At 72.4% G+C, this 111,835-nt stretch carries 97 protein-coding genes and 1 tRNA gene (1 of these 98 cut by a window edge); 58 read left to right on the top strand and 40 right to left on the bottom strand.

Annotated elements, in window-relative coordinates; genetic code table 11:
* A protein-coding gene (locus AC5JJ1_RS09485) for an SDR family NAD(P)-dependent oxidoreductase (protein WP_495784871.1) crosses the window boundary here: on the bottom strand, positions 1-749 show its 5' portion. 157 nt of this gene lie to the left of the window's left edge; 749 of the gene's 906 nt are visible here — the first part of the coding sequence; its start codon is at positions 747-749; the stop codon falls past the left edge of the window.
* 125 nt (positions 750-874) lie between these two features.
* Here AC5JJ1_RS09485 and AC5JJ1_RS09480 point away from each other — a divergent pair, with 125 nt between their 5' ends.
* The 3 genes from AC5JJ1_RS09480 to AC5JJ1_RS09470 are packed head-to-tail and all read left to right on the top strand — an operon-like array spanning position 875 to position 3,359.
* Entirely contained in the window at positions 875-1,639 is a 765-nt protein-coding gene (locus AC5JJ1_RS09480) for an ABC transporter ATP-binding protein (protein WP_495784870.1), read from the top strand.
* On the top strand, positions 1,636-2,400 hold the full coding sequence (locus AC5JJ1_RS09475) for an ABC transporter permease (RefSeq protein WP_495784869.1): 765 nt from the start codon (positions 1,636-1,638) through the stop codon (positions 2,398-2,400). Before AC5JJ1_RS09480 ends, AC5JJ1_RS09475 begins: the two co-directional genes overlap by 4 nt.
* An 8-nt stretch (positions 2,401-2,408) precedes the next feature.
* Positions 2,409-3,359, top strand: a complete 951-nt coding sequence (locus tag AC5JJ1_RS09470; protein WP_495784868.1) for an ABC transporter substrate-binding protein — start codon at positions 2,409-2,411, stop codon at positions 3,357-3,359.
* Here AC5JJ1_RS09470 and AC5JJ1_RS09465 read toward each other — a convergent pair.
* Both AC5JJ1_RS09465 and AC5JJ1_RS09460 read right to left on the bottom strand, forming a co-directional pair.
* A complete protein-coding gene (locus tag AC5JJ1_RS09465; protein WP_495784867.1) occupies positions 3,356-4,582 on the bottom strand; it encodes a cytochrome P450 in 1,227 nt (408 codons plus the stop codon). The two genes, AC5JJ1_RS09470 and AC5JJ1_RS09465, sit on opposite strands and share 4 nt — an antisense overlap.
* Before the next feature lie 76 nt (positions 4,583-4,658).
* Positions 4,659-5,549: an alpha/beta fold hydrolase gene (locus tag AC5JJ1_RS09460; protein ID WP_495784866.1), complete on the bottom strand. Its 891-nt coding sequence runs from the start codon at positions 5,547-5,549 to the stop codon at positions 4,659-4,661.
* 113 nt (positions 5,550-5,662) lie between these two features.
* Here AC5JJ1_RS09460 and AC5JJ1_RS09455 point away from each other — a divergent pair, with 113 nt between their 5' ends.
* The 10 genes from AC5JJ1_RS09455 to AC5JJ1_RS09410 all read left to right on the top strand — a co-directional run bounded on the left by AC5JJ1_RS09455 (position 5,663) and on the right by AC5JJ1_RS09410 (position 14,254).
* On the top strand, positions 5,663-6,124 hold the full coding sequence (locus AC5JJ1_RS09455) for an SUF system Fe-S cluster assembly regulator (protein ID WP_495784865.1): 462 nt from the start codon (positions 5,663-5,665) through the stop codon (positions 6,122-6,124).
* 9 nt (positions 6,125-6,133) lie between these two features.
* Positions 6,134-7,633 carry a Fe-S cluster assembly protein SufB gene (sufB, locus tag AC5JJ1_RS09450; protein WP_495784864.1) on the top strand — a complete coding sequence of 500 codons (1,500 nt, stop codon included), beginning with the start codon at positions 6,134-6,136 and terminating at the stop codon, positions 7,631-7,633.
* A gap of 1 nt (position 7,634) precedes the next feature.
* A complete protein-coding gene (gene sufC, locus AC5JJ1_RS09445) occupies positions 7,635-8,381 on the top strand; it encodes a Fe-S cluster assembly ATPase SufC (RefSeq protein ID WP_495784863.1) in 747 nt (248 codons plus the stop codon).
* Complete coding sequence (gene sufD / locus AC5JJ1_RS09440) at positions 8,378-9,670, top strand: Fe-S cluster assembly protein SufD (RefSeq protein ID WP_495784862.1); 1,293 nt, start codon at positions 8,378-8,380, stop codon at positions 9,668-9,670. Before sufC ends, sufD begins: the two co-directional genes overlap by 4 nt.
* A complete protein-coding gene (locus AC5JJ1_RS09435) occupies positions 9,667-10,914 on the top strand; it encodes an aminotransferase class V-fold PLP-dependent enzyme (protein WP_495784861.1) in 1,248 nt (415 codons plus the stop codon). Before sufD ends, AC5JJ1_RS09435 begins: the two co-directional genes overlap by 4 nt.
* Before the next feature lie 61 nt (positions 10,915-10,975).
* Complete coding sequence (sufU, locus tag AC5JJ1_RS09430; RefSeq protein WP_495784860.1) at positions 10,976-11,443, top strand: Fe-S cluster assembly sulfur transfer protein SufU; 468 nt, start codon at positions 10,976-10,978, stop codon at positions 11,441-11,443.
* Complete coding sequence (locus tag AC5JJ1_RS09425; protein ID WP_495784859.1) at positions 11,436-11,807, top strand: SUF system Fe-S cluster assembly protein; 372 nt, start codon at positions 11,436-11,438, stop codon at positions 11,805-11,807. The genes sufU and AC5JJ1_RS09425 overlap by 8 nt, the downstream gene beginning before the upstream one ends.
* A 10-nt stretch (positions 11,808-11,817) precedes the next feature.
* Positions 11,818-12,186: a HesB/IscA family protein gene (locus AC5JJ1_RS09420; protein WP_495784858.1), complete on the top strand. Its 369-nt coding sequence runs from the start codon at positions 11,818-11,820 to the stop codon at positions 12,184-12,186.
* Between the two features lie 41 nt (positions 12,187-12,227).
* On the top strand, positions 12,228-12,830 hold the full coding sequence (locus AC5JJ1_RS09415) for a pyridoxamine 5'-phosphate oxidase family protein (RefSeq protein WP_495784857.1): 603 nt from the start codon (positions 12,228-12,230) through the stop codon (positions 12,828-12,830).
* Between the two features lie 143 nt (positions 12,831-12,973).
* Positions 12,974-14,254: an aspartate aminotransferase family protein gene (locus AC5JJ1_RS09410; protein WP_495784856.1), complete on the top strand. Its 1,281-nt coding sequence runs from the start codon at positions 12,974-12,976 to the stop codon at positions 14,252-14,254.
* A gap of 4 nt (positions 14,255-14,258) precedes the next feature.
* Here AC5JJ1_RS09410 and AC5JJ1_RS09405 read toward each other — a convergent pair whose 3' ends face one another.
* From AC5JJ1_RS09405 to AC5JJ1_RS09380, 6 genes are read right to left on the bottom strand one after another with little or no spacing between them, the layout of a single operon-like run.
* Positions 14,259-14,927: a hypothetical protein gene (locus AC5JJ1_RS09405; RefSeq protein WP_495784855.1), complete on the bottom strand. Its 669-nt coding sequence runs from the start codon at positions 14,925-14,927 to the stop codon at positions 14,259-14,261.
* A gap of 43 nt (positions 14,928-14,970) precedes the next feature.
* Entirely contained in the window at positions 14,971-15,312 is a 342-nt protein-coding gene (locus AC5JJ1_RS09400; protein WP_495784854.1) for a hypothetical protein, read from the bottom strand.
* A complete protein-coding gene (locus AC5JJ1_RS09395) occupies positions 15,312-17,417 on the bottom strand; it encodes a hypothetical protein (RefSeq protein ID WP_495784853.1) in 2,106 nt (701 codons plus the stop codon). Before AC5JJ1_RS09395 ends, AC5JJ1_RS09400 begins: the two co-directional genes overlap by 1 nt.
* Positions 17,417-20,116 carry a DUF4159 domain-containing protein gene (locus AC5JJ1_RS09390; protein WP_495784852.1) on the bottom strand — a complete coding sequence of 900 codons (2,700 nt, stop codon included), beginning with the start codon at positions 20,114-20,116 and terminating at the stop codon, positions 17,417-17,419. The genes AC5JJ1_RS09395 and AC5JJ1_RS09390 overlap by 1 nt, the downstream gene beginning before the upstream one ends.
* A gap of 51 nt (positions 20,117-20,167) precedes the next feature.
* Complete coding sequence (locus tag AC5JJ1_RS09385; RefSeq protein ID WP_495784851.1) at positions 20,168-20,986, bottom strand: DUF58 domain-containing protein; 819 nt, start codon at positions 20,984-20,986, stop codon at positions 20,168-20,170.
* 56 nt (positions 20,987-21,042) lie between these two features.
* Positions 21,043-22,065, bottom strand: a complete 1,023-nt coding sequence (locus AC5JJ1_RS09380; RefSeq protein ID WP_495784850.1) for an AAA family ATPase — start codon at positions 22,063-22,065, stop codon at positions 21,043-21,045.
* 92 nt (positions 22,066-22,157) lie between these two features.
* On the opposite strand from AC5JJ1_RS09380, the gene AC5JJ1_RS09375 reads away from it, so the two are divergent.
* The 6 genes from AC5JJ1_RS09375 to AC5JJ1_RS09350 are packed head-to-tail and all read left to right on the top strand — an operon-like array spanning position 22,158 to position 26,939.
* Positions 22,158-22,787 (top strand): DUF1285 domain-containing protein, encoded by a 630-nt coding sequence (locus tag AC5JJ1_RS09375; protein ID WP_495784849.1) that lies wholly within the window; start codon positions 22,158-22,160, stop codon positions 22,785-22,787.
* Positions 22,788-22,797: 10 nt separating this feature from the next.
* Positions 22,798-23,385: a CoA pyrophosphatase gene (locus AC5JJ1_RS09370; protein WP_495784848.1), complete on the top strand. Its 588-nt coding sequence runs from the start codon at positions 22,798-22,800 to the stop codon at positions 23,383-23,385.
* A 3-nt stretch (positions 23,386-23,388) separates the two neighbouring features.
* Complete coding sequence (locus tag AC5JJ1_RS09365; protein ID WP_495784847.1) at positions 23,389-23,640, top strand: hypothetical protein; 252 nt, start codon at positions 23,389-23,391, stop codon at positions 23,638-23,640.
* Positions 23,637-24,851 (top strand): CCA tRNA nucleotidyltransferase, encoded by a 1,215-nt coding sequence (locus AC5JJ1_RS09360; RefSeq protein WP_495784846.1) that lies wholly within the window; start codon positions 23,637-23,639, stop codon positions 24,849-24,851. The genes AC5JJ1_RS09365 and AC5JJ1_RS09360 overlap by 4 nt, the downstream gene beginning before the upstream one ends.
* A gap of 10 nt (positions 24,852-24,861) precedes the next feature.
* On the top strand, positions 24,862-26,625 hold the full coding sequence (locus tag AC5JJ1_RS09355) for an ABC transporter ATP-binding protein (RefSeq protein WP_495784845.1): 1,764 nt from the start codon (positions 24,862-24,864) through the stop codon (positions 26,623-26,625).
* On the top strand, positions 26,625-26,939 hold the full coding sequence (locus AC5JJ1_RS09350; RefSeq protein ID WP_495784844.1) for a DMT family transporter: 315 nt from the start codon (positions 26,625-26,627) through the stop codon (positions 26,937-26,939). Before AC5JJ1_RS09355 ends, AC5JJ1_RS09350 begins: the two co-directional genes overlap by 1 nt.
* Before the next feature lie 16 nt (positions 26,940-26,955).
* Here the strand turns inward: AC5JJ1_RS09350 and AC5JJ1_RS09345 are convergent, their stop codons facing one another.
* Complete coding sequence (locus tag AC5JJ1_RS09345; protein WP_495784843.1) at positions 26,956-27,087, bottom strand: hypothetical protein; 132 nt, start codon at positions 27,085-27,087, stop codon at positions 26,956-26,958.
* Between the two features lie 148 nt (positions 27,088-27,235).
* Here AC5JJ1_RS09345 and sdhC point away from each other — a divergent pair, with 148 nt between their 5' ends.
* From sdhC to AC5JJ1_RS09320, 5 genes are read left to right on the top strand one after another with little or no spacing between them, the layout of a single operon-like run.
* On the top strand, positions 27,236-27,682 hold the full coding sequence (gene sdhC, locus AC5JJ1_RS09340) for a succinate dehydrogenase, cytochrome b556 subunit (protein ID WP_495784842.1): 447 nt from the start codon (positions 27,236-27,238) through the stop codon (positions 27,680-27,682).
* Positions 27,683-27,695: 13 nt separating this feature from the next.
* Entirely contained in the window at positions 27,696-28,094 is a 399-nt protein-coding gene (sdhD, locus tag AC5JJ1_RS09335; RefSeq protein WP_495784841.1) for a succinate dehydrogenase, hydrophobic membrane anchor protein, read from the top strand.
* 31 nt (positions 28,095-28,125) lie between these two features.
* Entirely contained in the window at positions 28,126-29,949 is a 1,824-nt protein-coding gene (sdhA, locus tag AC5JJ1_RS09330; protein ID WP_495784840.1) for a succinate dehydrogenase flavoprotein subunit, read from the top strand.
* Between the two features lie 16 nt (positions 29,950-29,965).
* Positions 29,966-30,748, top strand: coding sequence for a succinate dehydrogenase iron-sulfur subunit (locus tag AC5JJ1_RS09325; RefSeq protein WP_495784839.1), 783 nt, complete (start codon positions 29,966-29,968; stop codon positions 30,746-30,748).
* A 34-nt stretch (positions 30,749-30,782) separates the two neighbouring features.
* Positions 30,783-32,345, top strand: coding sequence for an ABC transporter substrate-binding protein (locus AC5JJ1_RS09320; protein WP_495784838.1), 1,563 nt, complete (start codon positions 30,783-30,785; stop codon positions 32,343-32,345).
* A 3-nt stretch (positions 32,346-32,348) separates the two neighbouring features.
* Here AC5JJ1_RS09320 and AC5JJ1_RS09315 read toward each other — a convergent pair whose 3' ends face one another.
* Genes AC5JJ1_RS09315 through AC5JJ1_RS09300 form a run of 4 tightly spaced genes read right to left on the bottom strand, consistent with a single transcriptional unit; the run spans position 32,349 to position 35,523 of the window.
* Positions 32,349-32,687 carry a hypothetical protein gene (locus AC5JJ1_RS09315; RefSeq protein ID WP_495784837.1) on the bottom strand — a complete coding sequence of 113 codons (339 nt, stop codon included), beginning with the start codon at positions 32,685-32,687 and terminating at the stop codon, positions 32,349-32,351.
* 59 nt (positions 32,688-32,746) lie between these two features.
* Positions 32,747-33,307 (bottom strand): peptidoglycan-binding domain-containing protein, encoded by a 561-nt coding sequence (locus tag AC5JJ1_RS09310; RefSeq protein WP_495784836.1) that lies wholly within the window; start codon positions 33,305-33,307, stop codon positions 32,747-32,749.
* Positions 33,308-33,357: 50 nt separating this feature from the next.
* Positions 33,358-34,749 (bottom strand): amidase, encoded by a 1,392-nt coding sequence (locus AC5JJ1_RS09305; RefSeq protein WP_495784835.1) that lies wholly within the window; start codon positions 34,747-34,749, stop codon positions 33,358-33,360.
* A gap of 12 nt (positions 34,750-34,761) precedes the next feature.
* A complete protein-coding gene (locus AC5JJ1_RS09300; RefSeq protein WP_495784834.1) occupies positions 34,762-35,523 on the bottom strand; it encodes a sulfite exporter TauE/SafE family protein in 762 nt (253 codons plus the stop codon).
* Positions 35,524-35,620: 97 nt separating this feature from the next.
* Between AC5JJ1_RS09300 and kce the strand changes: the two genes are divergently transcribed.
* Positions 35,621-36,547, top strand: a complete 927-nt coding sequence (kce, locus tag AC5JJ1_RS09295) for a 3,5-dioxohexanoate:acetyl-CoA acetone transferase (RefSeq protein ID WP_495784833.1) — start codon at positions 35,621-35,623, stop codon at positions 36,545-36,547.
* A gap of 39 nt (positions 36,548-36,586) precedes the next feature.
* On the opposite strand, the gene AC5JJ1_RS09290 is transcribed toward kce, so the two are convergent.
* The 5 genes from AC5JJ1_RS09290 to AC5JJ1_RS09270 form a co-directional block, all read right to left on the bottom strand.
* Positions 36,587-37,375: a DUF4394 domain-containing protein gene (locus AC5JJ1_RS09290; protein WP_495784832.1), complete on the bottom strand. Its 789-nt coding sequence runs from the start codon at positions 37,373-37,375 to the stop codon at positions 36,587-36,589.
* A gap of 111 nt (positions 37,376-37,486) precedes the next feature.
* Complete coding sequence (locus AC5JJ1_RS09285) at positions 37,487-37,627, bottom strand: hypothetical protein (protein WP_495784831.1); 141 nt, start codon at positions 37,625-37,627, stop codon at positions 37,487-37,489.
* Positions 37,628-37,811: 184 nt separating this feature from the next.
* Complete coding sequence (locus AC5JJ1_RS09280) at positions 37,812-38,507, bottom strand: anti-sigma factor (RefSeq protein WP_495784830.1); 696 nt, start codon at positions 38,505-38,507, stop codon at positions 37,812-37,814.
* Positions 38,504-39,043 (bottom strand): sigma-70 family RNA polymerase sigma factor, encoded by a 540-nt coding sequence (locus tag AC5JJ1_RS09275; protein ID WP_495784829.1) that lies wholly within the window; start codon positions 39,041-39,043, stop codon positions 38,504-38,506. Before AC5JJ1_RS09275 ends, AC5JJ1_RS09280 begins: the two co-directional genes overlap by 4 nt.
* The gene (locus AC5JJ1_RS09270; RefSeq protein ID WP_495784828.1) at positions 39,040-39,663 is read right to left on the bottom strand and encodes a hypothetical protein; all 624 of its coding nucleotides are present in this window, start codon (positions 39,661-39,663) and stop codon (positions 39,040-39,042) included. Before AC5JJ1_RS09270 ends, AC5JJ1_RS09275 begins: the two co-directional genes overlap by 4 nt.
* A gap of 35 nt (positions 39,664-39,698) precedes the next feature.
* Here AC5JJ1_RS09270 and AC5JJ1_RS09265 point away from each other — a divergent pair, with 35 nt between their 5' ends.
* The gene (locus tag AC5JJ1_RS09265; protein ID WP_495784827.1) at positions 39,699-40,529 is read left to right on the top strand and encodes an aldo/keto reductase; all 831 of its coding nucleotides are present in this window, start codon (positions 39,699-39,701) and stop codon (positions 40,527-40,529) included.
* Here the strand turns inward: AC5JJ1_RS09265 and AC5JJ1_RS09260 are convergent.
* The 5 genes from AC5JJ1_RS09260 to AC5JJ1_RS09240 are packed head-to-tail and all read right to left on the bottom strand — an operon-like array spanning position 40,498 to position 52,464.
* A complete protein-coding gene (locus tag AC5JJ1_RS09260; RefSeq protein ID WP_495784826.1) occupies positions 40,498-41,769 on the bottom strand; it encodes a capsule polysaccharide biogenesis protein in 1,272 nt (423 codons plus the stop codon). The two genes, AC5JJ1_RS09265 and AC5JJ1_RS09260, sit on opposite strands and share 32 nt — an antisense overlap.
* Before the next feature lie 60 nt (positions 41,770-41,829).
* Positions 41,830-42,591 (bottom strand): formyl transferase, encoded by a 762-nt coding sequence (locus AC5JJ1_RS09255; RefSeq protein WP_495784825.1) that lies wholly within the window; start codon positions 42,589-42,591, stop codon positions 41,830-41,832.
* Between the two features lie 5 nt (positions 42,592-42,596).
* Entirely contained in the window at positions 42,597-43,916 is a 1,320-nt protein-coding gene (locus tag AC5JJ1_RS09250) for an aminotransferase class I/II-fold pyridoxal phosphate-dependent enzyme (protein ID WP_495784824.1), read from the bottom strand.
* On the bottom strand, positions 43,913-51,187 hold the full coding sequence (locus AC5JJ1_RS09245; protein ID WP_495784823.1) for an SDR family NAD(P)-dependent oxidoreductase: 7,275 nt from the start codon (positions 51,185-51,187) through the stop codon (positions 43,913-43,915). Before AC5JJ1_RS09245 ends, AC5JJ1_RS09250 begins: the two co-directional genes overlap by 4 nt.
* Entirely contained in the window at positions 51,184-52,464 is a 1,281-nt protein-coding gene (locus AC5JJ1_RS09240) for a glycosyltransferase family 4 protein (protein WP_495784822.1), read from the bottom strand. The genes AC5JJ1_RS09245 and AC5JJ1_RS09240 overlap by 4 nt, the downstream gene beginning before the upstream one ends.
* 322 nt (positions 52,465-52,786) lie before the next feature.
* On the opposite strand from AC5JJ1_RS09240, the gene AC5JJ1_RS09235 reads away from it, so the two are divergent.
* A tRNA-Thr gene (locus AC5JJ1_RS09235) sits at positions 52,787-52,861 on the top strand.
* A 499-nt stretch (positions 52,862-53,360) separates the two neighbouring features.
* On the opposite strand, the gene AC5JJ1_RS09230 is transcribed toward AC5JJ1_RS09235, so the two are convergent.
* From AC5JJ1_RS09230 to AC5JJ1_RS09215, 4 genes are all read right to left on the bottom strand, one after another.
* Positions 53,361-54,752 carry a GntP family permease gene (locus AC5JJ1_RS09230; RefSeq protein WP_495784821.1) on the bottom strand — a complete coding sequence of 464 codons (1,392 nt, stop codon included), beginning with the start codon at positions 54,750-54,752 and terminating at the stop codon, positions 53,361-53,363.
* A gap of 102 nt (positions 54,753-54,854) precedes the next feature.
* Entirely contained in the window at positions 54,855-55,319 is a 465-nt protein-coding gene (locus AC5JJ1_RS09225) for a CBS domain-containing protein (RefSeq protein WP_495784820.1), read from the bottom strand.
* Entirely contained in the window at positions 55,316-57,268 is a 1,953-nt protein-coding gene (locus AC5JJ1_RS09220; protein ID WP_495784819.1) for a CoA-transferase, read from the bottom strand. The genes AC5JJ1_RS09225 and AC5JJ1_RS09220 overlap by 4 nt, the downstream gene beginning before the upstream one ends.
* A 392-nt stretch (positions 57,269-57,660) precedes the next feature.
* On the bottom strand, positions 57,661-57,885 hold the full coding sequence (locus tag AC5JJ1_RS09215; RefSeq protein ID WP_495784818.1) for a hypothetical protein: 225 nt from the start codon (positions 57,883-57,885) through the stop codon (positions 57,661-57,663).
* A 411-nt stretch (positions 57,886-58,296) separates the two neighbouring features.
* Here AC5JJ1_RS09215 and AC5JJ1_RS09210 point away from each other — a divergent pair, with 411 nt between their 5' ends.
* Positions 58,297-58,812 carry a hypothetical protein gene (locus AC5JJ1_RS09210; protein ID WP_495784817.1) on the top strand — a complete coding sequence of 172 codons (516 nt, stop codon included), beginning with the start codon at positions 58,297-58,299 and terminating at the stop codon, positions 58,810-58,812.
* Positions 58,809-59,282, top strand: a complete 474-nt coding sequence (locus AC5JJ1_RS09205) for a hypothetical protein (protein ID WP_495784816.1) — start codon at positions 58,809-58,811, stop codon at positions 59,280-59,282. Before AC5JJ1_RS09210 ends, AC5JJ1_RS09205 begins: the two co-directional genes overlap by 4 nt.
* A gap of 49 nt (positions 59,283-59,331) precedes the next feature.
* On the opposite strand, the gene AC5JJ1_RS09200 is transcribed toward AC5JJ1_RS09205, so the two are convergent.
* The 5 genes from AC5JJ1_RS09200 to AC5JJ1_RS09180 form a co-directional block, all read right to left on the bottom strand.
* Complete coding sequence (locus AC5JJ1_RS09200) at positions 59,332-59,706, bottom strand: phage tail fiber protein (RefSeq protein WP_495784815.1); 375 nt, start codon at positions 59,704-59,706, stop codon at positions 59,332-59,334.
* 152 nt (positions 59,707-59,858) lie between these two features.
* Complete coding sequence (locus tag AC5JJ1_RS09195; protein ID WP_495784814.1) at positions 59,859-62,054, bottom strand: hypothetical protein; 2,196 nt, start codon at positions 62,052-62,054, stop codon at positions 59,859-59,861.
* Positions 62,055-62,059: 5 nt separating this feature from the next.
* Positions 62,060-63,367 carry an IS4 family transposase gene (locus tag AC5JJ1_RS09190; RefSeq protein ID WP_495784813.1) on the bottom strand — a complete coding sequence of 436 codons (1,308 nt, stop codon included), beginning with the start codon at positions 63,365-63,367 and terminating at the stop codon, positions 62,060-62,062.
* 31 nt (positions 63,368-63,398) lie between these two features.
* Entirely contained in the window at positions 63,399-64,202 is an 804-nt protein-coding gene (locus AC5JJ1_RS09185; RefSeq protein WP_495784812.1) for a glycosyl hydrolase family 28-related protein, read from the bottom strand.
* Positions 64,203-64,280: 78 nt separating this feature from the next.
* Positions 64,281-64,934: a hypothetical protein gene (locus tag AC5JJ1_RS09180; protein WP_495784811.1), complete on the bottom strand. Its 654-nt coding sequence runs from the start codon at positions 64,932-64,934 to the stop codon at positions 64,281-64,283.
* 219 nt (positions 64,935-65,153) lie between these two features.
* On the opposite strand from AC5JJ1_RS09180, the gene AC5JJ1_RS09175 reads away from it, so the two are divergent.
* The 11 genes from AC5JJ1_RS09175 to AC5JJ1_RS09125 all read left to right on the top strand — a co-directional run bounded on the left by AC5JJ1_RS09175 (position 65,154) and on the right by AC5JJ1_RS09125 (position 74,892).
* Positions 65,154-66,251, top strand: a complete 1,098-nt coding sequence (locus AC5JJ1_RS09175; protein WP_495784810.1) for an extracellular solute-binding protein — start codon at positions 65,154-65,156, stop codon at positions 66,249-66,251.
* 2 nt (positions 66,252-66,253) lie between these two features.
* Complete coding sequence (locus AC5JJ1_RS09170) at positions 66,254-67,300, top strand: ABC transporter ATP-binding protein (RefSeq protein ID WP_495784809.1); 1,047 nt, start codon at positions 66,254-66,256, stop codon at positions 67,298-67,300.
* Positions 67,300-68,151 (top strand): ABC transporter permease, encoded by an 852-nt coding sequence (locus AC5JJ1_RS09165; RefSeq protein ID WP_495784926.1) that lies wholly within the window; start codon positions 67,300-67,302, stop codon positions 68,149-68,151. Before AC5JJ1_RS09170 ends, AC5JJ1_RS09165 begins: the two co-directional genes overlap by 1 nt.
* Positions 68,148-68,948, top strand: coding sequence for an ABC transporter permease (locus tag AC5JJ1_RS09160; RefSeq protein ID WP_495784808.1), 801 nt, complete (start codon positions 68,148-68,150; stop codon positions 68,946-68,948). Before AC5JJ1_RS09165 ends, AC5JJ1_RS09160 begins: the two co-directional genes overlap by 4 nt.
* Positions 68,949-69,005: 57 nt before the next feature.
* Complete coding sequence (locus AC5JJ1_RS09155) at positions 69,006-70,208, top strand: pyridoxal phosphate-dependent aminotransferase (RefSeq protein ID WP_495784807.1); 1,203 nt, start codon at positions 69,006-69,008, stop codon at positions 70,206-70,208.
* A 5-nt stretch (positions 70,209-70,213) separates the two neighbouring features.
* Entirely contained in the window at positions 70,214-71,416 is a 1,203-nt protein-coding gene (locus AC5JJ1_RS09150; RefSeq protein WP_495784806.1) for a pyridoxal phosphate-dependent aminotransferase, read from the top strand.
* Positions 71,413-72,399 carry a GNAT family N-acetyltransferase gene (locus AC5JJ1_RS09145; protein ID WP_495784805.1) on the top strand — a complete coding sequence of 329 codons (987 nt, stop codon included), beginning with the start codon at positions 71,413-71,415 and terminating at the stop codon, positions 72,397-72,399. The genes AC5JJ1_RS09150 and AC5JJ1_RS09145 overlap by 4 nt, the downstream gene beginning before the upstream one ends.
* Before the next feature lie 4 nt (positions 72,400-72,403).
* Positions 72,404-72,928, top strand: a complete 525-nt coding sequence (locus tag AC5JJ1_RS09140; protein WP_495784804.1) for a DinB family protein — start codon at positions 72,404-72,406, stop codon at positions 72,926-72,928.
* Between the two features lie 77 nt (positions 72,929-73,005).
* Positions 73,006-74,112, top strand: coding sequence for a PP2C family protein-serine/threonine phosphatase (locus AC5JJ1_RS09135; RefSeq protein ID WP_495784803.1), 1,107 nt, complete (start codon positions 73,006-73,008; stop codon positions 74,110-74,112).
* 40 nt (positions 74,113-74,152) lie between these two features.
* The gene (locus tag AC5JJ1_RS09130; RefSeq protein ID WP_495784802.1) at positions 74,153-74,494 is read left to right on the top strand and encodes an STAS domain-containing protein; all 342 of its coding nucleotides are present in this window, start codon (positions 74,153-74,155) and stop codon (positions 74,492-74,494) included.
* Positions 74,491-74,892, top strand: a complete 402-nt coding sequence (locus AC5JJ1_RS09125; protein ID WP_495784801.1) for an ATP-binding protein — start codon at positions 74,491-74,493, stop codon at positions 74,890-74,892. The genes AC5JJ1_RS09130 and AC5JJ1_RS09125 overlap by 4 nt, the downstream gene beginning before the upstream one ends.
* Here the strand turns inward: AC5JJ1_RS09125 and AC5JJ1_RS09120 are convergent.
* Together AC5JJ1_RS09120 and AC5JJ1_RS09115 are read right to left on the bottom strand one after the other, a co-directional pair.
* Positions 74,885-75,766: an alpha/beta fold hydrolase gene (locus AC5JJ1_RS09120; RefSeq protein WP_495784800.1), complete on the bottom strand. Its 882-nt coding sequence runs from the start codon at positions 75,764-75,766 to the stop codon at positions 74,885-74,887. The genes AC5JJ1_RS09125 and AC5JJ1_RS09120 overlap by 8 nt on opposite strands.
* A gap of 110 nt (positions 75,767-75,876) precedes the next feature.
* On the bottom strand, positions 75,877-76,746 hold the full coding sequence (locus tag AC5JJ1_RS09115; RefSeq protein ID WP_495784799.1) for a metallophosphoesterase family protein: 870 nt from the start codon (positions 76,744-76,746) through the stop codon (positions 75,877-75,879).
* Positions 76,747-76,889: 143 nt separating this feature from the next.
* On the opposite strand from AC5JJ1_RS09115, the gene AC5JJ1_RS09110 reads away from it, so the two are divergent.
* The 5 genes from AC5JJ1_RS09110 (at position 76,890) to AC5JJ1_RS09090 (ending at position 81,970) form a co-directional block, all read left to right on the top strand.
* Positions 76,890-77,279, top strand: a complete 390-nt coding sequence (locus tag AC5JJ1_RS09110; protein ID WP_495784798.1) for a carboxymuconolactone decarboxylase family protein — start codon at positions 76,890-76,892, stop codon at positions 77,277-77,279.
* Positions 77,276-78,178 (top strand): NAD(P)-dependent oxidoreductase, encoded by a 903-nt coding sequence (locus AC5JJ1_RS09105; protein WP_495784797.1) that lies wholly within the window; start codon positions 77,276-77,278, stop codon positions 78,176-78,178. Before AC5JJ1_RS09110 ends, AC5JJ1_RS09105 begins: the two co-directional genes overlap by 4 nt.
* Position 78,179: 1 nt before the next feature.
* Positions 78,180-78,974 carry an N-acyl homoserine lactonase family protein gene (locus AC5JJ1_RS09100; protein WP_495784796.1) on the top strand — a complete coding sequence of 265 codons (795 nt, stop codon included), beginning with the start codon at positions 78,180-78,182 and terminating at the stop codon, positions 78,972-78,974.
* Between the two features lie 69 nt (positions 78,975-79,043).
* On the top strand, positions 79,044-81,410 hold the full coding sequence (locus AC5JJ1_RS09095) for a xanthine dehydrogenase family protein molybdopterin-binding subunit (RefSeq protein WP_495784795.1): 2,367 nt from the start codon (positions 79,044-79,046) through the stop codon (positions 81,408-81,410).
* Positions 81,411-81,610: 200 nt separating this feature from the next.
* The gene (locus AC5JJ1_RS09090) at positions 81,611-81,970 is read left to right on the top strand and encodes a response regulator (RefSeq protein ID WP_495784794.1); all 360 of its coding nucleotides are present in this window, start codon (positions 81,611-81,613) and stop codon (positions 81,968-81,970) included.
* Here AC5JJ1_RS09090 and AC5JJ1_RS09085 read toward each other — a convergent pair whose 3' ends face one another.
* The 3 genes from AC5JJ1_RS09085 to AC5JJ1_RS09075 all read right to left on the bottom strand — a co-directional run bounded on the left by AC5JJ1_RS09085 (position 81,971) and on the right by AC5JJ1_RS09075 (position 86,488).
* Positions 81,971-84,817: a PAS domain S-box protein gene (locus tag AC5JJ1_RS09085; RefSeq protein WP_495784793.1), complete on the bottom strand. Its 2,847-nt coding sequence runs from the start codon at positions 84,815-84,817 to the stop codon at positions 81,971-81,973.
* A gap of 79 nt (positions 84,818-84,896) precedes the next feature.
* Positions 84,897-86,300 carry an AtzE family amidohydrolase gene (locus AC5JJ1_RS09080; RefSeq protein WP_495784792.1) on the bottom strand — a complete coding sequence of 468 codons (1,404 nt, stop codon included), beginning with the start codon at positions 86,298-86,300 and terminating at the stop codon, positions 84,897-84,899.
* Positions 86,297-86,488 carry an AtzG-like protein gene (locus AC5JJ1_RS09075; protein WP_495784791.1) on the bottom strand — a complete coding sequence of 64 codons (192 nt, stop codon included), beginning with the start codon at positions 86,486-86,488 and terminating at the stop codon, positions 86,297-86,299. Before AC5JJ1_RS09075 ends, AC5JJ1_RS09080 begins: the two co-directional genes overlap by 4 nt.
* A 147-nt stretch (positions 86,489-86,635) precedes the next feature.
* Here AC5JJ1_RS09075 and AC5JJ1_RS09070 point away from each other — a divergent pair, with 147 nt between their 5' ends.
* From AC5JJ1_RS09070 to AC5JJ1_RS09035, 8 genes are read left to right on the top strand one after another with little or no spacing between them, the layout of a single operon-like run.
* Complete coding sequence (locus tag AC5JJ1_RS09070; protein ID WP_495784790.1) at positions 86,636-90,034, top strand: maltotransferase domain-containing protein; 3,399 nt, start codon at positions 86,636-86,638, stop codon at positions 90,032-90,034.
* On the top strand, positions 90,035-93,283 hold the full coding sequence (gene treS / locus AC5JJ1_RS09065; protein ID WP_495784789.1) for a maltose alpha-D-glucosyltransferase: 3,249 nt from the start codon (positions 90,035-90,037) through the stop codon (positions 93,281-93,283).
* On the top strand, positions 93,280-95,436 hold the full coding sequence (gene glgB, locus AC5JJ1_RS09060; RefSeq protein WP_495784788.1) for a 1,4-alpha-glucan branching protein GlgB: 2,157 nt from the start codon (positions 93,280-93,282) through the stop codon (positions 95,434-95,436). The genes treS and glgB overlap by 4 nt, the downstream gene beginning before the upstream one ends.
* A 1-nt stretch (position 95,437) precedes the next feature.
* On the top strand, positions 95,438-97,543 hold the full coding sequence (glgX, locus tag AC5JJ1_RS09055) for a glycogen debranching protein GlgX (RefSeq protein ID WP_495784787.1): 2,106 nt from the start codon (positions 95,438-95,440) through the stop codon (positions 97,541-97,543).
* Positions 97,540-99,300, top strand: coding sequence for a malto-oligosyltrehalose trehalohydrolase (gene treZ, locus AC5JJ1_RS09050; protein ID WP_495784786.1), 1,761 nt, complete (start codon positions 97,540-97,542; stop codon positions 99,298-99,300). The genes glgX and treZ overlap by 4 nt, the downstream gene beginning before the upstream one ends.
* Positions 99,301-99,304: 4 nt before the next feature.
* Entirely contained in the window at positions 99,305-101,335 is a 2,031-nt protein-coding gene (gene malQ / locus AC5JJ1_RS09045; RefSeq protein ID WP_495784785.1) for a 4-alpha-glucanotransferase, read from the top strand.
* Positions 101,335-104,130, top strand: a complete 2,796-nt coding sequence (gene treY, locus AC5JJ1_RS09040; protein WP_495784784.1) for a malto-oligosyltrehalose synthase — start codon at positions 101,335-101,337, stop codon at positions 104,128-104,130. Before malQ ends, treY begins: the two co-directional genes overlap by 1 nt.
* On the top strand, positions 104,127-105,521 hold the full coding sequence (locus tag AC5JJ1_RS09035) for an alpha,alpha-trehalose-phosphate synthase (UDP-forming) (protein WP_495784783.1): 1,395 nt from the start codon (positions 104,127-104,129) through the stop codon (positions 105,519-105,521). The genes treY and AC5JJ1_RS09035 overlap by 4 nt, the downstream gene beginning before the upstream one ends.
* A gap of 135 nt (positions 105,522-105,656) precedes the next feature.
* Here the strand turns inward: AC5JJ1_RS09035 and AC5JJ1_RS09030 are convergent, their stop codons facing one another.
* Positions 105,657-106,346: a hypothetical protein gene (locus AC5JJ1_RS09030; protein WP_495784782.1), complete on the bottom strand. Its 690-nt coding sequence runs from the start codon at positions 106,344-106,346 to the stop codon at positions 105,657-105,659.
* Between the two features lie 102 nt (positions 106,347-106,448).
* Between AC5JJ1_RS09030 and hydA the strand changes: the two genes are divergently transcribed.
* Entirely contained in the window at positions 106,449-107,927 is a 1,479-nt protein-coding gene (hydA, locus tag AC5JJ1_RS09025) for a dihydropyrimidinase (RefSeq protein WP_495784781.1), read from the top strand.
* Positions 107,924-108,286: a hypothetical protein gene (locus AC5JJ1_RS09020; RefSeq protein ID WP_495784780.1), complete on the top strand. Its 363-nt coding sequence runs from the start codon at positions 107,924-107,926 to the stop codon at positions 108,284-108,286. The genes hydA and AC5JJ1_RS09020 overlap by 4 nt, the downstream gene beginning before the upstream one ends.
* A gap of 40 nt (positions 108,287-108,326) precedes the next feature.
* On the opposite strand, the gene AC5JJ1_RS09015 is transcribed toward AC5JJ1_RS09020, so the two are convergent.
* Positions 108,327-109,004, bottom strand: coding sequence for a DNA-3-methyladenine glycosylase family protein (locus tag AC5JJ1_RS09015; protein WP_495784779.1), 678 nt, complete (start codon positions 109,002-109,004; stop codon positions 108,327-108,329).
* 198 nt (positions 109,005-109,202) lie between these two features.
* On the opposite strand from AC5JJ1_RS09015, the gene AC5JJ1_RS09010 reads away from it, so the two are divergent.
* The 3 genes from AC5JJ1_RS09010 (at position 109,203) to AC5JJ1_RS09000 (ending at position 111,784) form a co-directional block, all read left to right on the top strand.
* The gene (locus AC5JJ1_RS09010) at positions 109,203-109,922 is read left to right on the top strand and encodes a response regulator (protein ID WP_495784778.1); all 720 of its coding nucleotides are present in this window, start codon (positions 109,203-109,205) and stop codon (positions 109,920-109,922) included.
* A gap of 8 nt (positions 109,923-109,930) precedes the next feature.
* On the top strand, positions 109,931-111,289 hold the full coding sequence (locus AC5JJ1_RS09005) for an ATP-binding protein (protein ID WP_495784777.1): 1,359 nt from the start codon (positions 109,931-109,933) through the stop codon (positions 111,287-111,289).
* Positions 111,290-111,352: 63 nt separating this feature from the next.
* Positions 111,353-111,784, top strand: a complete 432-nt coding sequence (locus AC5JJ1_RS09000; RefSeq protein WP_495784776.1) for a helix-turn-helix domain-containing protein — start codon at positions 111,353-111,355, stop codon at positions 111,782-111,784.
* Positions 111,785-111,835: the final 51 nt, after the last annotated feature.

The raw sequence follows: 111,835 nt of genomic DNA, 5'->3' as shown, positions 1-111,835 counted from the left end.
TCGTTCATGCGCGGGGCGAAGATCTGGCCGTTGACCTCCTTCGCCGCGTCGGAGGCGAGGAAGACGGCGAGCGGCGCGTTCTTCTCCGGCCCCATGCGCATGATCTTCTCGACGCGCGCCCTCTGCTCCGGCGTCTCAGCCGGGATGGAGGAGGTCATGCGGCTCCAGGCGAAGGGGGCGAGGCAGTTGGAGCGCACGTTGTAGCGCTTCATGTCGAGCGCGATCGATTTCGACAGCGCCACGATGCCGAGCTTCGCCGCCGAGTAGTTCGCCTGGCCGAAGTTGCCGATCAGGCCGGAGGTCGAGGTGATGTGGACGAAGGCGCCGCTCTCCTGCTTGCGGAAATGCGTCGCCGCATGGCGCGACATGTAGAAGGAGCCGTTGAGATGGACGTCGATGACGGCGTTCCACTCCTCGGGCGTCATGCGGTGGAAGATCTGGTCGCGCAGGATGCCGGCATTGTTCACGACGATGTCGATGCGGCCGAAATGGTCGAGCGCCGACTGGACGATCCTGCCCGCGCTCTCCCAGGAGGCGACGCTGTCGGTGTTGATCTCGGCCTGGCCGCCGCGCTGCTCGATGATCGCCTTGGTCTGCTGTGCCGGGGTAGCGGACTGGCCCTCGCCGGTCAGGCTGGCGCCGATATCGTTGATGATCACCTTGGCCCCCGCCTGCGCCATGTGCAGTGCGATCTCCCGGCCGACGCCGCCGCCCGAGCCGGTGACGACCGCGACCTTACCATCCAGCATGCCCATTTGGCGCTCCTTCCCCATAGGTGGCTATCTATTTCTAGACCCGTCCGGCGCCGCCGTGAAGCGGGTTGCCCCGCGGGTCAGGCCATTGCATACCCGGATTCGGACAGGGGGAATGCCGGGTGACGCTGGTCGCGCTGGAATCCGTCGGAAAGCGCTTCGCGGGCCGCACCGGGTCCTGGGAGGCGGTGCGCGATGTCAGCCTCGACCTCGCGGAGGGCGAGTTCACCTGCCTGCTCGGCACCTCCGGTTGCGGCAAGACCACGGTGCTGAACATGCTGGCCGGCTTCGAGGCGCCCAGCAGCGGCCGCATCCTACTCGACGGCCAGCCGGTGCGCGGCCCGGGCGCCGAGCGCGGCGTGGTCTTCCAGGGGCATGACAGCCTCTATGACTGGCTGAGCGCGCTCGACAACATCGCCTTCGGGCTGCGGCTGCGCGGCACACCCAAGCGCGAGCGGCGCGAGCGGGCGGAGCACTTCCTGCGAATGGTCGGGCTCAGCGGCCAGGGGGCGAAGCATCCGGCGGAGCTCTCGGGCGGGATGAAGCAGCGCATCCAGATCGCCCGGGCGCTCGCGGCCGACCCGCGCATCCTGCTGATGGACGAGCCCTTCGGTGCGCTGGACGCCATGACCCGCGCGACGCTGCAAGGCGAGCTCACGCGCATCTGGACGGAGACGCGCAAGACCATCCTCTTCATCACCCATGACATCGAGGAGGCGGTGGCCCTCGCCACACGCATCGCGGTCATGACGCGCGGGCCTGGGGGGACGCTGAAGGCGGTGATCCCGGTCGACCTGCCCTATCCGCGCGACCGCACCTCGGACGGGTTCATGCAGGTCTTCCGCGCGGTGCATGCGCAGATCCACGCGGAGATCCACGCCGCATGAGCCGGGAGCATGCGACGACAGTCCTCGGCTACCTCGCCGGCTTCGCATTGCTCTTCCTGGTTTGGCACCTGGCCGCGACGCTGCTGGTCCGCTCCACGCTGTTCCCGCCGCCGGGGCCGGTGCTGGCGCGGGGCTGGGAGCTGATCGAGGACGGGCTGCTGCAGGAAAGCGTCACCGCCAGCCTGCGCCGCATCCTCATCGGCTTCCTGATCGGCAGTCTGGTTGGCGTACCGCTCGGCCTCGCCATCGGCAGCTTCCGCTGGGCGCGGCTGCTGCTGGAGCCCTGGACGGAGTTCTTCCGCTTCATCCCGGCGGTCGCCATGATCACCGTCTCGGTGATCTGGTTCGGAATCGGGGAGGAAAGCAAGGTCTTCCTGATCGCCTATACCACCGTCTTCGTCGTCACCATCGCGACGGCCGCCGGCGTCGGCGCAGTGGCGCGGGACAAGATCCGCGCGGCGCAATGCCTCGGCGCCTCGCGGCTGCAGGTCTTCGCGCTCGTCGCCCTGCCGGCGACGGTGCCCTACATCCTGACCGGCATGCGGCTGGCGATGGCCAATTCCTTCGTGACCATCGTCGCGGCGGAACTGGTCGCCAGCAATGACGGACTCGGCAAGATGCTGTGGGATGCGCGGCTCTTCATGCAGATCGAGGATATCTTCGTAGCGCTGGTGACGCTCGGCCTGCTCGGCTTCGCCACGGACCGCCTGTTCCGGCTGATGATCCGCGCCTTCGCCGGGCGCTTCAACCCGACCATGTGAGGACCGCCATGCTCCGCCGCAGCCTGCTCGCCGCGCCCGCGCTGATCGCTGGCCTGCCCGCCCGCGCCCAGGGCAGCATCAAGATGACGATCGCCACCGGCGTCGATCCCTCCTTCGCGCCCTTCTATGTCGGGCGGGAGGGCGGCTTCTTCGAGCGCAGCGGGCTGGATGTGACGGTGAATACCGGGCCCTCCGGCAGCGCCATGGTCGCCTTCCTCATCGGCGACCAGGTGAACGCCGCCTTCGGCGCCGAGCAGGCCGGCGTCTCCGCCCATATCCGCGACCCGAATGTGGTGGTGGTGGCCGAGGGCACGGCGCTGCTGCGCTGGATCAGCGTGCTGGCGCGCGGCGTCGACAGCATGGAGGCGCTGAAAGGCAAGAAGGTCGGCGTCGCCCGCGGCACGGGCAGCGAAACCTTCTGGCTCTCCGTCGTCGACAAGCTGAAGCTGAACCCGGCGGACTACACCATCGTCAATGTCGAGGCGCCGGAGATGGTGGCGGCGCTGGAGCGCGGCAATATCGACGCCTTCGCGGTCTGGGAGCCCTGGCCGACGCGGGCGCTGCGCGCCATCCCCGGCACGAAGATCTTGCTGAACAACGAGCCGATCCAGATCGTCCGCAACTTCATCTATATGAACAAGGCCTGGGCGGAGGCGAATGGCGAGGCGACGACGCGCTTCCTCCGCGCGCTGCTCGAGGCCACCGCCTTCATCGAAAGCAACCCGGCCCAGGCGGCGCAGCAGGTGGCGCGCTTCCTGCGGCAGGATCGCGGGCTGATGGCGGAGCTGATGACCAAGGTGCGCTACCCGCTCGACCTGACGGCGGATTCCGTCGGCAATGTCCAGCTGGCGATCGACCAGCTGCGCGGCATGAACCGACTCGGCCGGGAGGTGACGCCGGCCGAGGTGATCTGGCCCGAGGCCCTGCGCCGCGTGGCGCCCGACCGGGTGAAGATTTAGCCGGGGATCCGCACCGGCAGGCCCGCGATGCCGTGGATGAAGTTGGAGTAGATCCGCCGCGGTGGGCCCAGCACCTCGATCACCGGGAAGCGGGCCAGGATCTCCTCCCAGAGGATGCGGAGCTGCAGCTCCGCCAGGCGGTTGCCGACGCAGCGATGCACGCCGAAGCCGAAGGAGAGGTGCTGGCGGGCCCTTGGGCGGTCGATGAGGAAGCGGTCAGGCTGCTCGATCGCCTCCTCGTCGCGGTTGCCGGAGACGTACCACATGGCGACCTTGTCGCCAGCGCGGATGGTGCGGCCGCCGAGTTCCACGTCACGCGTCGCGGTGCGACGCATGTGGATGACCGGCGTCACCCAGCGGATGATTTCGGAGACCATATTGGGGATCAGCGCCGGGTTGTCGCGGAGCTTCCGGAACTCGGCCGGGTTCTGATGGAGGGCGAGCAGGCCGCCGGTCATTGAGTTGCGCGTGGTGTCGTTGCCGCCGACGATGAGCAGCGCCAGGTTGCCCATGAACTCGCGCAGCGGCATCTCCCGCGTCGCCGGGCCCTGCGCCAGCATGGAGAGAAGGTCGAAGCGCGGCGGGCCGTCGCGGCGGGCGTTGAACAGGGCGCCCATGGTCTCGGCCATCACCTTCAGCTCGGCGAAGCGGGCCTCCTCCGTCGGGACCAGCGGGTCGGGGGCGTTCACGTCGCAGATCGCCACGTCCGACCAATAGGTGAGCTTGTGCCGCTCCTCGAAGGGGAAATCGAAGAGGGTCGCCAGCATCATCGTCGTCAGCTCAATGGAGACGCGCTCGACCCAGTCGAAGGGCTCGTTGCGCGGCAGCTCGTCGAGCACCCGCTGCGTGCGCTCGCGGATCAGGACTTCCATGTTGGCCAGGTTGCCGGGGGCGACGATGGGCTGGACGACCTTCCGCTGCTCGTCATGCCGCGGCGGGTCCATGCGGATGAAGCTCGGCCGCGCCATGTCCTTCGGCTGGTCGAGCAGCTGAATGCCGCCGGCCTCGGAGGAGAAGGCGGCGTGGTTCACCTCGGCCGCCATGATGTCGCGGTAGCGGGTGATGGACCAATAGGGGCCGAAGCGGCTCTCGGCGCAGAAATGCACCGGCTCCTCGCGGCGGAGGCGGGCGAAGAGCGGGCCCCAGGCCTCGTTCTGGTAGAGGGCCGGGTCGCTCGGGTCGAGCTGCGACAGGTCGGACGGGGCGCGGGTGATGACGTTCATGGCGGGCCTCCCTGCGGCGAACTGCGTCGCCCTTGCAGGGAAGCCTAGCGCAAGAGGGGGAGCGGGCGAGGGAAAACTAGGCTTTCTCCGTGCCCGCAATGATCCCGCCGGCGAGCGTCGCCGGGCTGCGCTCCCACCAGCGGCCGGCATCGACCCAGGTGATGAAGTCGAGCACTCCGCGGTTGAAGGCGTCCGGGTCCTCGATATTCATGGTGTGGCCGCAGCGGGGCATGACCATGAGAGCGCTGGTCGAGATGGCGCGCTTGAGGAAGAGGCCGGGCTCCAGCGTCGGGTCGTCCTCGTCGCCGCAGACGATGAGGGTGGGCAGCTTCATCCGCCGGAACTCGGCCTCGAGGTCGAAGAGGCTCGGCCGCTCGCGCTGGACGCCGCGCATGGTGAGCATGGCGCCGTCGGTGTCGTGCTCGGCGAGCTGGGACATGAACTCGGCATAGCCGCGGGGGTCCTTCTCCTCGAAGACCAGGCGGGTCGGGCCGCGGCCATAGGTCCTGGCCATCTTCCACATGCCCTCGGCGGCGATGCGGTCGGCCGTCGCGTCCACCTCGGCGCGGAACTGGTCGCGCTTGCCGGGGGCGGCGCCGTAGCCGACGCCGGCGGCGGTCAGGCTGCGCGCCAGATGCGGGAAGCGGAGGCCGAGATGGAGGGTGGCGAAGGCGCCCATGGAGAGGCCGACCACATGGGCCGGAGCGAGGCCGAGCCGCTCGATCACCTGGGCGATGTCGTCCGTGGCGCGGTCCTGGGAATAGGCGGCCGGGTCGTGCGGGACGGCGGAGGGCGGGTAGCCCCGGGCGTTGAAGGCGATGCAGCGGTAGCGCCGGGCGAAGAAGCGGAGCTGCGGCTCCCAGCTCCGGGCGTCACCGGCGAATTCATGGACGAAGACCAGCGGCGTGCCCTGGCCGGCCTCCTCGTAATGCAGCTCAACCCCGTCATCGGTGGTGATGGTGGGCATCGGTCCCGTCCCCTCTGGCGCGCCGCGGAGGCTAGCCGCCCCCTGGGATTTGGGGGAGGGGGGCTTCAAAGAGGACCCGTATGGTCCTATTTAGGACGCATGAGGGACGTGTGGTGTTGAGGCTCTCGAAGCTGACAGATTATGCCGTGGTCGTCATGGCTCGGCTCGCGCGCGAGGGTGCCCTACCGGATGGGCAGGTGCAGACCGCGCCGGGCCTCGCCCAGGCGACCGGCATCGCCGAGCCGACCGTCGCCAAGGTGCTCAAGATATTGGGCCAGGCGGGGCTGGTGGAAGGGCTGCGGGGCGCCCGCGGCGGCTACCGGCTGACCCGGCCGCTCGCCGCGGTGCCGCTCTCCGAGGTGATCGTCGCCGTCGACGGCCCGATCGCGCTCACGGCCTGCGTCGATGGCGGGCAGGGGCAGTGCGAGGCGCAGGGCATCTGCGCCGTCCGCGGCCGCTGGGATCCGGTCAATGACGCGATCCGCCGCGCCCTGTCCGACATCACCCTCGCCGACCTGGCGGGCCCCGCCCGCTGTGCCTCCGTTCCCGTCTTTTCCCAGCTCGTCGCCGAGTAGGAACCCGATATGCCCGCAGTCGCCGAGACCCTCGACACCGTCCAGTCCGTCACCGAAGGCACCTACAAGTGGGGCTTCGAGACCGAGATCGAGATGGACTTCGCCCCCAAGGGGCTGAACGAGGATACCGTCCGCTTCATCTCCGCCCAGAAGCATGAGCCCGAGTGGCTGCTCGAGTGGCGGCTCAAGGCCTTCGCCACCTGGCAGAGGATGCAGGAGCCGCGCTGGCCGGCGGTGAAGTACCCGCCGATCGACTACCAGGACGCCTACTACTACGCGGCGCCGAAGAAGAAGGACGGGCCGAAGTCGCTCGACGAGGTCGACCCGGAGCTGCTGAAGACCTACGCGAAGCTCGGCATCCCGCTGAAGGAGCAGGCGATCCTGGCCGGCGTCGAGGGCGCGGGCGACAGCCCCTCCGAGGGCGGGCGCATGCCCATCGCCGTCGATGCGGTGTTCGACAGCGTCTCGGTCGCCACCTCCTACAAGGAGCGGCTGGCGAAGGACGGCATCATCTTCTGCGCCATTTCCGAGGCGGTGCAGGAGCATCCGGAGCTGGTGCAGCGCTACCTCGGCACCGTGGTGCCGCCGGGCGACAACTTTTACGCGGCGCTGAACAGCGCGGTCTTCACGGATGGCAGCTTCGTCTACATCCCGAAGGGCGTGCGCTGCCCGATGGAGCTCTCCACCTATTTCCGCATCAATGCCAAGAGCACCGGCCAGTTCGAGCGGACGCTGATCATCGCCGACGAGGGCGCGATCGTCTCCTATCTCGAGGGCTGCACGGCGCCTATGCGGGACGAGAACCAGCTGCATGCGGCGGTGGTGGAGCTGGTCGCGCTGGATGACGCCAGCATCAAGTACAGCACGGTGCAGAACTGGTACCCGGGCGATGCCGAGGGCCGGGGCGGTATCTACAACTTCGTCACCAAGCGGGCGCAGTGCCGCGGCAAGCGCAGCAAGGTGAGCTGGACGCAGGTGGAGACCGGCTCGGCCATCACCTGGAAGTACCCGTCCTGCGTGCTGCTTGGCGATGACAGCGTCGGCGAGTTCTACTCGGTGGCCATCACCAACAACCACCAGCAGGCGGACACGGGCACGAAGATGATCCATGTCGGCAAGCGCACGACATCGACCATCGTCTCCAAGGGCATCTCGGCCGGCAAGGGGCAGAACACCTATCGCGGGCTGGTGCGGATCGCGCCCACGGCCTCGGCCGCGCGCAACTTCACCCAGTGCGACAGCCTGCTGATCGGCGACCAGTGCGGGGCGCATACCGTGCCCTACATCGAGAACCGCAACATGTCGGCCAAGGTGGAGCATGAGGCGACCACCAGCCGCATCGCGGAGGACCAGCTCTTCTACTGCCGCCAGCGCGGCCTGTCGGAGGAGGATGCGGTCGGGCTGATCGTCAACGGCTTCTGCCGCGAGGTGCTGAAGGAGCTGCCGATGGAGTTCGCCGTCGAGGCCCAGAAGCTGTTGCAGATTTCCCTGGAAGGTTCGGTTGGCTGATATGTTGAAGATCGAAGGACTGACCGCCGAGGTCGATGGCAAGCCGATCCTCAAGGGGATCGACCTCGAAGTGCCGGCCGGCGAGGTGCATGCCATCATGGGCCCGAACGGCTCGGGCAAGTCGACCCTCTCTTACGTCCTCGCCGGGCGCGAGGGCTATGAGGTGACGGGCGGCAGCGCGACGCTGAACGGCGTCGACCTGCTGGCGATGGAGCCGGAGGAGCGGGCGGCGGCGGGCGTCTTCCTCGCCTTCCAGTATCCGGTGGAGCTGCCGGGCGTCGGCAACGCGAATTTCCTTCGTGTTGCGCTCAACGCCATCCGCCGCGGCAAGGGCGAGGCGGAGCTGGACGCGATGCAGTTCCTGAAGCTGGCCCGGGCGCGACTGAAGGAGCTGCAGATGTCGGAGGACATGCTGAAGCGTGGCGTCAATGTCGGCTTCTCCGGCGGCGAGAAGAAGCGGAACGAGGTGCTGCAGATGGCCCTTCTCCGCCCGAGCCTCGCCATTCTCGACGAGACCGACAGCGGCCTCGACATCGATGCGCTGAAGATCGTGGCGGATGGGGTGAACGCGCTGCGGGCGCCGGACTTCTCCGCGCTCGTCATCACCCACTATCAGCGGCTGCTGGATTACATCGTGCCCGACAAGGTGCATGTGCTAATGCAGGGGCGCATCGCGCAGACCGGCGGGCCGGAGCTTGCGAAGCAGCTCGAGGCCTCGGGCTACGCCTCGGTGCAGGCGGCGGCATGAACACCGTCGTGCATAGCGGCGCCGAGGGCTTCCTGCACCGTTTCGACGGGTTGCGGGCGCGGCTGCCGGGGCAGCGGCTGGCCTGGGTGCAGGCGCTGCGCGAGGGGGCGGCGGAGCGGTTCCGCGCGGCCGGCTTCCCGACCCGCCGCGTCGAGGCCTGGAAATACACCGACCTGCGCCCCGTGGTCGATGCCGCCTTCGACGAGGCGCTCACCATCCTCGGCGATGACGAGGGCCTGCCGGCGCCGCATGCCGAGCGGCGGGCGGTCTTCGTCGATGGGCGGTTCCGGGCAGAGCTGTCGCAGCTCGACGGCGCCGGCTTCGCGATCGGCAGCCTGGCGGAGGAGCTGCCCCGGCTCGAGGGGCGGCTCGGGGTGCTGGCGCGCCCGGCGGAGGAGCCGCTGGTCGCGCTCAACACCATGCTCTTCGAGGACGGGCTGGTGGTGACGGTGCCGGCCGGCCTCGCCGGCGGGGTGCTGGAGCTGCGCTCGCTCGCCAGCCGGAGCGAGCGGCCGGCCGCATTCCATCCGCGGCACCTGATCCGGCTCGAGGCCGGGGCCAGCCTTACCATCATCGAGGAGGCGAGCGGGCCGGAGGACATGCGCTACCTGCACAACCCGGTCTTCGAGATCGAGGTGGCGGAGGGCGCGACCCTGACCCATGCGCGCATCCAGCGCGAGGGGGTGAAGGGCTTCCAACTCGGCACCGTCTATGCCCGGATCGACACCGGCGCGACCTACGACAATTTCACCCTCAACGCCGGCGGGCGGCTGGTGCGGAACGAGATCCATGCCATCCTCGCCGGGCCGAACGGCGCCTGCCACATGAACGGCGCCCAGCTGCTGCGCGACGGCCAGCATGCCGACACCACCACGGTGCTCGACCATGCCGCGCCGGATTGCGCCAGCCGGCAGACCTACAAGACGGTGCTGCAGGGCAAGTCGCGCGGGGTGTTCCAGGGCAAGATTCACGTCCATCAGGTTGCGCAGCGGACCGACGGGTACCAAATGAACCAAGCGCTGCTGCTGAGCCCCGAGGCGGAGATCGACAGCAAGCCGCAACTCGAAATCTACGCCGACGACGTGAAGTGCAGCCATGGCGCGACCGTCGGCGCCCTGGATGCCGACCAGCTCTTCTACCTGCGGGCGCGCGGCATCCCCGAGGCGCGGGCGCGCAGCATGCTGGTCGAGGCCTTCCTGCAGGAGGCGATCGAGGGCGTCACCGACGAGACCGCCCGGGCCGCGCTGGAAGGCGCCGTCGCCGGCTGGTGGAGCAAGGAGGCCGCATGAACGCGCCGTTTCAGCCGGGCTACGATGTCGAGCGCATCCGCGCCGACTTCCCGATCCTGGCGCAAGAGCATCGCGGCAAGCCGCTCGTCTTCCTCGACAGCGGCGCCTCGGCGCAGAAGCCGCGCCAGGTGATCGAGGCGATGGTCCGCAGCATGGAGGAGCGCTATGCCAATGTGCATCGCGGCGCCTACCGGCTGAGCGAGGCCTCGACCGCCGACTACGAGGCGGCGCGGTCCGCCGTTGCCCGCTTCATCAACGCGGCCGATCCGCGCGAGGTGATCTTCACCACCAACAGCACGGCGGCGATCAACCTTGTCGCCCATGGCTGGGGGCGCGGGGTGCTGAAGCCGGGGCAGGCGGTGCTGGTCTCCGAGATGGAGCACCATGCCAACCTCGTCCCCTGGCACATGCTGCGGGACGAGGGCCGCGGCATCGAGCTTCGCATCTGCCGCGTGACCGATGCGGGCGAGCTCGACCTCGAGGACCTCGAGGCGAAGCTGGCCGACGGCAAGGTCGGGCTGGTCGCCGTCACCCATATGTCGAACGTGCTGGGCACGGTGACGCCGGCCGAGCGGATCGTCGCCATGGCGCATGCCAAGGGCGCCAAGGTGCTGCTCGACGGCAGCCAGGCCGCCGTGCATCGCCGCGTCGACATGCAGGCGCTGGGGGCGGATTTCTACGCCTTCACCGGGCACAAGCTCTATGGACCGACGGGCATCGGCGTGCTCTGGGCGCGGCTCGGGCACCAGGAGCGGATGCCGCCCTTTCTCGGCGGCGGCGACATGATCGCCTCCGTGACGCTCGAGGGCAGCACCTGGGCCGAGCCGCCGGCCAAATTCGAGGCGGGCACGCCGCCCATCGTCGAGGCGGTCGGGCTGCATGCGGCGATCGACTATGTCTCCGCGATCGGCATGCCGGCGCTCGAGGCGCATGAGCGCAGCCTCGTCGACCATGCGATGCGGCGGCTCTCCGATGTCGAGGGGCTGACCCTGCTCGGCCGGGCGCAGGATCGCGGCGGGGTCTTCGCCTTCGCGCTCGACAATGCGCATCCGCACGACCTGGCGACGCTGCTCGACCGGGCCGGGATCGCGGTGCGGGCGGGGCGGCATTGCGCCGAGCCGCTGCATGCGCGCTTCGGCCTCGAGGGCGGCACCTGCCGGGCCTCCTTCGGGCTCTACACGACGCATGGCGAGATCGACTACCTCGCCGAGGCTTTGACGAAGGCCAGGGAGTTCTTCGCATGACGTCCGATCGGCGCAGCGGCGAAGGCCGCGGAGGCGTGAATCGGCCGGTGGAGACAAACTAATGTTCGACGACCTCCGCGACCTCTATCAGGAGGTCATCCTCGACCACGGGCGGAAGCCGCGGAACTTCCGCCGGCTGGAGGATGCCGACCGCACCGCCCGCGGCGACAACCCGATGTGCGGCGACCGGATGGAGCTGTTCCTGAAGCTCACGCCGGAGGGCGCCATCGAGGACGTGGCCTTCCAGGGCCGCGGCTGCGCCATCTCCATGGCCAGCGCCTCGCTGATGACGGAGACGGTGAAGGGCAAGCAGCCCGCCGAGGCGCAGGCGCTCGGCGAGCAGTTCCGCAGCCTCGCCATGACCGGCACCTGCGCGGAGTGCGGCGCCTCGCTCGCCGACGAGATGGAGCGGCTGCAGCCTCTCTCCGGCGTGCATGAGTTCCCGAGCCGCGTGAAATGCGCGACGCTCGCCTGGCATACGCTGAACGCCGCCCTCGACGGCAGCGGCAAGGAGGCGACGAGTGAGTGACGAAGCCACCGCCACGCATGGCGCCTGGACGCCGGATGGCGAGGTTCCGCCGCCGGCCCCGAAGGTAAGCGAGGATGCCGTCATCACCATGCTGAAGACGGTCTTCGACCCGGAGATCCCGGTCGACATCTACGAGCTCGGCCTGATCTACGCCGTCGAGATCGAGGATGACGGGCAGGTCAAGGTCGAGATGACGCTGACCACGCCCTCCTGCCCCTCGGCGCAGGAGCTGCCGAGCCAGGTGGAGGAGAGCCTCCGCATGGTCCCCGGCGTGACCGATGTGAAGGTCGAGGTTGTCTGGGATCCGCCCTGGGACCAGGGCCGGATGAGCGAGGACGCCCGGCTTGCCATGAACATGTTCTGAGGACGGCGCCATGAGCACCACGATCGAGACCAAACGCCCCCGCCGCGCCCTGCCGCCGCTGATGCAGCTCACCGATGCCGCGGCCGAGCGGCTGCGCGCCCTCTACGAGGCCGGCGAGGCCGGGCGGCTGCTGCGCATCGGCGTGAAGACCAAGGGCTGTTCCGGCCTCTCCTACGACCTCTCCTGGGTCGATGCGCCGGAGCCGACGGATGAGCGCGTCACCGACAAGGACGTGACCGTGCTGGTGGACCGCAAGGCGAGTCTGTTCCTCATCGGCACCACCATGGACTACGAGCAGAAGGCGATGTCGGCCGGCTTCACCTTCACCAACCCGAACGAGAAGGGGCGGTGCGGCTGCGGGGAGAGCTTCCACGTCTGAGCCGGTAGGCTAGGCTTCTCCCGATCGATCGGGAGAGGCCCATGTCGCACCTGTTCCACGCCGGCAACCGCGCCCTGCAGGACCGCTTCGACGGCCGCCGCGTGGCGGACACGCTGGTGGCGCGGCGGCGGCAGGCGCAGTTCCTGCCCGAGCACGTCGCGATGATCGAGGCGGCGCCCTTCTTCTTCCTCGCCACCGCGGCCGAGGGCGCGGTGGATTGCAGCTTCAAGGGCGGGCCGCCGGGCTTCGTCCGCGTCACCGGGCCCACCGAGCTCGAGTTCCCCGACTACGACGGCAACTCGATGTATCTCAGCCTCGGGAACATCGCCGTCAGCCCGGCGATCGGCATGCTGTTCATGGCCTTCGACGGGCGCTCGCTGCGGCTCCGCCTGCGCGGCCGGGCAGCGCTGGTCGAGGATGCGGCGCGGCTGGCAGCCATCCCCGGGGCGCGCCGTCTGGTGCGCGTCGCGGTGACGGACATCTTTCCCAATTGTCCGCGCTACATTCCCGATCTCGGCGCCGGCGAGCCCTCCGTCTACCTGCCGCGGTCGGATGGCACCCAGGTCGCGCCGGAATGGAAGTCGCGCGACTACATCCAGCCGATCCTGCCGGCCGACGACCCGCACCGGCCTGGGCCTGCCTGAGCCTGGCCCCCGAACCATGATCCGGCGACCGTGGGCCGCGGTCCGGGCTCGTGTCGCATCGCCTGATTCACGGCTTCGGCCGTTCCGGCCATCGGCGATCATGCTTTAGGCTGTGATCCATCCCAGCCGAAGGACCGATGGCGATGGACATCATCCCCCCGAGCGACAGCCTGGCCGAGGCCGCGCGGCGCGTGCTGCCGGCGGGCGGCTTCGGCAATTTCGCGCCCGAGGTCATCCTGCGCGAGGGCAGGGGCGGGCGCGTCCGGGACGTGGCCGGGCGCGAGTATGTCGACTACCTGCTCGGCTCCGGCCCGATGTTCCTCGGCCATGGCCATCCGGAGGTGCTGGCGGCGGTCGAGGCGCAGCTGCCGCGCGGCACCACCTTCTTCGCCACCAGCGAGCCCGGCATACGCCTCGCCGAGGCGCTGGTCGCGGCGCTGCCCTGTGCGGAGCAGGTGCGCTTCGTCTCCAGCGGGTCGGAGGCGGACATGTATGCGCTGCGGGCGGCGCGAGCCTTCCGCCGGCGCGACCGCATCCTGAAATTCGAGGGTGGCTACCACGGCATGTCCGACTGGGGGCTGATGAGCCTCGCACCGAAGCAGCTCGCCAACTTCCCCGTGGCCGTGCCGGATTCCGCCGGCATCCCTCGCAGCGTGCGGGAGGAGGTGCTGGTCGCGCCCTTCAACGACCTGGAGACGGCGCGAAGCCTGATCGCCGAGCATCATGACGAGCTCGGCGCCATCATCCTCGAGCCCTTCCAGCGGCTGATCCCGCCGGCGCCGGGCTTCCTGCAGGGGATGCGGGATCTGGCCACGCAATACGGCATCCCGCTCATCTTCGACGAGGTCGTGACCGGCTTCCGCTTCTGCTACGGCGGGGCGCAGGACTATTACGGCGTCGTGCCCGACCTCTGCACGCTGGGGAAGATCATCGGCGGCGGCTTCCCGCTCGCGGCCATCGCCGGGCGGGCCGACATCATGGCGCATTTCGACCGCGGGATCGTGGGCGACGACGGCTTCCTCATGCAGGTCGGCACGCTCTCCGGCAACCCGGTCGCCTCGGTCGCCGGCCTCGCCACGCTCGAGGTGCTGCGGCGGCCGGGGGCGTATGACGGCGTCTTCGCCATGGGCCGGCGGATGATGGCGGAGATGGAGGGGCTGCTGCGCCGCCATGGCGTGCCCGGCCGCGCCGTCGGCGAGCCGCCGCTCTTCGACATCGTCTTCGCCGAGGAGGCGCCGCGCGACTATCGCGGCATGCTGCGCGCCGATGCGGCGGTGCAGCGGCACGTCAATGCCGTGCTGCGCGAGCGCGGCATCCTGAAGGGCGAGAGCAAGTACTACCTCTCGACCGCGCATGACGCAGGCGACGAGGCGCAGACGCTGGAGGCCTTCGAGGCCGCGCTGGCCTCCCTGCCGCGCGGCTGAGCCCTCAGCCCCGGTTGTTGCGGCGCGGGGACGCGGCGGGTTCGGGCGGGGCGGCGCCGGCCGGGCGGCCGGCATCGAAGCCGAGGAAGCCGATCGCCGGGTTGGGCGCGCCGCCATCGCCGGCCCAGAGCCGCGGGTTGGCGACGCGCTGCACCGGGTTCGGCACCTCGCGCTCGGCCGCCGGCGTGGGCGGCGCGGCATTCCGGCGCGGCGCCGGGCGCGGCGCGGCGGCCGGCACCACCGGCTCCTCGCGCGGCGGCGGGGCGCCCTGGCTGCCGCTGCTGCCGCGCACCGAGAGCAGGAAGAACAGGATGTCGCTCCGCCCCTGATCGACCGCCGCATCGATCGGCGACAGGCCGAGCACGTTGCGCGACTCGATATCCGCCCCGCGCCCGACCGCCTCGCGCGCCGCCGCGATGTCGCCGCGGTTGATGGCATCGAAGAGGGCGGCGTTGGGCCCGAGGTTCTGCGAGGGGTCGGCCGGGATCGGCTCCGGCGCACGGCGGTATTGCAGGCCGGGCAGGGCGGCCGGGGGCGGGCGGCTGGCCTCGGCCGGTGCATCGGTCAGTCCGCCGGCCCGGCCGTTGCGGCCGAACTGGGCGGCCGCCTCCGGGATCGGCAGGCCGAGCAGGGCGAGCAGGGCCAGGGGCGGGATGAGGGTGAGCGGGCGCATGACCAGTTCCTTAGCCAATCCCGCCCATCCCCGCCAGCAATCCTCAGCGGCAATCGTCGCCGCGGGTGGTGAAGGACTGCACCCGGCTGTCCTTCAGCGTGAAGGTGATGTCGCAGCTCCGCGTCAGCAGCACCGGCCCTCCGAGCGAATAGGGCGCGAAGCGGCCATAGGGGTAGCCCCAATAGGGGTTGAGCTGGTGCAGCACCTGGCGCCGCTCCTCATACTGCAGGAAGCGGAGGCCTCCGGTGTCGTAGGTCCGGTTGGGGACGCCGAAGGTCTCGACGACCTGCAGCTCGCTCTGGCCGATGGTGGCGGCGAGGCGGGTCTCAAGGCTCGGGCCGGTGGCGCAGCCGGCGAGCAGGAGCAGGGGCAGCAGCCGGCGCATCAGCGACCCTCCCGCCGCCAGGCGAAGACGGCGAGGCCGAGCACCATCGGCAGGGCCAGCCAGGGCGGCAGCAGCGGCATGGCGGCAATGCCCGTCACCGTGTGGTCGCCGTTGCGGCGAAGGCCGATCCAGCCCGTCTGCGCATCGCCGCCGCGGGCATCGCGCCCGGGGCCGACGCGGCGCAGCTCCGGCAGGACCGGCTCCGCCGCCGTGCCGAGCCAACGGGCAGCGCCCCCGGTCCCGGCGAGGATCGGGGCGAGGCGGGCAGGGTCGGCGCGGAGATCGGCGACCTCGGCCGGGTTGGCGGCGGCCGCGGCGGCGAAGGCGCTGCGCTTGCCGTCCGAGACCTGCCAGACGCCGGGCTGGTCCGCCGGCAGCCGGGCCGCGGCATGGCCGCCGGCTCCGGCCTCGAGCGGGCGGCGCTGGGTGCTGCCATCGGGGGCGGTGATGGTGACCTCAGGCGGCGGGCCGGCCTCCAGGCTGCGGCGCTGGATCGCCAGCTGGCCGGCTTCGATGCGGGCGGTCAGGTCTTCCTCCTCGAGCTCGGGTTCGCGCATCAGCCAATGCGCGGCGCGGCGGAGGAGTTCCGCCTGCGGCCCGCCGCCGTCATGGCCGCGCGACCAGAGCCAGATATGGTCGGAGAGCAGCAGCGCAACACGGCCCTCGCTGACACGGTCGAGCAGCATGAGGGGCGCGCCGTCGGCCGCATCCATCACTGCCGTGCCGCCGCGCTGGTCGACGCGGAGGCTGCGATACCAGCGGCCCCAGCTCGCCGCATGCCGCTCGTCCGGATTGGCGCCGGTTAGGCCCTCGGTGACGGGATGGCGGGCGCCGACGGCCGTGACGCTCGGGCGGAAGGCACCATCGGCGACGGCCGACTGCCCCGCCCCGGCCGCGGGCCGCGCCGGCAGCACGCCGCCGAGCGGCGTGTTGGCGAGGCTGGTGGGCCCGGCGAATTCCGGGCCGACCGACATCAGCAGCGCGCCGCCGCCGCGGACGTAATCGGCGATGTTGCGCAGATAGGCCGGGGGCAGGATGCCGCGATTGGCGAAGCGGTCGAAGACGACGAGGTCGAACTCCCGCAGCTTCACCTGGAACAGCTCGCGCACCGGGAAGGCGATCAGCGCCAGCTCGTTGAGCGGGGTCAGGTCGTCCTTCTCCGGCGGGCGGAGGATGGTGAAATGGACGAGGTCGACGCCCGGATCCGCCTTCAGCAGGCGGCGCCAGGTACGCTCCCCCGCATGCGGCTCGCCGGAGACGAGGAGGACGCGCAGCCGGTCGCGCACGCCGGTGATGGCGACGACGGCGCGGTTGTTGAGTTCCGAGACCTCGCCCGGCCGCGCCTCGGCGGCGAGCTCGACCACGGTTGGGCCGCCACGCTCGATCGGCACCTCGATGCGGTGCTCGCGGCCGATGGGCACGCTCTCGACGCGGGCGGGCGCGCCGTCGCGGCGGATGGAGAGGCGGGCAGCGCCGGCCGCATTCGGCACGCCGAGATCCTCGACGGCGACGCGCAGCTCCACCGATCGCCCGACAATGCCGAAGCCCGGCGCCTCGACGATGCGGAGGCGCCGGTCGGTCTCGCCGGGACGGCCGGGCAGCAGGGCGTGGAAGGGCGCCTCGATGGGCACCGTGGCGGGCGCGTCATGCACCTGGCCGTCGGTGAGCGCGATGACGCCGGCGAGGCGGGCGCGGGGGATGTCGGCGAGCGCGCGTTCGGTCGCGGTGAAGAGGCGGGTGCCCTGGTTGCCGCCCTCCGGCACCTCGACGGTGCGGAGCTCGAGATCGGGCAGCCGCGCCGCGCGCGCCTCGATGCCGGCGCGGGCGGCCTCGATCTGCGGCCCACGGGTGCCGATGCGGGCGCTGTCGCTGCGGTCGACGACGAGGAGGGCGATGTCCGGCCGCGTCTCCCGCGTCTCCTCGACGAGGCGTGGGTTGGCCAGCGCCAGCAGCAGGAGGGTGAAGGTGAGGGCACGCAGCGCCGTGCCGCGGGCGCGCCGCAGCATGGCCGGCATCAGCGCCAGCATCGCCAGCACGGCCAGCGCCGCAATCAGCCAGACCGGCAGGACGGGGGCGAAGTCGATGCCCGAGAGCGCCTGCTGCATCAGTTGCCGAGCCTTTCGAGGATTGCCGGCACGTGCACCTGGTCGCCCTTGTAGTTGCCGGTCAGCGCGTACATCACGAGGTTCATGCCGAAGCGATAGGCCAGTGTCCGCTGCCGCGTGCCGCCGGGGATGGTGGCGAAGGGGTTCTGCCCGCGCGCGTCGATCGCCCAGGCGCTGGCCCAGTCATGCCCGCCGATGATGACGGGCGAGACGCTGTCATTCGCCCGGTCCTGGTCGCGCGCCACCCAGACCTGGCCGCCGGAGAAGCGGCCGGGCAGGTCGGGCAGCAGGTAGAAGGACCGCTTCAGCACATGGTCCTCGCCGATCGGGGCGAGGGGCGGGATGGCGAGGTCGCGCGTCACCCGCCGCAGCGCCGCCCGCGCTCCGGGGGCGAAGCCCTCGCCCGAGCCCTCGTCGCGCGTGTCGAAGAGGATGATGCCGCCATTGCGCATGAACTCGTTGAGGGCGGCGACGGCGGCGGCATCGGGCGGCGGCGCCTCGGCGGTCACCACCCAGTAGAGCAGCGGGAAGAAGGAAAGGTCGTCCGTCCCCGGCGTCACCGCCGCCGGATCGGCCAGCGCGGCGGCGGAGCGGCGGTTGATGAAGTCGGACAGGCCGAGGAGGCCCATGCGCTGCACGTCGTCGAGCGTCGCATCGCCGGTGGCGACGAAGGCGAGGCGTGTGGCCAGCGCCAGCTCGGTGGTCTGCGCCGCGGCCGGTTGGGCGAGCGCGAGGGCGGCCAGCAGCGCGAAGCCCGGCCGCAGCAGCCCGCGCAGGCGGAGGCCGATCAGGAGGTCGGCGGCGAGCAGCAGCATCGCGGCGGCCAGCAGCCAGGGGCCGAGATCGCGCTCCGCCGGCACGCCGCCGATGCCGAGCAGCGCGGCGCCCGCCGGCGGCGGCGGCGCCGCGCGGAGCGCGGGGATGGAGCCGCCGAGGTTGAGCGCCCGGCGATAGGCGATGGAGGATGGGTCCTGCCCCGGCGTGCCGTACCAGCCCGGCGGGTTGCGCGGCGAAGGCACCGTCGCCTCGATCTGCGCGGCGGGGATGGCGGCGGCCGCCGGCGGCGCGGGCCCGAGCCGGCCGAAGCCGTCCAACGTCTCGATCGGGGCAAGCGGCGCCTCGCCCTCGGCGCCCTGGATGCCGGCCGAGAGGGCCACGATCCGCCGCAGCATCTGCACGAAGAGGCCGGAGAGCGGCAGGTTCGACCATTCCGCATTGGCGGTGACGTGGAAGAGCACAATCCGCCCCGCGCCGCGCGCCTCGGCGGTGACGAGCGGCGTGCCGTCGGTCAGCCGCGCCCAGCTCCGCTCCGACAGGCGGGGCGAGGGTTCGGCGAGGACCTGCCGCTCCACCGTCACCTCGGGGGAGATGGGCAGGCCGGCGAAGGGCGAGCCCTCGGGGAAGGGGGCCAGGCGTTGCGGCTGCTCCCAGGAGAGCGAGCCGCCGAGCTGCCGCTCCGCCCGCAGCAGCACCGGCAGGAGGCTGTCCGGATGCTCGGCGAGGCGCGGGCCGGCGAAGCGGATCAGCGTGCCGCCGCGCTCCACCCAGCGGGTCAGCGCCTCGCGCTCCGGCCCGTCGGCGACGGGGCGGTCGGCCAGCGCCAGCACGGCGATGGGGCGGGACAGCAGCCGGTCGAGCGGGCCGCGGCGCAGCTCGGCATAGGGGCCGAGCGCCCGGTCCAGGTAGAAGAGGTCGCCGATCAGCGGGGCGTCGGCGCTTTCCTCCACGCTCGGCAGCAGGCCGACGGGGCGGCGGCGGAAGCGCTCGTCCAGCAGGGTGACGGCGCCCGGGCCGGCGCTGTTCTCGATCTCCAGGCGCACGACCTGGTTGCGGATCTCGACCGGCAGCTCGAGCGCCGCCTCGCCCTCCGTGGCGCCGGCCGGGACGGCGACCACGGCGCGGCCGAGCGCGCGGCCATCCCCGGTGCGGGCGAGGATCACCGCCTCGCTCGCCGTGGGCAGGGGAAGCTGCTGGAGGCGGAGGCGCAGCCGGTCCGCCTCGGCCTGGGGCGGCAGGAGCAGGTGGACGGACGCCGCCTCGGCCCGCGCCACGGCGAGCGGACCGGCGGCCGCGAGCGCCTCGGCGAGGGTCGAGGAGGCATGCTCCACCCCGTCGCTGACGAGGAGGCTGGAGACCGGGCCGGGATTGGCGGCGCGCCAGGACCGGAAGGCGGCAAGCGCGGACGCCGCATCCGGTGCCCAGGGCTTGGGGCGGAGGGCGGCGAGGCGGGTGCGGAGGTCCTCGGCCGGCATTGGGCCGAGGACGCGGGGCGGGTCGGCGGTCTCCGCCGGGGCGGTGGCGAGCAGGGCGGCGCGGCGGCCCTCGCGCCCGGCGCGGTCCAGCGCGCCCCCGGCGGCGGCCATGCGCGCCGGCCAGTCCTCGGCCGAGGCCCAGCCATCATCGATGACGAGCAGCAGCGTGCCCTCGCCGGCAGTGCCCGTGCCCGGCCCCAGCACCGGCCGCGCCAGGCCGAGGATCAGGAGGGCGGCGGCGGCGATGCGCAGCAGCAGCAGCCACCAGGGGGTGCGGGAGGGCGTTTCCTCGGCGACGGGCAGATCGCGCAGCAGGCGCAGGGCGGGGAAGGCGATGCGTCGCGGCGCCGGCGGCGTCACCCGCAGCAGCCACCACAGCAGCGGCAGCGCCGGCAGCGCCAGCAGCAGCCAGGGGGCGGCGAAGGCGATGGGGCCCAGGCTCAGCATCGGGCCCTCAGGTAAGGTGGCACGGCGTCACTCCACCCAAATGGTATGCATTCAGTCTGGCGCGAGGGCCTGCCAGAGCGCCAGCAAGGCCTGTGCCGGGGGTTGGTCGGTGCGGTGGGTGATGAAGGTCCAGCCCGCCGCCGCGGCGATGGCGGCGAGGCCGGCGCGGTGCTGCCGCAGGCGCTCCGCATAGAGGCTGCGCACCGTCTCCACCCGCGGCACCAGAACCGAGGCATCGCCCGACCATTCGAACAGGACGCGGCCGCTATAGCTTCGGTTGCTTTCGCCGAGCGTCTCTTCCTCAGGATCGAGCACCTGCAGGATGTGCCCCCGCACCGGCCGCGCGGCGAGCTCCGCGACCGCCGCATGGATCTCCTCGAGCGGGGCGAGGAAGTCGCCGATCAGCACGCAGCGCGCATGGCGCGGCAGGCCGGGATCGGTCGGCGGCAGGGAGCGGGACTTGCCGATGGCGGAGACGGTCTCGACGACGGAGGTGAGGCCGGCCCGCCCGGCATGGCTGCGCCCGCTGCCGCCGAGCAGCCGCACCCGCTCCCCGCCGCGGAGCACGAGGGAGGCGAGGGCGGCGAGCAGCAGGTCCGCCCGTTCCCGTTTCGAGGGGCGGCCGGGGCCGGAGGTCCATTCCATGGAGCGGGAGGCGTCGCTCCAAAGGGCCACCGTCTGCGCCGCCTCCCACTCCGTCTCGCGGATGAAGAGCCGGTCGGAGCGGGCGCTCTGCCGCCAGTCGATGCGCGTCGCGGAATCGCCGGGAAGGAAGGGGCGGAACTGCCAGAAGGCATCGCCCTGGCCGCTGCGGCGCCTGCCATGGACCCCCTGCAGCACGGTGGCGGCGACGCGGTCCGCCGCCACCACCAGCGGCGGCAGGCGGGCGCCGAGCGCCTCGGCCTGGAGCGTCTTCGCCGGGGCGCTCAGGCGATGCGGTCCTTCAGCCGGGCGATGACATCGGCCAGCTGCACGCCATCGGCGCGGGCGGAGAAGGTGAGGGCCATGCGGTGGCGCAGCACCGGCTCGGCCAGCGCCAGCACATCCTCGACCGAGGGGGCGAGGCGGCCGTCGAGCACGGCGCGGGCGCGGGTCGCCAGCATCAGCGCCTGGGCGGCGCGCGGGCCGGGGCCCCAGGCGAGCTGGCGGCGAACCTCCTCGATGGGCGAGCCCTCCGGCCGGGCGGTGCGGACCAGGGTGAGGATGGCATCCAGCACACTCTCGCCAACCGGGATGCGGCGGATCAGCGCCTGCGCGGCCATCAGCTCGCCGGCGCTGAGCGCCTGGAGCGGCTTCGCCTCCCGTGCGCCGGTCGTCGCCAGCAGCATGGCGCGCTCGGCGGCCTCGTCGGGGTAGCCGATCTCGACCTCGAGCAGGAAGCGGTCGAGCTGCGCCTCGGGCAGCGGGTAGGTGCCCTCCTGCTCGATCGGGTTCTGCGTCGCCAGCACATGGAAGGGGGCGGGCAGGGGGTGGACGACGCCGGCGACGGCGACGCGCTGCTCCTGCATGGCCTGGAGCAGGGCGGACTGGGTGCGCGGGCTGGCGCGGTTGATCTCGTCCGCCATCAGCAGCTGGCAGAAGACCGGGCCGGGGAGGAAGCGGAAGGCGCGGCGGCCGGCCTCGCTCTCCTCCAGCACCTCGGAGCCGATGATGTCGGCCGGCATGAGGTCGGGGGTGAACTGCACCCGCTTGGCATCCAGCCCGAGCACGGCACCCAGCGTCTCGACGAGCTTCGTCTTGCCGAGGCCGGGCAGGCCGACCAGCAGCGCATGGCCGCCGGAGAGCAGGGTGATCAGCGTGTGGTCGACCACCGCCTGCTGGCCGAAGATCACCCGGCCGATGGACTCGCGGACCTGGCGCAGCCGGTCACCGAGTGCCTCGACCTCGGCGACCAATGTTGCGGCATCCGCCGAAGAGTTACCCAATCCTGTATCCGCCACTTCAACCATCCCGGGCTCGATCCCTATATGACCCCCAGCGCTTCCAATTTGAGGCGCCCCGGGGACAGATCGCGTCACGGGACAGGGAGCGGCAGTAGCCTATGGCTTCGCAGGGCAGCGACAAAGCGGTGAATGGAGAATGCGGCGTGCAGGACGAAGTGATCGGCCGGGCCGCGACGCAGGCCCCGGCGCGCAAACCGGTGCGGCCACGGCCCCAGCCTCAGGATTTCCACATGCGGATCGACCGCAACGGCACCTGGTACTACCAGGGCAGTCCGATCAACCGTAAGGAGTTGGTCTGCCTCTTCGCCAGCGTGCTGCGACGCGAGGCCGATGGCAGCTACTGGCTCGAGACGCCGGTCGAGCGCGGCCGGATCGAGGTCGAGGACGCGCCCTTCATGGCGGTCGAGATGTCGTGGCGGCACTGCGATTGCGGCGACGGCTGTGCGCCGAAGCAGTGCTTGACCTTCCGCACCAATCTCGACGAGATCGTCACCGCCAATGCCGAGCACCCGATCCGGGTGCATCTCTGCCCGAAGACGCGCGAGCCACGGCCCTACATCACCATCCGCCCCGGCCTCGAGGCCAAGATCAACCGCGCCGTCTTCTACGAGCTGGTGGCGCTCGGCCAGACCGAGATGGTGGGCGGCCGCGAGATGATCGGCGTCTGGTCCGAGGGCGTCTTCTTCCCGATCGACGAGGTGCGGGCGCTGGAGCAGGCCGCCGAGTGACCTGGCTGCGATGACCGCCGCCGAGATCGCGGCGCGCATGGCCGACCCGGCGGCCCTGGCCCGGGCCGGCGTCACGGCTTCCGATGACTCCGAGGGGCTGGCGCCGGCGCGCATGATCGGGGCCGCGGTGCTGGTGCCGATCGTGCTCTACCCCGAGCCGAGCGTGCTGCTGACCCTGCGGGCGGCGAAGATGTCCTCCCATGCGGGCCAGGTGAGCTTCCCCGGCGGCCGGATCGAGGCGGGCGAGACGCCGGAAGCGGCCGCGGTGCGCGAGGCGGCGGAGGAGGTGGGGCTCGATCCCCGCCTGCCGGAGCTGCTCGGGCGGCTGCCGCATCATGCGACGGGGACGGGCTTCCGCATCACGCCGGTGGTCGGGCTGGTGGCGCCGCCGCTGAACCTGACGCCCGAGCCGGGCGAGGTGGAGGAGGCCTTCGAGCTGCCGCTCTCCGTGGTGCTCGACCCGCGTGCGCCGGAGCGGCGGCGCGCCGAATTCCGCGGCCGGATGCGCGAATTCTGGGTCTGGCCGCATGAGCGACACTATATCTGGGGGGCGACGGCGGCCATCCTGGTCAACCTCGCCCGGGTCCTGCGCGGGTAGTCCTTGCCTTACATCATCGAGTTGCTGCTGTTCCTGGCGCCCCTGGCCGGCTTCCTGGTCTGGCGCCGGTACAATCCCGGCCGGCCGGTGCCGTCCGGGCTGGTCTGGCTGCTGGCGCTCGCCATTCTCGGCGGGATCGGCGGGGCGGTCTGGTACGGGCTCTCGGTGAGCCTGGCCCCGGGCAGCGTCTATGTGCCGGCCCAGCTCGGGCCGGATGGACAGGTGGTGCCGCACCGGGCCGAGCCGCGGCGGTGAGCGCGGACCCGCCCGTCGACCGGATCGCACCGCCCGACCTGCTCCGGCGCGGGGCGCCGGCCGCGGTGCTGGCGGCGCTGCCGGGCTCACGGGCGGTAGGCGGTGCGGTGCGGGATGCGCTGGCCGGGCGGCCGGTGCATGACGTCGACGTCGCGGCGCCGCTGCCGCCGGAGGCGATCGCCGCCCGGCTGCGCGGCGCCGGGCTCAAGGTCTTCGAGACGGGCCTCGCCCACGGCACCGTCACTGCCGTGCTCGGCAAGGAGCCGGTGGAGGTGACCAGCCTCCGCCGCGACCTCGAGACCGATGGCCGCCATGCCGAGGTCGCCTGGACCACCGACTGGCGCGAGGATGCAGCGCGGCGGGACTTCACCATTAATGCCATGTCACTCTCGGTGGACGGGGAGCTCTGGGACTATTTCGGTGGGCAGGCGGATTTGGCGGCGGGCCTCGTCCGCTTCGTCGGCGACCCGGCGACGCGGCTCCGCGAGGACTACCTGCGGGCGCTGCGCTTCTTCCGCTTCCAGGCACGGTACGGGACGGGCGGGCCGGATGCGGCGGCGGTCGCGGCGATCCGCGCGGCGGTGCCGGGGCTGGCGCGGCTCTCGGCCGAGCGGGTCTGGATGGAACTCAAGCGGCTGATGCAGGCGCCCGATCCACGTGGCGCGCTGGCGCTGATGGCGGAGACGGGCGTGTTCGGGGCGGTGCTGCCGGAGGCGGGCGACCTCTCGCGCCTCGACCGGCTCGTCGCCATCGCTGCGCCGGTCGAGCCGCTGCTGCGGATCGCGGCGCTGCTCCCCCCGGCGGCGGTCGAGGCGGTAGCCGGTCGGCTGCGGCTGTCGGGCGAAGAGCGGGAGGGGCTGCTCGACCTGCTTGGCCTGCCTCGCCCTGCGCCCGATGATGACGAGGCGGCGCTGCGCCGGCTGCTGGCGGCGCGGGATCACGCCTCCGTGCTGGACCGCGCCTGGCTGGCCGAGATGGAGCAGGGCGGCGAGGGCTGGTCGGAGCTGCGCCAGCGGGTCGCGGCGCTGGAGCGGCCGGTGTTCCCGGTGCAGGGGCGGGATGCGTTGGCGATCGGCCTCGTGCCGGGGCCGCGGGTCGGACGGCTGCTGGCGGCGCTGCGGGCCTGGTGGATGGAGGGCGGCTGCACCGCCGGCCGCGAGGCCTGCCTCGCGCGCCTCCAGGAATTGGCCGCCGAGCCGCCCAGGGGCTAAACCCCGCCGCATGGCCGCCACCGACCCGTCCTCCCGCGCCCTCATCGCCCGCCTGGCGCGGGACTATCTCGGCCGGCACCGGCGGGGCATCGGGCTCGCCATCCTCTGCACCCTGCTGCTCGCGGGGCTGACGGCGCTCTACCCGATCGTCATCCAGCAGGGCTTCGACCGCTTCTCCACCGGCGACGTCGCCATCGCCTGGATGATCCCGCCCGTCATCATCGCCGTCACCTGCCTGAAGGCGCTGGCGCAGTATGGCCAGGCGGTCGCCGTGCAGGCGGTGGTGCTGCGGGTGATCGAGGGGCTGCAGAACGACCTGTTTCGGGCGCTGACGCGCGCCGACCTCGCCGCCGTCACCGCCGATGCGCCGGCGCGGCATGCCAGCCGCTTCACCGTGGACGCGGCGGCGATCCGCGAGGCGTTGACCAAGTCGATCAATGGCGGCGCCGACGTGCTGACCGTCATCGGCCTCGTCGCCTCCATGGTCTGGCTGGACTGGCAGATGTCGCTGATCGCCGCGGTGATGTACCCGATCGCGGTGGTGCCGATCCTCCGCCTCGGGAAGCGCATCCGCCGCGCCTCCGGCGGGATGCAGGAGCGGATGGGCGAGACGGCGGCGCAGCTCACCGAGAGCTTCGGCGCCGCCCGCGTGGTGCGCGCCTACCGGCTGGAGGCGCAGGAGGAAGGCCGGGCGGCCCTGACCTTCGCCGAGCTGCGGGCGGCGCTGCTCGGCATTGCGCGTACCCGGGCCAGCCTCGACCCGATGCTGGAGGCGCTGGGCGGCATCGCTGTCGCTGCCGTGCTGGCCTTCGTCGGCTGGCGCGTGGCGCAGGGCGAGGGAACGGTCGGCGAGTTCACCGGCTTCGTCGCGGCGTTGCTGATCGCCTCGCGGCCGGTCCGCGCCCTCGGTTCGCTCAATGCCGCCCTGCAGGAGGGGCTGGCCGGCCTTAGCCGTGTCTTCGCCGTCATGGACCGGCCGCGGCGCGTGGTGGAGGCACCGGGGGCGCAGCCGCTGCCGGCGGGGCGGGGGCGGGTCGAATTCCTGGATGTCGACTTTCATTACGCCGGCACGGCCGAGCCGGCGCTCGAGGGGCTCTCCTTCACCGCGGAGCCGGGGCAGACCGTGGCGCTGGTCGGGCCCTCCGGCGCTGGCAAGTCCACCGCGCTGGCTCTCGTGCCGCGGCTGCACGATGCGACGGGCGGCGCCGTGCGCATCGACGGCGCCGATGTCCGGCAGGTGACGCTCAGCTCGCTGCGCGACGCCATCGCCTATGTCGGGCAGGACGCTGTGATCTTCGACGACACCGCCTTCGTCAACATTGCCTGCGGGCGGCCGGGCGCGACCCGGGCCGAGGTCGAGGAAGCCGCCCGCGCGGCGGCCGCGCATGACTTCCTGGCCGCGCTGCCGGAGGGCTATGCGACGCCGCTCGGGTCCGGCGGCGGGCGGCTCTCGGGCGGGCAGAAGCAGCGCGTGGCCCTCGCCCGCGCCCTGCTGCGCGACCCGCGCGTGCTGCTGCTCGACGAGGCGACCAGCGCCCTGGATGCGGAGAACGAGGCCTTCGTCTCCGCCGCCCTGGCCCGGCTGCGCCAGGGGCGGACCACCCTCGTTATCGCCCATCGGCTGGCGACGGTGCGCGACGCCGACCAGATCGTCGTGATGGAGAACGGCCGTGCGGTGGAGCAGGGCAGCCATGCGGCGCTGATGGCAGCCGGCGGGCTTTATGCGCGCCTCGTGCATACCCAATTCGGTTCTGCGCCGGTGGAGGCGGGCTGATGGCCTGGATCTGGCTCGGCATCGCCGGCGGGTTCGAGATCGTCTGGGCGGTTTTGCTGAAATACACGGAGGGTTTCACGCGCCTGCTGCCGAGCCTAGCAACGGTCGCCAGCATGGGCGTCAGCTTCTACTGTATGTCCCGCGCCCTGCAGGCGCTGCCGATGGGGACGGTCTATGCCGTCTGGGTCGGCATCGGCGCGGCGGGCACCGCGCTCTGGGGCATGGCGGTGGAGGGAGAGGCGGCCAGCGCCGCGCGCATCCTCTGCCTCGCCCTCATCCTCGCCGGAGTCGCGGGGCTGAAGGCGACGAGTTGAGCGGCGGCGCGTTGCCTCAATGCAGGGCTCTCCAGATGGCGAGCATCGCCGAGGTGGCGAGGATCGCCTTGTAGAGGAACTCTGCGAGTGGCTGCAGCCGCTGGGAGAGCGGACGCCGGGCGGGGTCGGGTTGCTGCGAATCGGCCATGGGAAGAGGATAACATTCCTATACCATGGGCAGGCATGCATTCCGCATCCGTCTCGTGGAATTGACGCTATGCCGCAGGGCACAATAATAACCCGCAATCGACCTCGCCGCCGCCGGGCGGCCTGGCACCCCCGGAGTGGATGACCCGATGCCCATCATGCAGGATTCGCGCGAGGCGACCATGGCCGGCCGCCGGTCGGATGGCTCGCCGGTGAAACGGCCGCTATCGCCGCACCTGCAGGTCTACGACATGTTCCAGCTGACCAGCCTGCTGTCGATCGCCGGGCGTATCACCGGCGCGGCCTGGGCGGCGGGCCTCGTGCTGATGGTCTGGTGGCTGCTGGCCGCCGCCTCCGGCCCCTCGGCCTTCGCCTCGGTGCAGTGGTTCATGTCCTCCTGGCTCGGCCTGCTCGGCCTCTTCGGCCTCTCGGCGGCGGCCTGGTACCACACGCTGAACGGCGTCCGGCACCTCGCCTGGGATGCGGGCTATGGCTACCAGATCCAGGACACCTACCGCACCGGCCGCTGGGTGCTGATCGGCACCGCCGTCGCCACCGTGCTGACCTGGGTCATCGCCATCATCGCCTGGGCCTGAGGAGCGCACCGCCATGTCGAATGACTATGCCGACAACACGACCATGCGCTCCCCGCTCGGGCGGGTGCGCGGGCTCGGCTCCGCCAAGGGCGGCACGCATCACTGGTGGATGCAGCGCGTCAGCTCGGCGGCGCTGCTGCCGCTGACCATCTGGTTCGCCCTCTCGGCCGCCTCGCTCGCCGGCGCCTCCCATGCGGAGACGGTCGCCTGGATCGGCAGGCCCTGGAATGCCCTGCTGCTGCTCGTCACCATCGGCATCAGCTTCCAGCACACCGCCTCGGGTATCCAGGTGATCATCGAGGATTACGCCAATCAGGAATGGCTGAAGATAGGTGGCATTCTGGCGATCAAGGCCATCTGTGTACTGGCGGCCCTGGCTTCGGCGCTCGCGGTCCTCCGGATCGCGGTCTGAGGCCGGCCCACGAGATGAATGGATCGATGCGATGAATGCGATCAACAAGGCTCCCATTGGGCCCTCCCGCGGTGCCTACCGCATCGTCGACCACACCTATGACGTGGTGGTGGTCGGCGCCGGTGGCGCCGGGCTGCGCGCCACCTTCGGCATGGGCGCGGCGGGACTGAAGACGGCTTGCATCACCAAGGTCTTCCCGACCCGCAGCCACACGGTCGCCGCGCAAGGCGGCGTCGGCGCCGCGCTCGGCAACATGGGCGAGGATGACTGGCGCTGGCACATGTACGACACCGTGAAGGGGTCGGACTGGCTCGGCGACCAGGATGCCATCGAGTACATGTGCCGCGAGGCGATCCCGGCCATCATCGAGCTGGAGCATTACGGCGTGCCGTTCTCCCGCACCGAGGACGGCCGCATCTACCAGCGGCCCTTCGGCGGCCACATGCAGAATTACGGCAAGACCCCGGCGATGCGCGCCTGCGCCGCGGCCGACCGCACCGGCCATGCCATCCTGCACACGCTCTATCAGCAGTCGCTGAAGCACAATTGCGAATTCTTCGTCGAGTACATCGCCCTCGACCTCATCATGGATGACGAGGGCGCCTGCCGCGGCGTCACCGCCTGGTGCCTCGAGGACGGCTCGATCCATCGCTTCCGCGCCCAGACGACGGTGCTGGCGACGGGCGGCTATGGCCGGGCCTACTTCTCCTGCACCTCCGCCCATACCTGCACGGGCGACGGCGGCGGCATGGTGCTGCGCGCCGGCCTGCCGCTGCAGGACCAGGAATTCGTCCAGTTCCATCCCACCGGCATCTACGGCTCCGGCTGCCTCGTCACCGAGGGTGCGCGCGGCGAGGGCGGCTACCTGACCAATTCCGAGGGCGAGCGCTTCATGGAGCGCTATGCGCCGACGGCGAAGGACCTCGCCTCGCGCGACGTCGTCTCCCGCGCCATGTCGATGGAGATCCGCGAGGGCCGCGGCGTCGGGCCGCAGAAGGACCACATCCACCTGCATCTCGAGCATCTCGGCGCCGACCTGCTGCATGAGCGGCTGCCGGGCATCTCCGAGACGGCGAAGATTTTCGCCGGCGTGGACGTGACCAAGGAGCCGATCCCGATGCTGCCCACCGTCCATTACAACATGGGCGGCATCCCGACCAACATCCACACCGAGGTGCTGCACCCGACCGCGCAGGACCAGGATCGCACCGTCCCCGGCCTGATGGCGGTGGGCGAGGCGGCCTGCGTCTCCGTCCACGGCGCCAACCGGCTCGGCACCAACTCGCTGCTCGACCTCGTCGTCTTCGGCCGCGCCGCGGCGCACCGGGCGGCGGAGACGATCAAGCCGGGTGCCTCCCAGCCGCCGCTGCCCCCGGGCGCCGGCGAGCGGGCGCTCGACCGCTTCGACCGCGTCCGCAACGCCAAGGGCAGCACCCCGGTCGCCGAGCTGCGCGGCAACATGCAGAAGACCATGCAGACCCATGCGGCCGTCTTCCGCACCGGTGAGCTGCTCGCCGAGGGCGTTGCGAAGATGAAGACGGTGCAGGCCGGCTATGGCGACATCCGCATCGCCGACCGCAGCCTGATCTGGAACAGCGACCTCGTCGAGGCGCTGGAGCTCGACAACCTGATCGGCAATGCCGTCACCACCGTCGTCAGTGCCGAGGCGCGGAAGGAGAGCCGCGGCGCCCATGCGCATGAGGACCATCCCGAGCGCGACGACGCCAACTGGATGAAACACACCCTGGCCTGGGTGAGCGAGAAGGGCGACGTCACGCTCGACTACCGCGACGTGAAGATGCGGACCCTGACGAATGAGGTCCAGGTCTTCCCCCCCAAGGCACGCGTGTACTGAAGGACCGACCCCCGTTATGGCTACTTTCACGCTGCCCAAGAATTCGACCATCCAGCCCGGCAAGACCTACAAGGCCCCGGCGGATGCGAAGAACGTCAAGGCCTTCAAGATCTACCGCTGGGATCCGGACAGCGGCGAGAACCCGCGCACCGACACCTACGAGATCGACCGCGACAAGTGCGGGCCGATGGTCCTCGACGCGCTGTTCAAGATCAAGAACGAGGTCGACACCACGCTGACCTTCCGGCGCTCCTGCCGGGAGGGCATCTGCGGCTCCTGCTCGATGAACATCGACGGGCTGAACACCCTCGCCTGCCTCAAGCCGATCGATGACAGCACGGGCGATGTGAAGATCTACCCGCTGCCGCATCTGCCGGTGGTGAAGGACCTGGTCCCGGACCTTTCCCAGCTCTACGCGCAGCTCCGCAGCGTGGAGCCCTGGCTGAAGTCCGAGACCCCGCCGCCGCCGGATGCCGAGCGCCGGCAGAGCAAGGACGAGCGCGCGAAGCTCGACGGGCTGTGGGAGTGCATCCTGTGCTTCTGCTGCTCGACCGCCTGCCCCTCCTACTGGTGGAATGGGGACCGGTATCTCGGCCCGGCGGTGCTGCTGCAGGCCTATCGCTGGATCGCCGACAGCCGCGACGAGGCGACGGGCGAGCGGCTCGACAACCTGCAGGACCCGTTCCGGCTCTACCGCTGCCACACCATCATGAACTGCGCCCGGACCTGCCCGAAGGGGCTGAACCCGGCGGCCGCCATCGGCAAGATCAAGCAGATGCTGGTGGAGCGGGAGACCTGATGTAGGCTCCCGGGCAAGAGCCCGGGAGCGTCCCATGCAGAGACTGCTTGCGCTGGTGGCCTGCGCCCTCTGGGCGCAGGGCGCGGCGGCCCAGAGCCTGACCATCGGCTATGCCGCCGTGGTCACCACCATCGACCCGCACTACCACAATCTCGGCCCGAACAACGCCCTCGGGATGCAGGTCTTCGACCGGCTGGTGGAGCGGGACGGGCAGGCGCGGCCCTATGCCTCGCTCGCCGAGGATTACCGGGCGATCGGCGATACGCTCTGGGAGTTCCGGCTACGCCGCGGCGTGACCTGGCATGACGGCCGGCCCTTCACCGCCGACGATGTCGCCTTCACCTTCGCCCGCGCCCCCGACGTGCCCAATAGCCCGGGCGGCTTCGGCGGGTTCCTGCGCGCCATCGCCCGCACCGAGGTGGTGGACGCGCACACCATCCGCATCCATACCGGCCAGCCGCACCCGCTGCTGCCGCTCGACCTCGCCTCGGTCAGCATCATCGCGCGCCATGCGGCCGAGGGCGCCCAGACCGAGGACTACAACACCGGCCGTGCCGCCATCGGCACCGGGCCCTACCGCCTCTCCTCCTACCGCTCGGGCGATCGGGTGGAGTTGGTGCGGCATGAGGCCTACTGGGGCGAGCGTGAGCCCTGGGCGCGGGTCGCAATCCGATTCCTGCTCAATGACGGGGCACGGACCGCGGCGCTGCTGTCGGGCGACGTCGACCTGATCGAGCAGATCCCGACCAGCGACCTGGACCGGCTGCGGCGCGACCCGAAGCTGGTGGTGACGGAAAGCCCCAGCACCCGCACCGTCTTCCTCTCGCCCGACTACTCCCGCACCGGCCCGACGCCCTTGGTGACGGACAATGCCGGCCAGCCCCTGCCGGTCAACCCGTTCCATGACGCCCGCATCCGCCGGGCCCTCTCCATGGCGGTCAACCGTGAGGCCCTGGTGGAGAGGGTCATGGAGGGCGCCGCCGAGGCCACCGCCCAATGGCTGCCGCGCGGCGCCTTCGGCTTCAACCCCGAGATCCGCCCCCGCGCCTTCGACCCGGAGGGGGCACGGCGCCTGCTGGCCGAGGCCGGCTTCCCCGAGGGTTTCCGCCTGGTGCTGGCGACGCCGAACGACCGCTGGCCGAATGACAGCCGCCTGGCCCAGGCCGTGGCGCAGATGTGGACGCGCATCGGCGTGCGGACCCAGGTGGATGCCATGCCCTTCGCCGCCTTCGTGCCGCGCCGCTCGCGCCAGGAGCATGCGATGCAGCTCGGCGCCTGGGGCAGCTCGACCGGCGAGGGGTCGAACTACCTGCTCGCCATCGTCTCGACCTATGACCGGCAGAAGCTGACTGGCCCCTCGAACATGACCCGGCACTCGGACCCGCGCTTCGACGCCCTGCTGGCCCGCGGCGCCGCGACCATGGACGATGCCGCGCGGGAGGAGGTCTGGCGGGAGGCGGTGGCGCTCTATGCGCAGGAAGAGCCGATGATCCAGCTCGTTCAGTACATCAACACCTGGGCCCATCGCCGCGGGCTGCGGCACGAGCCACGCATGGACGAGCGGACCATCGCCATGGGCGTCCGCCCCGCGCCGTAGCGCCTATGGCATCGTGGGATTCGCGGCGCGGCAGAGCGCCGCGAACCCGTCGGAGATGAAATCGGGTTGCCTGTAGAAGCCCTTCAGCCAGCTCGTCAGCATGCACAGCTCCTCCAGCCGCAGGACCTCGTCCAGCACCCCTTCGGTGAAGCGGATGGCGAAGCTCTGGCCGATGATGCCGAGCACCTCCTCAACCTGCTCGATGCCGAGGCCGAGCTCCGTCTCCAGCGCCCCGTGCCGCGTCAGCTGGGCTTCCTCGATGCCGTAGTCGTCCCGGATGACCTTCACGATCCAGCGGAACATGGTCATCCAGTTCTTCACCTCAGCGGTCGATCTGGACATGCGGCTGCCGTCATCCAGGCGGAAGACGGCAACCTAGCAGGCCAAAGGCGAAGAAACCCCTACCGGACCGGCGCCGCCAGGTTGTTCGGGTCGAGGCCGAGGGCAGCCGCCGTCGCCGGGTTGACCTGGCCGGTCGCCTGCAGGCCGCGGCCCTGCTGGAAGCGCTCGATGGCTGATTGCGTGCCGGCGCCCCAGGCACCGTCGATCGGGCCGCGGTAGAAATTCATCGCCTTGAGGCGCATCTGGATGTTGCGCACCGCGCCGGGGCTCAGCGGGTCGGTCGCCATGGCCGCGGGGGTGCCGGGGGCGGGGCCGGCGGTCGGGCCTGCGGCCAGCAACTCCGAGGGGCCGAGGCCGAGGGTCGCCGCCGTCGCCTGGTTCAGCTGGCCGGAGACCTGCAGGCCGCGGCCCTGCTGGAAGCGCTCCAGCGCCGCCTGGCTGTCCGGGCCCCAGACGCCGTCCGGCCGGCCGCTGTAGAGCCCGGCCTGGCGCAGCCGCTCCTGCACCAGGGTCACCGCCGCCGGCGCGAGCGGCTGGCTGTACATCAGCGAGGGCGCCTGCTGCGCCGCCGCGCTCCCTGCCAGGACCAGTCCCGCCAGGATGATTCCGTAATACCGCATCGTTCCTGCTCCCGTTTGACAGGAGCGGAACACCCGAAACGGTCGGCGGTTCAGGCCACGACCGGATCGATCGCGTCCAGCATCCAGCGGGCGAAGCCGGTGATGCGGGCATCCTGGTGCATCTGCCCCATCAGCTGCACCCCGACCGGCATGCCGCCCACCGCCAGCAACGGCATGGTGACGGCCGGCGCGAAGAGCATGGAGGAAGGCGCGTTGAAGACATAGTCGCCGGTCGGGCGCGGGTTCAGCGGCTCGCCCGGCCGGTCGCCGGACCAGAGCGGCGCAGGGCCGGGGCAGGCGAGGGCGATGACCGCATCGGCGAAGGGCGCGATGCGGGCGAAACGCGCCTGCGCCTCCTCCCGCCGGGCGAGGGCGGCCTCGTAGTCCGCCGTGGTCATCGCCTCGGCGCGGGCCAGGACGGATTTGGCACGCGGGCTCAGCGCCTCCGGATCCTGGTCGAGGAGGTTGCGCTGCGTCCAGCGATTCTCCCAGCCGGTGATGGCGCCGCAGATCGCCCGCCCCTCGACGATGCCCACCTCGAAGGCCTCGATCAGCGGATGGTCGGCGCGGCGCAGCAGGGTGATGCCGGCGCCGCGCAGCCGCTCCAGCAGGGCCTCGAAGGCATTGCGGCTCGCCGCATCGAGCTCGGCCCAGCCCTCTGTCTCCATGACGATGAGCCGCTCGGGCCGGGTGGCGGCGGGCGGGGTCATTGGCCCCGTCAGCCCGGGCGCGCCGCGGTCGCCGCCGCAGCGGGCGGCGATCTCGATCGCCACCTGCCACATGTCCTCGATGCAGCCGGCATGGGGCCCGTGGGTGCTCTGGCTGGTCGCCTGCCGTTCGCCGCGGTTGATGGCGCCCTGGGTCGGCTTCAGCGCGACATTGCCGCAATAGGCGGCAGGACGGATGATGGAGCCGCCGACCTGGGTGCCGATGGCGGCCGGCACCATCCGCGCCGCGACCGCCGCCGCCGAGCCGGAGGAGGAGCCGCCTGGCGTCCGCGCCGCATCGAAGGGGTTGGTCGTCGGCCCGGGATGGGAGCCGCCGAGCTCCGTCGTCACCGTCTTGCCGAGCACCACGGCGCCCGCCTGGCGCAGCGCCCAGACGGCGGCGTTGTCGCGCTTCGGGAAATTGCCGCGATACCCGGCGCAGCCCATCTCGGTCGGCATGTCGCGGGTCTCGAGCAGGTCCTTGATGCCGACCGGCATGCCGTCGATGGGCGAGAGCGGCCGGCCCTCGCGCCAGCGGGCGGTGCTGGCATCGGCGGCGGCCCGGGCGCCCGCCTCGTTCAGCGCGGCACAGGCGCGGACCACCGGCTCCCGCGCCGCGATGGTCTCGAGACAGCGCTCGAGATAGGCCCGCGGCGAGTCGCCGCCGGCGGCGAAGCGGGTCCCGGCCTCGTGCCAGCGCAGCGGCTGGAACTCCTTCGGTGAATATTGGCTCATCCGGCAGCCTCCCTATCGCAGCACCCCGTCCCAGACCGGCAGGCCGAGCAGGGCGGCGAGCGCAATCATGGCATAGCAGCCGAGGCGGAAGGCACGCTCGCTGGCAAGCCCGAACATCCGCGTCCCGAGCCAGATGCCGATGCCATAGACCGGCGCGGTGACGAGGAAGGGTGCCGCCAGCGCCGGGGTCAGCAGCCCCGCCGCGGCATAGGCGATGCCTGCGATCAGCCCGCCCGCCGCGAGGTAGAGGCCGAAGGAGGCCCGCACCTGCCGTGCCGGCCTGGCCTGGCCAAGGAGATAGGCCATCACCGGCGGCCCGCTCACCATGGCGACGCCGCCGAGCACCCCGCCCGCCAGCCCGACGCCGAGGGTCGCCTGCGGGCTCGGCCGCCCGCGGAAGCGCCAGCCGGAGACCAGCAGCCCGAGCAGGCCGAGGATGGCCAGGGCGATGCCCCAGCGCAGCGCGAGGGGATCGGCCTGGACAAGGATGGCGGCGCCGAGCGGCGTGCCCATCAGCGCCCCGAGCGCCAGCAGCCCGACCTGCGGCCGGTCCGCCAGCCGCCAGGCGCCCGGGGTGAGGGCGGCGATCGCCACCGCCTCCGCCAGCAGCATCAGCGGCGCCGCCCGCTGCGGCCCGAGCGCCACTGAGGCAAGGGGGACGAAGATCAGCGCCGCCCCGAAGCCGGAGAAGCCCCGCGCCAGCCCGCCGGCCAGCGCCGCGGCGAGCAGCCAGCCGAGCGCCGCGCCCTGCGGCATGTCCTGGAGCCAACCCATCCCGCCCAGTCTCGCCGAGGGGCTGGCGGGCGTGAAGCCTTCACGCCGCGCCGCGTCGCGCCGATAGTGCCCCGATATCCATCGGGAGGAGGACCGCATGTCGAAGGTCATCATCAGCGTCGCCGTCACCGGCGCGATCCACACGCCGAGCATGTCGGACTACCTGCCGATCACCCCGCAGGAGATCGCCGAGCAGTCGATCGCGGCGGCGGAGGCGGGGGCGGCGATCATCCACCTCCATGCCCGCGACCCGCATGACGGCCGGCCGACGCCGGACCCGAAGGTCTTCATGCAGTTCCTGCCGGTCATCAAGCAGTCGACCGATGCGGTGATCAACATCACCACCGGCGGCGGCCTCGGCATGACGGTGGATGAGCGGCTGGCCGCGCCGCTGCAGGCGAAGCCCGAGATGTGCTCGCTCAACATGGGCTCGATGAATTTCAACATCTCGGGCAGCGCCGCCCGCGTGCCGAAATTCAAGTACGAGTGGGAGAAGCCCTACCTCGAAGGCACGACGGACTACATCTTCCGCAACACCTTCCAGGATATCGAGCAGATCGTGGAGCGGCTCGGCAAGGGCCACGGCACGCGCTTCGAGTTCGAGTGCTACGACGTGGGCCACCTCTACAACCTCGCGCACATGCTCGACCGCCGCGTGGTGGAGCCGCCGCTCTTCACCCAGACGATCTTCGGCATCCTGGGCGGCATCGGCGCCGAACCGCGCAACCTGCTCTTCATGAAGGAGACGGCGGACCGGCTCTTTGGCAAGGACTATGTCTGGTCGGTGCTGGCGGCAGGGCGGAACCAGATGCCCTTCACCACCATGGCCGGGATGCTGGGCGGCAATGTCCGCGTCGGGCTCGAGGACAGCCTCTGGCTCGGCCGCGGCGTGCAGGCGAAGAGCAATGCCGAGCAGGTGGCGAAGATCCGCCGCATCCTGGAGGAGTTGAGCCTCGAGATCGCAACGCCCGCCGAGGCGCGGCAGATCCTGGCGCTGAAAGGCGGCGACAAGGTCGGCTTCTAGAGCGGATGGGGCGGCGGCTGCCCGCCGCCCCGCCCGTCGTCACTCCATGATGGCGATGTCGATGAGCTCGGCCTGCGGCAGGCCGCTCACCATGCCGACCGTGGTCGGCTTGCCGTTCGACAGGTCGACATGGTGCAGCGTGTTGCCGGTGAGCAGCACGGCCATGTTGCCGCCGCCCGTCTCCGGCATGATGTCGAAGGCGACGCCGGCGGGCAGGCTCGGCGCGATCTCGCCCTTCGGCTGCTGCACGCCGTCATTGGGCGGCGCCTGCAGGTTCAGCGTGCGGGACAGCGTGTCGACGGTGTAGAGCATCGTCGCCGTCGCGCCCTTCATGCTGTTGGTATAGGCGCCGGCGACGACGCGCGGCATGGTCTCGGCCCAGGGCGTGCCCGCCTGGTAGCGGAGCTGGCCGTCCTTCACCACCGCGCCGGTGTCGACATTGACGCGGAGATTCACACCGTTCAAGCCCATCACGCGCAGGCGGTCGGCGACGGGGTTGAAGTCGATCGTGGCGCGCCCGCCGCTCTCGAAGCGCTCGGAGAGGCGGCTCACCTGCGTCGCGCGGCCGGTCATCGCATCGATGGTGACGATCTGGCCGGCATCGGTCAGGCCATAGAGCTTCATGTCGGCGGGGCGGACGTCGACGCCGAGCAGCCGGCCCTCGATGCCGGTGACGCGCACGGGCGCCATGGCGCGGCGGCTCCCGCTGTCGATGCGGACGAGGTGGTTGTCGGCGGTGAGGCCGACGAGGGTGGCGGCTTCGGCGCCGGCGGCCGAGAGGGCGAGGGCGGCGCCGGCGGCGAGCATCAAGTGGGTGGTGCGGGTCATGGCGTCTCTCCGTGAGGCCGCGGCGACCATTACGGTGCCGCTGCCTGCCTTACGGGATGCGCTGGAAGCTGGATGCAGCGTAACTCATCACGGAAACGCGAAAAAACTCCCTCAGCCGCGAAAGCCCGCCAGCATGAGGAGCAGCATCGCCAGGAGGACGGCCGGGCCGGAGAGAAGCCGGGACGGCCGGCCCGGCTCCGTCTCGCGCAGCGCCGGGTTGCGCTGGGGACGAGCCGTAATGGCGTCGAACATGGAAAAGCGGCCTCGGTCGGGAAGGCGATGAGGACGACGCGGGATTGCAACCGCGCGGATCAGCAATGCCGGCCGCCGGAGAGGAGGCTCGCCGCCCGCGGCGCAGGCAGCCCGCCGGGCGCCCGCTAGCGGCAGCGTCGGGGAGGTGCGCTCCTGAAGCTGGAGTCGTAACGCCGATTGAGCGTCAGCTCGCCCCCGCCGCCGTCAGACGCCCGATGAAGATCACCGGCCCGCTCGGCCGCCCGATCGGCGAGCCGCCCGGCGGCTCCAGGCTGATCTCGATCAGCATGCCCGGCTCCGGCCGGAGGCCGCCGGTGGTGACGGTCAGCCGGCCTTCGGGCGGGATGAGGCCGAGCGAGGTCGGCGCCGTCGCCCCGGGCGGCAGGCCCCAGAGCTGCATCGCCCGGCCCTCCTCGAGGCGCCGGGGCGTGACGGAGGCGAGGTGCAGCCGGCCGGCGGCATCGGCCTCCACCACCCAGGCCGGCTGGTCGCGCTGGGTCAGCAGCACAGTCATCAGCCGCGCCGGCTCGGGCGACGGGCGCACCACCAGCAGGGCCGCGAGCCCGGCCGCCACGGCGCTGGCGCCGATCGCCCAGCCGCGCCAGGGGTCGAGCCAGCCGCGCCGCTTCGGCGCCGGGTCAGGGCGGGCCGCGCCGGGCAGCGCCGCCTCGATGCGGTCCCAGAGATCGGCCGGCGGCGCCTCCGGCCCGGCCAGCGCCGTGAGCGGGGCGAGGCGCGCCTCCCACTCGCGGACGGCAGCGCGGAGCGCGGCATCGCCGGGCAGCGCCGCCTTCACCTCCGCCGCGGCGCGCGCGTCGAGCGTGCCGAGGACGTATTCGCCGGCCAGGATGTCGCGGTCCTGCGGGTCGGTCGGGATCACGTCAGGCACTCCCGCAGCTGCAGGAGGCCGCGCCTGATCCAGGCCTTCACCGTGCCGAGCGGCAGGTCGAGCCGCGCCGCCACCTGGGCATGCGACAGGCCGTGGACGAAGGCGAGCAGGATGCCGCGGCGGTTCTTCTCGTCGAGTGCCGACAGGCAGTCGCGCAGCCGCCGGCCCTCGGCGCTGGCCGCGACGCGCTCCAGCGCCTCGGGCGCCACCGCCGTGTCGCCGAGCGCCGGGTCGTCGGTCGGCAGCTCGCGCCCGCGCTTCCGCGCCAGATCGAGCGCCGCATGCCGGGCGACGGCGCCGAGCCAGGCCCCGGCCTCGCCCCGCGCCGGGTCGAACTGCCCCGCCCGCTGGCTGATGCGGAGGAAGGCATCCTGCACCGCATCGGCCGCCGCCTCGCGGTCGCGCAGGATGGCCTGGGCGACGCCGAAGAGGCGCGTCGACTGCTGCTGGTAGAGCGCCCGCAGCGCCCCGCGATCGCCGCGCGCGACCTCGGCGAGCAACGCCGCCGCCGGAGACTCGGCCCTCACTGCGCGAAGAGCCGGTAGAGCCGCTGCAGCAGCTCCCGCCCATCGAGCCCGGCCGGGGGTTCCACGGCGGCCTGGGGCTCGCGCGGCGCCTGGCGGGCGAAGCGGGCCACCGCCTCCCGCGTGCCGGAGAGGCGAAGCTCGGTCGGCTCGGCCGTGCTGCTGCCGCCCCCGGTGCCCACCAGCCGGACCAGGGCGCGGTCGGCCTGCAGCAGCTCGGTCTCCAGCCGGGCGGCATCCTCGGCCTTCGGCGAGCAGATGATGCTGCGGCCCTCGAGCCCGCAGGGCATCTCCGCCATCCGGTTGGGCGGGAAGCGAAGCTGCGCCACCCCGGTCAGCGCCAGCAGGCCGCGGGACGCGTCGTCCAGCGTCATCTCGCGGGCGGTGACCGCGGGAACCAGCCGGCCGCGCCGGTCGATGATCTCGAAGGCAAGGCCGCCGCCGGGGCCGGAGGGCCGTTCCAGCCAGTCGCGGTGGCGCAGCAGGCAGGCCGCCCGGTCCGTCATCCGGTCGTTGACGCAGGCGAGCCGCCAGCTGCCGACCTCCTCCACGGGCTGCGCCCGGGCGGCCGGGCCGGCCAGGAGCGGAAGGGCAAGGCATGCTAGGACGACGAGACGCGGCATGGCGCCGAGCATAGGCCGGGAAGCGGAGGGACGGAATGGCAGCGATCACGCTGGCGGACGGCACGGAGGTCCCGGCGCTCGGCCAGGGCACCTGGAACATGGGCGAGCGGGGCACCGACCGGCGGCGGGAGGCGGATGCGCTCCGCCTCGGCCTCGATCTCGGCATGAGCCTGATCGACACCGCCGAGATGTATGCCGAGGGCGGTGCCGAGGAGGTGGTGGCCGAGGCCATCGCCGGGCGGCGCAGCGATGTCTTCCTCGTCTCCAAGGTCTATCCTCACAATGCTGGCGGCCGGATGCTGGAGGCGGCGCTGGAGCGCAGCCTGAAGCGCCTGCGGACCGACGCCCTCGACCTCTACCTGCTGCACTGGCGGGGCTCCGTGCCCCTCGAGGATACGGTCGAGGCGATGGAACGGATGCGGCAGCTTGGGAAAATCCGCCGATGGGGTGTCTCCAACCTCGACGTCGCGGATCTGGAGGAGCTCGGCCCGGCGCTGGCCGGCTGCGCGACGGACCAAGTGCTCTACAACCTCGAGAACCGTGGGATCGAGTTCGACCTGCTGCCCTTCTGCCGGCAGCGGGGGATGCCGGTGATGGCCTACAGCCCGGTCGGCCAGGGCGGCGCGCTGCTGCGGCACCCGGCCCTGCAGGGCGTGGCGAGGCGGCTCGGCGCGACGCCGGCCCAGGTGGCGATCGCCTGGACGCTGCGGCAGGGCGGCGTCATCAGCATCCCGAAGGCGGCGGATGCCGAGCATGTGCGGCTGAACGCCGCCGCCGGCGAGCTTCGCCTCGCACCGGAGGATCTGGCGGCGCTCGATGCCGCCTTCCAGCCGCCTAAGCGGAAACGGTCCCTGGCCATGCTATAGGCGCGTTCAGCACGCCGAGATGCAGCCGCTGGACGGCGCCGGCGACGGCCGCGTCCAGCCCCGGCCGCGCATAATAGCAGCCGCGCACATGCAGGCTGGCGGCCAGCGCCCGGATGAAGGCCTCGGCGAGGTCCGGATCGGGCGGCGGCGCCTCCTGCCAGAAGCGGTCGAGGCCGCCCTGCCAGGCGAGGCCCGGCACGTCGTAGATCGCCTGGCCGAGCGGCAGGGTGGCGCAGCCCAGGGCGACCGCCTTCACCCCGACGGTGCTGTTCACGGTCACCGTGCCGCGGCAGCGGGCGATCACCCCCTCCATCGGCAGCGCCCCACCGAGATAGGTGACGCGGCCCGCCACCCCATGCGCCGCGGCGATCCGCCGGACGCGCCGCGCCCAGGCCTTCAGCCCGGGATCGAGCGGGTGGACCTTCACCAGCAGCCGCGCCTCGGGCGGCGCGTGGCGGGCGAAGCTGGCCACCGTCTCGGCAATGGCGGCGTCCATGTCGGGGAAGCGGGAATAGGCGCGGATGGAGTAGTCGGTCTCCATCTGCATGGCGAAGAGGTAGAGCGGCACGCCGGGCGCCGCCGCCTGCCCGAGCGCCGCCGCCGCCGCCCGCGTCTCGCGCCGCCGCAGCAGCAGGCGGAGGCCGGTGGCGAGATAGGCCGGGACCGGTGCGTGCAGCAGGAAGCTCTCGTAGTGCGGGAAGGGGAAGGGCAGCAGCGAGGCCAGGTGGAACAGCACGTCCCACCGGGCCTGGGCGGCGAAGCTGTCGCGGTGGTGCTGGTTGAGGTCGGCCGGCGGGCAGTGGGCGGCGAGCGCGCGGATCGCCGCCGGGTCGCGCGGAAAGCGGCTCTCGGCGCCCATGCCGTCGCGCTCGAGCGTCACCCAGTCCGGCCGCAGATAGCCGAAATCCGTCACCGCGACGGCGATCCCCCGCGCCCGGGCGATGGCGATGGCCGGCTTGTGGTAGGGCCGCTGCTCGCCGAGCAGGACAAGGTCGGTGATGCCGTGCCGCTCGCAGAAGGCGCCGAGGAAGGCCGGCCATTCCGCCAGCCGCCCGCGGAAGTCGACTGCCCCCGGCCCCTGCCAGAACAGCCGGTCGCCGAGGCAGAGATTGATCCGCCAGGCCTCATGCCCAAACGCCCGGAGCCCGGTCGCGACCTCCGCGAAGAAGGGGCTGATCGGCCCCTGGAGGAAGAGGAAGCGGCGCATTCCCGGCGCGGTCTGGTCTGGAGAGGCGGCCATGCCCGGGCCCTTTCGCAACGGGAGCATGAGAGGTCAAGCTATTGAATACGATTCTGTAACTTACTGCTGCCGGGCGAGGCGCAGCGCGCGGCGGAGGTCCTCGCCATCGGCCAGCCGCCGCCCTTGCCGTGCCAGGCCGCGCAGCAGGCCGGGCGGCGGGAAGGGGCAATAGGGCAGGGGCGCCGCCTCCCGCCCCGCCCCGGGCCGGGCGATGGCCTCGGCCAGCAGCGGCACGCCGGCCAGGTGCAGGGCGCGGGCGGCGGCGCTGGCGGTGGTACCCGGCGGCAGCGCCACCTCCCGCTGAGCGAGGATGGCGCCGGCATCGATCCGCGGCACCAGCCGGTGCACGGTGACGCCGAAGCGGGGCTCCGGCTCCGCCAGGGCCCAGATCGTCGGCACCGGCCCGCGGTGCCGCGGCAGCAGCGAGGGATGCAGGTTGATCCCGCCCCGCGGCGCCAGCGCCAGCGTCTCGGCGCGGAAGATCTGATCGAAATGGAGGGAGACCAGCAGGTCCGGCCGCGCGGCGCGGATGGCCGCCGCCATCGCCGGCCCGTTCACGTCGGCGACCTCGACGACCGGCACGCCCCGCCCGGCCAGCCGGCCCGGCGCCGGGCGCAGCGCGTAGTTCACCGCGAGATAGGGCAGCAGCCGCGGCCCCGAGCGGCGGAGGTGCCGCCAGGCCTGGCGCAGCGCCCCGCCCACTGCCGGGCGGAAGGGGCTGGACCGGCCGACCAGCACCACCGCCTTGCCCCAGGCCCCGAGGAAGGCCTCCACCGCCTCGGCGCTGAGGGCGCTCTCCAGGGTGAAAAGGGCGATGCGCAAGCCGCTCAGGAGGCCTTCAGCGCCGCCAGGCCGTCGCGGGCCGCGGCGAGGGTGGCGATGCTGCGCTCGATCTCCTCGGCCGCGTGCTCCGAGGAGAGGAAGAAGCGCAGCCGCGCCGAGCCCTCCGGCACCACGGGGAAGACGATCGGCTGGACATTCACCCCGTCCTCGAAGGCGGCCGCCGCCAGCTGCGCCGTCCGCACGGAGCTGCCGAGGATGATCGGCACGATGCCGAGCCCGGCGGAGCTGCCGGTATCGAACCCCGCCTCCCGCGCCAGGCGGAGGAAGAGCGCCGCGTTGGCCTGCAGCCGCGACACCCGCCAGGGCTCCGCCTGCAGCAGCCGGAGCGACTCGAGCCCCGCGGCGGCGAGCGGCGGCGCTAGCCCGACCGAATAGACGAAGCCCGGCGCCGTATGCCGCAGCCAGTCCACCAGCCGCATCCGGCCGGCGATGTAGCCGCCGCAAGCGGAAAGCGTCTTCGACAGCGTCCCCATCCAGATGTCGACGAGGCCGGGGTCGACGCCGCATTGCTCGGCGACGCCCTGCCCGGTCGCGCCGAGGACGCCGATGGAATGCGCCTCGTCCACCATCAGCAGCGCGTCATGGCGGCGGGCGAGCGCGGCGAAGCGGCCGAGATCGGGCAGGTCGCCGTCCATGCTGTAATGGCCCTCGATCACCATCAGGGCCCGCCCATGCCGGCCGCGATGCGCGGCAAGCTCCCGCTCCGCCGCCTCCCAGTCGTTATGGGCGAAGGCGATGCGCCGGGCGCCACTCAGCCTGGCTCCCTCGGCGACCGAGTTGTGGATCAGCCGGTCGTGCAGGATCAGGTCGCGCGGGCCCAGAAGCTGGCCGATGACGGTGACGTTCGTCGCATGCCCGCTGACGAAGGTGAGGCAGGCCTCGGTCCGGTGATGCGCCGCGAGCGCCGCTTCCAGCTCGGCATGGACCGGCCGCTCGCCCGAGGCGAGGCGGGAGGCGGAGGCGGAGACGCCGTAGCGGTCGATCGCCGCCTTGGCCGCCGCGGCGACGCGCGGGTCGCCGTTCAGGCCGCAGTAGTTGTAGGAGGCGAAGTTGACGTAAGCGCGCCCGCCGATGCTGCTGCGGCCGCCGGCCACGCCGTCATGCTGGCGGAAGAAGGGGCTCTCGATGCCGAGCGCGGCGCCAGCATCGCGGATGGTCTCGAAATCCCGCATCCCCGGCAGGGTGCCGAGGTCGCGGCCCGGCGATTCGGCCGGCGCCGGCGCGGCCGGGGCGGCGCCGCGCCGGGCAAGGCGGCTGAGCAGGGCGTTGCGGGCGCTGGCGCTGAGGCCGAAGCCGGTGCTCATGCCGCATCCTCCAGCCTCGCGGCCTCCGGCTCATGCGCGGCGAGCAGTGCCGCGCCGCTGTCCTCCCGCGGCCCGGCCTGCAGCCGGGTCAGGATGCGCCGGGCCAGGCCGTCGAGGGTCAGGCCGTCGCCCACCCCATCCAGCCCCACGGCGACGCCGAGACGCCCCTCCAGCGCCGTCCGCAGCTCCATCCCGCCGAGGCTGTCGAGCCCGAGCCCGGCGAGCGGCGCCTCGGCCCCGATGGACTGCGCCGGCAGGCGGAGGATGCGGGCCAGCTCGCCTGCCATGGTCTCGCGCAGCAGGGCGAGCGCCTCCGCCCCTTCCAGCCCGCGCAGCCGGGCGCGGAGGTCGGCCGCATCCTCGACCGGGGCGGCGAGGCTGCGGACCGCCTCGAAGGCCGGCTCGGCCAGGATGGCCAGCGCCCGGCCCGCGGCCGACCAAGCGATGCGGGCGTGGCCGGCGGTGGCGGCATCGGCGGCGAGCAGGGCGGGCAAGGCGGCGAGCGCCTCCTCCGCCCGGACCGCGACCACGCCGAGGCGGCGCTCCAGGATCTCCGCCCGAGCGGCATCCCCGGCCAGCATGCCGGCATCGGCGATCGGCCCCCAGCCGATGGCCATGGCCGGGCGGCGGGCGGCGCGGCGGCGGCGCGCCAGCGCCTCGAGCGCGGCATTGGCGGCGACATAGGCGGCCTGGCCGGGATTGCCGATGACGACGGTGGCGGAGGAGTACATCAGGAACAGGTCCAGCGGATCGTCGGCGGTCAGCCGGTCGAGATGGTCGGCGATGGCGAGCTTCGCCGTCAGCACCGGCGCGGCGCGGGCCGGCTCGAGCAGCGCCGCCGCGCCGTCGCCGAGGACGGCCGCGGCATGGACGATGCCGCGGATCGGCGGGAAGGCGGCGCGGATCTCGGCGAGCGTCCGCTCCAGCGCGCCGGCATCGGTGGCGTCGCAGGCATGGAGCGAGGCGGTGGCGCCGCGCGCGGCGAGGTCGCGGAGCGCCGCATCCGCCCCCGGCGTCGCCGCGCCGCGGCGGGAGAGGAGGGCGAGGTGCCGGGCCCCCCGCTCCGCCAGCCAGCGCGCCGTCGCCAGGCCGAAGCCCTGGGTGCCGCCGATGACGAGGATGGTGCCCTCCGCCGCCCGGGCGAGCGGCGAGGCGGCGGCGGCTTCGCCGCCAGGCGCCGGCGGGCGGATGACCAGCTTGCCGATATGGCCGCCGGCCTGCAGCGCACGGAAGGCGGCCTCCACCTCCGACGCCGCATGGATGGCGGCGGGCAGCGGGCGGATCGCGCCCTCCCGCAGCCGGGCGGCGATACCGGCCAGCAGCCGCGCCGCCTGGGCGGGCCGGGCACGGGCCAGCTCGTCGACATCGACGGCGAAATAGGTGGCGTTGCGGCGAAGCGGGCGGAGCGCGACGCGGCTGCCCTCGGCGAAGTCGCGCTTGCCGAGCTCGAGGAAGCGGCCGAAGGGGCGCAGCAGGCCGAGCGAGCGCTCCATCGCCGCGCCGGCCAGCGAGTTCAGCACCACGTCGACCCCGTCCGGCCAGGCGGCGCGAAGCGCGTCGGCGAAGCCGGCATCGCGGCTGTCGAGCACCAGCTCCGCCCCGGCGGCGCGGAGGAAGGCACGGCGGGAGGGGCTGCCGGCGCTGGCGGCGACGCGGGCGCCGCGGGCCAGCGCCACCTGCAGCGCGGCGAGGCCGACGGCACCGCTGCCGCCATGGATCAGCACGCGCTCGCCGGGCTCGATCCGGGCGAGGTCCTCCAGCGCATGCACGGCGGTCATGAAGGCGACTGGGATGGTGGCGGCGGCGGCCGGGTCGAGCCCGTCGTGCATCGGCACCAGCGCCTCGGCGCGCGTCCGGGCATGGCTGGCGAGCGCCGCCGGCGCCACGCCAACCACGCGCTGGCCAGGGCGGAGCGCTACGCCCTCGCCCACCGCCTCCACCACCCCGGCGCATTCCATGCCGAGGTTGGGGCCGGCGAAGCCGGGCAGCAGCGCCTCCTCCGGCAGCAGGCCCTGCGCCCACATCACGTCGCGGAAATTGAGCCCGGCCGCCTCGATGCGCAGCACTACCTCGCCCGGGCCGGGGGCGCCGGGGGCGAAGCCGGCCCAGCGCAGGCTGCCGAGCTGGCCGGTCTGGCCGATCTCCAGCCGCTGCGGGCCGCCGGGCGGCGGGGCGGGCGGCAGCCCGGGGCGCAGGCGGGGGACCAGCCGGGCGGCTTCGGTGAGGGTGACCTCGGCCTCGTCATCCAGCTCGGTCAGCAGCTCGGCGGCCAGGCGGCGGCCCGCCTGCTCCGGGGCGAGCTGGGGCGCGAGGTCGATGCGCCGCGGGCGCAGGCCGGGATGCTCGTTGGCCAGCACCCGACCGAGGGCGAAGAGGGCGGCGGCGGCCGGGTCGTGCCGCATGCCGGGCGCCTCCGGCTGCTGGCCGCCCTGGGTGACGATGCAGAAGCCAGCCGCGCTGCCCTCGGCGGCGGCGGCGAGCCGGGCGAGGGCGGCGAGGGAGGCGGCGATGTCCTCCGCTGCCCGGCCGCCGCCGGCCAGCGCCACCACCAGCCCGTCGGCCAGCGCCTGCGGCGGCAGCGCCGCGGCCTCGGCGAGGCTGCCGCCGGTGACGGTGGCGCCGCGGGATTGCAGCGCGGCGGCCACCGCCGGGCGCAGCCCCGCCATGGCGGCATCGGCGAAGAGGGCGACGCGGCGGAGCTTCGGCGTGGCGAGCAGCGTGGCGCCGGCGGCGGCGCGGCCGCCGACCAGCAGCGCCGGGAACGGGGCGGCGCGCAGCGGCTCGACGAACGGGGCGGTCCAGCCCTCGGCGGGGAGCGCAGCGGCCCAGGCGGCGGCCGGGGCAAGGGGGGCGGCGCCGCACCAGCCCGGCTCCTGGCCGCAGCAGAAATTCCAGAGCCAGCCGGGCAGCGGCTCGGCGAGCAGGAGGGTCGCGCCCGGCGCGGCAGCCTGGCGCAGCGGCCCGAGCAGCCCGGTCCCGCGCTGCAGCCGTGCGCCGGCGGCCAGCCCGACCACCAGGTCGGCCGCGGGCGGCGCCTCCCGGCCCTCCGGGTCCCAGGGCCGGACGGCGAATTCGATGCCATCCGGCACCTGCGGCAGCGGCATCGGCGGCTGGCCCGGCAGCGGCGCCGCGGTCAGCAGCACGCGCCGGCCGCAGCCGGCCAGCGCCCGCAGCAGATGCGCCGTGAGCGGCCCGGCGCCGGCTGCGACCTCCAGCACCCGGAGCGGCCGGCCGGCCGGCCAGGCGGCGGCGAACCCGGCGACCGCCTCGGCGAGGACCCTGGCGAGCCGCTCATAGCCGGCGGATTGTGGCGGCGGCAGCGCCCCGGCCTCGCCGGCCAAGCGATGGGCAAGGACCTGGGGCAGCTGCTCCGCCGCCAGCGCCGCCCAGGCGAGGTCCTGTGCGAGGTCGGGCTGCTCCAGCAGCACCTGCCGCCAGATCTCGGCCGCCGGGGGCAGGTCGGACGCCGGGACGGGTTGCAGGCCGAGCGGGCCTTCCTCGGCAAGCCCGTCCGCGGCCAGCGCCTCGAGCAGCAGGCGGGCATAGGGGCCGATGGCCGGGGCGGCGGCGAGCGCGGCATGGGCGGCGGCGGCGCAGAAGCCCTCCAGCAGCAGCGCGGCCTCGCCCAGATCGAGCGCCGCATCCTGCCGCAACGCCGCGGCGAGCGGGGCGGCGAGGTCGGGCGGCTCGGCCGGATCGCCGCCGGGCGCCGGCAGCAGCGCCATGCGGAAGGCGCCTTCGAGCGGGTCCTGCCGGCCGGGCAGGCGGATGCGGAGGAAGCTGCAGCCCTCCAGCACGGCGACCACGCCCCCGGTCGCGTCGCGCAGGACGAGGTCGGCGGCGACGCTGCGGCTGCCGCGCTCGGTGAGGCGGATGGCGGCGGAGGCCGGGGCCGCGGCGCCACGGCGCAGCACCAGCCGGGCGATGCAGACGGGGACGAGGCCGGTGCCGGGCTCGGCCGGCGCCTCGGCGAGGAGGCCGAGCAGGCCCTGCAGCGCGCCGTCGAGCCGGGCCGGGTGGAGCAGGAAGCCGGCATCGGGCGGCGCCGCCGTGGGACGGACCAGCCGGGCGCGGGCGAGGCCGGCCTCGGGATCGACCGCCACCTCCTCCAGCGCCTGGAAGGCGGGGCCGTAATCGAGGCCGAGCCGGGAGGCGAGGGCCAGCAGCGTCGCGCGCTCGAGGCGGCGGGGCAGGGCGGCGGGCTCGGCGGCGGCCTCCGGCAGGCGTGGGAGGGCGGCGACGCGCGCATCGGCATGCAGCGTCCAGGCGTCGTCGAAGCGCCGGCGGCTGGCCAGCGTGAAGGCGCCGGCGGAATCGAGCGTCGCCCGGACCTCGCGCGACGGCTCGGCCTCCAGCGGCATCGCCTGGTGGATCGTCAGGTCGCGCAGCTCCAGCGCCGGCGCCTCCGGGTGCCAGGCGAGGGCGGCGGCCAGCGCCATCTCCGCCATCGCCGCGGCGGGCAGCACCGGCTGACCCGCAAGGCGGTGGTCGGCGAGCCAGGGCTCCAGCTCGGTGTCGAGATGCCGGGTCCAGAGGCTGGGCTCGTGCGTGCGGCGGTAGCCCAGCAGCCGGTGCTCCGCCAGCGGCTGCACGATCGGTGTCGATTCCGCCGTCTTGGCAAGCCAGTAGTGCTGCCGGTCGAAGGGCGTGAGCGGCAGGCCGCGCCGCGCGGCGGGTCCGGCGAAGGCCGGGCCACCCCTGGGATCGGCGCCGAGCACGAAGGCACGGTCAGCGATGGCCGGAAACGGGTCGCCCGCCGGGTCGCGCCGGGTGAGGCTGCCGAGGATGGCGGCCTCGCCGCCGGCCTGGCGCAGCGTGTCGCGGAGGTAGCTCTGCAGGATCGGGGTCGGGCCGATCTCGAGGAGGAGGCCGGGGCCGCGGCGGAGGGCCGCCTCGACGGCCTGGCGGAACAGCACCGGCTCCCGCAGGTTGCGCCACCAATGGGCGGGGGTGCAGTCGGCGGCGGCGAGCGGCTCGCCGGTGACCGTCGAGATCATCGGCACCGCGGGCGCGGCGGGCGCGAGGCCAGCGAGGTCTGCGAGCAGCCCGTCGCGCAGCGGGTCCATCGCCGCGCTGTGGAAGGCGTAGTCCAGGTCGAGGCCGATGTAGCTCCAGCGCCGCGCGGCTGCGGCCCGGGAGAGCCGGTGCAGCGCATCCACCGGCCCGGCGACGGTGATCGCGGCGGGCGCGTTGATCGCGGCGACCTCAAGTCCGGGCCCGCATTCGGCGAGGACCGGCAGCGCCGCCTCGGCCGTGCAGCCGAGCGCGGCCATGCGGCCCTGGCCGCGCCTCGCCTGCTGGTGGCGGCTGCGGGCGACGACCAGGCGAGCGGCCTCGGGCAGGGGCAGCAGGCCGGCGGCGGCGGCGGCGGCGATCTCGCCGACCGAATGGCCGAGGCAGAGATCCGGGCGGATGCCCTCCGCCGCCAGCGCCGCGACGACCCCGTGCTGGATGGCGAAGAGCAGCGGCTGGGCGCGGTCGGTCGCCGCGACCGCCTCGGCGCTGACGCCGGCCTCGACCTGCTCGGCGACGGACCAGCCAAGCAGCGGGGCGAGGGCCGCATCGGCCTCGGCGATGGCGGCGCGGAAGGCAGGGCTGGCGGCGAGCGCGCCCTGGGCCATGCCGGGCCAAGGGGCGCCGTTGCCGCTGAAGACGAAGGCGATGCCGCGCTGCGGGCCGGCGGTGCCGGCGGCGGCGCCCTGCTCGCCAGCCCGCCAGGCGGCGAGGCCCTCGGCAAGGCGCGCCGGCTCGGCGCCGCGCAGGGCGAGGCGGTGCGGCAGCAGGTCGCGGTGGCGGGCGGCGCCGCGCAGCAGTGCGGGCAGGCCGCGGGACGGTGTGGCGGCGAGCCGGGCCTGCCACCGGGCCGCCAGCGCCTTCAGCCCGGCCGCGCTGCGGGCGGAAAGCAGCAGCGGCGGCAGCGGGGCCTTCGGCGCCGCGGGCTCGGGCCGGTGCTGGGCCGGGGGCCCGGCGGCGAGCAGGGCGCAGGCATTGGTGCCGCCGAAGCCGAAGCTGTTCACCCCGATCACCGCGCGGCGGCGGCCGCGGAGCGGCTCCGCCGTCACCGGCACGCGGAGGCCGAGGCCGGCGAAGTCGATATGCGGGTTCGGCGACTCGAAGTGGAGCGAGGGGGGGATGCGGCCCCGCTCCAGCATCAGCATGGCCTTCAGCAGGCCGACGATGCCGGCGGCGGGCTCGGTATGGCCGATATTGGTTTTGGCCGAGCCGATCGGCAGCGGCTCCGCCCGGTGGCGCCCGATGGCGGCGCCGATCGCACCGGCCTCCAGCGGGTCCCCGGCGGCGGTGCCTGTGCCATGCGCCTCGAAATAGCCGATGCGATCCGGCGCGACGCCCGATTCGGACAGGACCTGCTCGATCAGCCGGGCCTGGGCCGGGCCGCTCGGGAGCGACAGGCCAAGGGTGCGGCCGGCGGCGTTGACGCCGGAGCCGAGGATGACGGCGCGGACCGCGTCGCCATCGGCCAGCGCATCCTCGAGGCGCTTCAGCAGCACCATGCCGCCGCCCTCGGCGCGGACATAGCCGTCGGCGCTGGCGTCGAAGGCATGGCAGCGGCCGGTGGGCGACAGCATCCCCGCCCGAGCGAAGCCGAGGAAGGGGAAGGGCGAGAGCAGCATGTTCACCCCGCCGACCAGCGCCGCGGGGATGCGGCCGGCGCGCAGCGCCTCGCAGGCCCAGTGCAGCGCGACGAGCGCGGAGGAGCAGGCGGTGTCGATGGTCTGGGCCGGGCCGCGCAGGTCGAAGACGTTGCCAAGCCGGTTGGCCAGGATCGACAGCGCGCTGCCGGTCATGAAGTAGCGGTCGCCGCCTGCCGGGTCGGTGAGGCGGAGGTCGCCGTAATCGGTCAGCGAGCCGCCGATGAAGATGCCGGTGCCGCTGCCGGCCAGGCGCGAGGCGGGGATGCCGGCATCCTCCAGGGCCTCGGCGCCCAGCTCGAGGAGGAGGCGCTGCTGGGGGTCCATCTCCGCCGCCTCGCGCGGGGAGATGCCGAAGGCGCCGGCATCGAAGCCGGTGACGTCATCGAGCACGCCGGCGGCGAAGCTGTAGGACTTGCCCGGCTCGCCGCGGCGGGAATGGGCGAAGGCGCCCTGGGTGAAGCGCTCGGCGGGGATGCCGGTGACGGCGTCGCACCCCTCGGCCAGCAGGCTCCAGAAGGCGTCGAGGTCGGGGGCGCCGGGCAGGCGGCAGGCAGCGCCCAGGATGGCGATGGCGCCGTCCGGGCGGCGCCGGGCCTTCGGCTCCGCAGGCCCGGTCATGCCAGGCTCGGCTCCCGGCTGGGCAGGGATTGGGGGAGCGGCTGGTGGGCGGGACGGGGCAGGCCGACGACCTGGTCGAGCAGGGCGTCGACCTGGGCGAAATGCTCGCTCCAGAGCGGCCGCGACCAGGACCGCATCCGGGCGCACTGGGCGGCGCGCGCGGTCGAGGCCGGCGCCGCATAGGTCTCGATCAGCGCCATCCAGGCGGGGCCGTCGAGGGGGTCGAGATAGTCGGGCGCGGCGCCGCCGACCTCGCGGAGTGGGGCGGTGTCGGAGCAGATCACCGGCGTGCCGAGCGCGAGCGCCTCGGCGACCGGCAGGCCATAGCCCTCCACGAAGCTCGGGAAGAGCAGGGCAGTGGCGCCGGCGACCAGGCGGGCGACCTCGGCATCGGACGGGGTGCCGAGCTCCTGCACCACGCCGCGCAGCAGCTCGCATCGTTCGAGCAGGTCGACGACATTCTCGTTCTCCCAGCCGCGGCGGCCGAGCAGGAGCAGCTTCGGCGGCGGGGCGCCGCGCTGAGCCCTGGCCGCCATCTCGCGCCAGACATGCAGCAGCAGCAGGTGGTTCTTCCGCGGTTCGATGGTGCCGAGGCAGACGAAATAGGGCTCCGCCGGCAGCAGCGCGGGCGGCGCCTGCGGCAGGTCGACGCCGAGCGGGGCTATGGCGAGCGGCGGCGCCGCGCGGCCATGCTGCGCCAGCCGCGGCAGCAGGGTCGAGGCAGTGAAGGCGGAGTTGACGATGATCCCGTCCGCCTGCGCCGCCGTCGTCGCCACCCGCGCCGCGTGATGCGCCACCTGGCGGCTGCGCGAATACTCGGGATGCGTCAGCGGAATCAGGTCGTGGATCAGGGGGACGAAGCGGGCGCCGGCGCGGCGGAGGGCGGCGATCGGCGCCTCGCTCTCGAGCGAGCGGTGCGACACCAGCAGGAAGGCGACATGGCGGTGCGCTGCGAGCCGGGCCTTCAGCGCGGCACGGCCGGCGCCGAGGGCGAGGCGGGCATGGAGGCCGGCGGCGATTCGGCGGGCACGGCCGAGGGCCCCCTCGGCCTCCGCGCCTCGCATCCAGGTCAGGTCCAGCGCCTCGACGAGTGCTGCGACCAGGCGGCGGGGAATCAGGCCGAACCAGCCCCAGACGCTTTGCGCCGCGAAGCTGCAGGAGGCCGCAGGCTCGTCCAGCCACCGCTTGGCATAGGCCATCTCGACGCGGTCGATGCCGGAGGGGGAACTGCGCCGGACGCAGGAGACCAGGCGGGAAACATCGAGGATAGTATACAAAACTTTTCCGCCTGCGACGAGGTTGGACAGCGGGCCGGTCTAGGCTCCTGCCCGGCTTATGGCTGGCGTTCGATGGCCATCATGCCCGATCTAGACCATTCCGTCTCCATAATATTAAGCTGCGGTGCAGCATTATCTACCCTAGGTTACGGAAGGCGTCCGCAAGTCGCAAGGAAGGGCCTGTGCCCGGTTGCGCAGGATCTCAGCGCTCCTGGTGCGAGGCTGGGCGGGAGTGCTGAATGGAAGATGAAGGTTACGGTAGCGACAAAGCCCGCTGAGAGGGTTGCAGCCCGCAGCCCGACCCGTTAGGAAGCGCGAGCCAGCTGCCGTAGCTCAGTGGTAGAGCACTCCCTTGGTAAGGGAGAGGTCGAGAGTTCAATCCTCTCTGGCAGCACCATCCTATTCCATTGGTTGGAAAGGATGTCCGGGCGACACAGGGACTTGAGGCGCCTCCGGTGATACAGGGAGGTGGTACAAGCGGCCCTTCTGATGGCTGGCCGACCCCGCATTTGAAAGCCGGCGTCCACCGCCTTCGCAAGGGCCTTCCGCCCGAGCTTCGCTCGTTCATCGGGAAGCGGGCGGCCGACGGCCACCCTTGGGATGAAGCACCCGACAGATGCGCGGGCCAGGGCTCCGTCGGTCTTCAAGGCATGGAAGTCCGACTCGTAGCCGCCCGCATGGCTTGCGCCGGCCTTGGCGGGGGGTGACGTGGTCGTCCTGGATAACCTTCCGGCCCACAAGGTTGCCGGTGACCGCTGCCAGTGAAAACCGAGCCGCAATGGCGCCTGCGTTCGAGATCCGGGCCAGCATCAGCGGGGTCGCCGTTGCGGCCTCACCTTCAATCCGTTTGATCCTGAGCCAATAAAGTGACGGCGCCCCGCGGAGGACTCCGCGGCTCAGGTGATGCCGGTGAGGTAGTAAACGGCGATGACGACGAGAACCGCTGCGGTCTTGGTCAGGGTGATGGCGAAGATGTCGCCGTAGGACTGCCGGTGGGTAAGCCCGGTGACGGCGAGCAGCGTGATCACCGCGCCGTTGTGCGGCAGCGTGTCCATGCCCCCGCTCGCCATGGAGGCCACGCGGTGGAGCACCTCCAGCGGAATGCCGGCGGCCTCGGCCCCGGCGATGAACTGGTCCGCCATCGCGGCGAGCGCGATGCTCATGCCGCCCGAGGCGGAACCGGTGATGCCTGCGAGGACGGTGACGCTGACGGCCTCGTTGATGAGCGGGTCAGGGACCGCCCGCAGCGCCTCGCGGATCACGAGGAAGCCCGGCAGCGCCGCGATCACCGCGCCGAAGCCGTACTCCGCGGCGGTGTTCATGGAGGCGAGCAGCGCACCGCCCACCGCCGCCTTGGAGCCCTCGGCGAAGCGCCGCGCCACCCGCCCGTATGCGAAGGCGAGCACGGTGAGGATGCCGACCAGCAGCGCGCCCAGCACCGCCCAGATCGCGGCGACCGAGGGCACCTGCGTCACCAATGGCTGCGCCATGCCAGCCAGCGCGACCTCGTGCCGCACGCCGTACTGGGCGGCGATCAGGGAGGTGAAGACCTTGTTCAGCACGCCCACCGCGACCAGGGGCAGGATGGCGATGGCGGGGTGCGGCAGTGCCTCCTCGTCAGCCGGCTCCGGCTCGTTCGTGTGGCCCTCGCCGTAGCCCTCGCCCGCCGCGGCGGCGCTCCGGCGGCGCCACTCCAGGTAGGCGAGGCCGACGGCCAGGATGAAGGCCGACCCGATCGTGCCGAGGAGGGGAGCGGCCCAGGTGTCGGTGCGGAAGAAGGTGGTGGGGATGATGTTCTGGATTTGCGGGGTGCCCGGCAGCGAGTCCATGGTGAAGGTGAAGGCGCCGAGGGCGATGGTGCCGGGGATCAGCCGCTTCGGGATGCCGCTCTGCCTGAACATTTCCGCCGCGAAGGGGTAGGCGGCGAACACCACAACGAACAGCGACACGCCGCCATAGGTAAGCACCGCGCAGACCAGCACGATGGCCAGCATGGCGCGCTGCCGTCCGACCAGCCCGATCACCGCCCGGACGATGGACTTGGAGAAGCCCGACAGCTCGATCACCTTGCCGAACACGGCGCCGAGGAGGAATACGGGAAAGTAGAGCTTCACGAAGCCGACCAGCTTGTCCATGAAGACGCCGGTGAAGACCGGCGGCACGGCCGAAGGGTCGGTGAGCAGCACGGCGCCCATCGCCGCCACCGGCGCGAACAGGATGACGCTGAAGCCGCGGTAGGCGATGAACATCAGGAAGGCCAGCGCGGCCACCGCGATCAGTAAGTCCATACCGCCACTCCGGTGCTGGTCGGGTTAGACCGCCGGAGGAGATCCCCGGCGGCGATGTCGCTTCTGGGCGGCGGGGCCGCCCGAGGCCGAGCCCCCGCGGGATCAATAGGCGCCGGTGTTGGTCGTCATGACCAGCCGGTCGGCCTCGAGGCCCCGGATGTGCTTCTCGGCCTCCGCGGCCACGTCCACCAAGATGTCTCGGGCGGACACCATGCCCACGACCCGCCCGTCCTCCACCACGACCAAGTGGCGGACGCGGTCCGCCCTCATGAGGACCATGCACTGGTCGAGCCTGTGCCCCGGCGTGACGTAGATCACCTGCGGCGTCATGACGTCCCGCACCACGGTGCCCTTCGCCGTCCGGCCGCGGAGCTCCACCTTCCGCGCCAGGTCGCGCTCGGAGAAGATCCCGATCGGCTTGCCGTCGTCCAGCACGACCAGCACGCCTACGTCGTGCTCGGCCAAACCTTCGAGCGCGGCGTGCACCGTGGCGTCGGCAGGGATGGAGAGCACGGTGCCGCGGCGCGGGCCGAGGAGTTCCGCCACCGTTTTCCAGGTCCGCTTCATGGCCGGCCTCCCCCGTCGCGCCCGAGGTCGCGGAGATGGCCTTCCGCCTCCTCGCGCGCCTCGTAGATGTGCGGCGCCACGTCGCGCCGCCGCAGCGCGTCGCCGAGCTTCAGGTGCAGGAAGGCGCTCGTGGTGTAGCGGGTGACGCCGGAATAGAACCGCCGCATCAAGCCGCCCACCATGTCGGTGTAGGCGTCCAGCAGTTCGGGCGCGATGGTGAAGTGGTCGTAGTTCACGATGGCCGGCACCTTGCGGCCCAGCGGCGCCAGGCGCTTCTCCACTGCCCGTCGGACGCGGTCAATGTCCTCCTGCCGCCGGATGCCGAAGCCCTCGAAGTTGATGAAGAACACCGCCTCGGCCGGGTCGTAGGTCAGGCGCGCCTCCAGCGGCAGGCTCAGCCATTCCTCGCGGTAGCCCATCGGGCCCTCGGCGAAGATGCGGGAGTCCATCGGGGCCGGATCTTTCGGGACCAGCGGCGGGAAGGCCATCTCGCCCAGGATGTCGCGTTCGACGTCCAGGCCGGGAGCCACTTCGACGAGCTCCAGCCCCTCCGAGGACAAGCGGAAGACGCAACGGTCCGTGACGTAGAGGACGGGCTGGCCGCGTCGCGCCGCCAGTCGGCCGCTGAAGGTGCGGTGCTCGACCCGCTCTACGAATTTCGGGTCTCCGCGCGCCGCGAAGGTGCCGAGGAACACCACCTTCTTGGCGTTCTGGCTGATGTTGATGAAGCCGCCCGCACCCGCCAGCCGGGACCCGAACTTGCTGACGTTCACATTCCCCTCGCGGTCGACCTGCGCCATGCCGAGGAAGGCCGCGTCGAGGCCGCCGCCGTCGTAGAAGTCGAACTGCGCGGGCTGGTCCACCAGCGCCTGGATGTTGCTCGCGGCGCCGAAGTCGAGCCCCCCGGCCGGCAGCCCGCCGATCGTGCCGGGCTCGGTGGTCAGCGTCAGGTACTCCAGCATCCGCTCCTCGTTGGCGACGCTGGCCACGCCTTCCGGCATGCCGATGCCGAGGTTGACGACGCTGTTGGGCCGCAGCTCGAAGGCGGCGCGGCGGGCGATGACCTTGCGCGGCCCCATCCTCATTGGTGGCAGGGAGCGCATGGGCACCCGCGTTTCGCCGCTGAAGGCCGGGTTGTAGGGCGTGGCGAAGGTCTGCCAGTGGCTTTCCTGGCGGGCCACCACGACGCAGTCCACCAGGGCGCCGGGGATGCGCACCAGGCGGGAGTCGAGGCTGCCCGCCTCGGCCAGACGCTCCACCTGCACGATCACGACGCCGCCGGAGTTGCGCGCCGCTGTGGCGATGGCCAGCGATTCGAGGACAAGCGCCTCGCGCTCCATGGTGACATTGCCGTCCGGGTCCGCGGTCGTACCGCGGAGGATCGCCACGTCGATCGGCAGGGCGCGGTAGAAGAGGTATTCCTCGCCGCGCAGCGTGACGGGCTCGACCAGGTCCTCGGTGGTGCGGGCGTTGATCTTGCCGCCGCCGTGGCGCGGGTCCACGAAGGTGTCGAGGCCCACACGCGTCACGGTGCCGGGCTTGCCGGCGGCGATGTCGCGGAAAAGGTGCGAGATCACCCCCTGAGGCAGGTTGTAGGCCTCGATCTTGTTCTCGAGCGCAAGGCGCTGAAGCTTCGGGCAGAGCCCCCAATGCCCGCCGACCACCCTCCGCACCAGCCCCTCATGGCCGAGATGGTTGAGGCCGCGGTCCTTTCCGTCGCCCTGGCCGGCGGCGTAGACCAGCGTCAGGTCGCGCGGCCGGCCTCCTTCCAGGAAGCGCCGTTCCAGTTGTTCCGCGATGGCTTCGGCGAAGCCGATGCCGACGAAGCCGCCGGTGGCTATGGTGGCGCCGTCGCGGACGAGCCGGACTGCTTCCTCGGCTGTGACGATCTTGTCCCGCCGGGTGATCTGGCCTCCACCGAGCAAAGGATGCCCGCTCTGTCCCGCCACCGCTCTCTCCTCCCCGGCAGTGTTGTTGGAGCGCCCTCTGCCGGCCGCAACGGCGGGAGTCAGCCACGGTTCCGGCGTGTACGCGCGTAGTCTGCGCCTGGAAAAGCGAGCGGCGGGCCAGTGCAGGTTGGGCGATGCGTTCTGCTGGCCAACGGAGACAGCCGCATCGCTGCGTTGCGCGTCCGCGGCCTGAACGGATGGCGGTTCATTCCGGCATGGACGAGGCGCGTACAATTTGCTCGCCCGATGGCCGACGATACCCCGACCGCACCGCACGCACATCCACCGCGCGCCGCCGGCGGCGCACTTGGCATCGAATGATGAGAGCAGTCGGCCGTGGGATCGCGCCGAGGGCCGTGGCAGGCGAGGCCTGCCGCGCTGCCTGCCCGGCCTCAGGCGCGATGCTCGCCTCGGCCGGCAAGCTCGGCCGCGATCCGCGCCGCTTCCTCCCGCAGCATGGGAAGGGGCACCGCCGGCCTGAGGCACAACAGCAGCGCCAGGGCCTCCGCCTGCGCCACCTCTGCGCCCATCCCCTCCGCCGACAAGGTCCGGAGCAGCGCGCCGATGCGGGCGGCGACCGGACAGCCGGGAGGGGGCGGGGGGGTGTCTTCGGGCATCGCGGGACGCTAGCAGGGGCGGGAACGAAATGGAAACACACGATCAGCCGCCTGGCGCCCCGTGCGGACCGGGCCCAGGCCTCGGCGCGGCGCTGCCCGCATGTTGCGGCTGGCGGGGCTTGGGGCGCACCAGGCCCTCCTGCAGATCGGCGGAGGGGCCTTCGGGCCGGCCTAGGTCGCGGAGCGGGACCAGATGGCCCGCCGCGCCGTCCGGCGGGGAGACGAATGGGAGCTCCGGGATCCGGCTGGACCTCACCACCCGTGCCGCGACCTCCGTCAACAGTGTCGTCGCGCCTGCTGCGCACCGGGTCCGATGCCGGATGCGGTGGCCGGAGGTCGTGACGCCCTCGCCCACGAAAACGTATACCTTTGCGGCTTGCCGGTCTCGGCCGGGCACGGCATCGCACGGGCATGTCCGCCTCCCTCCGCCGCGTCGTGCGTCTTGTCCTCCTCCTCGCGGCGATGCCCCTGCTGCCCGGCTGCGCCGTGCTGGTCTCCGAGACAGCGAGCACCGCGGCCGGCGTCACCGGCGCCGGGGTGTCCGACGCGATCGGCGCCAATGCGGCGGCGACCACGGCGATCGGCCTCGGCGTCCAGGCGGCCGGCCGGGCCGGGCTGCAATACGCGCAGCGGCGGGCGCACGGCTCGGCGCAGGACGGCATCGCCCGCGCCGCCGGGGCGCTGCCGGTCGGCGGGGTGGCGCGCTGGTCCGTCCGCCATGCGCTGCCGATCGAGCCCGACGAAGCCGGCGAGGTGACGGTCGCGCGGCTGATCGGCGCCGGCAGGCTCGACTGCAAGGAGATCGTCTTCTCGGTGGAGCGGAAGCAGGGACGCGGCTTCTACACCGCCACCATCTGCCGCGACGGCGAGACCTGGCGCTGGGCCAGCGCCGAGCCGGCGACGGCGCGCTGGGGCTCGCTGCAGTGAGGCGGCTGGCGCTGGCGCTGCTGCCGCTCGCGCTCGCCGGCTGCAACCAGGCGGCGGATGTGGCGGGGGCGCTCGCCGGCGGCGGCGCGGCCCTGGCCAGCGGCAATCCGGCCTTGGCCATCGGCGTCGGCATCGGGGTGCGGGCGGCCACCGCGGCGGGCATCCGCTACGTGGTGCGGAGCCGGCATGGGGCGGAGCAGGACGAGGTCGCAGCGGTGATCGGCAGCCTCGCCCCGGGCGAAGTGCGGCGCTGGCGCATCCGGCACACCATCCCGCTCGGCAACGAGGAGGGCGAGGTGCGGCTGGTGCGGGAGATCGACAACGCCCTCGCGCCCTGCCGCGAGGCGCTGTTCTCGGTGGAGGAGGGGGGCGAGCGGCAATGGTTCCTCACCACCGCCTGCCGCCAGGGCGAGACCTGGGCCTGGGCGGCGGCGGAGCCGGCGGTGCCGCGCTGGGGCAGCCTGCAGTAGCGGCCCGCAGCAGTTGGGGGCTCCGCGGCGGCGGAGCCCCCTTCGGCGCTCAGTTCGGCGTCAGCACCAGGCCGGCGGCGTTGATGGTCACCGTCCCCGCGCCGGTGACCGCCGCGGCGCTCGCCAGCGCCGACCAGGTCAGCGGGTTGCCGCCGCTCGCCGCGTCGAACAGGCCGACATGGGTCAGCGTGCCGGCCGCGGCGGCGAAGGTGAAGCGGATGGCGTCCGTGTTCTGCTGCGCGCCGGTGCCGCTGAAGGTCACCTTCTGGCGGGCATAGCCATTGCCCACCGGCTCGCCGGTGAGCCCGGTCGGGTCGCTGCCGCCAGTGCCGAGGCCGAGGAAGACCTGGCTCGGCAGGGCCGGGCCGCGGGCGCAGAGGGCGCGGCCGAGCAGGTTCTTCGCGTAGTCGATCAGGTCAGCCATGGGATGCTCCTTGGGGGTGGGGGAGGGGGATGCGTGCCGGCCTCAGCCGACGGCCTCGACGGAGAGCAGGCGGGCGACCCAGTTGACGGTCTTGCTCGCCTTGCCGGTGCCGCTGATGGCGAGGCCGCCGGTCGTGGTGTCGGCATCGAGGGTCAGCCGCCAGGCGGCGCTGCCGGCATCGCGAGGCCGGGGGCGAGGCCGGTGCCGGCGGTGACCGCGGCAAGCGCCGGCCCGCTGCCGAGGGCGACGCCGCCGACCAGCACCGTCGCTGCGGCCGTGGCGCCACTGCGGATGAGCAGGCTCGCCTCCCAGCTTGCCGTGTCGCCGGCGGTGCCTGCGGTGCCGCCCACCTGGCGGGCAATGACCAGTAGCTTCAGCCGGTAGCTGCCATTGGTCGGCAGGTTCACCGTGTTCGCGCCACCCGGCACGCCGGCATCGCCGGTGAGGCGGGTGACGGTGGCATCTGCGGTCTGCCGCCGGAGCACGAACTCGCCCGCCTGCGCATCGCCATTGGCCGCGAAGCGGCCTGCGGCCCAGGCGCCGCGGCCGAGATTGCCGCGGTCCGTTGCATTGGCGCCGCCCGGGATCCAGCCGGTGGTGCCGCTCGCGGTGTTGGTGCTGCCGCCGCCGATCGCGGCGTTGGTGCCGCTGGTGGTATTCGACGCGCCGCCGCTGACGGTCGCACCCGTGCCGGAGGCGGAGTTGGAGTTGCCGCCGGCGACGGCGCTGTTGCCGCCGCCCGCCGTGTTCGAACTGCCGCCGGCGACGGTCGCCCCGGTGCCCGTGGCGGTGTTGTTCAGGCCGCCGCCGATCACCGACTGCGCGCCGCTCGCCACTTGCGTCGCCGCGGTGCGGCTGGCCTGCCAGTCCACCGCATTGGCGCCGCGCGCATTGCCGCCGGCCACCGCACTGTCGGGGATCGCGGCGGCGATCGCGCCGGTGCCCTTCGACCCGAGCACGACGCCGATATTGGTGTCGCTCCCCTCGGCCAGCAGCGCCACCGCCGCGCCGGCCGCGCCGCCATAGAGGCCGAGCCGGTTGACCGCGCCGGCGATGGGCGCGACCCGCACCGTCTCCAGGCCGTTGACGGAGAGCGACAGCGCCCCCGTCGCGGCGCGCGACAGGCCGGTCGCCGCATTGCCGGCGAAGCCGAGGCCGGGCGCCGCCGAGCTGCCATCGGCGATGCTCGCCACCGCGCCGGCCACCGTGTAGTTCTGCGCCCTGACGAAGGCGGTGGTGGCGAGCGCCGTCGAGTTGTCCGAGTTGGCCGGCGTCGTCGCCCGGACGAGGCCGGTGCCCTTCGGCGCCAGGGTGATGCCGATGGTCGCGTCGCTGCCCTGGGCGGAGAGCGTCACCGCGCCGCCCGCGAGGCCGCCATCGGCGCGCAGCCAGTTCGCCGCCGGGCCCGCCGCATTGCCGATGGCGAGTGCCGTCGCGCCATTCGCCTGCAGCGCCACCGTCCCCGTGCCCTTGGCGGCGAGCTGGAGGCCGATATTGGCATCCGCGCCCTGCGCCTGGGCGGTGATCGCGTTGCCGGCGGTGCCGCCGCCGACCAGCAGGCGGTTCACCGTGCCGGACGGCGTCGCCACCTCCAGCGCATGGCTGCCCGGCGCGCCGCCGAGGGTGAGGCCGCCGGCCGGGGTTGCCCGCAGCACCTCGGCGCCGCCGGCCGTGGCGGCCAGGGTGCCGCTCGCGGGCAGGAAGAGGCCCGTGTCGATGCCGCCGACCGCAAGCCCCGGCCGCGAAGCCTGGCCGGCGGGCGTGCCGCTGGCGAGCACCGCATTCGTCCCGGCATTGACGACGGGGCCGCCCTCGAGCAGCGGCGGCGTGCCGAGATAGACGGCGTTCGGCGCCGCCGCGCCGCTGTCGGCGATCTGGATCGCGGGTGCCCCGTTGCTGCGCGTGTTGAAGCGCGTGCAGCGGAGCGCGAAGAGGTCGAGCGGGTTGCCGGTGCCGCCGATGCGGATCGGGCTGTCCTCCACCGCATCGACGCGGAGGTTACCGATCTGCACCCGGGTGTTCGAGCCATCCACCTGGATCGCCGAGGAGCTGGGCAGCGGCGCGCCGCCGGCATTGAAGATCTCGTTGTGCGAGGTGAAGTTGGCGACCTGCCCGTCGGTGCCCGAGGCCTCGAGCCAGAGCCCGTACCTCACGAAATCCGCATAGGCCTGGCCGATGTAGAATTTCGTCGTCACCCCGGCATCCGAGCCGGCGAAGCGGAACATGCTGCGGAAGCCAAGGGCGAAGGCCTGGTCGATGAAGACGCCGTCGCTGCGGCAGAAGACCATCGCATCCGCATTGGCCTGCTGCCAGGCCATGACGAAGGCGTTGGAGGTCCAGAAGGTCACCCCTTTCAGGGTCTTCCGGCCTTGGCCTGGGCGAGGACGCGGGCGGTGGCGACATGTTCTCGTGCGGTCTTGCTGTTGACGTAGCCTTTCTTCACGGCTGGTTTGGGCTTGCGCGGGCTGGCCGCGACTTGGCGCGGCACGACGTTGCGGGCGAGCCGCAGAAGATGCGCGGCGACCGTCGCTGGGTCTGTATGGCCGGATAACCACGGCTGGTCGGGCAGGGCGATGAGCATGCCCTCGTAGCCGCCGCGGACCTGCAGAGCCAAATGGTAGAGCGACACCTGCAGGGCGGGGTGCGCGGCCTGGTGCGCCTGCTCGATGCAGCGCTGCAGCAGGGCAAGGACATTATACGCCAGCACGGCGGCGGCAAACCCAAGCAGGGCCGCGCGCGGGTGACCAAGGCTGCGCAGCTCGCTGTTCAGCGCCGCTTCAAGCCGCTGGAACATGCCCTCCACCGACCACCGGCGACGATACAGCTGGGCAACCTGCTGTGCGTCGACCTGCTCAGGCAGATTGCTCCACAGCCGGATCACGCTCTCACCCGCCTCGGTCGGCGTGTCGAGAGTGAGCTCAATGCGCCGCCAGGGCTGAGACGATCCGGCCAACTCGATCCGCTGCTCGCGCACCACGCCGGTCTCGCTGCGGCCACAGGCACGCCAGGCCCCCTCTGTGGCCAGCTTTGGACAGCGGCCATGCTCGCGCACGATGAAGCCGGCCTGCGCCGCCTGCCAGCCCAGCGGGACCGTTCGCGTGCCGAACTGCCGATCGGCGATCCACAGCTGCCCCGGTTGAGCGCTGTCGAGCAAGCCAGCAACGGCGGCACGCTCGCTCTGGTGCGCGTCCTCGCAGGGCAGGATGTCGATGACCAGCCTGCAGTCCGGGTCGTAGACCACCAGCGTGTGTCCAGGCAGCGCCGCGCCACGGTGCCCGCGCAAGGGGGCGAGGCGCTTCTCGCTGGCCGGCAGGTGGTTGCCGTCGAGCACGCGCAACTGCCAGCCCGGCAGGCTGGCCTCGCCGTCCCAGCCCGCCGTCACCGGCGCCAGCCGCTCGGCGCTGCCGCGGACCAGCGCCCGCAGCACGGCAGGCTCCGTGCGGTTGAGCTTGTCGTAAAGCGCGCCAAGCAACACCGGCAGCGTTTCCAGGCTCCGCGCCGCAGCGTGCAAGGAGGGACGCAGGCCAAGGGACACCAACGTCACCAGCTCGATCACCGTCGAGAACAGCAGCTCCCGCGAGTACTGCCGCTGTCGGTGCTTCTCGAACACCGTGTCGATCCACTCGCCTGGGAGGGCCTGCTCCAGCACGACCCGCGCCATCACGCTCGCCGGCCTGCGCTGCTCGAAGCGCTCAAGAACAGAGGTCTGAATGGCACCTCTCCCGTTCCAGCCACAATCGAAGGCCGAAAGATGGTCCCGCCTTAACACCCTGAAAGGGGTGGGTCCAGAAGGTCCAGAAATGCAGGCTGTGGATGCGCGGGACGTCGTAGCACTGGTCGATCTCGACGCCCGTCGTCAGCACCTGGCCGCGCAGCCGGCGGATGTCGAGCCGGCCGGAGTTGCGGCAGTAGATCTCCTTGTTGACGTTGCAGAGGAAGACATTGTCGAAGTCGATGCCGCCGAGGCAGTCCTCGACGCGGAAGACGTAGTCATAGGCGGTCGGCGCCCAGCCGCTGACCTGCGCCGCGCCGTGGGTCTGCTGCACGGCGATGTCGCGCAGCCCGGCGCCGCGGCTGTTGACCCCGGTGAAGGTGAAGGGGGTGAAGCCCGTCGTGTTGATCCGGAGCCAGGTGCCCTGGCCGCCGCCGGGGCCCTCGGTGAAGCCCGCGCCCTGCAGCCGTATGGTGGCGCCGTTCAGCACCACCGGCGAGGCGATGCGGTAGGTCCTGGGGCCGAGGAAGAGCGTGCCGCCGCCCTTCGTCCTGAGGTCGTCGATGGCGGCCTGGAAGGCGGGGCCGTCATCGGTGCTGCCGTCGCCCCTGGCGCCGTAGCCGCGCACATGGGCGCCCCGGTTGGTGAGCACCGCGCCGCGCAGCTGCGCGAGGGTGGCGCGCCGGGTCTCCGTGGTGCTGCCGCTCGTCTGCACCAGCGGGGCGAGGTCGGTGTCGCCGAGGGTGCTGGCCAGGGGCAGCTCGCTGATCCTTGCGTCGGGCATCGGGCTCCGGTCCGGATGGGCAGGCGGCGTGCCGCCTGCGGTGGGGAATGAGGAAGGCGGGGGGACGAGGCGAGCCGGCTACTGCTTCAGCACGCTGCCCGCCTCGCTCAGCAGGCGGCCGTCGCTCTCGACCAGGATCAGCTTGAGGTCGGCGCCGACATTGAAGCTGCGCGAGAGCACGCCGAGCGCCGGGTCCGCCGCATCCTCGACGCGGATGCGGTAGCCGCTGCCGATGGCCGGCGCCGGGAAGCTGGCCGAGGCGCCACCGCCGACGACCGGCACCACCTGCACCGGCGGGACGACGGCGCCGCGGCCGTCGCGCAGGCTGAACACCACCTGGCTGACCGGCCCGAGCACCGTCGCCGAGACCGGGATCGAGGTGCCGGCGACGATGCCGGCGGCGAAGGGCGCGAGGATGATGGTGCGCACCACCGCCGCCGCCGCCTGGCCGATGCCGAAGCGCTTGGCGACGCTGCGCACCGTGTTGATCGGCCCGACCGCCCCGTCGAGCGTGACGCCGGTGCCGAGGCTGGGGCCGCTGCGGACCGGCAGCATCGCCATCGCATCGGCGGTCTGCAGCACTATTAGGTCGCCCACCTTGAGGCTGCCGGCGACCGCGGCGAAGTAGCCGGCGGCGGTGACCACGGCGCGGCTGTCGGCGGTGCGGTACTGCCAGAGGGCGAAGCTGTTGCCCTGGATCAGGGCGGTGAGATTGGCCGGGCTGAAGGGCACGGGGGTCTCCGTCTCGACATGCGCCGCGCCTCCCGGGAAGCGGGCTTCCGGGAGGGGGTGGACGCGGGGAGTGGCAGGGGGGAGCGCCGGGCGCAGTTCGGCCGTCGGCGAGGGATGAGGTAGCGGAACGTTCTCCTTACGTCAAGGAAAAACATCCTAGTTCAGCGCGGGCGGGTTTGGTCCTAGTCTGCGCGCCGCCTGAACCCTGCCGGAGGCCGGATGCGCCGCCTTGCCCTGATCGCCGCCCTGCTGCTGGCCCCGCTCGCTGTCCCGTGCCCGGTCCAGGCGCAGCCGGCGCTGAATGTCTACAACTGGACGGACTACATCGACCCCTATGTCGTGCAGCGCTTCCAGCAGGAGACGGGCATCCGCATCCGCTACGACGTCTATGACAGCCTCGAGACGCTGGAGGGCAAGCTCTCCGCCGGGCGCAGCGGCTACGACCTCGTCGTGCCCACCAGCGAGCCGACCTTCGCCCGCCTCGTCCGCGCCGGGGCCCTGCGGCCGCTGGACCGGGCGAGGATTCCCAACTGGCGCAACCTCGACCCGGCGCTGATGGCGCGCGCGGCGCAGGCCGATCCGGGCAATGCGCATGGGGCGATCTATCTCTGGGGCACCGTCGGACTCGGGCTCCGGCTCGACAAGGTGAGGGCGATCGCGCCGGACCTCGCGCTCGACGGGCTCGACGTGCTGCTGAAGCCGGAGAATGCAAAGCGGCTGGCCGGCTGCGGCCTCGCGGTGATCGACAGCGCGACGGATGTGCTGCCCTCCGTGCTGCGCTGGCTCGGGCGCGACCCGGACAGCGCCGATGCGGGCGACCTGCGCGCGGCGGAGGCGGCGCTGCTCGCCATCCGCCCGCAGCTCCGCGCCATCCCCGGCTCCGGCGCGCTGCTCGACATGCTGGCGACGGGCGAGATCTGCGCCGCCCTGACCTATAGTGGCGATGCGATCCAGGCCGCGGCGAGGGCGCGCGAGGCCGGACGGGGCGTCGAGATCGGCTATGTGGCGCCCGCGGCTGGCCCCCATCTCTTCTTCGACATGCTGGCGATTCCAGCCGATGCGCCGAACCCGGATGCGGCGCATGCCTTCGTCGACTTCCTGCTGCGGCCCGAGGTCATCGCCGCCGTCAGCAGCCATGTGCGCTACCCGAATGCGGTGCCCGCCAGCCGCCCGCTGATCAGCCAGGCGGTGCGGGAGGACCCGAATGTCTATCCGCCCGAGGCGGCGCTGGCGCAGGCCTTCGTCGCCGGCACGCCGGGGCCGCAGGCGGAGCGGCTGCGCAGCCGGCTCTGGAGCCGCTTCCGGGCGGGTCGCTGAGCTTGGCCCTGCTGGCGGTGGAGGGGCTGACCAAGCGCTTCGGGGCGGCCCTTGCGCTGGACGGCCTCGATCTCGAGGTGCGGCCGGGCGAGTTCCTGGCGCTGCTGGGCGGCTCCGGCTCCGGCAAGTCGACGCTGCTGCGCCTGGTCGCGGGCTTCGAGGCGCCGGATGCGGGGCGCATCCGGTTGGAGGGGCGGAACCTCGCCGGCCTGCCGCCGCATGCGCGCCCGGTCGGGATGATGTTCCAGAGCTATGCGCTCTTCCCGCACCTTACCGTCTTCGACAACGTCGCCTACGGGCTGCGGCGCGAGCGCGTGGCGGCGGCGGAGGTCCGGCAGCGCGTCGGCGAGGCGCTGGCCATGGTCGGGTTGGAGGCGATGGCGGGGCGCAAGCCGCACCAGCTCTCGGGCGGGCAGCGGCAGCGGGTGGCGCTGGTCCGCTCGCTGGTGAAGCGGCCGCCGCTGCTGCTGCTGGACGAGCCGCTCGCCGCCCTCGATGCCGGCTTGCGCGAGCGCACCGGGCTCGAGCTGCGGGCGCTGCAGCGCCGCACCGGCGCCGGCTTCGTCATGGTGACGCATGACCAAGCGGAGGCGCTGGCGCTCGCCGACCGCATCGCCGTGCTGGAGGCGGGGCGCCTCGCCCAATGCGGCCCGCCGGCCGAGCTCTACGACCGGCCGGCGACGCGCTTCGTCGCCCGCTTCCTCGGCGCGGCCAATGTGCTCGAGGGGAGGGTCGGCGCGGATGGCGCGGTGGAGGCGGGCGCCTGCCGCCTCGCCCTGGCCCATGCGGCGGCGCCGGGGGAGGCCCTGGCCGTGGCGTTGCGGCCGGAGCGCATCCGCCTGGTGCCCGGCCCGCCGCCCGCGGCCAATGGCGTGGCCGGGGTGCTGCGCGACCTCGCCTATCGGGGCGATGGCTGGATGGCCCTCGTCGCGCTGCCGGACGGGGCGGAGCTGCGCGTCGCGCTGCCGGCCGAAACCGCGCCGCCCGAGCCAGGGTCGCAGCTTGCCCTCGGCTGGCCGCCCGAGGCGCTGGTGCCGCTCCGCGCGTGATGGGGCGGCTGCTCGTCCTTCTCCCGCCGCTCGCCTGGCTGCTGCTGCTGGTGGCGGCGCCGCTGCTGATCCTCGGCCTCATCGCCTTCGCCGAATCGGGGCCGGGCGTGCCGCCCTTCATTCCGCCGGTGGGCTGGGCGGGCCGGCCGGTCTGGCAGGGGAGTACCGAGAGCCTCCGCATGCTGGTGGCCGATGCCTATTACCTGGAGGCCTTCCTCCGCTCCGTGCTGACCGCCGTCCTCACCGCCGCGCTCTGCCTGTTGCTGGCCTATCCGATGGCGCTCGGCATCGCCGGCGCCCGGCCGTCCTGGCGGCTGCCCCTGCTGCTGCTGGTGCTGCTGCCCTTCTGGACCGGCTTCCTGCCGCGGCTCGGCGCCTGGATCGGGCTGCTGCGCGACGGCGGCTGGGTAAACGGCATGCTGGGCCTCGCCGGGATCGGGCCGTGGCGGCTGCTCTACGGCGACGCGGCGCTCTATCTCGGCATGGTGCATGCCTACCTGCCCTTCGCCGTGCTGCCCCTGGCGACGGCGCTGCTGCGGCGGGACCTCTCGATCGAGGAGGCGGCGGCCGATCTGGGCGCCACGCCCTTCACCGTCTTCCGCAGCGTCACCCTGCCGCTGTCGCTGCCGGCGGCGGCCTCGGCATTCCTGCTGGTCTTCATCCCCGCGGCAGGGGAGTTCGTCATCCCCGAGCTCCTCGGCCCGCCGGAGGCGCAGCTGGTCGGCCGGGTGCTCTGGGCTGAGTTCTTCCAGAACCGCGACTGGCCGCTGGCCGCTGGCCTGGCGCTCGCCCTGCTGGTGCTGCTGCTGCCGCCCATCCTGATCTTCCAGCGGCTGGGGCGGCGGGGATGAGGCGCCTTGGCCTCTCGCTCGGCCTCGGCTTCCTCTGGGCGCCGATCCTGCTGATGGTGCTCTATGCCTTCAGCGCCGACCGCATCCCCTTCCAGTGGGGCGGCTTCTCCCTCCGCTGGTTCGCGGCGCTCGCGGCCAATGAGCGGATGCGGGATGCGGCCTTCCTCTCGCTCCGCATCGCGGCCGGGGCGGCGACGCTGGCGACGCTGCTCGGCGGGCTTGCCGGCTGGGCGTTGGCGCGGTTCGGGCCGTTCAGGGGGAGGGCGCTGCTCGGGGCGCTGGCCGGGGCGCCGCTCGTCCTGCCGGAGGTGGTGACGGGCCTCTCGCTGCTGCTGCTCTTCGTCCTGGCGCAGGGGGCGGCGGAGGCATGGCTCGGCTGGTCGCCCGGGCGCGGGGCGGCGACCATCCTGCTCGCCCATGCGAGCATCGGCCTCGCCTATGTCGCGGTGGTCGTGCAGGCACGGCTGGCGGCGCTCGACCCAAGCCTCGAGGAGGCGGCGGCCGGGCTCGGCGCCGGGCCCTTCACCGCCTTCCGCACCGTCACCCTGCCGCTGATCGCGCCGAGCCTCGCCGCCGGCTGGCTGCTCGCCTTCACCCTCTCGCTCGACGACGTCGTGGTGGCGAGCTTCGTCTCCGGCCCGGCCGGGACGACCTTGCCAATGCTGGTCTTCTCCGCCCTCAAGGTCGGGCTGACGCCGGAGATCAACGCGCTCTCGGCCCTGGTCCTGGCTGTCGCGGCCCTGGCGGTTGGGCTGGCCGGGCTGATTCTGGCCCGGCGGGCGAATGGCGCGGGTTGAAGCGGCGGGGGGTGGGGGGTAGTTTCACGGCCTCGCCAGGACCAGGGCCCCGACCCCATGAAGCTCATCGCCGACCGCCTCGACCGCATCTCCCCCTCGCTGACCATTGCGATGACCAGCAAGGCCCGGGCGCTGAAGGCGGCGGGGAAGGATATCGTCGGCCTGTCCGCGGGCGAGCCGGATTTCGATACCCCGCGCAACGTGAAGGACGCGGCGATCGCCGCCATCGAGCGCGGCGAGACCAAGTACACCGATGTCGCCGGCACGCCCGCCCTGCGCCAGGCGGTCTGCGCGCGCTTCAAGGCCGATCACGGCCTCGACTTCAAGCCGGAGGAGATCCTGATCGCCACCGGCGGCAAGCAGGTGATCTTCGACGCGCTGCTCGCCACCATCGGGCCGGGCGACGAGGCCATCATCCCGGCGCCCTGCTGGGTGAGCTACCCGGACATCGTCGAGCTCGCCGAGGGCAAGCCCGTCATCGTCGCCTGCGACCAGAATTCCGGCTTCAAGCTGCGGCCGGAGCAGCTGGAGGCGGCGATCACGCCGAAGACCAAGTGGTTCATTCTCAACAACCCCTGCAACCCGACCGGCGCCGCCTACAACGCCGAGGAGCTGAAGGCGCTGACCGACGTGCTGATGCGCCACCCGGATGTCTGGGTCTTCACCGACGACATCTACGAGAAGCTCGCCTATGACGGCTTCAGGCCGGCAACCGTCCTCGAGGTCGAGCCGCGCCTGCGCGACCGCACGGTGACGATGAACGGCTGCTCCAAGGCCTATGCGATGACCGGCTGGCGCATCGGCTATGCCGCCGCGCCCGTCCACCTCATCAAGCAGATGGACAAGCTGCAGAGCCAGTCCACCTCCAACACCAGCAGCATCAGCCAGGCGGCGGCGGTCGAGGCGCTGACCGGGCCGCAGGACAGCATCGACGTCATGCGCGTCGCCTACAAGCGCCGCCGCGACATGATGGTGGAGGAGCTGAACGCCGCCCCCGGCCTCTACTGCCACAAGCCGGAGGGCGCCTTCTACGTCTTCCCGAGCATGCAGGGCTGCATCGGCAAGACGACGAAGGGCGGCCAACGGATCGGGACCGACGAGGATTTCTGCACGGCGCTGCTGGAGGAGGAAGGTGTGGCCTGCGTCCACGGCACCGCCTTCATGTATCCCGGCCATTTCCGCATCAGCTACGCGACCAGCGATGCCGTGCTGAAGGATGCCTGCCAGCGCATCCGGCGCTTCTGCGAAGGGATGCGGTAGCCGCCATGCCCGGCCTTGCGCAGCGCCTCGCGGAGGTGAAGGTCTCCGCCTCCGCCGTCATGACCCAGCGCGCGCGGGAGCTGCGCGACGAGGGCATCGAGGTCATCAGCCTGGCCAATGGCGAGCCCGACTTCGACTCGCCGCCGCATGCGGTCGAGGCGGCGCACCAGGCGGCGCTGCGGGGGGATACCAAGTATCCGCCGCAGGGCGGCACGCCGGCGCTGAAGGCGGCCATCGCGCGCAAGTTCAGGCGCGACAACGGCCTTGACTACAAGGCGGACGAGATCATCGTCGGCAACGGCGGCAAGCAGGTGATCTTCAACGCCTTCATGGCGACGCTCGACCCGGGCGACGAGGTGGTGATCCCCTCGCCCTTCTGGATCAGCTATGCCGACATGGCGAAGGTCGCCGGCGGCATGCCCGTCACCGTCGCCTGCCCGCAGAACAACGGCTTCAAGCCGCGGCCGGAGGATATCGAGGCCGCGATCACGCCGCGGACGAAGTGGGTGCTGCTGAACTTCCCGGGCAACCCGACGGGTGCGGTGCCCTCGCGCGCCGAGATGCAGGCCCTGGCCGACGTGCTGCTGCGGCACCCGCAGGTCTGGGTCATGACCGACGACATGTACGAGCACCTGCTCTATGACGGCTTCGAGTACCACACCATCGCCGCCGTCGAGCCCGGGCTCCGCGACCGCACGCTGACGGTCAACGGCTGCTCCAAGACCTATGCGATGACCGGCTGGCGCGTCGGCTTCGGCGGCGGGCCGGCCTCGCTGATCAAGGCCATGTTCAACATGCAGGGCCAGGCGACGGCGGGCGTCTCCACCATCAGCCAGGCCGCGGCCGTGGCGGCGCTCGACGGGCCGCAGGACTTCGTCAAGCGGAACGCCGAGTCCTACCGCCAGCGCCGCGACATGGTGGTCGAGATGCTGAATGCCTGCCCCGGCATCACCTGCCACAAGCCGGAAGGCGCCTTCTACGTCTTCCCGAACATCGCCGGCTGCCTCGGCAAGACCACCAAGGGCGGCGTGCGGATTGAGACGGATACCGACTTCGTCATGGCCCTGCTCGAGGAGAAGCGCGTCGGCGCCGTCCAGGGCACGGCCTATGGGATGAGCCCCTACATGCGCATCTCCTACGCGACCGACAGCGCCAGCCTCGCCGAGGCCTGCGGCCGAATCCAGGAGTTCTGCCGGGAGCTCCGATGATCAGGCCCGGCCGCGACGAGGACGCGGAGGGCTTCATCCGCCTGATCGGCGAATGCTGGGCGGAGTTCCCGAACTGCATCCTCGACGTGGACGGCGAGGCGCCGGAGCTCCGCGCGCTCGCCAGCTACTTCGCGGCGGCGGGCGGGGCGCTCTGGGCGGCGGAGCGGGATGGCGCGCTGGTCGGCATGGTCGGCACCCGGCCGCTCAACAGCGACCAGGCCTATGAGATCTGCCGGATGTATGTCGCGGCGCCGGAGCGCGGCACGGGTCTCGCCCAGCGGCTGCTCGATGCGGCCGAGGCCCATGCCCGCGCCGCAGGCGCCCAGCGCCTCGTGCTCTGGACCGATACGCGGTTCGATGCCGCGCACCGCTTCTACGAGAAGCGCGGCTATGTCCGGCAGGGCGCCATCCGCATCCTCGACGACATCTCGAAATCCCTCGAATTCCGCTATGCCAAGCCGGCCGCCGGGCTTGTGGTGGAGGCGCTGGACGCGGCCGCCGCGGCGAGCGCGGAGCGGCGCCTTGCCCAGATCCTCATCGCCTGCGTCGAGGATGGCGCGGCCGTCTCCTTCCTGAAGCCGCTCTCGCGCGAGGTGGCGCTGGGCTTCTGGAAGAAGGTCGCGGCCGATGTCGCGGCCGGTCGCCGCGTGCTGCTCGCCGCCTGGCTCGACGGCGCGCTGGTCGGCACGGTGCAGCTCAACCTCGACATGCCGCAGAACCAGCCGCACCGGGCGGATCTTGCCAAGCTGCTGGTCGACCCCGCCTTTCGCCGCCACGGCGTCGCCCGCGCGCTGATGCGCCGGGCGGAGCAGGCGGCGCAGCGCCTCCGCCGCCGGCTGCTGGTGCTCGACACCGAGGCCGGCAGCGCGGGGGAGGGGCTCTACCGCAGCCTCGGCTGGCAGGAGGCCGGGCAGATCCCCGGCTACGCGCTGAACGCCGCCGGCGTCGCGCATGCCACCGTGATCTTCTGGAAGGAGGTCTGAGCCGATGATCTCGCCCGGCTGGTGCCGCATGATGGCGGCCTACAACAGCGAGATGAACCGCCGCCTCTACGCCGCCGCCGACCAACTCTCGGACGCGGCGCGGCGCGAGGATCGCGGCGCCTGGTTCGGCTCCATCCACGGCACGCTCTGCCACCTGCTCTGGGGCGACCGGCAATGGATGAGCCGCTTCGCCGGCTGGGAGCCGCCGCCGTCCGGCATCCCCGGCAGCCCGCGCCTGGTCGAGGGCTGGGCCGAGCTCCGCGCCGCCCGCGCCGAGGCCGATGCGCGGATCGAGGCCTGGGCCGCGACCCTCACCGAGGACTGGCTGGCCGGTACCCTGCACTGGTTCAGCGGCGCCTCGCAGCAGCGGATGGCTTCGCCGCGCGCCGTGACGCTGACGCATTTCTTCAACCACCAGACCCATCACCGCGGCCAGGCCCATGCGCTCATCACCCAGGCCGGCATCCGCCCGGCGGCGACGGACCTGCCCTGGATCGTCGACCTTGAGGCGCTCGGCCTGACCGCCTGACCGATCACGAAGCGCAATACCGCGATTGCCTCGCGGCATGGAATCGACGACGTTTCGGCTATTGGTTGAGACCCGCCATGACAGCGCCGCCCGACACGGAAGAGACGATGATGCGCCGCGGCCCTCACCTCGCCGAGGCGCCGGAGCCCATCCTGCATGTGCTGGTCCTGACCGGGGAGGGCGGCGGGACGCGCCGCATCCCGCTTGGCCCGGAGCCCTTCCGCATCGGCCGGGTCGCCGGGAACGACCTGGTGCTGCCGGCGCCGGAGGTCTCGCGCAACCATGCCCTGCTGACGGTGACGGGGGATGCGGCAAGCCTCACCGATCTCGGCTCCACCAACGGCACCTGGCTGGAGGGCGAGCGGCTGGGCGGCGCCGCGCCGCTGGCGCCGGGCATGCGCCTCGCCATCGGCCCCTTCGCCCTGCAATACCAGCGCGGCCGCCAGCGCGAGATGGAACGCGCCGCCGAGCTCGAGCGCGAGATGGAGCGCGCCTTCCGCTACGTGCAGGCCCTGCTGCCGCCGCCCATCCTGGAGGGGCGGGTGCGGGCGGAGTGGAGCTTCCTGCCCTCGGCCAGCATCGGCGGCGATGCCTTCGGCTATCGCTGGCTCGATGCGGACCGCTTCGCCGTCTTCATCCTCGATGTGGCGGGGCATGGCGCCGGCTCCGCCCTGCTTGCCGCCTCGGTGATGAACATGCTGCGTGCAGGCGTCGGCAGCGACCCGGCCGCGGCGCTGGCCGGGCTCAACGCGGCGTTCCAGATCGAGGAACAGGGCGGCCTCTTCTTCACCATCTGGTACGGCGTTGCCGACCTCGCCGCGCGGCGGCTGGATTATGGCGCGGCTGGGCACCATGCCGGCTACCTGCTCCTGCCCGGCGGAGCGGCGCCCGAGGCGCTCGGCACCCGCAACCCTCCGGTCGGGATGATGCCGGGCACCCGCTTCCGCACCGCCAGCGCCCCGCTGCCGCCCGGGGCGCGGCTGCTCCTCTTCAGCGACGGCGCCTTCGAGACCCGGGCGCCGGATGGCCGGCAGCTCGGCCTCGGCGACTTCCTGGCGCATCTCCCGCTGGCCGCCGCGCCGGCGGCAGGGGCGGCGGAGCGGCTGCTGCAGGCAGCCCGCGCGCAGTCCCGGCCCGGACCTTTCGAGGATGATGTCTCCATACTGTCGCTGGACTTCGCGTGACGGTACGGTGAAGCCTCCAGCGCAACGACGAGGATGACCGATGGACTTCGTGCTGACCGAACTCGACCCCGGCACCAACCGGGTGACCATGAGCGGCCGGCTCGATGCGGCGGGTGCGGAGGCGATCGACCTGCGCTTCGCCGCCGCCGTCGGCAGCGTCGCCCGGAATGCGCTGGTGGACCTGACCGAGGTGAGCTTCGTGGCCTCCCTCGGGCTGCGCATGTTCATCTCGACGGCGCGGGTGCTGCAGCGACGCGGCGCGCAGATGGTCCTCTTCGGCGCGCAGCCGCAGGTGATGGAGGTCTTCGAGACCATCGCCCTCGACCAGATGATCCCGATCGTCGGCACCGAGGCGGAGGCGCGGGCCCGCCTCGCCGCGTGAGCTTCCGCCACCGGATTGCGGGCGGCGCCGTCGAGGTCGCGGCGGCGCAGGCCGCGCTCGCCGCCTGGATGGCGGCTGCCGGCGCCGGCCCGCGCAGCATCACCCGTGCCGAGATCGTGGTGGAGGAGCTGGCGCTGAATGCGCAGCGCCACGGCGGCGCGCCGGAGGTGCTGGTCGAGGCCAGCATGGCCGGGCGGTTCTGCACCCTCGTGCTGGAGGATGCCGGCCCTCCCTTCGACCCGACCGCGGGCGCCCTGCCGGTGCCGGCCGCCTCGCTGGATGCGGCGCGGGTGGGCGGCCTCGGCCTCGCCCTGGTGCGGCGCCATGCCGCGGCGCTGCGCTACAGCCGCACGGCGGCCGGGCGCAACAGGGTCGAGGTCGACCTGGCGCTCAGCTAAGGAAGTGGCCGAGCCGGATCAGCACCTCCTCCGGCGCCTCCTCGGCCAGGTAGTGGCCGCTGCCGACGCCGGCACCCGTCACCGCGCCGGCCGCATAGTCGCGCCAGATGGCGAGCGGGTCGTACCAGCGGGGGATGGCGCCCTTGGCGCCCCAGAGCGCCAGCAGCGGGCACTGGACCTTCTGCCCGGCGGCGCGGCTGGCGCGGTCATGCTCGAGGTCGATCCCCACCGCCGCGCGGTAGTCCTCGCAGATCGCGCGCACCGTGCCCTCCTCGCGCAGCGCGGCCAGGTAGTCGGCCCGCGCCTCGGGGTGGAAGAAGCCGCGATCCTTCGGCTCGCGCGCGGTGTGGAGGTCGAACCAGTCCTCGACGTCGCGCAGGATCATGCGCTCCGGCCGGTCATGCGGCTGGGCAAGGAAGAACCAATGATAGTAGCCGAGGGCGAAGGCCATGTCGGTCCGCTCGAAATGGGCGAGCGTCGGGATGATGTCCATGGTGCAGAGCCGCTCGACCCGCGCCGGATGGTCGAGGGCGAGGCGATGCGCGACGCGGGCGCCGCGGTCGTGGCTGACGACGGCGAAGCGCTCATGGCCGAGATCGCTCATCAGCGCGGCGAGGTCCGCCGCCATTGCCCGCTTCGCCATGGCGGCGCTGTCGGGCAGGGCAGGGGGCTTCTGCGAGAAGCCGTAGCCGCGGATGTCGGGCGCGATGACGGTGAAGCGCCGGGCCAGGGTCGGCGCGACCTTGTGCCACATCGCGTGGGTCTGCGGGTTGCCGTGCAGCAGCAGCAGGGGCGGCCCGCTGCCGCCGCGGCGGAGGCGGATGCGCTGGCCATTGGCCTCGCGGTATTCCAGCGTGAAACCTTCGAAGAACATCGGCGGCCTCCCGGCCCGCGATCACCCTGGGCGACGACGCCCGGGGCGTGGATCGCCGGCCCGACAGGAGCTTGTCCCGCATCGGACCGGCGATCGCCAGTCAGCGGCGATCAGGCGCCGGGCGCCAGGATCTGGGCCGGCGCCGCCTCGGTCGAGCGCGGCCGGACGGAGCGCCATTCCTCCCCGGTCCAGGCGCGGGCCAGGACCTCGACCCTGCCATCCTCGGCGATGTGGATCTCGTTGTAGGCATTCGGCTCGCCGCGCAGCCGGCGCGAGGTGCTGGTGGAGGAGAGCACCACGGTCAGCCGCCCCTTCGCCGCATCGTCCGGCACCACCGTCGCCGGCTCGGCCACGTCGCCGACATGGAGATGGCCGGAGAGCACCAGCCGCACCTCGCGTCGGGCGAACCCTTCGAGCGCCGTCGCCGCCCCGCCCACCAGCCGCGCCTCCGGCGCCGCCTGCGGCGGCAGGAAGGGGTGATGGGCGACGACGATGCGGACCAGCCCCGGCGGCAGCGCCTCGAGGCGTGCCAGGCAGCGGGCCAGGCGCTTGTGGCCGACCCGGCCGCGCGACCAGTCGAGGTAGAAGCCTGCCCGCCGCGCGGTATTCAGCCCGACGACGCCGACCCGCCGGTCCTGGAAGACCGGCTCCGTCTCCGGCGTGATGAACTGCCGCCAGCGGGCGAAGGGGTCGATGAAGCGCTCGATCATCCAGTAGCCGACGATGTCGTGGTTCCCGGGCACCGCCAGCACCGGCGCCCGCAGGCGGCCGATGAAGGCCCGGGCCGCCTCGAACTCCCGCGTGCGGGCGCGCATGGTGAGGTCGCCGCTGATGGCGATGAGGTCCGGCGGGTCGCGGTTCAGCGCCTCGGCGAGGGCATCGACCACCTCCGGGATCTCGGCGCCGAAATGCAGGTCGGAGAGATGGGCGATCCTGTAGGTTCCGCTCCCGGCCTCGTTCCTGCCTGCCCCGTCCTGCATCACCCGAGCCCCTCTGTTCGGCGGCTGGAACAGCGGGGCGGCGCCTGGGTTGCGGCCCTGGCCCTGGGCGAAAAGGTCCGGCCGGCTGGTTGACCGCCGCGCCGCTGCGCGCGAGCCTCGCCCGGACAACGAAGGAGGAAGCCATGTCCGAGGATAGCGCCCTGTTCGACAAGGGCATGCCGATCCGCCGGGAGGTGCTCGGCGCCGAGTATGTGGACGCCTCCATGGCGAAGGCCGACGAGTTCATGATGTCCTTCCAGCGCGCCACCACCGCCTGGGCCTGGGGCTGGGCCTGGGGCGACCCGACGCTGGACCGCAGGACGCGGAGCCTCATCAACCTCGCCATGCTGACGGCGCTGAACCGCGCGCCGGAGATCAAGCTGCACGTCAAGGGCGCGTTGAACAACGGCGTGACGGTGGAGGAGATCAAGGCGGCGCTGTTGCACGCCACGGCCTATTGCGGCATCCCCGCCGGGCTCGACGCCTTCAAGGCGGCGCATGAGGTGCTGGTGAAGGAGGGCGCGCTCAAGTGAGCGGGCCGATCCGCCGCATCGGCTTCGTCGGCATCGGCAATATGGGCTGGCCGATGGCGGCCAACCTGCTGAAGGCCGGCTTCGAGGTCGCGGTCTGCGATGCGGTGCCGGGCCGGGCTGCGCAATTCGCCGGTGAGGTCGGCGGCAGGCCGGCCGGCAGCGCGGCGGAGGCGGCGCAGGATGCGGATGCCGTCGTCACCATCCTCCCGACCAGCGCCCAGGTGGCGGAGGTCGCGGCGGCGCTCGCCCCAGCCCTCTCGCCGGGCAGCCTCGTCATCGACATGACCAGCGGCCAGCCGGCGACGACGCGCGAGGTTGCGGCCGAGCTGGAACGGCGGGGCATCGGCATGATCGATGCCCCCGTCTCCGGCGGCGTGCCGCGGGCGCGGAATGGCAGCCTCGCCATCATGCTCGGCGGCGAGGAGGCGCTGCTCGACCGCGCCGAGCCGGTGCTGAAGGCCATGGGTACCAGCCTGCACCGCTGCGGCGGCATCGGCGCCGGCCAGGCGATGAAGGCGCTGAACAACCTCGCCTCCGCCGGCAATTTCATGCTCGGCGTCGAGGTGATGCTGATCGGCCAGCGCTTCGGCCTCGATCCGGCGAAGATGGTGGATGTGCTCAACGCCTCCTCCGGCATGTCGGACAGCAGCCAGCGGAAATTCCGCCAATTCGTCCTCAGCCGCCGCTTCGACGACGGCTTCGCGCTGGAGTTGATGGTGAAGGACCTCGGCATCGCCCTTGAGGTCGGGCGGCAGACCGCGACGCCGGCGCCGCTTGCGGCGCTGGCCCGCGAGCTGTGGGCTGCGGCCCTCGCCTCGCTCGGCCCGGGCAACAACCACACCGCCGCGGCGCAGCTTCCGGAGAAGCTGGCGGGCGAAAGTCTTGGGGGGAACAAGTAGGATGATCTGGGAGGCATACGCGATCCGCTACGGGCGGCATGACCGGCCCGCCCAGTCGAATTTCCTACTGCCGGTGCAGGACCCGCACGAGGCAATGCCGCTCGACTATTATGTCTGGCTGCTGCGGGCGCCGGACGGGCATGAGATCGTCGTCGATACCGGCTTCGACGCCGCCTGCGCCGAGCGGCGCGGCCGCAGGCTCAGCCGCTCCGTCGCCGACAGCCTCAAGGCGATGGGCAGCGACCCGGCGCGGGTGAGGGACGTGGTCGTCACCCACCTGCACTACGACCATGCCGGCAGCGTCGAGCTCTTCACCAGGGCCAAGGTCCATATCCAGGAGCGGGAGATGGCCTTCGCCACGGGCCGGCACATGTGCACCGCCTGCATCCGCCTGCCCTTCGAGGCGGACCACGTCGTCTCGATGGTCCGCGCCCTCTTCGCCGACAAGGTCGTCTTCCATGACGGCGAGGGGGAGGTGGCGCCGGGCGTCACCGTCCATCGCGTCGGCGGGCATTCCGACGGGCTGCAGGTGGTGCGGGTGCAGACCGCGCGCGGGCCGGTGGTCATCGCCTCGGATGCGCTGCACTTCTATGCCAATGACCGGCAGGGCAATCCCTTCCCGATCATCTTCGACCTCGGCGCGATGACCCAGGGCTGGCGCATCGCCCGCCGCCTCGCCGGGGGCGACGAGACGCGGGTGATCCCCGGCCATGACCCCGAGGTCCGCAGCCGCTTCCCCGCCGTGGAAGGGCAGGGGGGCAACGTGGTTGCCCTGCACCTGCCGCCCATCGGTTGAGGGGTCGCGCCCTTGCCAATCCTGGCCTAGCCTCGATCTCCAGCCTGACAACCGCCGAGAGCGAGACCCATGCCCGATTCCGTCCTGCCCGACACCACGCGGCTCAAATTCGGCGTCGGCCAGCCGGTGCCCCGCAACGAGGATCCGGTCCTGCTGCAGGGCCGCGGCCGCTACACGGATGACATCGACCTGCCCGGCCAGCTCTATGCCGTCATGGTCCGCAGCCCCTATGCCCATGGCATCATCCGCGGGATCGAGACGGAGGCGGCGAAGGCGGTGCCGGGCGTGCTCGGCGTCTATACCGGCGCCGACCTGGCCGGGGCCGGCTATGGCGCCATGCGCTGCGTCCTGCCGCTGAAGAACCGCGACGGCAGCCCGCTCACCAATATCGACCGTCCGCCGCTGGCGATGGACAAGGTCCGCTTCGTCGGCGACCCGGTCGCCTTCGTCGTTGCCGAGACGCGCATGGCGGCGCGCGACGGGGCGGAGGCGGTCTTCCTCGACATCGACATCCTGCCCGCCGTGACCGAGGCCTCGGCGGCGGCCGGGCCCGACGCGCCGCAGCTCTACGACCATATCCCCGGCAACCAGGTCCTCGATTTCCATTACGGCGACAGCGCCAAGGTCGCGCAGGCCTTCGCCGCCGCGGCCCATGTCACGAAGCTCTCCATCCGCAACAACCGCGTCGTGGTCTGCGCGATGGAGCCGCGCAGCGCCATCGGCGAGTACGAGGCGGAGACGGGCCGCTACACCCTGCATGTCGGCAGCCAGGGCGTCTTCGGCCTGCGGGCGCAGATGGCGGACATCCTGAAGTCGCCGACGGAGAAGGTTCGCATCCTCACCGGCAATGTCGGCGGCAGCTTCGGCATGAAGGCGAGCTGCTACCCGGAATATCCCTGCATCCTGCACGCCGCGAAGCTGCTCGGCCGGCCGGTGAAATGGACCGACGACCGCACCGGCTCCTTCCTCTCCGACCAGCATGGCCGCGACCATGAGGTGGAGGCGGAGCTCGCCCTCGATGCAGAAGGCAAGGCCCTGGCCGTGCGGCTGACCGCCTTCGCCAATATGGGCGGCTACCTGGCGACGGTGGCGCCGCTGATGGGGACCGGCAATTTCGTCAAGAACGTGCAGTCCAACTACGCGACGCCGCTGATCGAGGTGAACACCCGCTGCCTCGTCACCAACACCACGCCGGTCTCGGCCTATCGCGGCGCCGGGCGGCCCGAGGGCAACTACTTTTTCGAGCGGCTGCTGGAGCAGGCGGCGAAGGAGACCGGCCGCAGCGCCGTCGAGCTGCGCCGCATCAACCACATCAAGCCGGATGCCTTTCCCTTCAGCGCGCCAAGCGGATCGGTCTATGACAGCGGCGACTTCACCGCCGTCCTCGAGAAGGCGCTCGACGCCGCGGACTGGGACGGCTTCGCGGCCCGCCGTGCGGAGAGCCGCGCGCGCGGCAGGCTGCGCGGCCGGGGCATTGGCAATTTCCTCGAATGCACCGCGCCGCCGATGAAGGAACAGGGCGAGGTCCGCTTCGAGGAAGATGGCACGGTGACGATCATCACCGGCACCCTCGACTACGGCCAGGGCCATTGGACGCCCTTCGCCCAGGTGCTGCACCAGTCGCTCGGCGTGCCCTTCGAGAGCATCCGCCTCATTCAGGGCGACTCCGACCTGCTGGTCGCCGGCGGCGGCACCGGTGGGTCGAAGTCGCTGATGGCCTCGGGCGCCGCCATCATGGAGGCGGCGCAGCTCGTCATCGAGAAGGGTCGTACGGCGGCGGCGCATATGCTGGAGGCCGCGGTCGGCGACATCGAGTTCGAGCGCGACGCCGACGGGCTCGGCCGCTTCGCCATCGCCGGCACGGACCGCTCGATCGGCATCATGGAGCTGGCCCAGCGCATCCGCACCGCCAACAACCCGCCGCCCGACATGCCGGAGAGCCTCGACGTCCGCCACGTCTTCGGCGAGGCGCCGATGGCCTATCCCAATGGTTGCCATGTCTGCGAGGTGGAGATCGAGCCGGAGACCGGCATCGTCGAGGTGGTGCGCTACCTCTCGGTGAACGACTTCGGCGTCATCGTGAACCCGCTGATGGTCGAGGGCCAGGCGCATGGCGGCATCGTCCAGGGCATCGGCCAGGCGCTTTACGAGAACGTCGCCTATTCGGAGGAGGGCCAGCTTCTCTCCGGCAGCTACCAGGATTACTGCCTGCCGCGCGCGGGGGACCTGCCGAGCTTCGGCTTCGAAAGCCATCCGAGCCCCTGCACGACCAACCCGGTCGGCGCCAAGGGCTGCGGCGAGGCGGGCTGCGCCGGCTCGCTGCCCGCGGTGATGAATGCGGTGGTCGATGCGCTCGGCGAGTACGGTATCAGCCATATCGACATGCCGGCGACTCCGGAGCGGGTCTGGCGCGCCATCCATGAGAAGGCCGCCTGATCCATTGGACACGGGAATGTGAGGCCGCGGCTGTGCCGCCCGTTGGCAGAAAGCCGGGCGCGAGCGCGGCGGGTGTCGGGCCGAACGTCCGTACTGCTCACGGCTTTCGGCTATGATGTGTTACGGACAAGGCAGAAGCCGGGCCGCCCATTTGTTGTGCTTGGGCCGGCTACATCGCTTCCTGCGAGGGGACTGACAGGATGACCAGGCTCAACGGGCGGCGCGTTCTGGTGGTGGAGGATGAGGCGCTGGTCGCGATGCTGGTGGAGGACGCGCTTCTGGATGCCGGCGCCTCGGTCATCGGCCCGGTCGCAACCGTCGCCGAGGCGATCGCCTTGCTGGATCGGGAGCTGCCCGACGTCGCCGTGCTGGACCTCAACCTGGCCGGGGAGACCTCGACGCCGGTTGCCGATGCGCTGGCTGCCCGCGGCGTACCCTTCGTGGTGGCCACCGGCTACGGCGCGGATGGCCTGCCGCCCGGCCATGCCGAGAGGCCGGTCCTGGCGAAACCCTATGATCCGGATGACCTGACGAGCGCCCTCGGCCGCCTCTGCCGCTGATCAGGCGCCGGCCGGTGCCGCCGCGACAGCCCGCAGCCGCGCGGCCAGCTCCGCCGGCCCGAGCGGCTTGCGGAGCACCGGCGTTCCCGGCGCCATGTCGAGCGCCGCCGTCTCCGCATTCCCGGTGAGGATCACCACCGACAGTCCCGGCCAGCGCCGCGCGATCTCCGCCGCCAGCAGGTCGCCGGTCATCGCTGGCATGGCATGGTCGGTCAGCACCAGGTCGAACTGCCCGCCCAGCTCGAGGAGGGCGAGCGCCGCGGCCGCGCTCGCCGCCTCGGTGACGGCCAACCCCTCCTCCCGCAGCGCGGCCGCCATCAGCCCGCGCAGCGGCGCCTCGTCCTCCACCATCAGCACCCGCAGCGGCCGGCGGGTGGCCGGGGGAGGGGGCAGGGACGGCTCCGCCGTCGCCGCGGCCTCCGGCAGCCAGAGGGTCACGGTCGTGCCCTCGCCGAGCGTGCTCTCGATCGCCAGCGCCCCGCCGGACTGCGCCGCGAAACCATGCGCCATGGCGAGGCCGAGCCCGGTCCCCTTGCCGACCTCCTTGGTGGTGAAGAAGGGCTCCGTGGCCCGGGCCAGCGTCGCCGCATCCATGCCCTCGCCGGTGTCGCTGAGGCTGATCCGCAGGTAGCGCCCCGGCGCCAGCCCGAGCGCCCCGCCGGCGCCGACCTTCTCCGCCGCTGCCTCCAGCCGCAGCAGCCCGCCCTGCGGCATCGCGTCCCGCGCATTGAGCGCCAGGTTGAACAGGACGAGGTCGAGCTGCGTGCGGTCCGCCTGCAGCGGCGGCAGGCCGGGCGGCACCTCGACCTCCAGCCGAATGTCGGGGCCGAGCGGCCCGTGCAGCAGCGAGGCCAGGCCCTCCAGCACCGCCGCCGGCGCGACCGGGCCGGATTGCAGCTGGTCGCGCCTGGCGAAGGCCAGCATCCGCCGGGTGACGCCGGCGCCGCGCTCCGCCGCCTCCAGCGCCGCCCGCGTGTAGCGGCGCACCCGGGCCGCATCCTCCGGCTGGTTCTCCATCAGCCGGAGCGCACCCGCCACCACCTGGAGGATGTTGTTGAAGTCGTGCGCGATGCCGCCCGCCATGCGGCCGAGAGCCTCGAGCTTCTGCGCCTCGCGCAGCCGGGCCTCGGCCCGGTTGAGGGCGGTGATGTCGAGGATGACGGCATAGCTGCGGAGGAAGGCGCCCGTTGCATCCCGCTCCGCCCGGGCCCGCAGCAGGACGTCGACGGGCGTGCCGTCGCGCCGGCGCATGCGGTACTCCACCTCCCGCACCTCGTCGCCATCCTCGCGAAGGACGACGGCCGCCGCCTCCCACCGCACGCCGCTCGCGGCCGTCATGAAGTCCGGGATGCGGCGGCCCAGCACCTCCTCCCGCGCATAGCCGAGGAAATCGAGCCATTCCGCGCTGACCTCGACGATCCGCCCGGCCGCATCGCAGGAATGGAAGGCGGCCGGGGTGCGGTCATAGATGCGGCGCAACTCCTCGGTGCGCTCGGCCACGCGCCGCTCCAGCTCCGCCTTGGCGCGCAGCAGCCCGGCCTCGGCCTGCTTGCGCTCGGTGAGGTCGAGGATGAAGGCAATGGTCTCCTCCTGCCGCTCGCCGATGATGGTGAAGCCGACCAGCACCGGCACGCGGGTGCCATCCGGGCGCCGGTACTCCTTCTCGTAGGGGGTGCAGCGCCCGGTGGCCTGCACATCGGCGATGGCGGCGGCATCGGCGGGGAGCCATTCCGGCGGCGTCAGCCCGTCCCAGCGCAGCTCCCCGGCCGCCAGCTCCTCGCGGCTGCGGCCGATGAGGCGCAGCAGGGCGTCGTTGGCATCGTGGATCCGGCCATGCACGTCGCCGCGCAGCACGCCGATCGGGTTGGCCTCCAGCATGGCCCGCAGGGCTGCCTCGCGCCGCGCCAGTTCCTCCGCGCGGCAGCGCTCCTCGGTCACGTCGCGGTCCATGCCGATGATGCGGAAGGGCCGGCCCTCGGCATCCGCCTCGACCCGCCCGGTCCCCGCGATCCAGCGCTCCGCCCCGTCATCCGCGCGGCGGATGCGGAACTCGGCCTGGAAGGTGGTCGGGCCGGCGCCGGCCGCCGCCTGCTGCGCCGCGACCAGGCTCGCGCGGTCGCCCGGCTCGATCATCGCCAGCCAGCTTGCCTGGTCGGGCGGCGGCTGCGCGGGGTCGAGGCCAAAGAGGGCATATTGCTGCGGCGACCAGATCTGCCGGCCGCTGGCGAGGTCGACCTCCCAAGAGCCGAGGCCGGCCGCCTCCTGCGCCAGCAGCAGCCGCGCCTCGCTCTCGCGCAACGCATGCTCCGCGGCGCGGCGCTGGGTAATGTCGCGCACCGTGCCGGTGCCCCGCCAGGCGCGGCCAGCCGGACCCGGCATCACCTGGCCCCGGTCGCCCAGCCAGCGGATGCCGCCATCCGGCAAGCGAATGCGGAATTCCAGGCTGTAGGAGCCGCAGCTTCGGATCGCCGCATCGAGGGCGGCAGTGACTGCGGGCCGGTCCTCCGGCTGGATCCGCCCCATCCACTCCTCGAACTCCAGGGACAGGCCCCCGCCGGCGGGAACCGACGGCAGGCCGTAGAGCCTGGCGCAGCCGGGCGAGCAGTCACATCGCCTGCTGGCGATGTCCCATTCGTAGCTGCCGACCAGCCCGGCCTGCTGCGCCCGGCGGATGCGCTGCAGGGCCTCCGCCCGCCGCTCGAGGCCGCGCCCGGCGAGCCAGCCGCCGCAGGCGAGCGCCGCCACCGCCAGCGCGCCGCCCGGCGCCGGCAGCAGGGCAGCCAGCGCCGCGCCGCCGGCACATCCGGCAGCGAGCAGGATCGGCGGGGCGGGGCGTCTCCATCGCATGGGCGGAAGATTACACCTTTGACAGCGGCTCATGGGCGCGAACTGTCGGCACCGGCGGCCGGTCAGCCCGGCGCCGGCCTTATGGTGCGCCCTCGGCGAAGGCCGGTGCCACGGGTGCGGTGCAGAGCCCGGACCGCTCCAGCGCCGCCGCGGCGCGGAAGAGCAGCCCCTCCGTCCAGGGCTTGCCGATCAGCTGCACGCCGATCGGCAGCGCCCCCTCGGCTCGCGGCACCGGCACCGTCAGCACCGGCAGGCCGATGCCGCTGACCGGCTGGGTGAAGAGCCCCATCGAGGGGCGGAGCGGCATCTCCACCCCGTCCAGCGTGAGGCTCTCCTGCCCGATCGGCGTCGCCGGCACGGGCGTCGCCGGGGCGAGCAGGATGTCCCACTCCGCCATCAGCGCCTGCATCTCGTCCCGCGCCCTGGCCCGGACCCGCTGCGCATGCCCGACCCAGGCCGCCGGGATCAGCGCGCCGGCCAGCAGCCGGTCCTGGATCAGCGGCTCGTATTCCTCGAGCCGGGTGCGAAGCGTCGGCAGGTGGAGCGCGGCGCCCTCGGCGGCGGTGATGATGAAGGCGGCCGAGCGGCTGGCCTCCGCCATCGCCCAATCCACCTCCGCCGTCGCGCCGAGCCCCGCGGCCACCGCCGCCACCGCCCGCCGCGCCGCCTCGGACTGCATCCGCGCGAACCAGCCGCCGAGCCGCGCCACCCGCAGCCCGGCGGCCTCCGCCCCGAGCAGCGGCGTCACCGCCTCCGGCGGCCGTGCCGACTGGTGGCCGTCGTCCGGATCGAGGCCCTGCAGCGCATCATAGGCCGCGGCGAGGTCGCCGACGCTGCGGGCGAAGGGCCCGACATGGTCCAGTGAATAGACGAAGGGGAAGGCACCATGGCGCGAAAGCCGCCCATAGGTCGGCTTCAGCCCGAAGATGCCGTTCAGCGAGGCGGGCACGCGGATCGAGCCGTTCGTGTCCGTCCCGAGGGTGACCGGCACCAGCCCCGCCGCCACCGCCGCGGCCGAGCCGCCGGAGGAGCCGCCGGCGATGCGCGCGAGGTCATGCGGGTTGCGGCACGGGCCGGCATGGCTGTTCTCGGTGGTGAAGCCATAGGCGAACTCGTCCATGTTGAGCGCGCCCAGGCAGACGGCCCCGGCCGCGTCCATCCGCCGGACAAGGAAGGCATCGCGCCCCGCGGGCGCCGCGCTGCGGCGGATGCGGCTGCCGGCCAGGGTCGGGAGGCCGGCGAGGTCGAAGAGGTTCTTCGCCGCATAGGGCACGCCGGCCAGCGGCCCGGGGTCCTGCCCGGCGGCGATGCACGCATCCACGGCATCGGCCGCCGCCAGTGCCCGCTCGGCAAGCACGGCGGTGAAGGCGTTCACCTCCGCGCCGCGCCTGGCGATGCGGGCCAGCGCCGCTTCCGCCACCGCGCGCGCCGAGACCTCGCCCGCCCGCACCCCCGCGGCGATGGCGAGTGCCGGGCCGCTCATGGCCGGTATACCGGTGCCGGCTCATCCGCCTCGTCCAGCGGCACGGCCAGCGCCGGCGCCGCGACCCGTATGACCAGGGCGAAGGCGGCCGCTACCCGCGCCTGGCGGGCGGCGTCGAGGGCGAGCCCCACCGCCGGGGCGGCAGCGGCCACGTGGGCGGCGGGGTCGAAACGGTCCGGGTCGAGCATCGGGGCGGCTCCTGGCAGCGAAGATGCATCGTTCCATGCGGGTTCCGCGCCGGCCAGCCCGCATCGCTCGCGCATCGGTGATCGGCAGGAGGACGGACGGTTAGGTCCATTCGGCGTTGCGCCGCGGAGATGGATTTGGGGGACTGGATGGCGGAGCGACGCACCGACAAGCCGAAGCCGGCGAAACGAGCGGCTCCGGCCGCGAAGCGCAAGGCAGCCGAGGCACCGCCGGCGATCCTCCCCGCCCTTCCCGCCGTCATCACCCCGCCCGAGCCCGAGCCCGAGCCGGCCTGGAGCGGGCCATCCGTGCCGCGCCTCTACCTGCTGCACCCGTTGCTGGTCGGCCCGCTGCCGGCCTGGGATGCCGCCTTCGAACGCGCCGCCGGGCTTGGCTTCAGCGGCGTGCTGATCCCGCCGCCCTTCGCCACGGGCGGCAGCGGCCACCTCTACCAGATCGGCGATCCGGATGCGCCGCACCCCGCGCTCGACGCGCCCGGCGACAGCACGGCGGCGCTCGAGACGCTGGCCGCCAAGGCGCGGGCGCAGGGCCTCGACCTCTATGTTGACCTGGTGCTCGACCGCGTTGCCGCCGACGGGCGCCTGGCCCGCGAGCAGCCGGGCTGGTTCGCGCCGCTCGCGCCGCTCGCCACGCCCGACCCGCGGCTCGATCCGCCGGACTGGGACACGCTGCGTGCCCGCTGGGACGAGCCGGATGCCGTCGCCGGCCTCGGCGCCTGGTGGGAGGAGCGCCTGCGCCGCTTCGCCGCGGCGGGCGTCGCCGGCTTCCGCTGCGACGCGCCCGGGCGCGTGCCCGGCCGCGTCTGGCGCCGGCTGACGGCGGCCATTCCCGAGGCGCGCTTCCTCGCCTGGACCATCGGCCTGCCGGCCGAGGCCTTGCCGGACCTCGCCGAAGCCGGCTTCGCCGCCGCCTTCGACAGCCTCGCCTGGTGGGACCTGCGCGAGGGCTGGCTGGTGGAGGAGGCGGCGCGCCTCGCCGCCGTCGCCCCATCGATCGCAACCGTGGAGGCGCCCTTCGGCCCGCGCCTCGCCGCCCGCGACCCGGATCCGGACATGGCCGAGCGCGCCGCGCTGCGCCACCTGCGGCTTGCGGCGGGACTCGGCGCCGGGCTGCTGGTCCCGATGGGCTTCGAATACGGCGCCCGCCGCCCGCTCGACCCGGCCCGCGACCGGCCGGGCGACTGGGACTGGACCATCCGCCACGCGCCCTTCGACCTCTCCGGCGCCATCCGCGACATCAATGCGATGCTCGCCAGCCGCCCGCTGGCGCCGACCGAGCTGCGCCCGCTCGCCGGGCCCGGCGCTCCGGCCGCCGCCCTGCTGCGCGCCGCCGGGCCCGACCTGCGCCAGGCCCGCCGCGCCTCGCTGGTGCTCGCCAATCCCGACCTGCACCGCCCGGCGAGCGTCGCGGCGAGCGCGCTGCTGCCGGCGACGGGCGGCGTCTTCACCCGCTTCACCCCCTGCCTGCCCGCGGACGGCGCCGGCCTCGAACCGGGCGGCACGCTGCTGCTGCAGCCGGGCGAGGTGCGCATCCTGGAGGCCATCCCGCCGCGCCCGGTCCGCCCCGCCGGCGAGCCGAGCGCCGAGGCCGCCGCCCGCGCCCCGCGCCTCGGCATCGAGAAGATCGAGCCGGTGGTCGACGATGGCCGCTTCCCGGTGAAGCGCAGCGTCGGCGAGGTGATCGAGGTGCGCTGCGACGTGGTCTGCGACGGCCATGACAAGCTCTCCGCCGCCCTGCTCTGGCGCGCCGCGGACGAGGATACTTGGCGCGAGACGCGGCTGCGCCCGCTCGGCAACGACCGCTGGGCGGCGAGCTTCCCGCTCGAGCGCATGGGCCGCTACATCTTCGCCGTCGAGGCCTGGCGCGACGCCTTCGCCACCTTCACCGACGAGCTGCAGAAGAAGCATGGCGCCGGCGTGCCCGTCTCGCTGGAGCTGGAGGAGGGGCGGCTGCTGGTCGAGGCTGCCGGCGGCCGCGCCGGCGGCGCCGTCGCCGAGCTGGCCGCGCGCCTCGCAGGGGCAGGGGAGGGCGAGCGCCTCGCCCTGCTGCTCGCGCCGGAGACCGCGGCGCTGATGGCCGAGGCCGATGACCGCCCCTTCCGCATCCGCAGCGCCGAGATCCCGGTGGAGGCGGAGCGCACCGGCGCCCGCTTCGCCAGCTGGTACGAGCTTTTCCCGCGCAGCCAGTCCGGCGATCCGTCGCGCCACGGCACCTTCGGCGACGTCATCCGCCAGCTGCCGCGCATCCGCCGCATGGGCTTCGACGTGCTCTACTTCCCGCCGATCCACCCGATCGGCAGGAAGAACCGCAAGGGCCGCAACAACACCCTGACGCCGGGGCCGGACGATCCGGGCAGCCCCTATGCCATCGGCTCGGAGGAAGGGGGGCATGACGCGCTGCACCCGGAACTCGGCACGCTGGAGGATTTCCGCCGGCTCGTCGCCGCGGCGGCCGAGCATGGGCTGGAGCTGGCGCTCGACTTCGCCATCCAGTGCAGTCCGGACCATCCCTGGCTGCGCGCGCACAAGGAATGGTTCGACTGGCGGCCCGACGGCTCGCTCCGCTACGCCGAGAACCCGCCGAAGAAGTACGAGGACATCGTCAATGTCGACTTCTACAACGAGGGCTCCGTCCCCTCGCTGTGGATCGCGCTGCGCGACGTCGTCCGCTTCTGGTGCGACCAGGGCGTGCGCCTGTTCCGCGTCGACAACCCCCACACCAAGCCCTTCCCCTTCTGGGAGTGGCTGATCGCCGACATCCGCGCGCGGCACCCCGATGCCGTCTTCCTCGCCGAGGCCTTCACCCGGCCGAAGGTGATGTACCGCCTGGCGAAGCTTGGGTTTGGCCAGTCCTACACCTACTTCACCTGGCGGAACGAGAAGCGCGAGATCATCGAGTACATGGAGGAGCTGACGACCACGGCGCCGCGGGACTTCTTCCGCCCGCATTTCTTCGTCAACACGCCGGACATCAACCCGCTCTTCCTGCAGGGCTCGGGCCGGCCGGGCTTCCTGATCCGTGCCGCGCTGGCGACGACGCTGTCCGGCCTCTGGGGCATGGTGCAGGGCTACGAGTTCTGCGAGGCGCGCGCCATGCCGGGCAAGGAGGAGTATCTGGACAGCGAGAAATACCAGCTCCGCGCCTGGCCCGACCGCGCGCCGGGCGACATCGTGGACGAGGTCACGCGGCTGAATGCGATCCGCCGCGGCAACCCGGCGCTGCAGACCCATCTCGGCATCGCCTTCCACAACGCGTTCAACGACAACATCCTCTGGTACCGCAAGGCGACCCCGGAGCGGGACAACTGCATCCTGGTGGCCGTCAGCCTCGACCCGCATAATGTCCAGCAGGCAAGCGTCGAGCTGCCGCTCTGGGAGTGGGGCCTGCCCGACCATGCGGCGCTGGAGGCCGAGGATCTGATGCGCGGACACCGCTTCACCTGGCAAGGCAAAATGCAGACGATACGACTGGACCCCGGCGAGCTTCCCTTCGGCATCTGGCGGGTGCGCCCGGCAGGGGGCATCTAGATGGACCTGCCCGAGGATCCGCACTGGTACCGCGACGCGGTCGTCTACCAGCTTCATGTGAAGAGCTTCTTCGACGCCAATGACGACGGCATCGGCGACTTCGCCGGGCTGCTGCAGAAGCTCGACTACATCGCCGAGCTCGGCGTCGACACGCTTTGGCTACTGCCCTTCTATCCGAGCCCGCTGCGCGACGACGGCTACGACATCGCCGACTACCGCTCGGTCAACCCGAGCTACGGCTCGCTGCACGATGCCCGCCGCTTCGTGCGCGAGGCGCATGCGCGCGGCCTTCGCGTCATCACCGAGCTGGTCATCAACCACACCAGCGACCAGCACCCCTGGTTCCAGCGCGCGCGCACCGCGAAGCCGGGCTCGGCGGCGCGCAACTACTATGTCTGGTCGGACACCGACCAGAAGTACCAAGAGACGCGCATCATCTTCATCGACACCGAGAAGTCGAACTGGACCTGGGACTCGGAGGCCAAGGCCTATTTCTGGCACCGCTTCTACAGCCACCAGCCGGACCTGAATTTCGACAATCCGCGCGTGCTGGCCGAAGTGCTGAACGTGATGAAGTTCTGGCTCGATATCGGCGTGGACGGGCTGCGGCTCGACGCGGTGCCCTACCTCGTCGAGCGCGAGGGGACGAACAACGAGAACCTCTCCGAGACCCATGCCGTCCTGAAGACCATCCGCGGCAAGCTCGACCAGTCCTTCCAGGGGCGCATGCTTCTGGCCGAGGCCAACCAGTGGCCGGAAGACACGCAGCAGTATTTCGGCCAGGGCGACGAGTGCCACATGGCCTTCCACTTCCCGCTGATGCCGCGGATGTACATGGGCATCGCGCAGGAGGACCGCTTCCCCATCACCGACATCCTGCGGCAGACGCCGGACATCCCGGAAGGATGCCAATGGGCCATCTTCCTCCGCAACCACGACGAGCTGACGCTCGAGATGGTCACGGACCGGGAGCGCGACTATCTCTGGTCAACCTATGCCGCCGACAAGCGCGCGCGCATCAACCTCGGCATCCGCCGCCGCCTCGCCCCGCTGCTGCAGCGCGACCGGCGGCGGATCGAGTTGATGAACGGCCTGCTGCTGTCGATGCCGGGCACGCCCGTCATCTACTACGGCGACGAGATCGGCATGGGCGACAACATCTTCCTCCGCGACCGCGACGGCGTGCGCACGCCGATGCAGTGGTCGCCGGACCGCAACGGCGGCTTCTCCAGGGCGGATCCGGCGGCGCTCGTCCTGCCGCCGCTGCAGGATCCGATCTACGGCTTCCAGGCGGTCAATGTCGAAGCCCAGTCGCGCGACCCGCACAGCCTGCTCAACTGGATGCGGCGCATGCTCGCCGTTCGCAAGCGTAGCCGCGCCTTCGGCCGCGGCGAGATGCGGCTGCTCTATCCGGCCAACCGCAAGGTCCTCGCCTATGTGCGGGAGTTCGAGGACGACACCATCCTCTGCGTCTTCAACCTCTCCCGCGCCGCGCAGGCGGTGGAACTCGACCTCTCCGGCTGCGCCGGCCGCGTGCCGGTCGAGATGCTGGGTGGCACCAGCTTCCCGCCGATCGGCCAGCTGCCCTACCTGCTGACCCTGCCGCCCTACGGATTTTACTGGTTCGTGCTGGCGACGGAGAAGCACCTGCCGCCCTGGCACGAGCCCTCGCCGGAACCGCTGCCTGATCTTCGCACCCTAGTCCTGAAGGCCGATGTGAAAGAACTTCTCGGAGCTGCCGTCAGGCGCGAGCTGGAGCAGCTCGTCCTGCCCGAATACCTGCCGAAGCGCCGCTGGTTCGCCAGCAAGGGCGAGCGGATCGATGCCATCCGCCTCGGCGCCATCGCCAGCCTGCCCGAGGCGAATGGCGCCGTGGTCATGGCCGAGGTCGAGGTCGGCCTTCCCGGCCGGACCGAGCGCTACGCCCTGCCGCTCGCAGGCGTCGAGGATGTGGAGGGCGGCGGCCCGCTCGCCGCGCAGCTCGCCCTGTCGCGGCTGCGCCAGGTGCGGCGCGTCGGCTTCCTCACCGACGCCTTCGCCGACGACCGCATGCCGCCCGCCGTGCTGCACGCCCTGCAGCAGGGCATGGTGCTGCCGACGGAGGAAGGCGAGATCCGCTTCCTCGCCACCTCCCGCCTCGCCGATGTGCCGCTGCCCGAGGCGCCGGAGATCCGCCGTCTTTCGGCCGAGCAGTCGAACTCCTCGCTGATCTATGGCGAGCAGATCGTGCTCAAGATCATCCGCCGCATCAACCCGGGCATCCATCCGGAGGCAGAGGTCACGCGCTACCTGACCGAAGCCGGCTTCGGCAACACCGCGCCGCTGCTCGGCGAGGTGGCGCGCATTGCGCCCGACGGCACGCCGCATACGCTGATGCTGGCGCAGGGCTTCGTCCGCAACCAGGGCGATGGCTGGGGCTGGACGCAGGACTGGCTGCAGCGGGCGGTCGACGAGGCGGCGCTCAGCGCGGAAGCGCCGGAGGATGCCTTCGCCGGCTACCTGGCCTTCGCCGAGGCGCTGGGCCGGCGGCTCGGCGAGCTGCACGCGGTGCTCGCCCGCCCCACCGGCAACCCCGATTTCCGGCCGGAGCCGGCGACCGAGCCGGACCGCTCGGCCTGGGCGAAGGGTGCACTCGAGCAGCTCGACCCGGCGCTCGACCTGCTCGCGCGCGGCGGCCTCGCCGAGGATGTCGCGCCGCTCGCCGCCACGCTGGTGGCGAAGCGCGAGGCGCTGCACGAGGCTGCGCGGCGCCTCGCGCAATCTGCCGATGGCGCGCTGAAGACGCGCGTGCATGGCGACTTCCATCTCGGCCAGGTGCTGGTCGCGCAGGGCGACGCGGTGATCGTCGACTTCGAGGGCGAGCCCGCGCGCTCGCTCGACGAGCGCCGCGCCAAGGGCAGCCCGCTCCGGGACGTGGCCGGGCTGCTGCGCAGCCTCGACTACGCCGCCTCGGTGGCGACGGCGAGCGAAGCCTCCGGCGCCGCCACCGCCGCGCCGGCCGAGCGCCGTGCCGCGCTGTTCCAGCGCTGGCAGCGGGAGGCCTCCGCCGCCTTCCTTCAGGCCTATCGCGCCGTCGAGCATGCCGCCGAGAACCCCTGGGTTCCCGCTGGCGCGGAGGCAGCGCTGATCGACCTCTTCCTGCTCGAGAAGGCCGCCTACGAGGTGCGCTACGAAGCGGCCAACCGGCCGGCCTGGATCGGCGTGCCCCTCCGCGGCCTTGCCGTCCTCGCGGAAAGGATCACGGCATGATCCCGGGAGCCGACTCCCTGGTCGAGGGTCGCCACGGCGACCCCTTCGCCATCCTCGGTCCGCATGCCGAGGAGATTCGCAGCTTCCAGCCCGGCGCGCGCGGCGTGTCCGTGCTGGCGCGCGATGGCGGCGAGGAGCTCGGCCGGCTGGAGAAGGTCCACCCTGCCGGCCTCTTCTCTGGCCGCGTCTCGCGCCAGGTGCCCTACCGCCTGCGCATCGAGTGGCCGGGCTCGGTGCAGGAGACGGAGGATCCCTACAGCTTCGGCCTGCTGCTCGGCCCGCTCGACCTGCATCTCTTCGCCGAGGGCCGGCATTTCGATCTGGCGAAGGTGTTCGGCGCCCATGCGATGTCCGTCGATGGCATCTCCGGCGTGCGCTTCGCCCTCTGGGCGCCGAATGCGCAGCGCGCCTCCGTGGTCGGCGACTTCAACGGCTGGGACGGCCGCCGCCACCCGATGCGGCTGCGGCGCGAGGCGGGGGTGTGGGAGCTGTTCATCCCGCGCCTTCGGCCCGGCGCGCCGTACAAGTACGAGCTGGTCGGCGCCGATGGCAGCGTGCTGCCGCAGAAGGCCGATCCGGTCGCGGTGGCGACCGAGATGCCGCCCGCCACCGCCTCCCGCATCCCCGACCCCACGCCCTTCCTCTGGACCGACCAGGCCTGGATGGCGGAGCGTGCCGCCCGCCAAGCGGCCGATGCGCCGATCTCGGTCTATGAGGTCCATCCCGGCTCCTGGTGGCGCGGCGCCGACGGCGAGTCGCCGGACTGGGATCGCCTGGCTGACCGCCTCATCCCCTATGTGCAGGGCATGGGCTTCACCCATCTCGAATTCCTGCCGGTGATGGAGCATCCCTTCGGCGGCTCCTGGGGCTACCAGCCGCTCGGCATGTTCGCGCCCAGCGCGCGCTTCGGCTCGCCCATGGGCTTCGCCCGCTTCGTCGACCGCGCCCATGCGGCGAAGATCGGCGTCATCCTCGACTGGGTGCCGGCGCATTTCCCGACCGATGCACATGGCCTCTACCGCTTCGACGGCACCGCGCTCTACGAGCATGCCGACCCGCGCGAGGGGTTCCACCGCGACTGGAACACGGCCATCTACAATTTCGGCCGCAACGAGGTGCGCGGCTTCCTCCTCGCCAGCGCCATGTACTGGTTGGAGCACTACCATGTCGACGGGCTGCGCGTGGACGCTGTCGCCTCCATGCTCTACCGCGACTATTCGCGGCCTGCCGGCGAGTGGGTTCCGAACCGTTATGGCGGGCGGGAGAACCTCGAGGCCGTCGCCTTCCTGCAGGAGCTCAACGCCGTCGTGGAGGAACGCTGCGGCGGCGCGGTGATGATCGCCGAGGAGAGCACCGCCTGGCCCGGCGTGACACGCCCGACCAGCGAGGGCGGCCTTGGATTCCACTACAAATGGAACATGGGCTGGATGCACGACACCCTCCACTACATTGAGGAGGACCCAATCAACCGCCGCTACCACCATGACAGCATGACCTTCGGCCTGGTCTATGCGTGGAGCGAAAAGTTCATCCTGCCGCTCAGCCATGACGAGGTGGTCTACGGCAAGGGCTCGATGATCGGGAAGATGCCGGGTGACCCTTGGCAGAAATTCGCCAACCTGCGCGCCTATCTGGCCTTCATGTGGTCGCATCCGGGCAAGAAGCTGCTCTTCATGGGCAGCGAGATCGCCCAGCCGAGCGAGTGGAACCACGATGCCGCGCTGTCCTGGGGCCTGCTCGACGATGCGCGCCATCGCGGCATCCAACGCCTGGTGCACGACCTGAATGCCGCCTATCGCTCCATCCCGGCCCTGCACCGGCGCGACGCGTCGCCGGAGGGCTTCCGCTGGGTGGTCGGCGACGACAGCGCGCAGAGCATCTTCGCCTGGCTCCGCTTTGGCGCGGGGGGTGATGCGCCGGCGCTCGTCGTCTGCAACATGACGCCGGTGCCGCGCTACGCCTACCGCATCGGCGTTCCGGCGGCCGGCACCTGGCACGAGGTCGTGAATACCGACGGTGCTGCCTATGGCGGAACGAACACCGGCAACGGTGGTTCGGTGCGGGCCGAAACGGTCGAGAGCCATGGCTTCGGCCAGTCGCTCCCGCTCTTCCTCCCGCCGCTCGCGGTGATCGTCCTCACGCACCAGGGGTAACATGCCTCCCATACCGGTTCGTCTGCTTCCCGGCCGGCCCAATCCGCTCGGGGCGAATTGGGATGGGCTGGGCGTCAATTTCGCAGTGTTCTCCGCCCATGCCGAGCGCATCGAGCTCTGCCTCTTCGATGCCGCCGGGCGCCGCGAAGTCGCCCGCCTGCCGATGCCGGAATGCACCGACGAGGTATGGCACGGCTACCTGCCCGAGGCGCGGCCCGGCCAGCTCTATGGCTACCGCGCCTATGGTCCCTACGAGCCGCGCCAGGGCCATCGCTTCAACCCGCACAAGCTGCTGCTCGACCCCTATGCGCGGCAGATCTCCGGCGAGGTCCGATGGTCCGACGTGCTGTTCGGCTACCGCGTCGGCGCCGGCCGCGCGGACCTGACCTTCGACCGGCGGGACAGCGCGCCGGCCATGCCGAAATCCGTCGTCGTCGACGACAGCTTCCATTGGGGCGATGACCGGCCGCCCTGCGTGCCCTGGGACCGCACCGTCATCTACGAGGCGCATGTCCGCGGCCTCACCATGCTGCGCGAGGACATCGCGCCGCGCGAGCGCGGCACCTTCGCGGCCCTCGCCGATCCGCGCTTCATCGACCATCTCCAGCGCCTCGGCATCACCGCGTTGGAGCTGCTGCCGATCCAGGCCTTCCTGCAGGACCGCTTCCTCGTCTCCAAGGGCCTGCGCAATTACTGGGGCTATTCGACACTCGGCTTTTTCGCCCCGGAGCCGCGCTACCTGATCGAGCCCTGGATGCGGAACGAGCTGAAGGTGGCCGTGCGCCGCCTGCATGCCGCCGGCATCGAGGTCATCTTGGACGTGGTCTACAACCACACCTGCGAGGGCAGCGAGATGGGGCCGACGTTGTCCTGGCGCGGCTTCGACAACGCCTCCTACTACCGGGCGCTGCCGGACGAGCCGCGCACCCTCATCAACGACACGGGCACCGGCAACACCATCAACATCAGCCACCCCCGCGTGCTGCAGATGGTGATGGACAGCCTGCGCTACTGGGTCGAGCAGTATCATGTCGACGGCTTCCGCTTCGACCTCGGCACGATCCTGGGGCGGGAGCCGGGCGGCTTCGACCCCGGCAGCGGCTTCTTCGACGCCATCCGACAGGATCCCGTGCTGTCGCGGGTGAAGCTGATCTCTGAGCCCTGGGATATCGGCCCCGGCGGGTACCAGGTCGGCAACCACCCGCCCGGCTGGGGCGAGTGGAACGACCGCTACCGCGACGGCGTCCGCCGCTTCTGGCGCGGCGACAGCGGCATGCGGAGCGACCTCGCCGCCCGTCTCACCGGATCCGCCGAGCTGTTCGACCGCCGCCGCCGCCGCCCCTGGGCCAGCGTCAATTTCCTGGGGAGCCATGACGGCTACACGCTGCACGACCTCAACGCCTACGAGCAGCGCCACAACGAGGCGAATGGCGAGGACAACCGCGACGGCCATTCCAACAACCACAGCAACAACTGGGGCGTCGAGGGCGAGACGGACGACCCCGGCATCAACGCCATGCGGCAATCCGTGGTGCGCGCCATGCTGGCGACGCTCTTTGCCTCCGCCGGCACGCCGATGCTGCTCGGCGGCGACGAGATGCGGCGCACCCAGCGCGGCAACAACAACGCCTATTGCCAGGACAACGAGATCAGCTGGTTCGACTGGACCCGCGCCGCGACTGCGGAGGCGGAGGCGCTGCAGCGCTTCACCGCCCGCTGCATCGCGCTCCGCCATCGCCTGCCGCCGCTCCGCCCGTCGGTCTTCCTCCATGGCGGCGCCGAGGTTCGCCCCGGTCTGCGCGACATCGAGTGGTTCGACCAAAATGGCCAGGTCATGACGCCGGACGCATGGAACGAGCCCGAGGCCCGGACGCTGACACTCTGCCGTGCCACCGGGGCCGAGGACGGCAGCGTCGATGCCACGCTGCTGCTGCTGAACGCCGATGGCGCCGCGCATGACTTCACCCTGCCTGCACCCGCCATGGACTGGACCATCGTGCTCGACACCGCCAACCCCGAGGCCGAAGAGCGCCGCGCCGAGGGCGGAAGCGTGCCGGTGGCCGCCCATTCCGTCGTGCTGCTGGCGACGAGGCTACCACCCACATGAGCGTAACCAATACCTGGGGCGCCACCCTGCTCGCCCCCGACCGTACCCGCTTCCGCCTCTGGGCGCCCGACGCCGGCGAGGTCGGCCTCGAGGTCGAGGGCCGCCCCGCCCAGCCCATGCAGGCCACGGGCGAGGGGTGGTTCGAGGCGGAGGCGCCGGTCGGCGTCGGCGTCCGGTACCGCTTCCGCGTGAGCCCTGATCTCGCCGTGCCCGACCCGGCCTCCCGCCTGCAGGCGGGCGACGTGCACGATGCCTCGGTCGTGGTCGACCCCGCCGCCTATGCCTGGCGCCATGCGGCCTGGCGCGGCCGCCCCTGGCACGAGACGGTCCTCTACGAGGTCCATGCCGGCGCCATGGGCGGCTTCGCCGGCGTCGAGGCCGCGTTGCCGCGGCTGAAGGAGCTCGGCGTCACCGCCATCGAGCTGATGCCGGTCAACGACTTCCCCGGCCGCTGGAACTGGGGCTACGACGGCGTGCTGCCCTATGCGCCAGATGCCGCCCTCGGCACGCCGGACGAGCTGCGCTCGCTGGTCGATGCCGCGCACGGACTTGGGCTGATGGTCTTCCTCGACGTCGTCTACAACCATTTCGGCCCGGACGGCGCCTATCTCCATGTCTACGCCAAAAGCTTCTTCGACGAGGGCATCCACACCCCCTGGGGCGCCGCGATCGACTTCAAGCAGCCGCCGGTGCGGGCCTTCTTCGAGGAGAACGCCCTTTCCTGGCTGCGCGACTACCGCATCGACGGCCTCCGCTTCGATGCCGTCCATGCGATTTCCGAGGCCGACTGGCTCGACGTGCTTGCCACCCGCATCCGCGGCGAGTTCCCCGACCGCCACATCCACCTGGTGCTGGAGAACGAGCACAACGCCGCCCGCCATCTCCGCCCCAGGGGCGGATTCGATGCGCAATGGAACGACGACGGCCACAACATCCTCCACCCGCTGCTGACCGGCGAGCGCGAGGGCTACTACGAGGATTTCTGCGACGACGGCACCGCGAAGCTCGCCAAGGTGCTGGCCGAGGGCTTCCTCTTCCAGGGCCAGCGCTCCGGCCATCTCGGCGCCCCGCGCGGCGAGCCGACCGCCGGCCTGCCGCCGACTGCCTTCGTCCTCTTCCTGCAGAACCACGACCAGGTCGGCAACCGTGCCTTCGGCGAGCGCCTCCCGGCCCTCAGCGATCCGCGCGCCCTGCAGGCCGCAACGGCGCTGCTGCTGCTCTGCCCACAGATCCCGCTGCTGTTCATGGGCGAGGAATGGGGGGCGAGCGCGCCCTTCCTGTTCTTCACCGACCACAATGCGGAACTCGCCCCTCTCGTCACCCAGGGGCGGCGGAGGGAATTCGCCAAATTCACGGCCTTCCAGGATCCGGCGAAGCGCGAGACCATCCCCGACCCGAACGCCGAAAGCACCTTCCGCACCTCTATCCCCGATCCCGCCGAGGCCGCGCGGCCACCGCATGACGCGATGCTCGCCCTCTACCGCCACCTGCTCGCGCTGCGGCATGCCCGCATCGTCCCGCACCTGCCGGGTGCGGCGGCGCTCGGCGCCCAGCCGGTGGGGGAGGGGGCGGTGCTCGCCCGCTGGCGGCTCGGCGATGGCAGCACCCTGACCATCGCCTGCAACCTCGGCGCCGCGCCGGCCCGCGCCACCGGGCAGGGCGAGGTCCTGTTCGAGAGCATGGCGGGCGCTGCCGGCACGCTCGCCGCCGGCGAGTTGCTGCCGCGGTGCACCGTCGCGCTGCTCAGCCAAGGATAATGACATGACTACCGATGACGAGTTACAGGACCTGGCTGAAGCAGCGGGCATCGCTACCTCCTGGCGCGACGTGCATGGCCAGACCCAGGCGATCGCGCCGGAGACGATGCGGGCCGTCCTGGCGGCCCTCGGCCTCCCCGAGGATGCGCGCGAGGCCCGCCACCTGCTGCGCGAGCTGGACGCGCGACTGCCGCCGCTGCTGACCATGACGGTCGGCCCGGATGGCGTCGCCATCCCCGGCGCCTCGCCCGGCCATCGCTTCACCCTCCAGATCGAGGGCGGCGACCGGATCGAGGGCCGGCTGGAGACCGGCTGGGCCGGCGAGGCGCGGCTGCCCGCCGTCTCCACCCCCGGCTACCACCGCCTGACCCTCGATGGCGGCCACGCCACCATCGCCGCCGCGCCGCCGCGCTGCGTCACCCTCAACGACCTCGGCGCCGAGATCCACAACGGCGCCGCGCCCTGGGCGCTGGCGGCGCAGATCTACTCGCTCCGCCGCCAGGGCGATGGCGGCATCGGCGATTTCGGCGGCGTTGCGGCGCTGGCCCATGCCGCCGGACGGCGCGGCGCGACGGCGCTCGCGGTCAGCCCGGCCCATGCCCTCTTCGGCGCCGACCCCGGTAAATACGGCCCCTACGCCCCCTCCAGCCGCATTATGCTGAACGTGCTCCATGCCGACCCTGCGGCGGCGCTCGGCACCGCCTCCGTCCTGCCGGCCGAGGATGCGCCGCTGATCGACTGGCCGCAGGCGACGGCGGCCAAGCTTGCCCAGTTCCGCCTGCTCTTCGACGCCGCCGCCGACCACGAGGGCTTCGTCGAGTACCGCCGCGAGGCCGGCCCCGCCCTCGAGGACCATGCCCGCTTCGAGGCGCTGCACGCGCATTTCTACGGCCAGTCGCCTGATCTTTGGCACTGGCGCAACTGGCCGGAGGAGTTCCGCACCCCGCAGAGCCCCGGCGTCCAGCGCTTCGCCCGCGACAACCCGCGCGAGGTGGCCTTCCACGCCTTCTGCCAGTGGCTGGCCGATGCCTCGCGCGGCGCGGCGCAGCAGGCGGCGCGCGACGCGGGAATGCCGGTCGGCCTGATCGCCGACCTCGCCGTCGGCACGGATGGCGGCGGCAGCCATGCCTGGTCGCGCCAGCGGGAAATCCTGCCGGGCCTCTCGGTCGGCGCGCCGCCCGATATCTTCTCCCCGCTCGGGCAGGACTGGGGCCTCACCGCCTTCTCCCCGCTCGAGATGCGCATGGGCGGCTTCGGCGCCTTCATCGAGCTGCTGCAGGCGACCTTCCGCCATGCCGGCGGCCTGCGCGTCGATCATGCGATGGGCCTCGCCCGGCTCTGGGTGGTGCCGCAGGGCCTCGGCCCCGCGGGCGGCGCCTATCTGCGCTATCCGATGCAGGACATGCTGCGGCTGCTCGCCCTGGAATCCGGCCGGCACCGGGCGATCGTCATCGGCGAGGATCTCGGCACGCTGCCCGAGGGCTTCCAAGGCGCCATGGCGCGCGCCGGCATCCTCGGCATGCGCGTGCTCTGGTTCGAGCAGGAGCAGGACGGCAGCTTCCGCCCGCCGCATGGCTGGTCGCCCGATGCCGCGGCGATGACGACGACGCACGACCTGCCGACCGTCACCGGCTGGTGGCGCGGCCTCGACATCGACTGGCGCGCCCGGCTCGGCCTCTTCCCCGAGGCCGATACGGCGCAGAAGGAGCATGCCCGCCGCGCCGAGGACCGCAGCGCCCTCTGGCGCGCCTTCCTCGAAAGCGGCGCCGCGACCGGCGACGAGCCGGCACCCGATGCGGCCGGGCTGGTGGTGGATGCCGCCATCGCCCATACCGCCGGCGCCGCCTGCACCCTCGCCATCCTGCCGATCGAGGATACGCTGGCCCTGCCGGAGCAGCCGAACCTGCCCGGTACGGTGGAGGGCCATCCGAACTGGCAGCGCCGCCTGCCCGGCGAGGCCGCCCATCTGTTGGACAACCCCGCCGTGGCGCGCCGCATCGAGATCCTCGCCCGCGCCCGCCCCAAAGGAGAGTGATGCCCGTGCCAACTCCGCTACGGGCGACGGCCCGGCTGCAATTCCATGCCGGTTTCACCCTCGACGACGCCGTGCCGCTGGTGCCCTACCTCGCCCGGCTGGGCATCAGCCATCTCTACGCCTCGCCCATCCTCAAGGCGCGGCCCGGCTCAACCCATGGCTACGACATCGTCGACCACCGCCAGATCAACCCGGAGCTGGGCGGCGAGCCGGCGCTGCGGCGCCTCTCCGCCGCGCTGAAGGAGGCGGGGCTCGGCCTCATCCTCGACATCGTGCCGAACCACATGGGCGTCGGCGGCGCCGACAACGAGTGGTGGCTCGACGTCCTCGAATGGGGGCGGCAGAGCCCCTTCGCCCCTTATTTCGACATCGACTGGGAGCCGCCGGACCGGTCGCTCTCCAACCGCCTCCTTGCCCCCTTCCTCGGCGACCCCTATGGCGAGGTGCTGGCCTCCGGCAACCTCGTCCTGCAATTCGAGGCGGGGACAGGGCGCTTCTACGTCCAGTATTACGAGCACCGCTTCCCCGTCGCGCCGCAGCACTATCACCACATCCTCCAGGCCTCCGCGGAGCCGGGACTGCAGGAGCTGGCCGTCGAGTTCGGCCGCATCGGCCTGCACCAGCGCGACCGTACCCTCTCCCGGCGCGAGGCCTCCGCCTGCCGCGCCCGCCTGGCCGAGGCCGCGGCGACGGAGCCCGGCCGCGCCGGCATCGCCCATGCCCTCGCTGCCTTCGACGCCAAGGAGGAGGCCGGGCGCCTTGCCCTGCACCGGTTGCTGGAGCGCCAGCACTACCGCCTCGCCTGGTGGCGCGCCGCGGCGGACGAGATCAACTGGCGCCGCTTCTTCGACATCACCTCGCTCGCCGGCCTCCGCGTCGAGCTGCCCGAGGTCTTCGACGCCACGCATGAGCTGGTGCTGAACCTCTATGCCGAGGGCACCATCGACGGCGTGCGCATCGATCATGTCGACGGCCTAGCCGACCCGCGCGGCTACTGCCGCAAGCTGCACCGCCGCATGGAGACGGTCCGCCCCGACCAGCCGCCGCTGATCTGGGTCGAGAAGATCCTCGCCCCCTTCGAAACGCTGCGCACCGACTGGATGGTGGACGGCACCACCGGCTACGACTTCATGGACGAGGCGAGCGGCGTCCTGCATGACCCGGCCGGGGAGGGGCCGCTCACCGCCCTCTGGACCGAGCAGACCCGCCGCGCCGGCGAGTTCGAGATCGAGGTGCGCGAGGCCAAGCGCCAGATCCTCCGCGACAACCTCGCCTCCGAGCTGAATGCAACCGCCGCCGCCCTCAAGCGCGTCGCCGTGCGGGACTTGGTCACGCGCGACTTCACCCTGACCGCGTTGCGCCGCGCGCTGGCAGAGGTGCTCGTGCATTTCCCGATCTACCGGCTCTATATCACCTCCGGCGGGCGCAGCGCCGAGGACAAGCGCATCCTCGACTGGGCGCTGGCCGGGGCCCGTCGCACCGTCCGCGCCACGGAGCGCCCCTTGCTCGAGCTGCTGGACGGCTGGCTGGGCGGCGAGCCGCCGCGCAGCCTGCCGCCGAACCAGCGGCGCGAGCGCCTCTCGGCCGCCGTCCGCTTCCAGCAGCTCTCTGCCCCGGCGACGGCGAAAAGCGTGGAGGACACGGCCTTCTACCGCTATGGCCGCCTCATCTCCCGCAACGAGGTCGGCTCCGACCCCGGCCGCTTCGCGGTGACCCCGGCCGGCTTCCACGCCACGGCCCGCGCGCGGGCGAAAAACTTTCCCCGCGCCCTGCTGGCGACGGCGACGCATGACCACAAGCGCGGCGAGGATGTCCGCGCCCGCCTCGCCGTCCTCTCCGAAATCCCGGCCGAATGGTCCGGCGCCGTGCAGCGCTGGACGCGCCTCAACGCCTCGCTCCGCAAGACGCTCGATGACGGCGCGGCGCCGGGGATGAGCGCCCAGCTCATGCTCTACCAGACGCTGGTTGGCGCCTGGCCGCTCGGCCTCGCCGCGGATGACGAGGCGGGCGTCTCCGCCTTCCTCGACCGCGTCGCCGCCTGGCAGGAGAAGGCGCTGCGCGAGGCCAAGCGCCGCACCGAATGGGCGGTGCCCAATGCCGAGTACGAGGCGGCCTGCCGCGACTTCATCTTCGCCTGCATGGCGCCCGACCGCGCCAGCCACCTGCGCGAGGAGATCGCCGGCTTCGCCGCCCGCATCGCCCCGGCCGGCGCAGCGAACGGCCTTGCCCAGCTGCTCCTCCGCTGCACCGCGCCGGGGGTGCCCGACCTCTACCAGGGCACCGAGTTCTGGGATTTCAGCCTGGTCGATCCGGACAACCGGCGCCCGGTCGACTGGGCCGCGCGCCGGGAGGCGCTGGAGGCCGCCGCGCCGCCGGCGACGCTGCTCGAGCACTGGCAGGACGGGCGGGTGAAGCAGGCCGTGCTCGCCCGTGCCCTGGCGCTCCGCGCCGCGGAGCCCGGCCTTTTCGCCGAGGGCGACTACCAGCCGCTCGCCGTCGAGGGGCCGCACGCCGCCCATGTCCTCGCCTTCGCCCGCAGCCACAAGGGCCGCACGGTGATCGCGGTCGTCACCCGCCTGCCGGCGACGCTGATGGGCTCCGCCACCCGGCCGCTCGTATCACCTGAGGAATGGCGCGGAACCGAACTCGTCTTGCCGCGTCCCATGGTGGAACACCGCTGGCGGGATGCGCTGACCGAGGCGGTCCTCGGCGCGCCTGGGGGGGAATCCGGGGATCGCCTGCCCCTGGCCGACATCCTCGCCCGCCTGCCGGTCGCGTTGCTGGAGGTGGGATGAGCCGCATCGTCGTCGTCTCCAACCGGGTGCCCGTTCCGGCCGGGAATGCCGGGCATGCCGGGGGGCTTGCCGTCGCCCTGCTCGGGCTGATGCAGCGCCGCGGCGGGCTCTGGTTCGGCTGGAGCGGCGCCGTCACCGAGGAGACGGGCCCGCCCGCCTTCGCCCAACGCGGCGCCGTCGGCTATGCGACGCTCGACCTGACCGAGGCCGAGCATCGCGGCTACTACACCGGGTATTCCAACGGCGTGCTCTGGCCGATGCTGCACTCGCTGCCGCATCTGATGGCCTTCCGCCGGCAGGACCTCGACACCTACCGGCGCGTGAACCAACGCTTCGCCCACTGCCTGGCGCCGCTGCTGGAAGGGGACGACCGCATCTGGGTGCATGACTACCACCTCTTCTCCCTGCCCGGCGCGCTGCGCAGCCAGGGGGTGCGGAACCCGACCGGCTTCTTCCTCCATGTGCCCTTCCCGGCGCCGGATGCGGCAGCCGTCGCCCCCGGCATCCGTGGCCTGGTGCAGGATGTGCTGGCCTCCGACCTGCTCGGCTTCCAGACCGCCAGCGACCGGGACAATTTCGCCGCGACCGCCACCGAATTTGCCGGCGCCGTCCGCACCGGCGACCAAGCGCTGGAACTCGGTGGCCGGCCGATCCGCCTCGGCGTATTCCCTGCCGAGATCGCCGCCCGCGAATTCGCCGCAACCGCGGCCGCGCAGGCGGTGCTGGAGCCGGCCCGGCTGCTCGCCCGCTCGCTCCAGGGCCAGGCGCTCGTCCTCGGCGTCGACCGGCTCGACCCGACCAAGGGCCTGCCGGAGCGGCTCGAGGCCTTCCGCCGCGTCATCGCCCGGCGCCCGGCCCGCAGCGCCACCATGCTGCAGATCGCAGCCCCCTCGCGCGAGGACGTGCTCGCCTATCGCCGCCTCCGCCAGGAGGTCGACAGCGCCGCCGGCGCCATCAACAGCGAGTTCGGCGAGCCCGACTGGCTGCCGCTGCGCTTGCTCGCCCGGCCGCAGGCGCGGGACACGGTGGCGGGCTTCATGCGGCTCGCCAAGGTCTGCCTGGTGACGCCGATCCGGGACGGGATGAACCTCGTCGCCAAGGAATTCATTGCCGCCCAGGATCCGAACGACCCTGGCGTGCTCGTCCTCTCCCGCTTTGCCGGCGCCGCGGCGCAGCTTTCCTCCGCTCTGCTGGTCAACCCGCATGACGCCGAGGGGATGGCGGAGGCGCTGTCCTGCGCCCTCGACATGCCGCGCGCCGAGCGGCAGGAGCGCTGGCTCGCTGCCTGGGAGGCGATCGCCGGCGCCTCGCCCGAGGGCTGGGGCGAGGACTTCCTCCGCGCCCTCGCGCCGGGCGACCTTGCCGGCCTGCCTGCGGCGGGCAGCGCCTGAACCGTTGCGCGTCCCCGGCTTGAGGGCTATCGGCCAGGGGCATACCCCGATCGGGCGGAATCACCCGATCGGGGTATTGCTTGATCGAAGATTGGCCAAAGCAGGTTCCACCAGTCAGGTGGAACCGAACCCGCCCTACGGCTCATCCCGGTAGCGGCCGATCAGCCATTCGACCAATTTCTCCTCCTCGCCGGAGGGGAGGAAGGCATCGGGCGGCACGCGCAGCCCGCAGTGGCGGATATGCGCCAGCAGCGCCTGCGCCACCGCCCCCGCCGCCTGGCTGCGGGCGAAGGAGCCCTGGAAGCCGGTGACCTTGGCGAGGGTAATGGAGCTTGCCGTTCGCGGCCTCGCCCGCCCGCCGCGGCCGGCCTCCGCCTTCTCGATCGTGCTGCCGACCAGGCTATTGGACCGGGCATCCACGGGCATGGCCCGCACCAGGGCCCATCCCCGCCGCGCCGCCGCCGTCTCCGGGAAGAGATGGTCGACCGCCAGCGCCCGGCCGCCGAGGCTGGAGGCGGGCGCCGGCATGCCGAGCAGCGCGCAGAACCGCGCCCAATGGGCTGCGTAGCGTCCGCTGCCGCCCGCCTTCTCCTCCGGCTTCACCCAGAGCTGCGGCCGCCCCTGCCGGTCCCGCCGCATCAGCGCCTCCCCCGGCGCCACGTCGCCGAGCGGCGACCAGCCTCCGCCGCCGCCCGGACGCCGCGGATCGGCCAGGTGCTCCAACCAGCCAAGGTCGGGCAGGGCGATGAAGGCGGTATTCACCTCCGCCAGCCACTCCTCGACCAGCGCCTGCCATTGCGTCCGCAGGAAGTCGGCATAGGTCATGGCGCGATCCTGCCCCGGGGACCATGCCGTTTCAATCCTGCCGAGGCTTGCCCGCCTCGCGCCGGGCGCGCCAAGCTCCACCCGAGCGAGGGGAGGCGGGACATGGCCGAATATGATCTGGCGGTGCGGGGCGGCATGGTGGCGGGCGGCTTCGGCACCATGCGCTGCGATATCGGCATCCGCAGCGGCCGCATCGTGGCGCTGGCCGAGCGCCTCGCCGATGCCGATGCCACCATCGATGCCGGCGGCCTCCTCGTCCTGCCCGGCGGCGTCGACAGCCACTGCCATATCGAGGAGCCGGCGCGCGGCGGCTATGTCGGCACCGGCGGCGACCTCGCCGTGACGGTGAACGAGGAGAGCTTCCGCACCGCCAGCACCTCCGCCTTCGCCGGCGGCACCACCAGCGTCGTCTGCTTCGTCCCGCAATGGAAGGGCGAGGGCATCCTCCCCCGCCTCGCCGATTACGAGCAGCGGGCGGCGAAGGGGATGCTGGACTACAGCTTCCACCAGATCATCAGCGACCCGACCGAGGAGGTGCTGGAGCGCGAGGTGCCGCAGGTCGTCGCCCGCGGCATCCGCAGCCTCAAGGTCTTCCTCACCTATGAGCCGCTGCACCTCAGCGACGAGCAGTTCCTGAAGGTGCTGGTGACGGCGCGGCGGCATGGCTGCCTCGTCACCGTGCATTGCGAGAATTATGCCGCCATCAAGTGGCGCACCGAGATGTTGATGAAGGCCGGGATGACCGCGCCGAAATACCATGCCTGGTCGCGCCCCGTCGTCGTCGAGCGCGAGGCGACGCACCGCGCCATCGCGCTGGCGGAGCTCGTCGACCAGCCCATCCAGGTCTTCCATGTCAGCTGCGCCGAGGCGGCGGAGGAGATCGCCCGCGCCCAAGCCCGCGGCCTCAAGGTCTGGGGCGAGACCTGCCCGCAGTACCTGACGCTGACGGCGGCCGACATGGACCGCCCCGGCTTCGCGGGCGCCGCCTACATGTGCTCGCCGAGCCCCCGCACGGTGGAGGAGCAGGGCCGCGTCTGGGAGATGATCCGGCGCGGCACGCTCGATGTCGTCTCCTCCGACCACTGCGGCTTCTCGATGGGCACTGAGACCGGCAAGGCGGTCAGCGGCCGCGACGCCGCCTTCCGCGACATCCCGAACGGCATCCCGGGCCTCGCCGCCCGCCTGCCGATCCTGTTCAGCGAGGGCGTCTCCAAGGGCCGCATCACCCTCGACCACTTCGTCCGCCTGACTGCGACGAATCCCGCGCGGCTGATGGGCCTCGCCCCGCGCAAGGGTGCCATCGCCATCGGCGCCGATGCCGACCTCGCCCTCTGGGACCCGAAAAAGCGGGTCACCATTCAGAATCCGTTGATGCAGCACGCGATAGACTACACGCCGTATGAAGGACTCGAAGTCACCGGATGGCCGGTGGCGACGATCCGGCGGGGTGAGGTGGTGATGCGCGACGGTATGGTGCAGGCCGAGCCCGGCACGGGCCAATTCCTCCCCCGTGCGCCGTATGAATTCATCGCCCCGCGCGGCGTGCTGGCGGACGGCTTCGACGCCGCCCCACCACGATGATCCCTGCCGAGCCCGACTGCACAGCCTACAACGCGGCCGAGGAGCCCTGGCGCATCGTCCGCCTCATCCGCACCGACGGCAGGGTGCGCGAGTTGCTGCGCATGCTGACCCCGGAGTCGCTGGTCGGCGAAGGCAGCGAGGGCGAGCGCATCTGGGCCTCCCATGTCATCCGCCTGCATGACGAGCGCGGCCGGATCGAGGCGCATTGCAGCGCTGCCCTCGGCACATCGAGCTGGCTGCCGGTCATCGCCCTGGCGCTTGCCCGCGCCTGGGACGGCGAGGATGAGCGGGAGGTCGCCTTCCTCGTCGAGGGCGAGACCATTCCCTGGCCGCTGGATTCCATCCTGCTCGAGCCCTGACCGGGACGCCGGAACCGGGCCGCGCGGCCGGGGCAGGCGCTCAGCCATCCTCCACCGCCGGCCGGCCGGTGACGAAGCGCCAGTGATGCCAGAGCAGCCGCGCGGCCAGGGACCGCCAGGGCGCCCAGCCCTCGGCGAGGAGGGCGAGCGCCTTCGGCCCGGGCCGTGCCGGGAGCCCGAGCAGATGCGCGGCGCTTGCGGCCAATGCCAGGTCGCCGGCGGGGAAGACGTCCGCACGCTGCTCCGCGAAGAGGAGGTGAACCGCCGCCGTCCAGGGCCCGAGCCCCTTCACCGCGGCGATATGGGCGATGGCTGCCGCATTGCCCATCGCCGGCAGGGCCGCGAAGTCGAGACGGCCCTCGAGGCAAGCGGCGGCAAGCGAGCGGGCATGCGCCGCCTTGGGGCGGGAGAGGCCGGCGACGCCGCAGAGCGTCGCATCGTCCATCGCCAGGAGGCCCGCTGGCTCCAGCGCGCCGGGCAGGGCGGAGAGCCGGCGCCAGATGGCGGCGGCCGCCTGGTTGCTGATCTGCTGGCCGCAGATGGCGCGCAGCAGGCCGGGGAAGCCGGGCTGGCGCGTCCGCCAGGGAAGCGGCCCGGCCGCCGCCTCGATCGCGCCAAGGCGCGGGTCGGCGGCGGCCAGTGCCGCGAGCCCTTCCCTCGCCCAAGGGGGTGAGACGGGAAAAGGCGGCGGCGAGGACGGGAAGGAGGGAAGGGCCATCCCCGCCGCCTATAGCCCAACGGCAGCCGGGAAGGGGAGGCGGCCGCCTTGGGTCTCATGAGGCTGCGCCCCGGATGTTGCTGCCGGAAGCCCCCGGGCATGGCGAATTGCAACGGCCTGCAACGGCGGCGGTCTCCGTAACCCGCCGCAACAACATCCCGGGCGGAATGGCGGGCGGCGCGCTATGTTACAAACGCCATGGAACCCCAGCCCCATATCCTGGTCGTCGACGACGACCGCGAGATCCGCGATCTTCTCTCGAAATTCCTCGAGCGCCAGGGCATGCGCGTCGCCGCCGCCCGGGACGCGAAGGAGGCGCGGCGCCTCTGGCCGCTCGGCCGCTACCACCTGGTGGTGCTCGATCTCATGCTCCCGGGCGAGAGCGGGCTCGACTTCGCCAAATGGCTCCGCGCGCAGGGCGACGTGCCCATCGTCATGCTGACCGCCATGGCCGATGAGACGGACCGCATCGTCGGCCTCGAGCTCGGCGCCGACGACTATCTCAGCAAGCCCTTCAACCCGCGGGAGCTGCTGGCGCGCGTCCGCGCCGTGCTGCGCCGGGCCTCGGGCGAGGCGGGGGCGCCGTCGGCGACGCCGGCCAAGTCCATCCGCTTCGGCGGCTGGACGCTGGAGCCGGCGCGGCGCCGCCTGCTCAACCCCGACGGCGCCGAGGTGCCGCTCACGGGTGGCGAGTACGAGCTGCTGCAGGTGCTGGTGGAGCGGCCGAACCGCGTCCTCACCCGCGACATGCTGATGGACCTGCTGCGCGGCCGGCAGGCGGGGCCCTTCGACCGGGCGATCGACGTCGCCGTCTCCCGCCTCCGCCGCAAGCTGGAGGATGACGGCCGCAACCCGAGCCTCATCAAGACGGTGCGCGGCGGCGGCTACGTGTTGGCCGCGACGGTGGAGCGCAATTGACCGGCCGGATGTCCCATTGGCGCCTCTGGCCGCAAAGCCTCGCCGGGCGGACGGCGCTCGTCCTGCTGCTGGCGCTCACCGCCGTGCAGGCGGCGGGGCTGACGATCCATGCCCTGGACCGGGTCGACCTGCAGCGCTTCGCCCAGGCGCGGGAGATCTCGGCCCGCGCCATCAGCGCCTGGCGCACCGTGATCCTCGCGCCGGCGGACCGGCGCGGGCAGATGCTGGCCGAGCTGGAGCTGCCGCAGGGGCTCGAGGCGACGCTCGACGCCGCGCCGCTCGCGCAGCTGGACCAGCCACCGATTCCACCGCCGATCGCGCGGATGCTGCGGCTCGACCTGCTGGGCGGCGGTCCGCCGCGCTTCCGCCCGCGCGAGGTGCTGACCGCCTGGGGCGAGCGGGGGCCGGTCTTCCTCGTCAGCCTCCGCCTGCCGAGCGGCGAGTGGCTGAACCTGCGCGTCAGCCTGCCGCCGCCGCGGCCCTGGCATTCGGAGACCTTCCTCATCGCCTTTCTCGCCATGACGCTGGCGGCGGGGCTGCTGATCAATTGGGCGGTGCGGCGCCTGACCCGGCCGGTGCGGGTGCTGGCCGAGGCGGCGGAGCGGCTGGGTCGCGACGTCAACGCCCCGCCGATGCCGGAGCGCGGCCCGAGCGAGATCGCCAAGGCGGCGCATGCCTTCAACACCATGGCGGAGCGCATCCGCCGCTTCGTCGGCGACCGGACGCAGATGCTGGCCGCCATCGGCCATGACCTGCGCACGCCGATCACCCGCCTGCGCCTGCGCGCCGAGTTCATGGAGGATGACGAGCAGCGGCGGAAGATGCTCGCCGATCTCGATGAGATGGAGGCGATGGTGGCGGCGACGCTGGCCTTCGCCCGCGACGATTCGGCGGGCGAGCCGACGGCGGCGCTCGACCTCGCCGCGCTCTGCCGCACGGTGGTGGACGAGGCGGCGGATGCGCGGCCGGACCTCGCCGAGGCGATCGGCTATCAGGGGCCGGAGCGGCTGGTGGTGCAGGCCAGGCCGGTGGCGCTGAAGCGGGCGCTGGCCAATCTCGTCGGCAATGCGCTGGCCTATGGCGGCGCGGCGCGGCTGGTGCTGACGGCGCCCGAGGCGGCGGGGGCGCCGGCGGGCGGGATGGTGCGGCTGGCGGTGGAGGACCAGGGGCCGGGCATCCCGGCCGATCAGCTGGAGGCGGTGTTCCAGCCCTTCCGACGGCTCGAGGCGAGCCGGAACCGGGAGACGGGCGGGACGGGGCTTGGCCTGCCGATTGCGCGGAACATCTTCCGCGCGCATGGCGGGGATGTGGTGCTGCGGAACCGCGAGGCAGGCGGGCTGGTGGCGCTGGCGACGCTGCCGGGATAGGGGCCCGTTCCGCAGCGTCCGGGACAACGGGAAACCACCGGGCCGCCCGCGCGTCGGCTGCGCATGGAGGATGACGCGGCCCCGCCCATGCTGGAGCTGATCGAGGGGCGCCTCGAACGGCTCGGCCTGACCCCGGAGGAGGCAAGCCGGGCGGCAGGTCTCGCGCCCGACTTCCTCGACCGGCTGAGCGAGGGACGGGTGCCGGTGCCGCGGGGCGAGCGGCTGCGGCGGCTGGCGGAGGCGCTCTCGACCTCCGTCTCCTATCTCGTCGGGCTCGACCCGGATGTGCCGCCGCCGGCGGAGTGGCTGGAGGAGGAGCAGGGCTCGCTCGGCCTGCTGGCGGGAGACGAGGAGGGGCTGTTGCGGGCCTATCGCAAGCTGGAATTCAGCGCCAAGGCAGCGGTGCTGCTGGTGGTCCGCAGGATGGCCGGCCCCGAGGAGGTGCCGGATGCGGTGCCTGCGAAGCAGATCAAGGGCGGCCGTCGCCGGTCCTAGAGCAAACTCCGATCAGGCGGAATCACCCGATCGGAGGTATTTGCTCGATCA

This window comes from Belnapia sp. (genome assembly GCF_059504005.1).
This window is presented reverse-complemented; position numbering and strand designations above follow the sequence as displayed.

What these genes read in the sequence shown, in the direction of transcription:
- AC5JJ1_RS09475 (WP_495784869.1), top strand. Translation starts at nt 1,636, where the DNA reads ATGAGCCGGGAGCATGCGACGACAGTCCTCGGCTACCTCGCCGGCTTC.
- AC5JJ1_RS09470 (WP_495784868.1), top strand. Translation starts at nt 2,409, where the DNA reads ATGCTCCGCCGCAGCCTGCTCGCCGCGCCCGCGCTGATCGCTGGCCTG.
- AC5JJ1_RS09465 (WP_495784867.1), bottom strand. Translation starts at nt 4,582, where the DNA reads ATGAACGTCATCACCCGCGCCCCGTCCGACCTGTCGCAGCTCGACCCG.
- AC5JJ1_RS09460 (WP_495784866.1), bottom strand. Translation starts at nt 5,549, where the DNA reads ATGCCCACCATCACCACCGATGACGGGGTTGAGCTGCATTACGAGGAG.
- sufB (WP_495784864.1), top strand. Translation starts at nt 6,134, where the DNA reads ATGCCCGCAGTCGCCGAGACCCTCGACACCGTCCAGTCCGTCACCGAA.
- sufC (WP_495784863.1), top strand. Translation starts at nt 7,635, where the DNA reads ATGTTGAAGATCGAAGGACTGACCGCCGAGGTCGATGGCAAGCCGATC.
- sufD (WP_495784862.1), top strand. Translation starts at nt 8,378, where the DNA reads ATGAACACCGTCGTGCATAGCGGCGCCGAGGGCTTCCTGCACCGTTTC.
- AC5JJ1_RS09435 (WP_495784861.1), top strand. Translation starts at nt 9,667, where the DNA reads ATGAACGCGCCGTTTCAGCCGGGCTACGATGTCGAGCGCATCCGCGCC.
- sufU (WP_495784860.1), top strand. Translation starts at nt 10,976, where the DNA reads ATGTTCGACGACCTCCGCGACCTCTATCAGGAGGTCATCCTCGACCAC.
- AC5JJ1_RS09420 (WP_495784858.1), top strand. Translation starts at nt 11,818, where the DNA reads ATGAGCACCACGATCGAGACCAAACGCCCCCGCCGCGCCCTGCCGCCG.
- AC5JJ1_RS09415 (WP_495784857.1), top strand. Translation starts at nt 12,228, where the DNA reads ATGTCGCACCTGTTCCACGCCGGCAACCGCGCCCTGCAGGACCGCTTC.
- AC5JJ1_RS09410 (WP_495784856.1), top strand. Translation starts at nt 12,974, where the DNA reads ATGGACATCATCCCCCCGAGCGACAGCCTGGCCGAGGCCGCGCGGCGC.
- AC5JJ1_RS09405 (WP_495784855.1), bottom strand. Translation starts at nt 14,927, where the DNA reads ATGCGCCCGCTCACCCTCATCCCGCCCCTGGCCCTGCTCGCCCTGCTC.
- AC5JJ1_RS09400 (WP_495784854.1), bottom strand. Translation starts at nt 15,312, where the DNA reads ATGCGCCGGCTGCTGCCCCTGCTCCTGCTCGCCGGCTGCGCCACCGGC.
- AC5JJ1_RS09395 (WP_495784853.1), bottom strand. Translation starts at nt 17,417, where the DNA reads ATGCAGCAGGCGCTCTCGGGCATCGACTTCGCCCCCGTCCTGCCGGTC.
- AC5JJ1_RS09390 (WP_495784852.1), bottom strand. Translation starts at nt 20,116, where the DNA reads ATGCTGAGCCTGGGCCCCATCGCCTTCGCCGCCCCCTGGCTGCTGCTG.
- AC5JJ1_RS09380 (WP_495784850.1), bottom strand. Translation starts at nt 22,065, where the DNA reads ATGGTTGAAGTGGCGGATACAGGATTGGGTAACTCTTCGGCGGATGCC.
- AC5JJ1_RS09375 (WP_495784849.1), top strand. Translation starts at nt 22,158, where the DNA reads ATGGCTTCGCAGGGCAGCGACAAAGCGGTGAATGGAGAATGCGGCGTG.
- AC5JJ1_RS09370 (WP_495784848.1), top strand. Translation starts at nt 22,798, where the DNA reads ATGACCGCCGCCGAGATCGCGGCGCGCATGGCCGACCCGGCGGCCCTG.
- AC5JJ1_RS09355 (WP_495784845.1), top strand. Translation starts at nt 24,862, where the DNA reads ATGGCCGCCACCGACCCGTCCTCCCGCGCCCTCATCGCCCGCCTGGCG.
- AC5JJ1_RS09350 (WP_495784844.1), top strand. Translation starts at nt 26,625, where the DNA reads ATGGCCTGGATCTGGCTCGGCATCGCCGGCGGGTTCGAGATCGTCTGG.
- AC5JJ1_RS09345 (WP_495784843.1), bottom strand. Translation starts at nt 27,087, where the DNA reads ATGGCCGATTCGCAGCAACCCGACCCCGCCCGGCGTCCGCTCTCCCAG.
- sdhC (WP_495784842.1), top strand. Translation starts at nt 27,236, where the DNA reads ATGCCCATCATGCAGGATTCGCGCGAGGCGACCATGGCCGGCCGCCGG.
- sdhD (WP_495784841.1), top strand. Translation starts at nt 27,696, where the DNA reads ATGTCGAATGACTATGCCGACAACACGACCATGCGCTCCCCGCTCGGG.
- sdhA (WP_495784840.1), top strand. Translation starts at nt 28,126, where the DNA reads ATGAATGCGATCAACAAGGCTCCCATTGGGCCCTCCCGCGGTGCCTAC.
- AC5JJ1_RS09325 (WP_495784839.1), top strand. Translation starts at nt 29,966, where the DNA reads ATGGCTACTTTCACGCTGCCCAAGAATTCGACCATCCAGCCCGGCAAG.
- AC5JJ1_RS09320 (WP_495784838.1), top strand. Translation starts at nt 30,783, where the DNA reads ATGCAGAGACTGCTTGCGCTGGTGGCCTGCGCCCTCTGGGCGCAGGGC.
- AC5JJ1_RS09315 (WP_495784837.1), bottom strand. Translation starts at nt 32,687, where the DNA reads ATGTCCAGATCGACCGCTGAGGTGAAGAACTGGATGACCATGTTCCGC.
- AC5JJ1_RS09310 (WP_495784836.1), bottom strand. Translation starts at nt 33,307, where the DNA reads ATGCGGTATTACGGAATCATCCTGGCGGGACTGGTCCTGGCAGGGAGC.
- AC5JJ1_RS09305 (WP_495784835.1), bottom strand. Translation starts at nt 34,749, where the DNA reads ATGAGCCAATATTCACCGAAGGAGTTCCAGCCGCTGCGCTGGCACGAG.
- AC5JJ1_RS09300 (WP_495784834.1), bottom strand. Translation starts at nt 35,523, where the DNA reads ATGGGTTGGCTCCAGGACATGCCGCAGGGCGCGGCGCTCGGCTGGCTG.
- kce (WP_495784833.1), top strand. Translation starts at nt 35,621, where the DNA reads ATGTCGAAGGTCATCATCAGCGTCGCCGTCACCGGCGCGATCCACACG.
- AC5JJ1_RS09290 (WP_495784832.1), bottom strand. Translation starts at nt 37,375, where the DNA reads ATGACCCGCACCACCCACTTGATGCTCGCCGCCGGCGCCGCCCTCGCC.
- AC5JJ1_RS09285 (WP_495784831.1), bottom strand. Translation starts at nt 37,627, where the DNA reads ATGTTCGACGCCATTACGGCTCGTCCCCAGCGCAACCCGGCGCTGCGC.
- AC5JJ1_RS09270 (WP_495784828.1), bottom strand. Translation starts at nt 39,663, where the DNA reads ATGCCGCGTCTCGTCGTCCTAGCATGCCTTGCCCTTCCGCTCCTGGCC.
- AC5JJ1_RS09265 (WP_495784827.1), top strand. Translation starts at nt 39,699, where the DNA reads ATGGCAGCGATCACGCTGGCGGACGGCACGGAGGTCCCGGCGCTCGGC.
- AC5JJ1_RS09260 (WP_495784826.1), bottom strand. Translation starts at nt 41,769, where the DNA reads ATGGCCGCCTCTCCAGACCAGACCGCGCCGGGAATGCGCCGCTTCCTC.
- AC5JJ1_RS09250 (WP_495784824.1), bottom strand. Translation starts at nt 43,916, where the DNA reads ATGAGCACCGGCTTCGGCCTCAGCGCCAGCGCCCGCAACGCCCTGCTC.
- AC5JJ1_RS09245 (WP_495784823.1), bottom strand. Translation starts at nt 51,187, where the DNA reads ATGACCGGGCCTGCGGAGCCGAAGGCCCGGCGCCGCCCGGACGGCGCC.
- AC5JJ1_RS09230 (WP_495784821.1), bottom strand. Translation starts at nt 54,752, where the DNA reads ATGGACTTACTGATCGCGGTGGCCGCGCTGGCCTTCCTGATGTTCATC.
- AC5JJ1_RS09225 (WP_495784820.1), bottom strand. Translation starts at nt 55,319, where the DNA reads ATGAAGCGGACCTGGAAAACGGTGGCGGAACTCCTCGGCCCGCGCCGC.
- AC5JJ1_RS09215 (WP_495784818.1), bottom strand. Translation starts at nt 57,885, where the DNA reads ATGCCCGAAGACACCCCCCCGCCCCCTCCCGGCTGTCCGGTCGCCGCC.
- AC5JJ1_RS09210 (WP_495784817.1), top strand. Translation starts at nt 58,297, where the DNA reads ATGTCCGCCTCCCTCCGCCGCGTCGTGCGTCTTGTCCTCCTCCTCGCG.
- AC5JJ1_RS09200 (WP_495784815.1), bottom strand. Translation starts at nt 59,706, where the DNA reads ATGGCTGACCTGATCGACTACGCGAAGAACCTGCTCGGCCGCGCCCTC.
- AC5JJ1_RS09190 (WP_495784813.1), bottom strand. Translation starts at nt 63,367, where the DNA reads ATGGCGCGGGTCGTGCTGGAGCAGGCCCTCCCAGGCGAGTGGATCGAC.
- AC5JJ1_RS09185 (WP_495784812.1), bottom strand. Translation starts at nt 64,202, where the DNA reads ATGCCCGACGCAAGGATCAGCGAGCTGCCCCTGGCCAGCACCCTCGGC.
- AC5JJ1_RS09175 (WP_495784810.1), top strand. Translation starts at nt 65,154, where the DNA reads ATGCGCCGCCTTGCCCTGATCGCCGCCCTGCTGCTGGCCCCGCTCGCT.
- AC5JJ1_RS09165 (WP_495784926.1), top strand. Translation starts at nt 67,300, where the DNA reads ATGGGGCGGCTGCTCGTCCTTCTCCCGCCGCTCGCCTGGCTGCTGCTG.
- AC5JJ1_RS09160 (WP_495784808.1), top strand. Translation starts at nt 68,148, where the DNA reads ATGAGGCGCCTTGGCCTCTCGCTCGGCCTCGGCTTCCTCTGGGCGCCG.
- AC5JJ1_RS09155 (WP_495784807.1), top strand. Translation starts at nt 69,006, where the DNA reads ATGAAGCTCATCGCCGACCGCCTCGACCGCATCTCCCCCTCGCTGACC.
- AC5JJ1_RS09150 (WP_495784806.1), top strand. Translation starts at nt 70,214, where the DNA reads ATGCCCGGCCTTGCGCAGCGCCTCGCGGAGGTGAAGGTCTCCGCCTCC.
- AC5JJ1_RS09145 (WP_495784805.1), top strand. Translation starts at nt 71,413, where the DNA reads ATGATCAGGCCCGGCCGCGACGAGGACGCGGAGGGCTTCATCCGCCTG.
- AC5JJ1_RS09140 (WP_495784804.1), top strand. Translation starts at nt 72,404, where the DNA reads ATGATCTCGCCCGGCTGGTGCCGCATGATGGCGGCCTACAACAGCGAG.
- AC5JJ1_RS09135 (WP_495784803.1), top strand. Translation starts at nt 73,006, where the DNA reads ATGACAGCGCCGCCCGACACGGAAGAGACGATGATGCGCCGCGGCCCT.
- AC5JJ1_RS09130 (WP_495784802.1), top strand. Translation starts at nt 74,153, where the DNA reads ATGGACTTCGTGCTGACCGAACTCGACCCCGGCACCAACCGGGTGACC.
- AC5JJ1_RS09120 (WP_495784800.1), bottom strand. Translation starts at nt 75,766, where the DNA reads ATGTTCTTCGAAGGTTTCACGCTGGAATACCGCGAGGCCAATGGCCAG.
- AC5JJ1_RS09115 (WP_495784799.1), bottom strand. Translation starts at nt 76,746, where the DNA reads ATGCAGGACGGGGCAGGCAGGAACGAGGCCGGGAGCGGAACCTACAGG.
- AC5JJ1_RS09110 (WP_495784798.1), top strand. Translation starts at nt 76,890, where the DNA reads ATGTCCGAGGATAGCGCCCTGTTCGACAAGGGCATGCCGATCCGCCGG.
- AC5JJ1_RS09100 (WP_495784796.1), top strand. Translation starts at nt 78,180, where the DNA reads ATGATCTGGGAGGCATACGCGATCCGCTACGGGCGGCATGACCGGCCC.
- AC5JJ1_RS09095 (WP_495784795.1), top strand. Translation starts at nt 79,044, where the DNA reads ATGCCCGATTCCGTCCTGCCCGACACCACGCGGCTCAAATTCGGCGTC.
- AC5JJ1_RS09090 (WP_495784794.1), top strand. Translation starts at nt 81,611, where the DNA reads ATGACCAGGCTCAACGGGCGGCGCGTTCTGGTGGTGGAGGATGAGGCG.
- AC5JJ1_RS09085 (WP_495784793.1), bottom strand. Translation starts at nt 84,817, where the DNA reads ATGCGATGGAGACGCCCCGCCCCGCCGATCCTGCTCGCTGCCGGATGT.
- AC5JJ1_RS09080 (WP_495784792.1), bottom strand. Translation starts at nt 86,300, where the DNA reads ATGAGCGGCCCGGCACTCGCCATCGCCGCGGGGGTGCGGGCGGGCGAG.
- AC5JJ1_RS09075 (WP_495784791.1), bottom strand. Translation starts at nt 86,488, where the DNA reads ATGCTCGACCCGGACCGTTTCGACCCCGCCGCCCACGTGGCCGCTGCC.
- AC5JJ1_RS09070 (WP_495784790.1), top strand. Translation starts at nt 86,636, where the DNA reads ATGGCGGAGCGACGCACCGACAAGCCGAAGCCGGCGAAACGAGCGGCT.
- treS (WP_495784789.1), top strand. Translation starts at nt 90,035, where the DNA reads ATGGACCTGCCCGAGGATCCGCACTGGTACCGCGACGCGGTCGTCTAC.
- glgB (WP_495784788.1), top strand. Translation starts at nt 93,280, where the DNA reads ATGATCCCGGGAGCCGACTCCCTGGTCGAGGGTCGCCACGGCGACCCC.
- glgX (WP_495784787.1), top strand. Translation starts at nt 95,438, where the DNA reads ATGCCTCCCATACCGGTTCGTCTGCTTCCCGGCCGGCCCAATCCGCTC.
- treZ (WP_495784786.1), top strand. Translation starts at nt 97,540, where the DNA reads ATGAGCGTAACCAATACCTGGGGCGCCACCCTGCTCGCCCCCGACCGT.
- malQ (WP_495784785.1), top strand. Translation starts at nt 99,305, where the DNA reads ATGACTACCGATGACGAGTTACAGGACCTGGCTGAAGCAGCGGGCATC.
- treY (WP_495784784.1), top strand. Translation starts at nt 101,335, where the DNA reads ATGCCCGTGCCAACTCCGCTACGGGCGACGGCCCGGCTGCAATTCCAT.
- AC5JJ1_RS09035 (WP_495784783.1), top strand. Translation starts at nt 104,127, where the DNA reads ATGAGCCGCATCGTCGTCGTCTCCAACCGGGTGCCCGTTCCGGCCGGG.
- AC5JJ1_RS09030 (WP_495784782.1), bottom strand. Translation starts at nt 106,346, where the DNA reads ATGACCTATGCCGACTTCCTGCGGACGCAATGGCAGGCGCTGGTCGAG.
- hydA (WP_495784781.1), top strand. Translation starts at nt 106,449, where the DNA reads ATGGCCGAATATGATCTGGCGGTGCGGGGCGGCATGGTGGCGGGCGGC.
- AC5JJ1_RS09020 (WP_495784780.1), top strand. Translation starts at nt 107,924, where the DNA reads ATGATCCCTGCCGAGCCCGACTGCACAGCCTACAACGCGGCCGAGGAG.
- AC5JJ1_RS09015 (WP_495784779.1), bottom strand. Translation starts at nt 109,004, where the DNA reads ATGGCCCTTCCCTCCTTCCCGTCCTCGCCGCCGCCTTTTCCCGTCTCA.
- AC5JJ1_RS09010 (WP_495784778.1), top strand. Translation starts at nt 109,203, where the DNA reads ATGGAACCCCAGCCCCATATCCTGGTCGTCGACGACGACCGCGAGATC.
- AC5JJ1_RS09005 (WP_495784777.1), top strand. Translation starts at nt 109,931, where the DNA reads ATGTCCCATTGGCGCCTCTGGCCGCAAAGCCTCGCCGGGCGGACGGCG.
- AC5JJ1_RS09000 (WP_495784776.1), top strand. Translation starts at nt 111,353, where the DNA reads ATGGAGGATGACGCGGCCCCGCCCATGCTGGAGCTGATCGAGGGGCGC.